Annotated in this window: 96 protein-coding genes and 3 pseudogenes (2 of these 99 cut by a window edge); 49 read left to right on the plus strand and 50 right to left on the minus strand. The window is 67.5% G+C overall.

All coding sequences use genetic code 11. The features are described from left to right. From DM992_RS23095 to DM992_RS23135, 9 genes are all read right to left on the minus strand, one after another. Positions 1–502: the 5' portion of a hybrid-cluster NAD(P)-dependent oxidoreductase gene (locus DM992_RS23095; RefSeq protein WP_111018796.1), read on the minus strand. It extends 647 nt beyond the left edge of the window; the window shows 502 of its 1149 coding nt (coding positions 1–502); it begins with the start codon at positions 500–502; its stop codon lies off the left edge, out of view. Positions 503–531: 29 nt separating this feature from the next. Beyond that, positions 532–1773, minus strand: a complete 1242-nt coding sequence (locus DM992_RS23100) for an aromatic ring-hydroxylating dioxygenase subunit alpha (protein ID WP_111018797.1) — start codon at positions 1771–1773, stop codon at positions 532–534. 52 nt (positions 1774–1825) lie between these two features. Continuing rightward, positions 1826–2611, minus strand: a complete 786-nt coding sequence (locus DM992_RS23105; protein WP_111018798.1) for an electron transfer flavoprotein subunit beta/FixA family protein — start codon at positions 2609–2611, stop codon at positions 1826–1828. Further along, on the minus strand, positions 2608–3774 hold the full coding sequence (locus DM992_RS23110; RefSeq protein ID WP_111018799.1) for an electron transfer flavoprotein subunit alpha/FixB family protein: 1167 nt from the start codon (positions 3772–3774) through the stop codon (positions 2608–2610). The genes DM992_RS23105 and DM992_RS23110 overlap by 4 nt, the downstream gene beginning before the upstream one ends. Positions 3775–3778: 4 nt before the next feature. Continuing rightward, complete coding sequence (locus tag DM992_RS23115) at positions 3779–5704, minus strand: (Fe-S)-binding protein (RefSeq protein ID WP_111018800.1); 1926 nt, start codon at positions 5702–5704, stop codon at positions 3779–3781. Between the two features lie 2 nt (positions 5705–5706). Next, positions 5707–7770: an NADH:flavin oxidoreductase gene (locus DM992_RS23120; RefSeq protein ID WP_111018801.1), complete on the minus strand. Its 2064-nt coding sequence runs from the start codon at positions 7768–7770 to the stop codon at positions 5707–5709. A 68-nt stretch (positions 7771–7838) separates the two neighbouring features. Further along, on the minus strand, positions 7839–8372 hold the full coding sequence (locus DM992_RS23125) for a DUF5943 domain-containing protein (RefSeq protein ID WP_060086153.1): 534 nt from the start codon (positions 8370–8372) through the stop codon (positions 7839–7841). A 139-nt stretch (positions 8373–8511) separates the two neighbouring features. After that, the gene (locus DM992_RS23130; RefSeq protein WP_111018802.1) at positions 8512–9483 is read right to left on the minus strand and encodes a dipeptidase; all 972 of its coding nucleotides are present in this window, start codon (positions 9481–9483) and stop codon (positions 8512–8514) included. Between the two features lie 40 nt (positions 9484–9523). Next, a complete protein-coding gene (locus tag DM992_RS23135) occupies positions 9524–10798 on the minus strand; it encodes a serine hydroxymethyltransferase (RefSeq protein WP_072441970.1) in 1275 nt (424 codons plus the stop codon). Between the two features lie 448 nt (positions 10799–11246). On the opposite strand from DM992_RS23135, the gene DM992_RS23140 reads away from it, so the two are divergent. Beyond that, a complete protein-coding gene (locus DM992_RS23140; protein WP_111018803.1) occupies positions 11247–12272 on the plus strand; it encodes a GlxA family transcriptional regulator in 1026 nt (341 codons plus the stop codon). 56 nt (positions 12273–12328) lie between these two features. On the opposite strand, the gene DM992_RS23145 is transcribed toward DM992_RS23140, so the two are convergent. Continuing rightward, a complete protein-coding gene (locus DM992_RS23145; RefSeq protein WP_111018804.1) occupies positions 12329–13741 on the minus strand; it encodes a discoidin domain-containing protein in 1413 nt (470 codons plus the stop codon). A gap of 267 nt (positions 13742–14008) precedes the next feature. Between DM992_RS23145 and DM992_RS23150 the strand changes: the two genes are divergently transcribed. Continuing rightward, complete coding sequence (locus tag DM992_RS23150) at positions 14009–15430, plus strand: PLP-dependent aminotransferase family protein (RefSeq protein ID WP_111018805.1); 1422 nt, start codon at positions 14009–14011, stop codon at positions 15428–15430. 262 nt (positions 15431–15692) lie between these two features. Beyond that, positions 15693–16463, plus strand: coding sequence for a hypothetical protein (locus DM992_RS23155; RefSeq protein ID WP_111018806.1), 771 nt, complete (start codon positions 15693–15695; stop codon positions 16461–16463). A gap of 101 nt (positions 16464–16564) precedes the next feature. Here DM992_RS23155 and fdhA read toward each other — a convergent pair whose 3' ends face one another. The 8 genes from fdhA to DM992_RS23195 all read right to left on the minus strand — a co-directional run bounded on the left by fdhA (position 16565) and on the right by DM992_RS23195 (position 26428). After that, positions 16565–17761 carry a formaldehyde dehydrogenase, glutathione-independent gene (gene fdhA, locus DM992_RS23160; RefSeq protein ID WP_027781331.1) on the minus strand — a complete coding sequence of 399 codons (1197 nt, stop codon included), beginning with the start codon at positions 17759–17761 and terminating at the stop codon, positions 16565–16567. Between the two features lie 243 nt (positions 17762–18004). Further along, entirely contained in the window at positions 18005–19195 is a 1191-nt protein-coding gene (locus DM992_RS23165; protein WP_111018807.1) for an HlyD family efflux transporter periplasmic adaptor subunit, read from the minus strand. Beyond that, entirely contained in the window at positions 19195–21039 is a 1845-nt protein-coding gene (locus tag DM992_RS23170) for an efflux transporter outer membrane subunit (protein WP_111018808.1), read from the minus strand. Before DM992_RS23170 ends, DM992_RS23165 begins: the two co-directional genes overlap by 1 nt. 8 nt (positions 21040–21047) lie before the next feature. Beyond that, positions 21048–21986 carry a glycosyltransferase family 2 protein gene (locus tag DM992_RS23175; protein ID WP_111018809.1) on the minus strand — a complete coding sequence of 313 codons (939 nt, stop codon included), beginning with the start codon at positions 21984–21986 and terminating at the stop codon, positions 21048–21050. A 10-nt stretch (positions 21987–21996) separates the two neighbouring features. Then, positions 21997–23592, minus strand: coding sequence for a DHA2 family efflux MFS transporter permease subunit (locus DM992_RS23180; protein ID WP_162631720.1), 1596 nt, complete (start codon positions 23590–23592; stop codon positions 21997–21999). Further along, positions 23589–24872, minus strand: a complete 1284-nt coding sequence (locus DM992_RS23185; protein ID WP_111018810.1) for a nucleotide disphospho-sugar-binding domain-containing protein — start codon at positions 24870–24872, stop codon at positions 23589–23591. The genes DM992_RS23180 and DM992_RS23185 overlap by 4 nt, the downstream gene beginning before the upstream one ends. 16 nt (positions 24873–24888) lie before the next feature. Beyond that, on the minus strand, positions 24889–25458 hold the full coding sequence (locus DM992_RS23190) for an isoprenylcysteine carboxylmethyltransferase family protein (protein ID WP_111018811.1): 570 nt from the start codon (positions 25456–25458) through the stop codon (positions 24889–24891). A gap of 67 nt (positions 25459–25525) precedes the next feature. Continuing rightward, entirely contained in the window at positions 25526–26428 is a 903-nt protein-coding gene (locus tag DM992_RS23195; RefSeq protein ID WP_111018812.1) for an alpha/beta hydrolase, read from the minus strand. Positions 26429–27150: 722 nt separating this feature from the next. Between DM992_RS23195 and betI the strand changes: the two genes are divergently transcribed. From betI to betA, 3 genes are read left to right on the plus strand one after another with little or no spacing between them, the layout of a single operon-like run. Continuing rightward, positions 27151–27735 carry a transcriptional regulator BetI gene (gene betI / locus DM992_RS23200; protein WP_111018813.1) on the plus strand — a complete coding sequence of 195 codons (585 nt, stop codon included), beginning with the start codon at positions 27151–27153 and terminating at the stop codon, positions 27733–27735. Positions 27736–27766: 31 nt separating this feature from the next. Beyond that, positions 27767–29236 carry a betaine-aldehyde dehydrogenase gene (gene betB / locus DM992_RS23205; RefSeq protein ID WP_111018814.1) on the plus strand — a complete coding sequence of 490 codons (1470 nt, stop codon included), beginning with the start codon at positions 27767–27769 and terminating at the stop codon, positions 29234–29236. 14 nt (positions 29237–29250) lie between these two features. Further along, entirely contained in the window at positions 29251–30951 is a 1701-nt protein-coding gene (gene betA, locus DM992_RS23210) for a choline dehydrogenase (protein ID WP_111018815.1), read from the plus strand. Positions 30952–31177: 226 nt separating this feature from the next. Here the strand turns inward: betA and DM992_RS23220 are convergent, their stop codons facing one another. The 6 genes from DM992_RS23220 to DM992_RS23245 form a co-directional block, all read right to left on the minus strand. After that, on the minus strand, positions 31178–32269 hold the full coding sequence (locus DM992_RS23220) for a hypothetical protein (protein ID WP_111018816.1): 1092 nt from the start codon (positions 32267–32269) through the stop codon (positions 31178–31180). Positions 32270–32495: 226 nt separating this feature from the next. Beyond that, positions 32496–32999, minus strand: coding sequence for an activator protein (locus tag DM992_RS23225; protein WP_111018817.1), 504 nt, complete (start codon positions 32997–32999; stop codon positions 32496–32498). Positions 33000–33120: 121 nt separating this feature from the next. Continuing rightward, the gene (locus tag DM992_RS23230) at positions 33121–33945 is read right to left on the minus strand and encodes an OmpW family outer membrane protein (protein WP_072442016.1); all 825 of its coding nucleotides are present in this window, start codon (positions 33943–33945) and stop codon (positions 33121–33123) included. A 73-nt stretch (positions 33946–34018) separates the two neighbouring features. Next, positions 34019–35272 (minus strand): DUF2957 domain-containing protein, encoded by a 1254-nt coding sequence (locus tag DM992_RS23235; protein ID WP_111018818.1) that lies wholly within the window; start codon positions 35270–35272, stop codon positions 34019–34021. Between the two features lie 71 nt (positions 35273–35343). After that, entirely contained in the window at positions 35344–36957 is a 1614-nt protein-coding gene (locus DM992_RS23240; protein ID WP_111020357.1) for a DUF2957 domain-containing protein, read from the minus strand. Between the two features lie 612 nt (positions 36958–37569). Beyond that, entirely contained in the window at positions 37570–37866 is a 297-nt protein-coding gene (locus DM992_RS23245; RefSeq protein ID WP_111018819.1) for a cupin domain-containing protein, read from the minus strand. 434 nt (positions 37867–38300) lie between these two features. Here DM992_RS23245 and DM992_RS23255 point away from each other — a divergent pair, with 434 nt between their 5' ends. The 4 genes from DM992_RS23255 to DM992_RS23270 all read left to right on the plus strand — a co-directional run bounded on the left by DM992_RS23255 (position 38301) and on the right by DM992_RS23270 (position 42150). Then, entirely contained in the window at positions 38301–39245 is a 945-nt protein-coding gene (locus tag DM992_RS23255; protein ID WP_111018820.1) for an ABC transporter ATP-binding protein, read from the plus strand. Between the two features lie 5 nt (positions 39246–39250). Then, positions 39251–40012 (plus strand): ABC transporter permease, encoded by a 762-nt coding sequence (locus DM992_RS23260; RefSeq protein ID WP_021160316.1) that lies wholly within the window; start codon positions 39251–39253, stop codon positions 40010–40012. Between the two features lie 152 nt (positions 40013–40164). After that, complete coding sequence (locus DM992_RS23265) at positions 40165–41589, plus strand: MFS transporter (RefSeq protein WP_111018821.1); 1425 nt, start codon at positions 40165–40167, stop codon at positions 41587–41589. Between the two features lie 15 nt (positions 41590–41604). Next, positions 41605–42150 carry an MBL fold metallo-hydrolase gene (locus DM992_RS23270; RefSeq protein WP_239511430.1) on the plus strand — a complete coding sequence of 182 codons (546 nt, stop codon included), beginning with the start codon at positions 41605–41607 and terminating at the stop codon, positions 42148–42150. Between the two features lie 43 nt (positions 42151–42193). On the opposite strand, the gene DM992_RS23275 is transcribed toward DM992_RS23270, so the two are convergent. Beyond that, positions 42194–42424, minus strand: a complete 231-nt coding sequence (locus DM992_RS23275) for a hypothetical protein (RefSeq protein ID WP_072442027.1) — start codon at positions 42422–42424, stop codon at positions 42194–42196. Between the two features lie 209 nt (positions 42425–42633). Between DM992_RS23275 and DM992_RS23280 the strand changes: the two genes are divergently transcribed. From DM992_RS23280 to DM992_RS23310, 7 genes are all read left to right on the plus strand, one after another. Beyond that, entirely contained in the window at positions 42634–43065 is a 432-nt protein-coding gene (locus tag DM992_RS23280; RefSeq protein ID WP_111018822.1) for a YciI family protein, read from the plus strand. A gap of 270 nt (positions 43066–43335) precedes the next feature. Then, positions 43336–44142, plus strand: a complete 807-nt coding sequence (locus tag DM992_RS23285; protein WP_111018823.1) for a DinB family protein — start codon at positions 43336–43338, stop codon at positions 44140–44142. Beyond that, positions 44139–44879: an alpha/beta hydrolase gene (locus DM992_RS23290; RefSeq protein ID WP_111018824.1), complete on the plus strand. Its 741-nt coding sequence runs from the start codon at positions 44139–44141 to the stop codon at positions 44877–44879. Before DM992_RS23285 ends, DM992_RS23290 begins: the two co-directional genes overlap by 4 nt. Positions 44880–44991: 112 nt before the next feature. After that, a complete protein-coding gene (locus DM992_RS23295) occupies positions 44992–45870 on the plus strand; it encodes an alpha/beta hydrolase family protein (protein WP_204356179.1) in 879 nt (292 codons plus the stop codon). Between the two features lie 75 nt (positions 45871–45945). Further along, positions 45946–46839, plus strand: a complete 894-nt coding sequence (locus DM992_RS23300) for a LysR family transcriptional regulator (protein WP_111018826.1) — start codon at positions 45946–45948, stop codon at positions 46837–46839. A 132-nt stretch (positions 46840–46971) separates the two neighbouring features. Beyond that, complete coding sequence (locus DM992_RS23305; protein WP_111018827.1) at positions 46972–47298, plus strand: carboxymuconolactone decarboxylase family protein; 327 nt, start codon at positions 46972–46974, stop codon at positions 47296–47298. 52 nt (positions 47299–47350) lie between these two features. Next, positions 47351–48358: an aldo/keto reductase gene (locus tag DM992_RS23310; protein WP_111018828.1), complete on the plus strand. Its 1008-nt coding sequence runs from the start codon at positions 47351–47353 to the stop codon at positions 48356–48358. Positions 48359–48455: 97 nt separating this feature from the next. On the opposite strand, the gene DM992_RS23315 is transcribed toward DM992_RS23310, so the two are convergent. Together DM992_RS23315 and DM992_RS23320 are read right to left on the minus strand one after the other, a co-directional pair. Next, on the minus strand, positions 48456–48686 hold the full coding sequence (locus tag DM992_RS23315; protein WP_111018829.1) for a hypothetical protein: 231 nt from the start codon (positions 48684–48686) through the stop codon (positions 48456–48458). 207 nt (positions 48687–48893) lie between these two features. Then, positions 48894–49793: a hypothetical protein gene (locus tag DM992_RS23320; protein WP_111018830.1), complete on the minus strand. Its 900-nt coding sequence runs from the start codon at positions 49791–49793 to the stop codon at positions 48894–48896. Between the two features lie 78 nt (positions 49794–49871). Here DM992_RS23320 and DM992_RS23325 point away from each other — a divergent pair, with 78 nt between their 5' ends. After that, positions 49872–50210: a helix-turn-helix transcriptional regulator gene (locus tag DM992_RS23325; RefSeq protein ID WP_034180783.1), complete on the plus strand. Its 339-nt coding sequence runs from the start codon at positions 49872–49874 to the stop codon at positions 50208–50210. A 291-nt stretch (positions 50211–50501) separates the two neighbouring features. Here the strand turns inward: DM992_RS23325 and pqqE are convergent, their stop codons facing one another. From pqqE to DM992_RS23360, 6 genes are all read right to left on the minus strand, one after another. Next, positions 50502–51641, minus strand: coding sequence for a pyrroloquinoline quinone biosynthesis protein PqqE (pqqE, locus tag DM992_RS23330; RefSeq protein WP_111018831.1), 1140 nt, complete (start codon positions 51639–51641; stop codon positions 50502–50504). 1 nt (position 51642) lies between these two features. Further along, on the minus strand, positions 51643–51924 hold the full coding sequence (gene pqqD / locus DM992_RS23335) for a pyrroloquinoline quinone biosynthesis peptide chaperone PqqD (RefSeq protein WP_034180785.1): 282 nt from the start codon (positions 51922–51924) through the stop codon (positions 51643–51645). Continuing rightward, positions 51921–52640 carry a pyrroloquinoline-quinone synthase PqqC gene (gene pqqC, locus DM992_RS23340; RefSeq protein ID WP_034180786.1) on the minus strand — a complete coding sequence of 240 codons (720 nt, stop codon included), beginning with the start codon at positions 52638–52640 and terminating at the stop codon, positions 51921–51923. The genes pqqD and pqqC overlap by 4 nt, the downstream gene beginning before the upstream one ends. Before the next feature lie 2 nt (positions 52641–52642). Next, entirely contained in the window at positions 52643–53566 is a 924-nt protein-coding gene (pqqB, locus tag DM992_RS23345) for a pyrroloquinoline quinone biosynthesis protein PqqB (RefSeq protein ID WP_111018832.1), read from the minus strand. Positions 53567–53628: 62 nt separating this feature from the next. Beyond that, positions 53629–53703, minus strand: a complete 75-nt coding sequence (gene pqqA, locus DM992_RS23350) for a pyrroloquinoline quinone precursor peptide PqqA (RefSeq protein WP_006485436.1) — start codon at positions 53701–53703, stop codon at positions 53629–53631. A 344-nt stretch (positions 53704–54047) separates the two neighbouring features. Further along, positions 54048–56063, minus strand: a complete 2016-nt coding sequence (locus DM992_RS23360; protein ID WP_111018834.1) for a sigma-54-dependent Fis family transcriptional regulator — start codon at positions 56061–56063, stop codon at positions 54048–54050. A gap of 430 nt (positions 56064–56493) precedes the next feature. Between DM992_RS23360 and DM992_RS23365 the strand changes: the two genes are divergently transcribed. Next, positions 56494–57444 (plus strand): alpha/beta fold hydrolase, encoded by a 951-nt coding sequence (locus DM992_RS23365; protein ID WP_239511432.1) that lies wholly within the window; start codon positions 56494–56496, stop codon positions 57442–57444. A gap of 74 nt (positions 57445–57518) precedes the next feature. On the opposite strand, the gene DM992_RS23370 is transcribed toward DM992_RS23365, so the two are convergent. Beyond that, positions 57519–59918: a TonB-dependent receptor gene (locus tag DM992_RS23370; protein WP_111020358.1), complete on the minus strand. Its 2400-nt coding sequence runs from the start codon at positions 59916–59918 to the stop codon at positions 57519–57521. A 440-nt stretch (positions 59919–60358) separates the two neighbouring features. Between DM992_RS23370 and DM992_RS23375 the strand changes: the two genes are divergently transcribed. The 8 genes from DM992_RS23375 (at position 60359) to DM992_RS41790 (ending at position 71025) form a co-directional block, all read left to right on the plus strand. Then, positions 60359–62080 carry a methanol/ethanol family PQQ-dependent dehydrogenase gene (locus tag DM992_RS23375; protein WP_111018836.1) on the plus strand — a complete coding sequence of 574 codons (1722 nt, stop codon included), beginning with the start codon at positions 60359–60361 and terminating at the stop codon, positions 62078–62080. A gap of 79 nt (positions 62081–62159) precedes the next feature. Further along, positions 62160–63362, plus strand: a complete 1203-nt coding sequence (locus DM992_RS23380; RefSeq protein ID WP_111018837.1) for a transporter substrate-binding domain-containing protein — start codon at positions 62160–62162, stop codon at positions 63360–63362. 99 nt (positions 63363–63461) lie between these two features. Beyond that, positions 63462–63776, plus strand: a complete 315-nt coding sequence (locus DM992_RS23385) for a high-potential iron-sulfur protein (RefSeq protein WP_111018838.1) — start codon at positions 63462–63464, stop codon at positions 63774–63776. Further along, on the plus strand, positions 63760–65643 hold the full coding sequence (locus tag DM992_RS23390) for a sigma-70 family RNA polymerase sigma factor (protein ID WP_111018839.1): 1884 nt from the start codon (positions 63760–63762) through the stop codon (positions 65641–65643). The genes DM992_RS23385 and DM992_RS23390 overlap by 17 nt, the downstream gene beginning before the upstream one ends. Positions 65644–65913: 270 nt before the next feature. Continuing rightward, the gene (gene acs, locus DM992_RS23395) at positions 65914–67896 is read left to right on the plus strand and encodes an acetate--CoA ligase (RefSeq protein WP_111020359.1); all 1983 of its coding nucleotides are present in this window, start codon (positions 65914–65916) and stop codon (positions 67894–67896) included. A gap of 209 nt (positions 67897–68105) precedes the next feature. Further along, positions 68106–69176: a porin gene (locus tag DM992_RS23400; protein WP_111018840.1), complete on the plus strand. Its 1071-nt coding sequence runs from the start codon at positions 68106–68108 to the stop codon at positions 69174–69176. Positions 69177–69408: 232 nt separating this feature from the next. After that, positions 69409–70815, plus strand: a complete 1407-nt coding sequence (locus DM992_RS23405; RefSeq protein WP_111018841.1) for a methyl-accepting chemotaxis protein — start codon at positions 69409–69411, stop codon at positions 70813–70815. Positions 70816–70887: 72 nt separating this feature from the next. Then, positions 70888–71025 (plus strand): hypothetical protein, encoded by a 138-nt coding sequence (locus DM992_RS41790; RefSeq protein WP_162631721.1) that lies wholly within the window; start codon positions 70888–70890, stop codon positions 71023–71025. On the opposite strand, the gene pbpC is transcribed toward DM992_RS41790, so the two are convergent. Together pbpC and DM992_RS23415 are read right to left on the minus strand one after the other, a co-directional pair. Continuing rightward, positions 70977–73388: a penicillin-binding protein 1C gene (pbpC, locus tag DM992_RS23410; protein WP_111018842.1), complete on the minus strand. Its 2412-nt coding sequence runs from the start codon at positions 73386–73388 to the stop codon at positions 70977–70979. The two genes, DM992_RS41790 and pbpC, sit on opposite strands and share 49 nt — an antisense overlap. A 54-nt stretch (positions 73389–73442) precedes the next feature. After that, positions 73443–79445 carry an alpha-2-macroglobulin gene (locus DM992_RS23415; RefSeq protein WP_111018843.1) on the minus strand — a complete coding sequence of 2001 codons (6003 nt, stop codon included), beginning with the start codon at positions 79443–79445 and terminating at the stop codon, positions 73443–73445. Positions 79446–79751: 306 nt separating this feature from the next. Between DM992_RS23415 and DM992_RS23420 the strand changes: the two genes are divergently transcribed. Then, complete coding sequence (locus DM992_RS23420) at positions 79752–80417, plus strand: ABC transporter permease (RefSeq protein ID WP_162631722.1); 666 nt, start codon at positions 79752–79754, stop codon at positions 80415–80417. A 687-nt stretch (positions 80418–81104) separates the two neighbouring features. Further along, positions 81105–83057, plus strand: coding sequence for a Xaa-Pro dipeptidyl-peptidase (locus DM992_RS23425; protein ID WP_111018845.1), 1953 nt, complete (start codon positions 81105–81107; stop codon positions 83055–83057). 89 nt (positions 83058–83146) lie between these two features. Here the strand turns inward: DM992_RS23425 and DM992_RS23430 are convergent, their stop codons facing one another. Beyond that, entirely contained in the window at positions 83147–84076 is a 930-nt protein-coding gene (locus tag DM992_RS23430; RefSeq protein WP_111018846.1) for a 2-hydroxyacid dehydrogenase, read from the minus strand. A gap of 166 nt (positions 84077–84242) precedes the next feature. Between DM992_RS23430 and DM992_RS23435 the strand changes: the two genes are divergently transcribed. The 5 genes from DM992_RS23435 (at position 84243) to DM992_RS23455 (ending at position 88935) form a co-directional block, all read left to right on the plus strand. Then, complete coding sequence (locus tag DM992_RS23435) at positions 84243–85166, plus strand: ABC transporter substrate-binding protein (RefSeq protein ID WP_111018847.1); 924 nt, start codon at positions 84243–84245, stop codon at positions 85164–85166. After that, a complete protein-coding gene (locus DM992_RS23440; protein WP_111018848.1) occupies positions 85163–86341 on the plus strand; it encodes an ABC transporter permease in 1179 nt (392 codons plus the stop codon). Before DM992_RS23435 ends, DM992_RS23440 begins: the two co-directional genes overlap by 4 nt. Next, complete coding sequence (locus DM992_RS23445; protein WP_111018849.1) at positions 86338–87276, plus strand: ABC transporter ATP-binding protein; 939 nt, start codon at positions 86338–86340, stop codon at positions 87274–87276. Before DM992_RS23440 ends, DM992_RS23445 begins: the two co-directional genes overlap by 4 nt. Next, a complete protein-coding gene (locus DM992_RS23450; RefSeq protein ID WP_111018850.1) occupies positions 87273–88049 on the plus strand; it encodes an ABC transporter permease in 777 nt (258 codons plus the stop codon). Before DM992_RS23445 ends, DM992_RS23450 begins: the two co-directional genes overlap by 4 nt. 220 nt (positions 88050–88269) lie before the next feature. After that, positions 88270–88935: a lytic transglycosylase domain-containing protein gene (locus DM992_RS23455; protein ID WP_111018851.1), complete on the plus strand. Its 666-nt coding sequence runs from the start codon at positions 88270–88272 to the stop codon at positions 88933–88935. A gap of 24 nt (positions 88936–88959) precedes the next feature. On the opposite strand, the pseudogene DM992_RS23460 reads toward DM992_RS23455, so the two are convergent. After that, positions 88960–89385 (minus strand): annotated as a pseudogene (locus tag DM992_RS23460) (substrate binding domain-containing protein); the annotation flags it as partial. A gap of 2 nt (positions 89386–89387) precedes the next feature. Between DM992_RS23460 and DM992_RS23465 the strand changes: the two are divergent. Further along, a pseudogene (locus DM992_RS23465) lies at positions 89388–89782 on the plus strand (alkene reductase); the annotation flags it as partial. A gap of 89 nt (positions 89783–89871) precedes the next feature. Here DM992_RS23465 and DM992_RS23470 read toward each other — a convergent pair. The 6 genes from DM992_RS23470 to DM992_RS23495 are packed head-to-tail and all read right to left on the minus strand — an operon-like array spanning position 89872 to position 96922. After that, a complete protein-coding gene (locus DM992_RS23470) occupies positions 89872–90312 on the minus strand; it encodes a dihydroneopterin aldolase (protein ID WP_047902481.1) in 441 nt (146 codons plus the stop codon). Continuing rightward, complete coding sequence (locus DM992_RS23475) at positions 90309–90941, minus strand: sarcosine oxidase subunit gamma (protein WP_111018852.1); 633 nt, start codon at positions 90939–90941, stop codon at positions 90309–90311. The genes DM992_RS23470 and DM992_RS23475 overlap by 4 nt, the downstream gene beginning before the upstream one ends. Next, on the minus strand, positions 90931–93942 hold the full coding sequence (locus DM992_RS23480; RefSeq protein ID WP_111018853.1) for a sarcosine oxidase subunit alpha family protein: 3012 nt from the start codon (positions 93940–93942) through the stop codon (positions 90931–90933). Before DM992_RS23480 ends, DM992_RS23475 begins: the two co-directional genes overlap by 11 nt. Then, the gene (locus tag DM992_RS23485) at positions 93939–94253 is read right to left on the minus strand and encodes a sarcosine oxidase subunit delta (protein ID WP_034180812.1); all 315 of its coding nucleotides are present in this window, start codon (positions 94251–94253) and stop codon (positions 93939–93941) included. Before DM992_RS23485 ends, DM992_RS23480 begins: the two co-directional genes overlap by 4 nt. Before the next feature lie 22 nt (positions 94254–94275). Next, complete coding sequence (locus DM992_RS23490) at positions 94276–95520, minus strand: sarcosine oxidase subunit beta family protein (RefSeq protein WP_010089369.1); 1245 nt, start codon at positions 95518–95520, stop codon at positions 94276–94278. A gap of 16 nt (positions 95521–95536) precedes the next feature. Then, the gene (locus tag DM992_RS23495; protein WP_111018854.1) at positions 95537–96922 is read right to left on the minus strand and encodes an L-serine ammonia-lyase; all 1386 of its coding nucleotides are present in this window, start codon (positions 96920–96922) and stop codon (positions 95537–95539) included. A gap of 275 nt (positions 96923–97197) precedes the next feature. Between DM992_RS23495 and DM992_RS23500 the strand changes: the two are divergent. The 8 genes and pseudogenes from DM992_RS23500 to denD all read left to right on the plus strand — a co-directional run bounded on the left by DM992_RS23500 (position 97198) and on the right by denD (position 105355). After that, a pseudogene (locus DM992_RS23500) lies at positions 97198–98264 on the plus strand (GlxA family transcriptional regulator). 188 nt (positions 98265–98452) lie between these two features. Continuing rightward, positions 98453–99157 carry an FCD domain-containing protein gene (locus tag DM992_RS23505; protein WP_111018855.1) on the plus strand — a complete coding sequence of 235 codons (705 nt, stop codon included), beginning with the start codon at positions 98453–98455 and terminating at the stop codon, positions 99155–99157. A gap of 70 nt (positions 99158–99227) precedes the next feature. Beyond that, entirely contained in the window at positions 99228–100118 is an 891-nt protein-coding gene (gene ltnD / locus DM992_RS23510) for an L-threonate dehydrogenase (protein WP_111018856.1), read from the plus strand. A 19-nt stretch (positions 100119–100137) separates the two neighbouring features. Further along, on the plus strand, positions 100138–101424 hold the full coding sequence (otnK, locus tag DM992_RS23515; RefSeq protein ID WP_111018857.1) for a 3-oxo-tetronate kinase: 1287 nt from the start codon (positions 100138–100140) through the stop codon (positions 101422–101424). Then, entirely contained in the window at positions 101424–102062 is a 639-nt protein-coding gene (locus tag DM992_RS23520) for an aldolase (protein WP_111020360.1), read from the plus strand. Before otnK ends, DM992_RS23520 begins: the two co-directional genes overlap by 1 nt. Positions 102063–102183: 121 nt before the next feature. Continuing rightward, on the plus strand, positions 102184–103509 hold the full coding sequence (locus DM992_RS23525; protein WP_111018858.1) for an MFS transporter: 1326 nt from the start codon (positions 102184–102186) through the stop codon (positions 103507–103509). A gap of 68 nt (positions 103510–103577) precedes the next feature. Further along, a complete protein-coding gene (gene otnI, locus DM992_RS23530) occupies positions 103578–104354 on the plus strand; it encodes a 2-oxo-tetronate isomerase (protein WP_111018859.1) in 777 nt (258 codons plus the stop codon). Between the two features lie 29 nt (positions 104355–104383). After that, a complete protein-coding gene (gene denD, locus DM992_RS23535; protein ID WP_111018860.1) occupies positions 104384–105355 on the plus strand; it encodes a D-erythronate dehydrogenase in 972 nt (323 codons plus the stop codon). Between the two features lie 68 nt (positions 105356–105423). Here the strand turns inward: denD and DM992_RS23540 are convergent, their stop codons facing one another. From DM992_RS23540 to DM992_RS23550, 3 genes are read right to left on the minus strand one after another with little or no spacing between them, the layout of a single operon-like run. Next, positions 105424–106512 (minus strand): lysylphosphatidylglycerol synthase domain-containing protein, encoded by a 1089-nt coding sequence (locus DM992_RS23540; RefSeq protein WP_111018861.1) that lies wholly within the window; start codon positions 106510–106512, stop codon positions 105424–105426. Continuing rightward, complete coding sequence (hpnI, locus tag DM992_RS23545; protein ID WP_111018862.1) at positions 106509–107678, minus strand: bacteriohopanetetrol glucosamine biosynthesis glycosyltransferase HpnI; 1170 nt, start codon at positions 107676–107678, stop codon at positions 106509–106511. Before hpnI ends, DM992_RS23540 begins: the two co-directional genes overlap by 4 nt. 51 nt (positions 107679–107729) lie before the next feature. Then, a complete protein-coding gene (locus DM992_RS23550) occupies positions 107730–108080 on the minus strand; it encodes a hypothetical protein (protein WP_111018863.1) in 351 nt (116 codons plus the stop codon). A gap of 278 nt (positions 108081–108358) precedes the next feature. On the opposite strand from DM992_RS23550, the gene DM992_RS23555 reads away from it, so the two are divergent. The 3 genes from DM992_RS23555 to DM992_RS23565 all read left to right on the plus strand — a co-directional run bounded on the left by DM992_RS23555 (position 108359) and on the right by DM992_RS23565 (position 111075). Further along, entirely contained in the window at positions 108359–109018 is a 660-nt protein-coding gene (locus DM992_RS23555) for a response regulator (RefSeq protein WP_111018864.1), read from the plus strand. Beyond that, positions 109015–110478, plus strand: coding sequence for an ATP-binding protein (locus DM992_RS23560; RefSeq protein ID WP_111018865.1), 1464 nt, complete (start codon positions 109015–109017; stop codon positions 110476–110478). The genes DM992_RS23555 and DM992_RS23560 overlap by 4 nt, the downstream gene beginning before the upstream one ends. A 69-nt stretch (positions 110479–110547) precedes the next feature. Then, positions 110548–111075: a cytochrome b gene (locus DM992_RS23565; protein WP_111018866.1), complete on the plus strand. Its 528-nt coding sequence runs from the start codon at positions 110548–110550 to the stop codon at positions 111073–111075. A gap of 266 nt (positions 111076–111341) precedes the next feature. On the opposite strand, the gene DM992_RS23570 is transcribed toward DM992_RS23565, so the two are convergent. Both DM992_RS23570 and DM992_RS23575 read right to left on the minus strand, forming a co-directional pair. Continuing rightward, on the minus strand, positions 111342–111617 hold the full coding sequence (locus DM992_RS23570; protein ID WP_111020361.1) for a DUF4148 domain-containing protein: 276 nt from the start codon (positions 111615–111617) through the stop codon (positions 111342–111344). Positions 111618–111688: 71 nt separating this feature from the next. Further along, a complete protein-coding gene (locus tag DM992_RS23575) occupies positions 111689–112033 on the minus strand; it encodes a DUF4148 domain-containing protein (protein ID WP_111018867.1) in 345 nt (114 codons plus the stop codon). A gap of 216 nt (positions 112034–112249) precedes the next feature. On the opposite strand from DM992_RS23575, the gene DM992_RS23580 reads away from it, so the two are divergent. The 3 genes from DM992_RS23580 (at position 112250) to DM992_RS23590 (ending at position 114520) form a co-directional block, all read left to right on the plus strand. After that, positions 112250–112939, plus strand: coding sequence for an aspartyl/asparaginyl beta-hydroxylase domain-containing protein (locus DM992_RS23580; protein WP_111018868.1), 690 nt, complete (start codon positions 112250–112252; stop codon positions 112937–112939). A 123-nt stretch (positions 112940–113062) separates the two neighbouring features. Beyond that, positions 113063–113332 carry a MoaD/ThiS family protein gene (locus DM992_RS23585; RefSeq protein ID WP_111018869.1) on the plus strand — a complete coding sequence of 90 codons (270 nt, stop codon included), beginning with the start codon at positions 113063–113065 and terminating at the stop codon, positions 113330–113332. A 39-nt stretch (positions 113333–113371) separates the two neighbouring features. Beyond that, positions 113372–114520 carry an exo-alpha-sialidase gene (locus tag DM992_RS23590; RefSeq protein ID WP_111018870.1) on the plus strand — a complete coding sequence of 383 codons (1149 nt, stop codon included), beginning with the start codon at positions 113372–113374 and terminating at the stop codon, positions 114518–114520. Between the two features lie 44 nt (positions 114521–114564). Here the strand turns inward: DM992_RS23590 and DM992_RS23595 are convergent, their stop codons facing one another. Further along, positions 114565–115343, minus strand: the 3' portion of a protein-coding gene (locus DM992_RS23595; protein WP_111018871.1) for a LysR substrate-binding domain-containing protein. 184 nt of this gene lie beyond the right edge of the window; 779 of the gene's 963 nt are visible here — the last part of the coding sequence; its start codon lies beyond the right edge, outside the window — the gene reads right to left on this strand; it ends in the stop codon at positions 114565–114567.

Consider the following 115343-nt stretch of genomic DNA (forward strand, 5'->3'; position numbering starts at 1 on the left):
CGCGGTCTTCCGCGAGATCATGGTGCGCACGGCTCATCGACATCAGCGGCGTGACGCCCGAGCCGGCCGACAGGAACAGGTACTTGCGCGCCGGATGCCGCGCGCACGTGAATTCGCCGGCCGGGCCGAGCACGCGCACCGATGCGCCCGGCCGCAGGTTGTCGTGCAGCCAGTTCGACACCTTGCCGCCCGGCACCCGCTTGACCGTGATCGACACCGTGTGCGGCCGCGCGGGCGACGACGAGATCGTGTAGCAGCGGTTGATCGTTTCGCCGTCGATGTCGAGCTCGAGGGTGAGGAACTGCCCGGGCTCGAACGAGAACGCGCGGCCCTGCGGCGAACGGAAGAAGAAACTCTTCACGTCGTGCGTTTCCTGCCGTACCTGGCAGCACACCAGCGTTTCCTCGACGTCGCTCGTCCAGCGCTCGGGAAGAGCGTTCCAGAACGCCGGACGTGTCACCCGGCTGTCCGTCGGCTCGAAATTGGCCGCATCTCGCATCATGTCTTGCTCCGCAAATTCGCTGCTGGATACTATTCGCCGGTCTTTTCGGCGAGCCGGCCGATATACCAGGCCGAGAATTTTTCGACGAGACCTTCCGTGTACGGCGAATACGGGCCCGGCTCGTATGCGCTGCTGTTCGCGCCGCGCTGCGAGAATTCGACGAGCGCGCGATCCTGGTCGTTGGTCGCGTTCCACACGGCCGTGAGGTTCTTCACGTCGTAGTCGATGCCTTCCTTCGCGTCCTTGTGCACGAGCCACTTCGTGCGCACGAGCGTCTTGCCGGCCGACAGCGGGATCACCGAGAACGTCACGATGTGATCGCTCATGAAGTGGTGCCACGAGTTCGGCTGCGTCCAGAACGACAGCCCGCCGAGGTCGGCCTGGCTGAAATTGCCGAGCAGCTTCTTCGACGCGATCTTCGCATCGAGCGTCTGCGATTCGCCGCTGCGGTCGAGCGGCAGGCGCTGCGTGCGGAAGCCCGTCACGTCGAGCAGCTTCTCGATCTCGGCGGACGGCAGGCCCATCTCGGCCCACTCCTTCCCGCGCCGGGCGCACGTCTCCGCGAACGCGTCCATGCCCTCGGCGTTGGCGTCGGAACGCTGGTAGCCGAAGCCGTATTCGTACAGCGAGATCGTCAGCTCCGGATGGTTCGCGACGCAGTGATAGCACTCGCGGTTGTTCTCCATCGTGAGCTTCCAGTTGCCTTCCTCGATGATGTCGATCTGCGCGGCGATCTTCGTGCTCGGCAGGTCGTGCGGCAGCAGGTACGGCTCCATCTCGGCTCGCATCTTCGCGAAATCGACCGGCGGCTCTTCGGCGAGGCAGATGAAGATCAGGCCCGCGAGGTTCTCGACGTGCACCGACTTCAGGCTGTGCTTGCAGCGGTCGAACTGCTCGCCCATGTGCTCGGCGAACATCAGCTGGCCCGTCAGGTTGTAGGTCCAGCTGTGGTACGGGCACACGATGTTGCCGACCGAGCCCTTGTCCTCGTTGCACAGGCGTGCGCCGCGGTGACGGCACACGTTGTGGAACGCGCGGATCGCCATGTCGTCGTCGCGCACGATCAGGATCGAATCGCTCCCCAGCTCCACGGTCAGGTAGTCGCCCGGCTCGGGAATGTCCGGCTCGACCGCCACCTGGATCCAGTGCTGGCGGAAAATCGCCTCCATGTCGAGCGCGAAAATTTCCTCGCTCGTGTAAAACGGTGCGTCGAGGCTGTGCCCTACCTTGCGCCGCTCGATCAGTGCACGAATGTCTGCCGATACTTTCATCGTTTGCTCCGGATTCCTTGCATCCCTGGGTTCTTGCCGACAGGCATCAAAATCAGTAGTCGATGAGCTGATGCTCGCGCAAATACGCGAGGATCACTTGTGCTTTTTCGACCGAACTCCCTTCATTTACGACGTTGCCGCCACGGCTTTCGGTCGTCGTCGCGGACAGCATCCGGGCATGCCCGGAGCGCTTTTCGGCAGCGACCAGTTTTACGGGTTTACGCTCGACCGGACCGACCGTCCACGCGGCCGCGTCGGCGTCCGCGCCGGGTGCCGCGAGCGCCGGCCGGATCGCGCCGGCACGCAGCCGCGCATACGCGTAGCGCGGCTCGGCATTGGCGAGCGGATGGACGGCGACGACGGCCGGCAGCGCCGCGTCGACGCGGCGCCGCAGCCCTTTCGGCAAAAATTGCCGCACGGCCGCGCGACCGCCTTCGACCGACACGTCGACGGCCGAGCCGACCAGCGGATAACCGAGCGCTGCGGCGACGCGATACGGCAGCATCCCGGTGTCGTACGCGCCCTCGGCGCGCGTGCCGGTCAGCACGAGGTCGTAGCCTTCGACGCGCGCGGCGAGCGCATGCACGGCATCGTCGCCGTCGCGGCAGGCCAGCACTTCGACCTCCCGCGCGCCGAGCGCGAGATATTCGGCAAGCGCCGCATTCGCTGGGTCGCCTGCATGGATCACGTCGAGCTGCGCGCGATGCCGTTCCGCGAGCTGGCGGCCGGTTTCGAGCGCAGCCGCGTCGTTGCGGCTGTAGCGCGCGACGCCGCTGACCGGGTGCCGGCCCACGGACACGAGCACCGCGATGCGTTGTAACTGGCGGGGGGCGTTCATGCGGCGACTCCTTCCGGTTCACGGTTGCCGACCGCGGCCGGCGATTGTCCGCGCGCGACCCGCGCGGCCTGCACCTGTTCGATCAGCGCGGCGATCGTCGCCTGCGCATCGCCGACCACCGTCAGGTTCGCGCGCTTCGCGATCGGCGCGCTGCCGTCGAGGTTCACCGCGATCACGTGGCGGCAGTCCTTGATCCCCTGCAGATGCTGCACCGCGCCCGAGATGCCGAACGCGATATACACGCTCGCCTCGACCGTCTTGCCGGTCGCGCCGACCTGCTTGTCGCGCGTGAAGTGGCCGTTGTCGACCGCGACGCGGCTCGCGCCAATCGCCGCGCCGAACGCGCCGGCCAGCCGCTCGAACGCGCCGATGTCGGACACGCCGTTGCCGGCCGACACGATGAAATCGGCTTCCTCGAGCGCGACCCGCGCCGCATCGATTTCCTCGAGGCCGAGATCGCGATACGGCTGCGATGCGTCATGGGCCGGGCGGATGAAATCGGCGGCCAGGCGTTCGCCCGCGCCGACGAACGGCAGCTTCGCGTCGACCGCGTTCTGCGCGAGCAGGATCACGTCGGGCAGCCCGCGCGTCGCGAACGCGCGGCCGGCCTGCGCATACGCGCCGACATGCTTCGCGTCGATCTCGACCACGTGGGTCGCGACGCTCGCGCCGGCGGCCGCCGCGTAACGCCGGCCGAGATCGCCGTCGCCCGTTGCGTTGTCGGGCACGAACACGTGTTTGGGCGCGAGTGCCGCGACGCACGCCTGCAACACTTGCAATTCACTTTCAGGGTCGAAGGCACGACGATCGAAGCCGGCGAGTTCAACCAGCTTGTCGACGCCGAGTTCGGCCACGTCGTCCTTCAGTTCGCCGAATGCGAGCAGCGCGACTTCGGTCTGGGCATCGGCGAGCAATGCTGCGGCGGCAATCGTCTGCCGCGCATGATCGTCGAGCGCGCCGCGTTCGCCGTGCGCGACCACCAGCATCGTGTGTTTCGGCTCCTGCACCGCGCGGCGCGGCTTCGCGGCAGCCGCGTGGCCGTGCGCGAACCAGTTCGCGGCGCTCGCGTCGGCGCTGCCTTCCTCGCCGAGCGTGATGCGCTTCAGGCCCGCGGCCGTGATGATGAACGGCCGGCGCGGATCGATTCGTTTGATCGTATTCATCGATTCACTCCAGCGAGGCGGCAACGAGTTCGGCCACGTCGAGCACGTCGGGGCGCGGGCCCACGACGCCTTCGAGCATCGCCGTGCAGTTCGGGCACGCAACCGCGACCACGTCCGCGCCGATCATGCGTGCGTCGGCGACGCGGATGTCCGGAATGCGCTGCTTGCCGGGGATGTCGGTCAGCGGCGCACCGCCGCCACCGCCGCAGCAGCGGCCGCGCATGCCGTTGCGCTCCATCTCGACGACCTGGATGCCGATCGTCTTCAGCAGCTTGCGCGGCGCCTCCGTCTCGCCGTTGTAGCGGCCGAGATAACACGGGTCGTGATATGTGGTGCGCTTCTCGCGCAACGCTTCGACGGCCTTCGGCGCGATCTTGCCGCTGTCGGCCAGTTCGGCGAGATAGGTCGTGTGATGCTTGACCGTCACGCGCAGCCCGAGCGCACGATATTCGTTGCGCAGGCTGTGCATCACGTGCGGGTCGGCCGTCACGATCTGCTTGTACGACAGCGTGCCGAGCGTGCCGATCAGGCGCTTCGCCATCTGCTGGAACGTCGCCTCGTCGCCGAGCCGGCGCGCGACGTCGCCCGTGTCGGTCTCGGTCGAGCCGAGCACCGCGTAGTCGACGCCCGCCTTGTTCAGCACCTTGACGAACGCGCGCAGCGTGCGCTGGTAGCGCATGTCGAACGCGCCTTCGCCCGCGACGAACAGCACGTCGACCGGCTTGCCCGGCTGCGCGACGGGCGCGCTCAGGTCGACCGACCAGTCGTAGCGCGCGGCCGTGTCGTAGCCGCCCATCGTGCCGGTCTCGCGCAGGTTCGCCAGTACTTCCTGGCCCTTGCCCGGCACCGAGCCGTGCACGAGCGTGCGGTTGCGGCGCATGTCGACGATCGCGTCGACGTGCTCGATCAGCATCGGGCATTCCTGCACGCACGCGCGGCAGGTCGTGCACGACCACAGCGTCTGTTCTTCGATCAGGCCCGACACGATCGGGCCGTTCGGCTCGCCGCGATGCTGGCCGACCGCGAGGCCCGGAGCCGGACTGCCCGCGTACGCCGCATCGGTGCCGCCGGCCATGCCGACCACCAGATCCTGGATCAGCTTCTTCGGGTTCAGCGGCTGGCCCGACGCGAACGCGGGGCACGCGGCTTCGCACTTGCCGCACTGCACGCACGCGTCGAAGCTCAGCAACTGGTTCCAGCGGAATTCGACCGGCTTCGCGACGCCGTACTCCTGATGCTCGATGTCCGGCAGCTTCAGTGCAGTCGGCGGCGTGGCCGTGCCGTTGCCCGTGAACGACTCACGCGTGGCCGCGAAGCGCTCCTGGCGCGGGTGGAATGCGAGGTGCAGCAGGCCGGCGATCGCGTGCTTCATCGGGCCGCCCTTCGCGGCGCCGACCGTCATCGTGAAGGCACCAATGCCGATCAGCAGCGCGCAGAGCACCGCGAACGCGCCCGACATCGCACCGGTCGGCACCAGCACGAACAGCACGAGGCCGAGCGCGAACGAACCGAGCAGCCAGGGCAGCGTATTCCACGGACCGCGCGACAGGCGGGCGGGCACGTCCTTCGCCGCGCGCCGGCGCCACACGAATACCGCGCCGACCAGCATCGCGAGCGCCGCGAGGAAGATCAGCTTGTCGAGCCACGGCGAATAGATCGCGAGGCCGTAGTTGACGAACACCAGCGCGAGCGCGCCGATCGCGCCACCGGCGGTCGCGACGTGGGTCTTCGCGATGTACGGATCGCGGGCGACCACATGGTGCAGGTCGACGAAATAGCGCTTCGGGATCGCGAACAGGTTCGCGACGCCGAACGAGCCGGGCGCCGTGGCCCGGCCGAGACGCCAGTAGGACGAACGCTTCGCGACCGCGAACGCGAGCCCCGCCACCGACAGCCACAACAGTGCGGTAATGAGGAGGGACGGATTCATCTTCAGAAATCCTTCACGAGACGCAGCGAGTCGTAGATCGCGCCGTGGACGTTGTGCATCGAGATGCAGTCGCCGACACGGAACAGCAGGAAACGGCCGTTGCCGAGTTCCTCCGACAGGCACGGCTGCGGCTCGGCCGCAAACAGCGTGTGCGGATCGATCTGGCCGCGGTTCAGCGATTCCGGCTTGAGCTTCCAGTACAGTTCGTCGTTCGGCGCCGAACCGTTCTCGATCACCACCTGGTCGACCGCACGCTCTTCCAGTTCTTCCGTGTACTCGTTGCGCAGCACGGCGATCTTCTTGCCGTCTTCTTCATAGACGCGGTCGAGCATCGTGTTCGGCGTCGGGATCACGCCGAGCGCGTACAGGCGGCGATAGAAGATCGGGAACGTCGTGCCGCCGCAATCGTCGGCCACCTTCACGTCCGGCGTGACGACTTCGACCTTCGAGCCGCGGCTCGCCATGAAGTCGGCCACGCCCGCACCCGCATGAGTGCTCACGCCGTCGAACAGCAGCACGTTCTGCTTCGGCTCGACCTTGCCGGTCAGGATGTCCCACGAGCTGACGGCCAGGCCTTCGGCCACGCCCCAGCCCGGCACCTGCCACGTGAAGCTCGAGCCGCCCGTCGCGAGCACGACGATGTCCGGCTTTTCGGCCATGATCATCTTCTCGTCGGCGGCGACGCCCAAGCGGCGGTCGACGCCCAGGCGCTTGGTTTCCATGTCGAACCAGCGGATGATCCCCGACATCTGTTCGCGCTGCGGCGCCTTCGCGGCGATCATCACCTGGCCGCCCACTTCCGCGTTCTTCTCGAACAGCACGACGTCGTGGCCGCGCAGCTTCGCGACGCGCGCCGCCTCGAGGCCCGCCGGGCCGGCGCCCACCACCACCACCTTGCGCTTCGGGCCGCGCGACTTCTCGATGATGTGCGGCATCGTCGCTTCGCGCGACGTCGCGGCGTTTTGAATGCAGAGCACGTCGAGGCCGTTGTACTGGCGGTCGATGCAGTAGTTCGCGCCGACGCACTGCTTGATTTCGTCCTCGCGGCCGTCGCGGATCTTGATCACCATGTGCGGATCGGCGATCTGCGCACGCGTCATGCCGACCAGGTCGATCATGCCGTTCGCGAGCAGGCGCTCGGCCTGGCCCGCATCGCGGATGCTCTGCGCGTGCATCACCGGAATCTTCACGACCGACTTGATGCCGGCCGCGAGGTGCACGAACGGCTCCGGCGGCAATGCCATCGGCGGCATGCAGTTGGCGATCGTGTTGTGCGTGTCGCCGCCCGAACCGACCACGCTCAGGTAGTCGATCAGGCCCGTCTCCGACATCGCCTGCGCGATTTCCTTCAGCGCCTCGTGATCGAGGCCGTCCTCGTGGAATTCGTCGCCGCACATGCGCAGGCCGACGCAGAAATCCTTGCCGACCGCCTCGCGCACCGCCGTCAGCACCTCGATGCCGAAGCGCAGGCGGTTCTCCAGGCTGCCGCCCCATTCGTCGGTGCGGTGGTTCGAGCGCTTGCTCCAGAACTGGTCGATCAGGTGCTGGTGAGCGGCCGAGATTTCGATGCCGTCCATGCCGGCGGCCTTCACGCGCTTCGCGGCCGCCGCGAAATCGCCGATGATGCGGCGGATTTCCTCGATCTCGATGATCTTCGCGTTGCCGCGGTGCACCGGTTCGCGCACGCCCGACGGCGACATCAGGTGCGGCCAGTGCTCGCCGTGAAACGACGAGCGGCGGCCCATGTGCGTCGCCTGGATCATGATCTTCGCGCCGTGCTTGTGCATCGTATCGGCGAGACGCGTGAGCGGATCGATGATCTTGTCGGTCGACAGGTTCACCGATTTCCACCAGCCCTGCGGGCTGTCGATCGACACCGGGCTCGACCCGCCGCAGATCGCGAGGCCGACGCCACCCTTCGCCTTTTCTTCGTAGTAGCGGATATAGCGGTCGCCCGGCAGGCCGCCCGGCTCGGCATACACCTCCGCGTGCGCGGTGCTGACGATCCGGTTGCGCAGCGTCAGCTGATTCAGCTGCATGGGTTTGAACAGGTGGGGATAACGCATCGCTGGCGACCTCTGGCGTTCGAATGTCTCGTGTTGCGGGTGTTGTTCGGTGTCGGTGAATCAGGGCATCAATGCGCGATCGGCGACACTTCGAAGACGCAGTGGTCGTGATGCTCGGCCGCGCACTGCACTTCCTTCGATTGCGCGCGCGGCGCGCCCTTGCCTTCCGGCGTCGTGTCGTTGACCCAGTCCATCGCACCGGCGAACCAGCCGGCGAACATGTAGCAGAGCTTGCCTTCCTTGCCCGGCTGCTGGAGCACGAACGACGAGTGGCGCAGCTCGATCTTTGCGCGCGCGCCGGCCGGATCGGCCTCGATGATCGAGAACAGGCCCCAGCCGCGCTGCGAAAGGCGCTTCAGGTAGTGCTCGAACACGGCCATGCCGGTCAGGCCGTGCAGCTTCGCTTCCTTGTCGCACCAGTGGTATGCGGACTTGTAGCCGGCCTTGTAGAGGATTTCGGCATACGCTTCGACGCCGAGCGCTTCCTCGACGGCGACATGGTTGTTCGTGAAGAAGTGGCGCGGCACGTACAGCATCGGCAGCGCGTCGGTGGTCCAGACGCCGGTATCGGGATCGACGTTGATCGGCAGTTGCGGTTGCATCGTGGTGACTCCGTGAGGAAAATGGCCGCGCGTCTCGGCGCGCAGGCATGACATCGTCCGCGTGCCCGCGCGGCTTGCGCGGGCACGTCCCGATTTTTTAGTTGTTGAATCGCTGGAGGCTGTCCGGCCGGCGCGGCGCTTACGCGCCCCACACGTCCTTGAACACGCGCACCCAGTTCTCGCCCATGATCTTGCGGATGCGCGACTCCTTCCATCCGGCGCGTTCCATCGCCGCGGTCAGGTTCGGGAATTCGCCGATCGTGCGGATGCCGTCCGGGTTGATCACCTTGCCGAAGTTCGTCAGCTGGCGATAACGCCCCTTGTCATGCGTCAGCATGTCGAAGAATTCCTTCGCGAAATCCTGCGTGAAATCCGTGCCGATGCCGACCGCGTCTTCGCCGATCAGGTTCACGACGTAATCGATCGCCTCGATGTAGTCGTCGATCGTCGCCTCGATCCCGCGCTTCAGGAACGGCGCGAACATCGTCACGCCGACGAAGCCGCCCGCATCGGCGATCTCCTTCAACTGCTCGTCGCTCTTGTTGCGCGGATGCTCCTTCAGGCCCGACGGCAGGCAGTGCGAATAGCACACCGGCTTCTTCGAGAACGCGATTGCTTCCGACGACGTGTTGCCGCCCACGTGCGACAGGTCGACCATGATGCCGACGCGGTTCATCTCGGTGATCACTTCGCGGCCGAAGTCCGACAGCCCGCCGTCGCGCTCGTAGCAGCCCGTGCCGACCAGGTTCTGCGTGTTGTAGCAAAGCTGCACGACGCGCACACCCATGTCGTGGAACGCCTCGATGTAGCCGAGGTTGTCCTCGAACGCGTGCGCGTTCTGGAAGCCCAGGACGATCCCGGTCTTGCCCTCCTTCTTCGCGCGGAAGATGTCGTCCGTCGTGCGCACCAGCGTCAGCAGCTCGCCGTTGTCGCGGATTTTCTTCTTCATCACGCCGATGTTGTCGACGGTCTTGGTGAAGTTCTCCCACACCGACACCGTGCAGTTCGCGGCGGTGATGCCACCCTTTCGCATGTCTTCGAACACCGGCTTCTCGAACTTCGAGATGTTCAGCCCGTCGATGATGATGCTGTCCTGATGCAGCGTGCTCATATCTGCCTCTCGCTTGAGTCTCTGGTCTTGTCGGTGTCTATCAGTAAATCGGGAAGCGCTCGCAAAGCGCGAAGATTTCGCGGCGCACGCGCTGTTCGGTCGCGTGGTCGCCTTCCGGGTTCGCGCGCAGCGCGTCGAACACTTCGAGGATCAGGCGGCCCACTTCGCGGAACTCCGCGACGCCGAAGCCGCGCGTCGTGCCGGCCGGCGTACCGAGGCGGATGCCCGACGTGACGGTCGGCTTCTCGGTGTCGAACGGAATGCCGTTCTTGTTGCAGGTGATGCCCGCGCGCTCCAGTGCCTGTTCGACCGGCGCGCCCTTCAGGCCCTTCGGGCGCAGGTCGACCAGCAGCAGGTGGTTGTCGGTGCCGCCCGTGACGAGATCGACGCCGCCGGCCTTCAGCACTTCGCCGAGCGCCTGCGCGTTCGCGAGGACGTTGTCGATGTAGGTCTTGAAGTCCGCATGCAGCACTTCGCCGAACGCGACGGCCTTGCCGGCGATCACGTGCATCAGCGGGCCGCCCTGCAGACCGGGGAACACGGCCGAGTTGATCTTCTTCGCAATGTCCTCGTCGTTGGTCAGCACGAAGCCGCCGCGCGGGCCGCGCAGCGTCTTGTGCGTGGTCGACGTGACGACGTGCGCGTGCTCGACCGGGTTCGCGTGGCGGCCCGCGGCGATCACGCCCGCGATGTGCGCCATGTCGACCATCAGCTTCGCGCCGACGCTGTCGGCGATCGCACGAAAGCGTGCGAAGTCGAGCGCGCGCGGATACGCCGAGAAGCCGGCGATGATCAGGTTCGGCTTGTGCTCGTGCGCGAGCGCCTCGACCTGGTCGTAATCGATCAGCATCGTGTCGCGGTTCACGCCGTACTGAACGGCGTTGAACCACTTGCCCGACAGCGCCGGCTTCGCGCCGTGCGTCAGGTGGCCGCCCGCGTCGAGCGACATGCCGAGCACCGTGTCGCCCGGCTTGGCCAGCGCGAGCATCACCGAGCCGTTCGCCTGCGCGCCGGAGTGCGGCTGCACGTTCGCATAACCGGCGTTGAAGATCTGCTTCACGCGTTCGATCGCGAGCGCCTCGACTTCGTCCGCGAATTCGCAGCCGCCGTAGTAGCGCTTGCCGGGATAGCCTTCCGCGTACTTGTTGGTCAACACCGAGCCTTGCGCTTCGAGCACGGCGCGCGACACGATGTTTTCCGACGCAATCAGCTCGACCTGCGACTGCTGACGCTCGAGTTCCTTCAGGATGGCGCTGCGTACCGGCGCGTCGCGCTCGGCAAGGGGCTGCGAGAAGAAAGACTGGGTGTTCGACATAGTGCGTCCGTGACGAAGAATAAAGGGCTGAAACCGAAGCTCGAGGCCCGCTCTGCCTGGGTTTCCTGCTTGTCCAGTGCGAGGCTGCCGACGGCTCTATTCTTGTCGTTCGGATTTTCGGCGGATTGATGAATTTAGACGCGTTCTTTGCCTTTTCCGCCATGCGCGTCCGTTTTATACAAGTGATCGGTCGTGCTTTTTCGGAGGATCGATAAAAACGGCGTCGGCCATTCACCTATGGACACGCACTCCGGCAGTGCCTGTGCCGCCCGGCGGGAGTGCGGCGCGTCCCGCATACGGTGCAGTGCAGCATCGGCGTTATGCCCAGGCAACGTATGGAGCTAGGGTTTAGCCGTATGGCACGCTTGTTGCACTCGCTCACACAATACCGCAGCCCGATCCGTGCTCTCCGGGCATAAAGCTATTAGAGATTCAAGGAACGCTCCCCATGTCGCCCGACCGCACAGCGTCGCTGTCTCACTTCGCGTTCATGCCTTTACCGAACTTCACGATGATCGCGTTCACCAATGCGATCGAGGTGCTTCGGATGGCGAACTATCTGAGCGGCCAGCCGCTCTATCGCTGGTCGGTGATCAGCCCGGAAGGCGGCCCGGTCACGGCGAGCAACGGCCTCACGGTCGACACGGGCCCGGCCGAATGCGTCGGGCAGCCCGACATCGTGTTCGTATGCGGCGGCGTCGACGTGCAGCGCGCGACCACGCCCGCCCATCTGTCGGCGCTCCGTCGCTTCGCGCGCATGGGCCTGCCGCTCGGCAGCCTGTGCACGGGCACCTATGCGCTCGCGAAGTCGGGGCTGCTCGCGGGCTACGCTTGCGCGATCCACTGGGAGAACATGTCGGCGCTGAAGGAAGAGTTTCCGGATACGCGCTTCCTGAAGGAACTGTTCGTGATCGACCGTGACCGCATCACGTGCACGGGCGGCGTCGCGCCGCTCGACATGATGCTGAACCTGATCGCCGCGCGCGTGGGCACCGCGCGCGTCACGCAGATCGCCGAGCAGTTCATCGTCGAACACGTGCGCGACACCAGCGCGCAGCAACGCATGCCGCTCGTCGCGCGCCTCGGCTCGGCGAACAAGTCGCTGTTCGAAGTGATCTCGCTGATGGAAAACAACATCGAGGAGCCGCTGTCGCGCGAAGAGCTCGCGCGGCTCGCGAACATGTCGCAGCGGCAATTGCAGCGCCTGTTCCGCGAGCATCTCGGGATGACTCCGACGCACTACTACCTGACGCTGCGGCTGCGCCGCGCGCGCGAGCTGCTGCTGCAGACCGACATGTCGATCATGCACATCACGATGGCATGCGGCTTCCAGTCGGCGTGCCACTTCAGCAAGAGTTATCGCGACGCGTTCGGCGTCGCGCCGACAAGGGAGCGCCGCAAGCAGGTCGCGCCGCTCGCGCAGGGTGCGGCGAGCGCCGGCCCGGCGTTTCCGGCGCATGTGCTGCATGCGTGAAGCGCACAGCGCATGACGAAAAAAAAACGGCCTTGAAGGCCGTTTTTTCTTTGCGCTTACGATCCCCACACCTGCATTTCGTCGAGCGAATAACCCCACTGCGTCGCGCGCTTCGTGCCGAGCATCCGCACGTAGCGGCCGCTCGCCTTCAGGTTCGGCAGCGTCACATGGCCGTACGACACGCCGTTGCTCGTCGAGTAGATCGTCGTCCAGTTCGCGTTGTCGTTCGAGGTCTGGATCTGGTAGACGAGCGCACCCGCATCCCAATAGAGATCGATGCTGCTGATGGTCTTCGTCACGCCGAGATCCACGGAGATCCATTGCGGATCGACGCCCGCGCCCTCCGGTGAATCCCAGCGCGTGCTCGTGGTGTTGCCGTCGAACGCCTTGTCGGGCGTGAGCGACGCGTTGTAGCTCGCCGATGCGGCAGCCGGACGCCCTTGCGACAGCAGCGTCGGCTGCGCGGCGGCCGGGCCGCCGTAGTAGCTCGAGCCGAGCTTGGCCTTCGTCGTATCGGCATTCACGCCGAACTGCGACAGGCTCCAGCGCTGGCCGGTCGTCACGTCGCCGACGTAGAGCTGGTAGCCGCCCGCCGTCGTCGACGAGAAGAACAGGTAGTTCGTGCCGCTCACCGGCGCCGGATCCGAGTTGTTACTCACGCAGTCGTTGAGCGACAACGCGTTCGGCGTCGACGCCGGGTCCGCGGTCTTCGCATAGATCTGGTCGGCCCCGCCGCTGTCTTTCCAGCGCGCGTAGAACACCATGCCGTCCGCGCGCACGATCGGGTAGTACGTCTGCAGCCCGGCCGGACGATCGAACACGGCGGTCGCGCCGGTCGCGATTGTGCGCTTCATCAACCCCATGCTCGAGCCGGTGCCGGTCGCGTAGTAGACGGCGCTCGCGTCCGGCGCGAGAAACGGCATCGAGTATTCGGCGCCGGCCGGTGCGTTCGTCAGGCTCACGACCGACGTGAACGCAGGGCCCGCGCTCGTGTACGACAGCGTCGCCTGCTTGACGTCGCCGTTCTGCTTGAACACGAGCGTCTTGCCGTCCGCGCTGAATTTCGGGTCCTCGTTGCGCGTGGCGCCCGTGCTGTTCGTCATGTTGACGGGCGGCGTGCCGGCGCCGAGCTGCAGCATGAACACGTTCCATGCGCCGTTGCTGATGCCCATGAATGCGAGCCACTTGCCGTCGGGGCTGAACACGCCGTTCATCGGATCGGTGATGCCCCACGTGCTCTTGCTCAGTTGCGTCAGCGTACGGGCCGAGAAGTCGTAGAGGAACAGCTGGCTCGTGCCGTCGCCGTACTTCACGTAGCTGTGATAGACGAGCTTGCCGGTCAGCGCGGCGGGAAACGTCGCGTTCGGCTGGGCTGCGGGATTGCTGATGCAGGCCGCCGTGGCGGCGCCGCTGAACAGGTTGAGGGCGAGGCCGGCCACCAGGCCCGCGATGAGGGTCTTCGATTTCACGCTGAATGCTTCCGGGTAAGGTAAGGACGTCGCAGACAAGGTCGCGCGCAGGACGCGCAAGGGTCACGGATCAGCCGCCGGGCAGCGTGGACTCCTTCATAGTCGGACATCGGGAACAAAACTTGCGAAAGCATGCCCGCTTGTCAGACGAAAGAAAAGGATCAAAGTCCATCAAAAACTTGCGGATCAGCGATTGGGGCGCAATTGCGCGCGACGAGTGCCGTGCTACTCTTTTTTCAGCAAGGCCCGAGCGGCCGGAGGGCTGGCATGAAGCGATATGCGGCGCTGGCGCAGACGATAGCCGACGCAATCCGGCGCGGCGACCTGGCGGCCGGTGCGCGCATCCCCACCGTGCGTGCCGCGTGCCGCGCGTATCGCGTGAGCCCGTCCACCGTGTTTCGCGCGTACTACGCGCTCGAAAGCGAGGGTCTGATCGTTGCGCGTGCGCGGTCCGGTTATTTCGTTGCGAACCTCGAAGACAAACACGTACGGTTCGGTCACGATCCGCCGCACAAGCCGGCTGCCGCACAAACCAGCGACGACGATCCGCTGTTCCGCCTGCTCGACTCCCTGAAGCACGAGGACATCGTCCCGCTCGGCTCGGCGTTCGCCAGCTATTCGCTGTTCCCGATGAGCAGCCTGTGGCGCTACGTGGCGTCGGCGGCCCGCAGCATGGATCGCACGAATCTGCTGTCCGGCCTGCCGCCCGGCAACGACGCGCTGCGCCGCCAGATCGCATTGCGCTACCTGAACGCGGGGGCGGCCTTGCCGATGGACGAGATCATCATCACGACCGGCGCGCTCGAAGCGCTGACGCTCAGCCTGCAGGCGCTGACGCGCCCCGGCGACATCGTCGCGATCGAGCGGCCGGCATTCCACGCGGTGCTGCAAGCCGTGCGGCGCCTGCACCTGAAAGCCGTCGAGATCCCGGTCGACCCGCGTACCGGCCTCGATCTCGACGCGCTCGCCGAGGCGCTCGATACGCATCCGGTGCGCGCCTGCTGGTTCATGACGTCGTTCCACAACCCGACCGGCGCGACGTTGACCGACGAGCGCAAGCACGCGCTGATCGACCTGCTCGCGTCGCGCGGTGTGCCGCTGATCGAGGACGACGTATACGGCGAGCTGCATTTCGGCGCGACGCCCACGCGCCCCGCGAAACTGTATGACAACAGCGGGCTCGTCCTGCATTGCGGTTCGTTCTCGAAATGTCTCGCGCCCGGCTTCCGGATCGGCTGGGTCGCGGCCGGCCGCTACGTACGGCAGATCCGGCAGGCGAAAGGCGCGAGCGCACCGGCGGCCGACGTGCCCGCGCAGATGGCGATTTCGAGCTACCTGCGCGACGGCGCATACGACCGCTTCCTGCGGAAGCTGCGGCGCAATCTCGCCGCGCACCAGGCGCAGATGCTCGCCGCCGTTCGCGCGTATTTTCCGGACGGCACCGAAGTGTTCGCGCCGCACGGCGGATACTTCCTGTGGATCGAACTGCCGCCGCGCATGGATGCGATGCACCTGTTCGGCAATGCGATGGAAAGCGGCGTCAGCATCGCGCCGGGGCCGATCTTCTCCGCGACCGGCGGATTCCGCCGTTATCTGCGGCTCAACTACGGCCGGCCGTGGACGCCGGCCGTCGAGCGCGCGATGGAAACCATCGGGACGCTCGCGGCCCGGCAGCGGCACGACGGTTAGCGCGGAACGTGCGGATCGCGACGACCGACATGCTCCTTGCGTTTCGTGCGCGAGCGACAAAGAATGAAGCGGAAGGTAGCCGCGGACGAACGTGTTCAACGCGTCCGATGTTATGGAGAATCACATGAGCATCGCATGCGAACGACAGTCGACGACGCGCGCTCCGCTGGCTGATGGCACGCGTGGATCGATTGCCGCGTACGAAAAAATCACGATCGTCGGCGACCGTTCGTCTCGTTAACGACACCTGTCGCTTCGAACCATGCGAGTCCTGCCCAACCGGAACGTCCGCGCGCACGATGCCTGGCGCGCGGTGCTGAACACGCGCGCCGAATCGCGGCCCATCGCTTGCTGCCGCTGCAGGGCATGCGGCTTCGTGGCGTTTCGCGCACTCGAGCACTGCCCCGTCTGCGGCCGGTGGAACTGGCCGTTCGAGCCGATTCGCCACGCATCGGACGACGCGCACGCCACACTTGCGCCACGGCCCTTCCATACGTGGTCGTCGCGCGTCGCGCGTACGCTGCGCAACGCGGCCTTCCGGCGGCCTCGCGCATCGAGCGCACCGATCCTGAGCATCCTGACGCTCATGCTGCTGGTCGGTGGCTACGTGACGGCCGACCGGACGTGCAAGGCCGATCCCGTTTGTCGCGGCTCCGACACGCCAGCCGCGACGGCGGCCGAGTCCGGCCTGCTTGCATCGACCGATCCCGTGTTGCCGGTGTTGCCGGTGCCCGTCTATCCGTTTCATTCGACTGACGGAACGCAACTGGCGGCCAATCCACGACATGGCGGCCCGAGCGCCGGCGAACCCGCAAACCGGATGCCGGTTGCGCAGGCCGCACCGTCGATTCGCGAGCCCGGCCGGCCCCACACCAGGGCTGTTCGCGTGAAAGACTGGCGACGCAATCGCGATCCCGCGCATCGCACGCATGTGCTCCGCCGCGTGAGCCTGCACACCGGTCACGGCCACAGCCACGCGCGGCGCAACGCATCCGACAAAGCCGATATCGCGAAGCTCTATGCGGGCCACTGAGGGTGCGCTCCGGCCGTTCGCGCCCACAGCGAAAAACGGGCGGCCCGTTTCCGGAGCCGCCCGTTTCGCGTTTCACGTTGCGCGTGTCGAACGCTAGCGCATCATGCCGCCAGCAACCCGTGCGGGTCGATGACGAATTTGCGCGGCGCACCGCCATCGAACTTCTTGTAGCCTTCCGGCGCCTGGTCGAGCGAGATCACTTCGACGTTGACGATCTTCGCGATCGGCAGCCGATCGAACAGGATCGCTTGCATCAGGTTGCGGTTGTACTTCAGCACCGGCGTCTGGCCCGTGAAGAACGAATGCGACTTCGCCCAGCCGAGGCCGAAGCGGATGCTCAGGCTGCCGTGCTGCGCGGCCTTGTCCTTCGCGCCCGGATCGTCGGTCACGTACAGGCCCGGGATGCCGATCGCGCCGGCCGGCCGCGTGATTTCCATCAGCGAGTTCAGCACCGTCGCGGGCGCTTCCTCCGAGTGGCCCGACGAACCGTGGCCGTGCGCCTCGAAGCCGACGCAGTCGACCGCGCAGTCGATCTCGGGCACACCGAGAATCTGCTCGATCTGTTCGCCGAGCGATGCATCCTTCGACAGGTCGACCGTCTCGAAACCCATCGCCCTCGCATGCGCGAGGCGCTCCGCGTTCATGTCGCCGACGATCGTCACGGCCGCGCCGAGCAGGCGCGCCGATGCGGCCGCCGCCATCCCGACCGGGCCCGCGCCCGCGATATAGACCGTCGAGCCCGGCTTCACGCCCGCGCTCACCGCGCCGTGATAGCCGGTCGGCAAAATGTCGGACAGGCAGGTCAGATCGCGGATCTTCGCCATCGCCTGGTCGCGGTCGGGGAATTTCAGCAGGTTGAAATCCGCGTACGGCACGAGCACGTACTCAGCCTGGCCGCCGATCCAGCCGCCCATGTCGACGTAGCCGTATGCACCACCGGCACGCGACGGGTTCACGTTCAGGCATACGCCCGTATGCGTGTCCTTGCACATCGCACAGCGGCCGCATGCGACGTTGAACGGCACCGACACGAGATCGCCGATCTTCAGCGTCTCGACGTCGCGGCCGACTTCGACCACTTCACCCGTGATCTCGTGACCGAGCACGAGGCCGACCGGCGCGGTCGTTCGGCCGCGCACCATGTGCTGGTCGGAACCGCAGATGTTCGTGCTGACCACCTTCAGAATCACGCCGTGGCCGATCGCGCGGCCGCTCGGATCGACCATCTTCGGATAATCGATTTTCTGGACTTCGACCTGGCCCGGTCCAAGATAGACGACACCTCGATTGCTGCTCATCGTATTGTCTCCATGTCTCGTTGGATGGCGCGGCGGCGCGCCGGCGAATGCGGCGCACACGCAACGTGCTGTTCGAGAGTAGTCCCGGAGGCAGGGGCGCCGATGTCTCAAACGCGACATGCGTTTGAACGGCACCGACATCGATGACGGAAATACGAAAGTCGGGCGGGAAACGACAGGAAGGCAGGGGTGCGGCCGGACATGGCGGAGGCCGGACCGCCCCTGCCCTCTTTTCGGCACGCGTTACCCGCCCTGATTCTCGCGGATGATCGCCGCGGCGGCCGCATCGGCGTCGCTCGCGACGCCGTCGTGCACGCGTGTGCTGACGGCTGGCGTCGGCGGCTCGCTGTCGAGCGCGTGGCCATTGCGGTCGTGCGTGTCGACCGTCACGCGCATCGACAGCCCGACGCGCAGCGGATGCGCGGCGAGATCGCGCGGATCGATCGCGATCACCACCGGCACGCGCTGCACGACCTTGATCCAGTTGCCGGCCGCGTTCTGCGACGGCAGCATCGAGAACGCGCTGCCCGTGCCCGCCGAGAAACCCTGCACGCGGCCGCGATAGGCAACACGCGTGCCGTACAGGTCCGACACGACCTCTACCGGCTGCCCGACGCGCATGTGGCGGATCTGCCCTTCCTTGAAATTCGCGTCGATCCACAGCCGGTTCAACTGCACGACCGACATCAGCGGCACGCCGGGCCCGACCTGCTGGCCGACCTGCACCGAGCGCTGCCCGATCGTGCCGTCGACGGGCGCGACGATCGTCGTGCGCTTCAGGTTCCGGTACGCGAGCTTGAACTGCGCGGCCGCCTGCACGACGGCCGGGCTTTCCTCGACGGGCAGCTTGCTGCCGAGCGCGCGTGCGGCATCGAGCTGCGCCTGCGCGGCCGCGAGATTCGCCTGCGCGCCGGCCACCGCCGCGCGCGCACGCGCCAGCTCCTCGGGCGCGACGATCTCGACCGACGCGCCCGAGCGCGCCGCGAACGCGCGCTGCGCGAGCGACAGGTCGGCGCGCCGCGCGTTCACGGCCTCGACGTACATCGTGTTCGAGATCTTCGCGTTCGCGACCTGCCGCACGGCCTGCGCGAGCTGCGCCTTCGCCTGCGCGAACGCGACGGACGCCTCGGTGTCGTCGAGCCGCACGAGTGTCTGCCCGGCGCGCACGGCCTGCGTATCGGCAACCAGCACGTCGGTCACGGCACCCGGAATCTGCGCGGCGACCTGAACGATGCTGCCGGCGACATACGCGTCGTCGGTGTCTTCGTAGTAGCGGTCGCTCAACAGCCAGAACGCGATCCACGCGAGCGCGGCCAGCAGCACGACCGCGAACAACACTGTGAAGCGCTTGTGGCGTGTCGCGCGGCGCGCATCGAGTGCCGGATCGTTCAGCGCGGCCGGCTGCGCGGCGGTATGAAGGTTGTCGTGGTGCATCAGTCGCTTTGCGTAACGATCAGACGATCGTGCTGGAAGACGGGTATCGCCCGCATGACCGACGCGCCCGGCGCCGGGCTCGCCGATGCCGGGCGCGCGAGAACGGGCGTACCGCGAGGCGTCGCGCCGGGGTTGGTCGCGCCGACCGTCGACGGACGCGCCGCGTCGTTGCGCGGCGCGGATGCGGGTGCGGCACTCGCCGTGCCGCCAGCCGGCGGCACGACGCTGCTACCCTGACGCGCATCGGCGGAAGCACCTGCGGCCGGCCGGCTCGCGGCCGCAGCGGCACCGGCGGCCACCGCACCGCGCCTCGCCGCGCCGCTGCGCGCCTGATGCACGGCCGGCGCCTGCGCAACCGTTGCACCCGCATCGAATCCGCCTCCGAGCGCGCCGATCAGCCCGACGCGCAGCGTCCGCTGCCGGCCGAGCAGCGCGATCATCTGCGTGCGCTCGTCGATCAGCGTGAGATCCGCGACATCGACATCCTTCTGCATCAGCACGCCGCGCCGGTGGCGGTCGGCCGCGATCTGCACGATCTTCTGCGCAGCCGCCACCGCGTCCTGCTGCTGCGCGACGAGCGTCTGCGACGTTTGCAGCGACGTGACGATCTGCGCGACCTGCCCGAGCGCATCGTCGACGGTCTTGTTGTACAGCCCGATCGCGACGTCGGCCTGCGCGACATCCGCACCGAGCTTCGCTTTGAGCCGGTCGCGGTCGAAGATCGGCAGCGAGATCGCGGGGCCGACCGAGCCTGCGAGCGAGTCGCGCGAAAACAGCGACGCGGGCGTGAGCGCGAACACGCCGCCGAGCGCGACGAGGTTTACGTCCGGATAAAACTGCGCGCGCGTCGAATCGGTATTCGCGAACGCGGCTTCGACGCGCAGCCGCGCGGCGACGATGTCGGGCCGGCGGCCGAGCAGGTCGGCCGGCAGCCGCGCCGGCACGGCGCTGCCTGCGAACGCGCCGACGCGCGGCCGCTGCAGCGCGAGCCCGCGCTCGGGGCCGCGGCCCGACAGCACACCGAGCTGCAGTTGCGCGAGCTTGATCTGCTCGTCGTTCAGCGCGATCTGTTCGAGCAGGCGGCTGCGCTTGATCGATGCATCGCTCGCGTCATACGCGTTGTCGAGGCCGCGCGCGGTGCGCTCGCGCAACACGGCCGTCACGCGCTGGCTGATCTTCACCTTCTGCTGAAGCAGGTCGCGCACCGCGTACGCCTGATCGAGCTGGCAGTACACGGTGACGATCGCGACGGCGAGCGTGAGCCGCACCTGTTCGGCCTCGACGCCGGCCGCGTCGCGCAGCGACATCAGGCTCTTCGTCGCCGCGCGGTTCTTCCCCCACAGGTCGAGCTGGTAGTTCAGCCCGACGAACACCGACGACGGCGATACGTTCGGATCGCCGAATATCTCGACCGGCACGCGATAGCCGGCGGCCGTCACGTCGGCGATGTCGCCGGGCTTCGGCATCCGCGCGCGGCTGACCGTAGCACCGGCCGTGCCCGTCAGCCCGGTCAGCGAATCGAACTGCTGAAGCTGTGCCTGCGCGATCCGCAGCCGCGCCTGCGCGACCTGCAGATCCGGGTTGTTCCGCGATGCCTCCGCTACCAGTTCGTCGAGCTGCGGATCCTGCAACTGCTTCACCCAGTCGGGCGCGGGCCACGCGCCGTTCGCGCCGGGGCCGGCCGTGTGCGCGAGCGCATCGCCGGCCGGTGCGTGCAGCGACAGCGACGGCAGGAAGCCTGACGGCACGCATCCGCCCAATGCCAGCAGCACGGCAGTCGCCGCGATCATCGAGCCGCCCTTCACGCCATGCGCCGATCCCGCCGCTTTGTTCACATGCCGCATCGCGCCCCTCATCCCTGCTGAATGCGCTGCGCGCGCGCAGCCAGCCGCGGCCGCGTGCGTTCGAGCGGGCCGAGCCGGCCGAACAGGCCATCGGCGACACCGAGCAGGATGCCGGCGAGCTTCGCGCGCTTGTCGCGCTCGACGAGCGCGATCTGCACGACCTGCCACACCGTCAGCAGGTTCGGCACGATCGCCACCGGAAAGCGCAGCCCGTACTGCATCCCGAGCTGCACCGCATTGCGCGCGCTGTAGTAGCGCCGTTGCCACGAGTGATTCATCGACGTCATTTCAAAAGGGCCGATCGCATGACGCTGCTTCGCGCCGATCCGGTGCGGCAGCACCAGCGACGGCACGACATAGAGCGGCACGTTGCGCGCGAGCGCGCGGAAGCTGTATTCGGTGTCGACGTGGTCGATGAACAGCGTCTCGTCGAACCGGCCGAGCACGTCGAACGCGTCGCGCGATACGACGCAGCCCGACGAGATCAGGAACGCGCAGCGCTGCATCGGTGCACCCGGCTCGATGCGCAGGCGGCGCAGCCCGATCCCGTTGGTCGAGAGTTCGGGCAGGAAGCTGCGCGCGTTCTCGTCGAAGATGCGCGGGCCGGCCAGGAACGCGCGCCCCGCGAGCCCCGCGCAAACATCGCGCATCGTCGGGAAATACGCGGCCGGCACCGACGAATCCTGGTCGAACAGCGCGACCGCATCGATGCGGTCGCGAAACAGCGCCGCGAGCCCCGCGTTGTATGCGCCCGCGATCCCGCCGCGATTGCCGTGATGCAGCAGCGCGATACCTTCGCGCGCACACAGGTCGCGCGCCCGCGCATCGGGCTGCGGCGTGTTGTCGACGACGAGCAACGCGTCGCACGCGTGCCGCCACGCGCCAAGCGCTTCGAGCTGCGCATCGCTCGGGTGATACAGGATCACGAGTGCGCCGAGTGTCGTCATGTTCGTCTCCTCAATGCCCGAAGGACGCCGCCGCGCCACGCTTCGGCCGCGTCAGCCACATCATCGCCGCGAGCACGAGGCAGGTCATGCTCGCCATCCAGAACATGTCGTTCGTCGCCATCATGTAAGCCTGCTGCATCACGACCTGGTGCAGCGTCGTCAGCTCGCGCACGCCGTCCACGCCCATCGCGTTCAGCGTGTGCACGAAGCGCTGCGTGTTCGCCGACGCATGCGTGACGGATTGCGACACGACGTCGTAGTGATAGGTCGCGCGGTTGTCCCACAGCGTCACGCTCATCGCGGTGCCGAACGCGGCCGACAGCGTGCGCAGGAAGTTCGACAGGCTCGACGCGGCGGCGAGCCGGTCGTCCGGAATCCGCGACAGCGTCGCGGCGGTCAGCGGAATGAAGAAGCACGGCAGCCCGATCCCCTGGATCAGGCCGGGCGCGGCGATCTGCATGAACGTCATCTTCAGCGTGAAATGCGCGTCCCACGCGAGCACGCCCGCGAACACGAGGAAGCCGAACGTCGCGAGCACACGCGCGTCGAAGCGGTGCGCATGCAGCCCGACGAGGATCGAGAACACGAGCGCGAGCACGCCGAGCGATGCGGTCGCGAGCCCCGCGTGAAACGCGTTGTAGCCCATCACGGCCTGCATCCACAGCGGGAACACGACGCCGACCACCGAGAAGCTCATCATCCCGAGCGAGATGATCAGCACGCAGAACGAGAACGTGCGGTCGCGAAACAGGCCGAGATCGACGACGGGGTGCGCTTCGCCCGCCTCCCAGATCAGCAGCGACACGATCGCGAGCGCAGCGACCACCGCGAGCGTGACGATCAGCGGCGAATCGAACCAGCCGCGGTCGTGGCCGAGATCGAGCATCGCCTGCAGCGAGCCGACGCCGATCACGAGCAGCACGATGCCCGGCACGTCGATCGGGCCGGCCGCGCCGCGCTGCCCGTCGGGGCGACGCATCGCGGTGCACACCGCGAACGAGAACAGCCCGATCGGCAAATTGATCAGGAAGATCCACGGCCACGAGAAGTTGTCGACGATCCAGCCGCCGACCACCGGCCCGAAGATCGGCGCGAGCAGCACCGTCATCGCCCACAGCGCGAGCGCGATCGTGCGCTTGTCCGGCGGGAACGTGCGCAGCAGGATCGTCTGCGACAGCGGCACCATCGGCCCCGAGCACAGCCCTTGCAGCGCGCGGCAGATCACCAGCACATGCAGGTCGCGCGCGAGTCCGCACAGCAGCGACGTCAGCGTGAACAGCAGCACCGCGCCGACGAACAGCCGCAATTCGCCGACGCGGCGCGCGAGCCAGCCGGTCAGCGGCACCGCGATCGCGGCTGCGACCGAATACGAACTGATCACCCACGTGCCCTGGCTGTTCGATACGCCGAGACTGCCGGAGATCGCCGGCACCGCGACGTTCGTCACGGTCGAATCGAGCACCTCGATGAAGGTCGCGAGCGACAGCGCGAACGTCAGCAGCGCGAGCCGGATGCCGCGCACCGGCTGCGCGGCCGGCGCGGGGGCCGGCACGTCGAACGCGGACGGCGCGCCGGGCGCATCGCGAAGCGGCGACGCGGTGCTCATGCGCCGGCCGCCGCGACATCGGCCCGCGCGGGCGCCCGCCTGCGCTTCGGCGCGAACCGTTCGATGAAATCGGCGGCCGCATGACAGCCGTCCGGCGCGGCGGCGAGCAATGCACGCGCGCGCTCCGCATGCACCGCGAATGCGGGTTCGTCCAGCACGTGCGCCAGCGTCGCACCGAGACGCGCGCCGTCGACGGGACCGTCGACGCGCACGCCGCAGCCGCTCGCCGCGACGCGTTGCGCGTTGTCGAACTGGTCGTGCGCGAACGGCGTCACGACCTGCACGATCCCGGCCTCGTACGCGAGCGCCGCGGTGCCGATCCCGCCGTGATGCACGAGCGCGCGGCAACGCGGCAGCAGCGTGCGCATCGGCACGAAGCGGCGCACGAGCAACCGGTTGCCGTCCGGCGCGGCATCGTGCGGCGTCAACAGGATTCCGCGCGCGCCCGTCGCGCGCAGCGCGTCCGCCACCGCGCGCGCATACGCCGCGTGATCGACGAGCGTCGAGCCGGCCGTGAACACGACCGGCGGCTCGCCGGCCGCGAGAAACGCATCGAGTTCCGCATCTTCGTCAGGCGTCGCGATATCGTTGAACAGCGGAAAACCGCTTTGCAGATGATTCGACGGCCAGTCGGGCTGCGGCGGCGCGAACCAGCCGGGAAACAGGCACAGCACGCCGTCGGTCGAATGCAGCCAGCGGCCGAGCACGCGCCGCGCAGGCGCGAGCCCGAGTTCGCGGCGCACCGCGTCGAGCGCGGGGCCGCATACGCGGTCGAGCACCTGTCGCTCGATCAGCGTCATCAGCGCCGCCTTCACCGGCAGCGGCCAGCGCGCGGGAATCGTCAGGCGCGGGTGCGTCGGCGGCGCATGCGCGGACAGCAGCGTCGACGGCGACACCTGAACCGACACGTACGGCGTGCCGTGCAGCTCCTGCATGAAGCGCGCGGAGAACGCCCACAGCGTACCGACGAGCACCGTATCGTCGTCGGCCAGCGCATGCAGCGCGTCGTAATGCGGGCGCAACATCGGCGCGATCACCTGCCACAGCGTGCGGAACGAGGTGCGCGGATCCCACAGCGCGGGGTTCGCCATCGCAGCCTCGTATTCGGCCGCGGTGCCGACCGGCACGAATGCGAAACCGCAACGGCGCACGGCCGCCTCGAACGGCGCGTGCGTGCAGAACACGACGGCGTGACCGCGCGCCGCGAGCGTGCGCGCGACGCCGAGCAACGGATGCACGTCGCCCGCCGAGCCGATCGCGGTCACGATCATCTTTGCCATCGCGCGCCTCGCGGTATCAGTAGAAGCCGGGAATCAACGCGGCGACCTCGCGGCGGTACTGCGTGTACGCCGGCCCGAAATACCCGGTCAGCCAGCTCTCCTCGACGCGCACCTTGTACGCGAGCGACGCGAACACGAGCAGCACGCCGATCGCGCCGCGCCATTCGCCGCCGATCAGCGCGGCGCCTACGAGCGCGAGCAGGCAGCCCGTGTAGATCGGATGACGCACGAGCGCGTACGGCCCCGTGCGGACGAGTTCGTGGTCTTCCTTCAGTGTGACCGACACGCTCCAGTTCGTGCCGAGATGCAGCCGCGCCCACACCGAGAACAGCAGGCCAGCGACCAGTACCGCGAGCCCGCACTGCGCCTGCAGGCCGAAGCGCTGCCAGTCCGGCGCGAGCGCCTGCCAGGACGGATCGGGCAGGATGATCAGCGCGCCGCCGACGATCAGCGGAATCGACTGCAGCGTGCGCGAGCGCGACGCCTCCTTGCGCACGGTCGTCTTCACGCCCTGCGACGTGGCGATCCAGTACGCGAGCCATGCGGCCCAGGGAACGACGATGGCGATGGTCTGAACGATATTCACGGCTGGCCTGCCTCGTTGGGATGGGAATTCGGGTGCGCGGGCCGGGCCCGTGGCACGACGTGCGGCGTCACGACGACAGCGCGTGCATCGGCCCGGGCACGCACGCATGCGCGGCGGCGCGCGCCATGCCGGCCGCGACCGGCGCCCCGTCGCAGAAGAAGTCGAGCAGCGCAGCGCGCGTGTATTCGCGCTGCGCGCGGCCTTCGATGTCCAGGAAATGGCCGGCGTCCGGCACCGTCGCGAACCGTGCGCGCGGCACGTGCGCGCCGAGCTGGCGAACGTCGGCCGGCGTCGTGTATTCGTCGCGCTCGCCGTTCAGGAACAGCAGCTCGCAGCCGATGTTCGAGAACTCGCTGAAGTAGCGCTCGGGCTGCAGCGACAGGATCTGGTCGACGTGGAACGCGACCTGGTCCTGCTCGTCGCGCGGCAGGCGCGTGAGATACCGGTAGTTGTACAGCTTCATGATGCGCGGCAGGTAGCGGCCGACGGTGTCGTTCAGCAGCTGCGCGGCCTTCAGGTTCTCGCCGGCCGTGATGTGGTCGCGTGCGCGCGTCACGTAGTCGACCATCGCGTCGTTCAGGAACGGCGAGAACGAGCAGATCGCCGCGCGCCGCACGCTCGGGCAGCCGCGCGCGAGCGCGAACAGCGACGCGACGCCGCCCCACGACACCGACACGAGGAACGCCGGCGCGAAACGTTCGACCAGATGCTGGAGGATCGCGGTTTCGTCGTCCTTGGTCAGGATGAAGCAGCCCGGATTGTGCTGGCGCGACTGCCCCGCGTACGGCAGGTCGAAGCAGATCGTGTTCATCCGCTCGCCGAGATACTGGACGGTCTGCCCGAACGACGCGGTCGTCGCGAGCGCGCCGTTGACGAGCATCGCCGTGTCGAACGCCGGGTCGAACACGTTCCGTTCGACGTAGACCTTCAGACCATTCGGCAGCGGGACCACGTGTTTTTCGGTCGGCATCGTCGTTCTCCGGTGGATGCGGCGTCTCGACGTCGCGGCATGCTGCAGGTGCGCAATGGCGGGTGCCGGCCCCGTGCGCGACCTGTCGCCGCGCCCATTGCCGACGCACCGCGGCAAATACCGGCGGCGCCCATTCATTCCTCGTAGTGCGGCGCCATACTAATACGGACAATATTACTGACTCAAGTCACTCCAACGATTCCCTCTACTCGACCCTGAAATACCCAGGATTCAAATTTTTTTATCAATTTATATGGTATGAGAGATCGCCGCGAAGGTGCTGGCAATCGTTTGCCAGCAATCTGCCCTGGCGAAAACAAACCAAATATTTCCCTTTAAATTCAATGCTCAATGTCATTTAAATCGACTGATTTAAACGGATTTTCCGCATTTGTCGATCTTCACCATTTGCACTCGCCATTCCACATCGTGAAGAATATTACAAGCATCCACACTCTTTCGCTTTGTAATAGAAACACGGCCGGAAATTTTCCGATGCATTGCACCATCTTTTCACAAACCGTTTTAAACAAACTCCAGCTTAATTAACCTTCTTTCAATTCGTTTTTCCGCATATGCACATCGGGGCAAGCGGTCGCTCCGCCACCCTACCGAACATCCTGTCATCGTCGGACCCCGATTTTTTGTTGATTGATCGTTCAATAAAAAACCGCTAAGCTCTCGACTTCCATGGATGGCCCGTCCGGGCGAAGGGAGTCGCGATGCCGAAAGTCGGAATGCGGGAGATACGCCGCGCACAGTTGATCGACGCCACGCTGCGTTCGATCGACGAAGCGGGCCTGCCCGGGACGACGCTCGCATCGGTCGCGCAACGCGCGAAGATCTCGACGGGCATCGTCAGCCACTACTTCGGCGACAAGGACGGCCTGCTCGAAGCGACCATGCGGCACGTTCTGCGCGACCTGTGGTCGGCCACCACGCGCCGCCGTGTGACGGCACGCAAGGATCCGCGTTCGCGGCTGCGTGCCGTCGTCGCGGCGAACTTCGACGACACGCAGGTCAGCGCGCCCGTGATGAAGACCTGGCTCGCGTTCTGGTCGCAGAGCATGCACGACCCGATGCTCAAGCGCCTGCAGCACGTCAACACGCGGCGCCTTCATTCGAACCTGTGCGCGGAATTCGCGAAGGCGTTGCCGCGCGCGAAGGCGCGCGAAGCCGCCAGCGGCCTCGCCGCGCTGATCGACGGCCTGTGGCTGCGCGGCGCGCTCGCCGGCGGCCCCATCGACACCCGGGCGGCGCTGAAGCTCGCCCACGATTACATCGACCTGCTGCTCGCGTCCGACTGACGCGCACACAGTCGCCCTCAAGGAGATCCTCATGTCCGTATTCGGTTTGCAGCGCCTCTACATCGGCGGCGGTTACGTCGACGCCACGAGCGGCAAGACTTTCGACACCTTCGATCCCGCCACCGGCGAGCTGCTCGCGCAGGTGCAGCAGGCGAGCGCGGCCGACATCGACCGCGCGGTTGCGTCCGCGCAGGAAGGCCAGCGCGAATGGGCCGCGATGAGCGCGATGCAGCGCTCGCGCATCCTGCGCCGCGCGGTCGACCTGCTGCGCGAGCGCAACGACGAACTTGCCGCGCTCGAAACACGCGACACCGGCAAGCCGATCGGCGAGACGCTCGCGGTCGACATCGTCACCGGCGCGGACGTGATCGAGTACTACGCGGGTCTCGCGACCGCGATCGAAGGGCTGCAGGTGCCGCTGCGCGCCGATTCGTTCGTCTACACGCGCCGCGAACCGCTCGGCGTGTGCGCGGGCATCGGCGCATGGAACTACCCGATCCAGATCGCGTGCTGGAAGACGGCGCCCGCGCTCGCGGCCGGCAACGCGATGGTGTTCAAGCCGAGCGAAGTCACGCCGCTGACCGCGCTTAAGCTCGCGGAAATCTATACGGAAGCCGGCGTGCCGGCCGGCGTGTTCAACGTCGTGCAGGGCGACGGCTCGGTCGGCGCGCTGCTCACGGGCCATCCGGACATCGCGAAGGTGTCGTTCACGGGCGGCGTCGAGACGGGCAAGAAGGTGATGTCGCTGGCCGGCGCATCGTCGCTGAAGGAAGTGACGATGGAGCTCGGCGGCAAGTCGCCGCTGATCGTGTTCGACGACGCGGACCTCGACCGCGCGGCCGACATCGCGGTGACCGCCAACTTCTTCAGCTCGGGCCAGGTCTGCACGAACGGCACGCGCGTGTTCGTGCACCGCTCGATCAAGGACGCGTTCACGCAGCGCGTGCTCGAACGCGTGAAGCGCATCCGCGTCGGCAAGCCGACCGATGCCGATACCAACTTCGGCCCGCTCGTGTCGGCCGCGCAGCTCGACAAGGTGCTCGGCTTCATCGAAAGCGGCAAGGCCGAAGGCGCGAAGCTGCTGGCCGGCGGCACGCGCCTGACCGACGGCCACTTCGGCAGCGGCCAGTACGTCGCGCCGACCGTGTTCGGCGATTGCCGCGACGACATGAAGATCGTCCGCGAGGAAATCTTCGGGCCGGTAATGAGCATCCTCGATTTCGAATCGGAGGACGATGTAATCGCCCGCGCGAACGACACGCACTACGGCCTCGCGGCCGGCGTCGTGACCGAGAACCTGTCGCGCGCGCACCGCACGATCCATCGCCTCGAAGCCGGCATCTGCTGGATCAATACATGGGGCGAATCGCCGGCCGAAATGCCGGTTGGCGGATACAAGCAATCCGGTGTCGGACGCGAGAACGGCATCACGACGCTCGAGCACTACACTCGGATCAAGTCGGTGCAGGTCGAGCTCGGCCGCTACAACCCGGTGTTTTAAGGAGATTGACCGTCATGACGACACGCGAATACGACTACATCATCTGCGGTGCGGGTTCCGCGGGCAACGTGCTCGCAACTCGCCTGACGGAAGATCCGGACGTCACGGTGCTGCTGCTCGAAGCGGGCGGCCCCGACTACCGCTTCGACTTCCGCACGCAGATGCCGGCCGCCCTCGCCTATCCGCTGCAGGGCCGCCGCTACAACTGGGCGTACGAGACCGATCCCGAGCCGCACATGGATAACCGCCGGATGGAATGCGGCCGCGGCAAGGGGCTCGGCGGCTCGTCGCTGATCAACGGCATGTGCTACATCCGCGGCAATGCGCTCGACTACGACAACTGGTCGACGCACAAGGGCCTCGAGAACTGGACGTATCTCGACTGCCTGCCGTACTTCAAGAAAGCCGAGACGCGCGACGTCGGCCCGAACGACTATCACGGCGGCAGCGGCCCCGTGTCGGTCACGACCAGCAAGCCGGGCGTGAACCCGCTGTTCGAGGCGATGGTCGACGCTGGCGTGCAGGCCGGTTATCCGCGCACCGCCGACCTGAACGGCTATCAGCAGGAAGGCTTTGGCCCGATGGACCGCACCGTCACGCCGCGCGGCCGCCGTGCGAGCACCGCGCGCGGCTATCTCGACCAGGCGCGTGCGCGGCCGAACCTCGAGATCGTCACGCACGCGCTCGCCGACCGCGTCCTGTTCGACGGCAAGCGCGCATCGGGCGTCACGTACCTGCGCGGCAGCGAGCGCGCGACCGCACATGCGCGCCGCGAAGTGCTCGTGTGCAGCGGCGCGATCGCGTCGCCGCAACTGCTGCAGCGCTCGGGCGTCGGCCCCGGCGCGTGGCTGAAGGAACTCGACATCCCCGTCGTGCTTGACCTGCCCGGTGTCGGCCAGAACCTGCAGGACCACCTGGAGATGTACATCCAGTACGAGTGCAAGGAGCCCGTGTCGCTGTATCCGGCGCTCAAGTGGTGGAACCAGCCGAAGATCGGCCTCGAATGGATGCTGAACGGCACCGGCCTCGGCGCGAGCAACCACTTCGAGGCGGGCGGGTTCATCCGCACGCGCGACGACGATCCCTGGCCGAACATCCAGTATCACTTCCTGCCGGTGGCGATCAACTACAACGGCTCGAACGCGATCGAGATGCATGGCTTCCAGGCGCACGTCGGCTCGATGCGCTCGCCGAGCCGCGGCCGCGTGAAACTGCGCTCGCGCGATCCGAACCAGCATCCGAGCATCCTGTTCAACTACATGGCCGAAGCGCTCGACTGGCGCGAGTTCCGCGATGCGATCCGCGCGACGCGCGAGATCATGCGGCAGCCCGCGCTCGACCGCTATCGCGGCCGTGAGCTGAACCCGGGCGCCGACTGCAAGAGCGACAAGGAGCTCGACGCATTCGTGCGCGCCCGCGCGGAGACCGCGTTCCATCCGTCGTGCTCGTGCAAGATGGGTTACGACGACATGGCGGTGGTCGACGAAGAAGGGCGCGTGCACGGGCTGGAAGGCCTGCGCGTCGTCGATGCATCGATCATGCCGATCATCACGACCGGCAACCTGAACGCGCCGACGATCATGATCGCGGAGAAGATCGCCGACAAGATTCGCGGGAAGCAGCCGCTCGCGCGCGTCGATGTGCCGTACTTCGTCGCGAACGGCGCACTCGCGCGCGATGTCGCGAAGGCCGTGCGGCAGCCGGAGACGGTTTGACGACGGCGGGTGCACCGCCCGTCTTCGACTGATGACTGATGTACGAAACGCCGCTGACGATTGCCGTCAGCGGCGTTTTTCATTTCCGGCTCAGCCGTTGCCGAGCTTCTGCAAATCCGGCGCGTGCTGCCGCGAGAGCTGCGCGCTGCGGTACAACGTCGGCGTTATGCGATGCACGGATGCTCGCGCGCGGGGCATGTCGTTTCATGTCGGCAAAAGCCGAGTGTCAGCGGGCCTTCTCCGCGTCTTCGCCGAACCTGGCAGTCGCCACGGCCCGCGTGCGCATCCGCTTTGCGCGGACGATCGGGTTCCATCGCGACGTCAGGCTCATCGCGTCGCGCAGGCGTTCGAACGCGACATCCTCCTTCGGTCCGAAGCGGCTGACCGCCGGCCACGCGAGCACGTCGTCGAGCCACGTCTGCCATGTGTCGCCATGAAAACGACCGCCGATTTCCCGCACCGCGTCCGGCGCGGCGATCACGATGCCCGCCAGCAGGTAGTACGCCCAGAAGCTGCCCGCGCCGACGAGTCGGTCGAGCCGGCACACGGACAGCGCGGCAAGCAACCCGTCCACCGACGCGAGATCGGCGCGATGCGTGCGGATCGCCCGCGCGACGAGGTTGTGCTGACCGCCATACGCGGCAGCGGAAATCCCGTTGCCGGCAGCGAGCGCGGCCGAGAACATTACAAGCGCGGCCATCTCGTCGATGCGCGATGCGTCGTCGCGCGGGCCGCACACGCACAGCACGATCGCATCGATGATGGCGCCGGGACGGGCCGACGTTTCCGCAGTCGTCGCCGCAGCGACGGCCAGCCTTTCTCTCAGGTTCTTCGCAGGCGGCGCCTCGCACTGCTCTTCTCTTTCATGTGCGGTACGTTCGCCAGCGTCTTCGCCGTTGCATTCGACACCGCCAGCAATCCGCTCGAGCGCCGCCCAGCCGACATCGGGATCGTCGAATGCGCACGCATCGATCACGCCGTGCGCCGCGTCGAACACGGCGCGCGAGCCGGGGCAACAGCGTTCGGCTTCGGCAAGCTGCTGCGGAGAAGGCACATGCGAGCACGCGCCGGACGCGTCGGTCGGGTCGCATGCGCAGCCGCCGCCATCCGTTGCGATCCACGGCGCAAGCCGGTGAAGAACGGCCGCTGCGTCACGAGACAGGCTCGCCCCTGCCCGCATGCGTATCGCGTATGTCGCGACGACTGTCGTGTCGCCGGCGTCGAAATGCTCGATCAGGTACTGCAGCCACGCGGCCGTGCGCAGCCGGTCAGGCGTCGCGCCGCGGGCATCACCATACTTCGCTGGGTCGGTGAGCATGGGTCGTCCGGGAGTGTTCTGGCCAATTGGAACAATGTTGTTTTCGGTCAGCGCGGTACACCGTGCCGACCTTGTAGGTCCGCCCGCGTCGGATCGCGACACGAGCGGCCAGTCGGCCGTCGCGCCGATACGCGCGACGGCACGAATGCATCGAAGCCGCGGAAACCCGCCGCGCATGCCGCATGACCCTCACGCGCGGCGGGTGCCCTACTGCGATCCGCGACGCTTACTGCACGTGGAACTTCGGCGACGTCGTGACCGTGCCGGACACCGTGCAATTCGGCGTCAATGCAGCGTTATTGAACGTCAGCGACGAGTTCGGATCGTTCCATGCCGTTACCACCTTGCTCGGGCCGCACGCGCCGAGCAGCGCGACGTTCACCTGCACGTTGTTGATCGACAGCTGCGTCGTGCTGTCGGCCTGGCCCGTCCACGGCGACGTGCTGCTCGCGCTGCCGCTGATCAGTCCGCACGTGGAGCCTCCGGCGAACTGCGTCGACGTGATGTGGACGATGCCCGTCGACGTGATCGTCCCGTTGAACGTCGCGGTACAGTTTGCGCTGATCGATCCCTTGCTGAGCGTCGTGAGCCCCGATACGGAGAACGGCTCGCCGTTCGGGTTCATCGGCTGCCCGTCAGCGCGCGAAACGGTGACTGCGAAAGCAGGCGCGGCCGAAACCGCGGTGAATGCCACTGCAGCAACAAGCGATACGATTTTGCGAATGCTCATTTGAACTGCCCCCTCTCTTCACAAATGGCGGCACGCCGCCAGGAACGCAACCGTCCGGCCGAAAGAGCCCGGCCAGCCGGTCGCAGGAAGCCGCCGGCACGCGTCATGCGCGCCGGTCGGCTCAGAACTTGTAGGAAATCCCGACGAACGTGATCAGCGGATCAGCCTTCAGCCGCGTGCGCGTGGTTGCGAGCGTCGAACCGTCGGCCGCCTTGATCACGAGCGACGAGTACGTCTTCAGCGGCATGTACGTCAGCGTCGCGGTGAGCCCCCAGTGCTTGTCGATCGCATAGCTCGCGCCGATGTTGTAGACCGGCGTGAACGACGACGACGCCTTGCCCTCCACCGACGTCGGCCCCGGCTTGCCGGCGCCGGCCGCGAGCACGCTGCCGAGGTTCTCGTTGATGTCCTTCGCGAAGTTGCCGTTCAGCTCGATGTTGCTGAACCAGCTATAGGCCACGCCGATCCCGACGAACGGGCGGAATTTCGCCGTCGGCGCATTGAAGTAGTACTGCAGAATGATCGTGGGGCTCCACTGCCGCGCGTTCTTCACGGCCGGCTGGTTCGACGTCTTGTCCATGTCGACCGAACCGAGCGAGCCGGCCGGACCCGGCGGCCGGATCACGCCGTGCCCGGTCAGCGTGAACTCGGGCGGCACGCCGAGCACCGACGTCACCGCGATGTGATCGGTAAAGAAGTGCGTGAGCGTGAGGCCGACCGTATCGGCGTTGTTGACCGTCAGGCTCGTGCCCGGCGACGTGAACGACCCGGGCAGGCGCAGCGGCCCGTTGATCGGCATGTTCGCGAGATTCGTCGTCAGCCCGTTGGTCGAATCCTGCGGCATGATGTGCAGCCAGCCCAGCGTCGCGACGTTGTCGCCCGCCTGCTGGGCCGATGCGAGTGTCGACACGCCTGCGACGACACCCGCGACAATCAGCTTCTTCATGAAGTCTCCCTCTCATTCTGTCCGGGCGCCGCGCATCCGCGCGCGACGCCGCCGTGTCTCCGTCCGGGTGCGGTCACTGCACGAACGCGCCGACCGTGAAATACGGATTGCTCGAATCGACCATGTCGAGGAACCCGAATACGCCACCCGTGAACACAAACTTGCCGGTCGCCGGGCCCGACGCCGCATCCGCATGCACGGTCGTCACGACGCCCGGCACCTTCTGCGTGAAGTCGAGGTTCAGTGCGCGCGTGAGCGCGGCCTGCGACGCGTTGAACGGATCGAGCAGCGTCGCCTGCGCGCCGACGAGCGCGGTCGCGCGGTAGTTGAACGCGCTGTCGACGCCCGTGTACTCGCCGTTCTGCGAGCCGAGCGCGATCGCCGTCTGAGGGCTCAGGAACGAGATGCCCGATTCGTCGTCCGCGCTCGGCGGGCCCTGCGTGAGGTCCGCGTTCGCGGCGCCGGTGCGGATGAAGATCGGCACGAGCTGGTTGCGCAGCTTGCCGACGATCAGGATTCCCTTGCCGGCCTTCGCCGGATCGAGCGCGGCGAGCGTCGCCGGAATCTGCGGCTGGTAGTTGAGCGACTGGAACGCCGGCGCATCCGGACGCAGCGTGAACGACTGGTTCACCGTCGTGCTCGACGCAAGCGGCTGCCCGCCGTTCTTCTTGCCGAAGTTGTCGGTCTCGACGTAGCTGCCGTCCGCGTTGATCGTCACCTTCTGATCGAGCGCCACCGGCTGGAAGTTTTGCGACGGCACCTGGTGATAACCGAGCTGGTTGTAGGTGCCGGCGATCTTCGTCAGGTCCGTTTCCAGCGACGAGAAGCTGATGAACGGGTAGTACGGGAACGTCGTCTTCGGAATCCTGCCGACGCCGATCACGCCATCGAACTGGATCGTCGCACCAGGAATCGCGCCGCCCAGCACGCCTTCGCCGAGGAACAGCCGCGCGGGCCGGCTCGGATCGAGGCTCGCGTTCTGCATCCGGAACGTGCACTGGTTCAGCTTCACGGTCGGCAGGCCCGTTTCGTCGGCCAGCGTGCCGTCGACGACGTTGGCCGGTGCCGTGTCGCGCGTCGGCTGCACGGTGCCCGCGGTAGTCGGCACCGGCGATGCGAGGTAGGTCATCCGGAACGTCATCTTCGTGGTGTCCAGCTGCACTTTCACGAGCTCGCCCGACCCGGAGCCGCCGATGAACACCGTGTTGTAGTCGATCGTCTGCGGGCACAGCCGGACCACCGGCGCGGGCGGCGGGTCGCCGTCTCCGCCGCACGCAGCCAGCACGGGTGCGAGCGACGCCGCAACCATCCATTGCTTCACATTCATAGGAATCCTCTCGAAATTCGATTCGCCGGCGGCAACGCACGTTCCGCCGGTGTGACTTGTTCGGTACGCGGCTACTGGACGAACGCGCCGACCGTGAAGAACGGGTTGACCTGGCTGTTGTTGACGACCATTGCGTAGACGTTGCCGGCCGTCACGATCCAGCCCGTGTCGCCCTTCTTGAAGATCGCGACATTGCCGCTTGCGCCCTTCGCATTGAAGTCCTGCGTGGCCGTGACCTTGACCTTGCCGGGCGTTGCCTGCGTGTAGTCGAGGGCAAACTGCGAGGTCACCGAAGACGTCTGCGGATCGATGAATGCCGCGGTGCCGCCCTGGAACAACGTCGACGTGTAGTTCGCGGAGATCGTCGACACGGCAGTGCCGTCGTTGCAGCTACCCGCTTCCGCCATGAAGAAGCCGTTGGCAAAGGTGCCCGGCAGATCCGGGTGCGGCACCTGGTTATCGAAGCTAGGGCCGGACTGCGCGATGGTGTTCCCCACACCGGTAGATGTCACGACACCGCATGCGGATGCGCTCGTCGCGCCGATGTAGCCGCCCTTCAGCGAGTTCGCGGCAATCGCCGTGGACGACGAGAGCATCGAGATCCCGACTTCGGCATCGGCGACCGAGGCGAGCGGATTGCTCGCATCCACATGGGTATAGCCGACGCGAATCACAATCGGCACCCGTACGCCGTTCAGCTTGCCGACGATCATGATGCCCTTCGCCTGACTCGGCGTCACGATCACGAGGCCCGGCGCCTGCCCGGCGACCGGATACGAAACCGTACCGAACGGGTTCGCCACCGCATTGCTCACGAACACGTTGTCCGCCGACCCGTCCGCGTTCTTGCGCAGCGTCCACGGCGACCCGGTCGTCTGGCACGAGTAGTCGCTGCCCTGCGTGATCGTGCACGAACCGTCCGCATTGAACGTCTGGTTCCAGTTGACGACGTCCGGCTCCCAGCCGACAGCCCCGTTCGCATTCTGGGCGATACCGCCGACCGGCGACAAATGGATACCGACTTCGTTGTAGTTGCCCGCGACCTTCGTGAAGTCGGTTTCCGTTTCGACAAAGCCGATGAACGGATAGAAATCGAATGTGCGCGACGGCACCACACCCAGGACAAAACCCGGAATCGGCTCGATGCCCTGGAACGCGATCGTCGCCCCTGGAATCCCGCCGCCAACCACGCCATCGCCGACGAACAGCATCGGCGGATCGGTACGCTTGATCGTCACCGAATACGCGCCGTCGCTGGTCGCGCCGCTGTCGAGCACGAACGCGCAGCGGTTCTGCTCGGCCGTCGGAAGGTTGGTCGGATGATGGAATGCACCGCTGATCGTCAGGCCCGCGCGCGTGTTGTTGACCTGCCCCGCCGACGTCGGCACCGACGATTCGATGAACTGCATCTGATACGTGAGCTTCGTCGTGTCGAACTTCACCTTCACGTATTCGCCGCTGCCGGCGCCACCCGTGTAGGTGGTCGTGTAATCGAGCGAATCGGGACACAGCTTCGTCACGACGGGCGGTTGCGTGATCGCGCCGCTCGGCCCGCATGCGCTGCCCGAGCACTGCGGCACGTTAATCGGCCCCGGATCGTCGCCGCCGCCGCAACCGGCGACGAACGGCAGCGCCAGCACCGCACACGACAGGATTACCCTTCGCAATTCAGGAATGCAAATCATCAACCCCTCCTTTACAGGTACGACAAGTCTCGTCCGCACGGGCTGCATGGCCCGCCGGTTGGTATCGCGCCGCCGCACGAGCGCGCGGCGCATGACGGTGTTCGCAATGCAACCGCCCGGCAGCTCGCGCAAATGCGACGAAAGCCGCGGCGGTAGACAAGCACGCTCCCGCGGCGCCGTCATGCGGCACGGCGCCGTCGGAACGATCGAAACGGAAAGTGGTGCGCCGCTACACGGCGATGCGGCAACGCAGGCTGACGACGTATGTCGCGCCTGCATTCAGCGAAAAACTGGGAAACGGCAGTCGGGTTGGCCCCGCGGATACGCGTCGCATGAATTGGTCTCCGTACGTACGCTTGATTCGTTATCGTGATGCGTCGTTTGACGAGACTATGATCGGACGATACACACAAGTAAATGGATGCAGAGTTCCAAACGGCCGGAACCGCGCGATCCTAGTGTTTTCACGGTGTTTGACAGTTTTTCAAACGGCCTTCATTTTATTTGCTCAGATAAATAGATGGCCCGCGCAACGGGCTTGCGCAGGCCGCTTTCCGCGCCGGGCGGGCGACGCGGCCCGCAGGCGGCCTCACGAACGCGGCGCGCAGCCTTTTATACGTCGATGATCGCGAGCGTACCGTGGCTGCCGGGCAGCACCGCGTGGCGCGTGCCGGCGAGCGCGAGATACATCTGCCCGGCCTCGACCACGACCGTTTCCGCGCCGACTTCGAGCATCAGCTGGCCGTCGAGCACCAGTAGCCCTTCGTTGTAGTCGTGCACTTCCGCTTGGTACGGCTGCGCATCCATGCGCAGCACCTTGATCCTGGCCTGCCCGACCTCGCCGACGATCGTGGATTTCCACGCGGCGGCCTGCGCGGCCGCAACGGATTTGAAATCGATCAAAGACATTCGCCCCGCTCCGTGAACCGTGAAAGGAACGCATTATCGCGAGCGCCATGCATGCCGTCCCGGTACGGCGCTACGGCGTTCGGGCAGCACAGTCGGCGGGCCGGTCGCCGCGCGGCCGCGAGAAAACGCGATCGCTGTCCGGTTCGCCGGAAATAGCCTAAATTGTTCGATCAGATCAAACAAAGCACCGCCTTATTGAGCAACGTTCGGCCATTTCACGCAAATCCGGCACCAACAACGCATGGCCTTTCCACCGAAATGCATTTCCATCTACCGGTTGCTAATATGGCGGTCCCGCGATCCCGCACCACAACGCCGTTCGACATGACGCCCGTTCGCCATGCCGTCCCCGATCCCGGCCGCTTCGCAGCGGCGGCGACTCCGGGCACGCGCGGCACACACCGTCGCGCCGGCCGGCCGTGCCATCCGTGAGCATGCAACCGATCCTTTCCGTCTCCGACCTCTCCAAGACTTACGCGTCCGGCTTCCAGGCGCTGAAGCACGTGACCCTCGACATCCGCCCCGGCGAGATCTTCGCGCTGCTCGGGCCGAACGGCGCCGGCAAGACGACGCTGATCGGCTCGATCTGCGGCATCGTCACGCCGACCGAAGGCCGCGTGACGGTCGGCGGCCACGACATCCGCGATCAATACCGCGCGGCCCGCGAAATGATCGGCCTCGTGCCGCAGGAGCTGACCACCGACGCGTTCGAAACCGTGTGGGCGACCGTGTCGTTCAGCCGCGGCCTGTTCGGCAAGGCGCCCGATCCCGCGCATATCGAGAAGACGCTGAAGGCGCTGTCGCTGTGGGACAAGCGCGACAACAAGCTGATGACGCTGTCGGGCGGGATGAAGCGCCGCGTGATGATCGCGAAGGCGCTGTCGCACGAGCCGCGCATCCTGTTCCTCGACGAGCCGACGGCCGGCGTCGACGTCGAGCTGCGCCGCGACATGTGGAAGCTCGTCGATTCGCTGCGCGAAAGCGGCGTGACGATCCTGCTGACGACGCACTACATCGAGGAAGCCGAGGAAATGGCCGACCGGATCGGCATCATCCTCGGCGGCGAACTCGTGCTCGTCGAGGAAAAGCGCGAGCTGATGCGCAAGCTCGGCAAGAAGCAGCTGACCGTGCAGCTCGAGCAGCCGCTCGCGGACGTGCCGCCCGCGCTCGCACCGTTCGGGCTCGAGCGCGCGGACGACGGCGCCGCGCTCGTCTACACGTACGACTCGCAGCGCGACGACGCGAGCATCGCGACGCTGATCAACGCGCTCGGCTCGGCCGGCATCGGCTTTCGCGACCTGCATACGACGCAAAGTTCGCTCGAGGATATTTTCGTCAGCCTGATCGACAACCGCCGCAACGGCGCACAAGGAGCCTGACGCGCATGAACCTTCATGGAATCCGCGCGATCTACCGCGCAGAAATGGCCCGCACGCGCCGCACGCTGATGCAGAGCATCATCGCGCCGGTAATCTCGACGTCGCTGTATTTCGTCGTGTTCGGCTCCGCGATCGGCTCGCGCATCAGCGACGTGAACGGCATCGGCTACGGGTCGTTCATCGTGCCGGGCCTCGTGATGCTGTCGCTGCTGTCGCAGAGCATCTCGAACGCGTCGTTCGGCATCTACTTCCCGCGCTTCACGGGCACGATCTACGAGATCCTGTCCGCGCCCGTGTCGTACTGGGAGATCGTGATCGCCTACGTGGGCGCGGCCGCGTCGAAGTCGATACTGCTCGGCGTCATCATCCTCGCGACGGCCGGCCTGTTCGTGCCGCTGCACATCCTGCATCCGTTCTGGATGGTGCTGTTCCTCGTGCTGACGGCGGTCACGTTCAGCCTGTTCGGCTTCGTGATCGGCATCTGGGCCGACAGCTTCGAGAAGCTGCAGCTCGTGCCGCTCCTGATCATCACGCCGCTCACGTTCCTCGGCGGCAGCTTCTATTCGGTCGACATGCTGCCGCCCGCATGGCGCGTCATCACGCTGTTCAACCCGATCGTCTACCTGGTCAGCGGCTTCCGCTGGTCGTTCTACGGGCTCGCGGACGTGCATGTGTGGATCAGCCTCGCCGCAACCGGGCTGTTCCTCGTGATCCTGCTCGCGATCGTCGCGTGGATGTTCCGCACCGGATACAAGCTGAAGAACTGACGCATCGCGCGCCGCCCGCCGATGACGCATTTGGGCAAGCAGGCGGCGCTTTTCCTCTGATGCGGCACTTTGTGGTCGCGTCTACTGAATACCGAAGCATCGGGGCCTTGGAGCATGCGCTGCGAGGCCCTTTTTCATTTCAGAGGACGCCAATGCCCGCCGCCACCGCTCCCGCCTCCGCCGCCGCCCGGCTCGAACGCCTGCCGTTCTCCGGCTATCACAAGCGGATCTTCTTCATCATCGCGATCGCGTTCTTCTTCGACTCGGTCGACCTCGGCACGATGACGTTCGTGCTCGGCTCGATCCGCAAGGAGTTCGGGCTGTCGACCGCGGCCGCCGGCCTCGTTGCGAGCGCAAGCTTCTTCGGGATGGTGCTCGGCGCGGCCGTCGCCGGCCTGCTCGCCGACCGCTTCGGCCGCCGGCCGGTGTTCCAGTGGAGCATGGTGCTGTGGGGCGCCGCGTCGTACCTGTGCTCGACCGCGCAGAGCGTCGACGCGCTGATCGTCTACCGCGTGCTGCTCGGGATCGGGATGGGGATGGAATTCCCGGTCGCGCAGACGCTGCTGTCCGAATTCGTGCCGACCGAGAAACGCGGCCGCCTGATCGCGCTGATGGACGGCTTCTGGCCGCTCGGCTTCATCACGGCCGGCGTCGTCGCATACTTTGTGCTGCCGCAGTTCGGCTGGCGCACGGTGTTCGCGCTGCTCGCGATTCCCGCCGTGTTCGTGCTCGTCGTGCGCCGCATCGTGCCCGAATCGCCGCGCTGGCTCGAGCATGCGGGCCGGCACGCGGAAGCCGACACGGTAATGCACGCGATCGAGGCGAAGGTGATGCGCTCGGCCGGCGTCAAGACGCTGCCGCCGCCGTCGCGGCTCGCCGAACCGGTGGCCGCGCGCGGCCGCGGCGCGCTGCGCGAGATCTGGAGCGGCGTGTACCGCCGCCGCACGGTGATGGTGTGGCTGCTGTGGTTCTTCGCGCTGCTCGGCTTCTACGGCCTCACGTCGTGGCTCGGCGCGCTGCTGCAGCAGGCCGGCTTCGAAGTCACGAAATCGGTGTTCTATACGGTGCTGATCTCGCTCGGCGGCGTGCCGGGCTTCCTGTGCGCCGCGTGGCTCGTCGAACGCTGGGGGCGCAAGCCGACCTGCATCGCGTCGCTGATCGGCGGCGGCGCGATGGCGTACGCATACGGCCAAAGCGCGCTGTACGGCGGCAGCATGGCGCTGCTGATCGGCACCGGCCTCGCGATGCAGTTCTTCCTGTTCGGGATGTGGGCCGCGCTATACACGTACACGCCCGAGCTGTACGGCACCGGCGCGCGCGCGACGGGCTCGGGCTTCGCGTCGGCGATCGGGCGCGTCGGCTCGCTGATCGGGCCTTACGTGGTGGGTGTCGTGCTGCCTGTGTTCGGCCAGGGCGGCGTGTTCACGCTCGGCGCGCTGTCGTTCGTCGCGGCCGCGGTCGCGGTGTGGACGCTCGGGATCGAGACGAAGGGGCTCGCGCTGGAGCAGTTGGCAGCCGGCGACGAAGCCGGCGGCAGCGGCCGGTATCCGGCGGCGGCCGCGGACGAAGTGTCCTGATCCGCGAATCGGTTGGTGGTTTTCCTTCAGGCCGGGAAGGCGTTCAGCGCCGTTTCCGGCCGCTGCGTGATCGTCCCGCATTTCGAGGCCGATGGAATGGGCGCGCTGCCCGACTTCCTGGCGGCCAATCCGGCGCTCGTCGCGTATGGCCATCCGATGTGCACATGGGGATTGGCGGACGTGTTCGGCGTGCGTGCGACACCGCTGAAGGACGACACGCCGACGACGATCTCGGGCGTCGATGTCGTGCCGATCTTCACGAAGCACGTACATCAATGGGATGCGCTGGTCGTGTACCTGCCGGCCTGCAAGGCGCTGCTGTCGTCCGACATCCTGATGCGCTTCGGCGACGACGCAACGAACGACCCGCTGCCGGCGATCATCGATTCGATCGAGCGCTCGGACTACCTGCCGTCGCTCGCGCGCATGGCGAGCGCGCTGCGCCGCATCCAGACGCTCGATCTCGACATCATCCTGCCGATGCACGGGCCCGCCATCACGCACGACATCCCGCGCGTGCTGGCCGGTGCGATTGCGTATTGCGAGGCGGCCAGCGCGTAACGCACGCAGGCGGCGACGCAAGCGGAGGTATGACGGATGCCGGTCAGGCGCCGGTGACGACGAACTCTTCGGCCGCCTTGCGCTGGACCGCCGCCATCACCGCCAGCTCGCGCTTGCTGCGCGCGTCGGAGGATACGACGCCCGTCGCGTGCTTCGCCTTCGCGCCCAGCGGGAAAAACACGAACGATGCGCCGTCCGGGGCGGACGGCTCGGCGCGCAAGCGTTTGTTCAGAATCTTCAGGTATTTCTTCTTCGAGACTTCTTTAGCAGCCATGGCACCCTCCGCGTAAACGTGGTGAGGATCAGCATACCAGTTTTGGCGGGGCGCTCCGCGGCAGTGCCCGCCGGTTCGCCCGTCATCGAAAATTCTTCGTGCACGATGTCGATTCGCGCCATTCTCGCGCGTCGTATTGTCGTAACCGATCGTTTTGCCGCCGGCACGACCAGCGGCAACCCCCGATTCCCGTTCAAGGAGATACGACAATGCGCGTCATGGTAATCGTCAAGGCGACCGCCGATTCCGAAGCCGGCAAGATGCCCGACACCGAACTGCTGGCCGCGATGGGCCAGTACAACGAGGAACTCGTGAAGGCCGGCGTGATGCTCGCCGGCGAAGGGCTGCACCCGAGCTCGCGCGGCAAACGCGTGCACTTCGCCGGCAAGGACCGGACGGTGATCGACGGCCCGTTCGCCGAAACCAAGGAACTCATCGCCGGGTTCTGGCTGTGGCAGGTGAACTCGATGGACGAAGCCGTCGAATGGGTCAAGCGCTGCCCGAACCCGATGCCGGGCGAATCGGATATCGAGATCCGCCAGGTGTTTTCGCCTGAGGATTTCGGCGCGGAATTCACGCCCGAGCTGCAGGAGCAGGAAGCGCGCATGCGCGCGGAAATCGACGCCCGGCAGAAATCCTGAGCGGCAGGCGGGAGCGGAGCCAGCGCGCCGCCCGGGCATGGAGCGACGATCCGCTGCTGTTCGTGAAGCCGATTCCCGGCGCGACGCGGCGGCGCTACATCGGGCGGCATGAATTCGACCATCGGCCGCCGGCGGCCGCAATCATGCGAAACCCGTTGCTCACGACGCTTGCCGGCTAGCGCCGCGCCGGGCGAATCGCACCGTCCGGTTGACGTGGCCCTGCCTGGTAACGTATCGTTTTGACACGTTACCAGGCAGGGCCCGTTCGTCATGCATTCCCGTTTCGACCGTTTCCGTACGACCGCGCTCGGCGCGCAACTCGAAGCACTGATCGCACAGCCCGAGCGCTATCCGGAGTTCGCGGCGCTGTCGCGCGTCGGCGTCGCCGCGATCGGCGCGATCCAGCACGAGATCGCGCGCAACTTCCCCGAAATCGAAGCCGATACGACGGCCCGCCAGTTCTGCGGCGCGATGGTCGCGGAAGTCATGCGCCGCCACGGCCACGACGTCGTGCAGGCGCGCGGGCGGCTCGGCGGCTCGCTGTTCAGCTATGGCGCGGTGTTCAGCGCGTATCCGCAAACGCTGCCGTTCGCCGACGTCGTCGCCGAGTTGGCCCGCATGCCCGACCGGCTCGCCGCGTATGCCGCGCACGTGCCGGCCGCGCTGTGGACGCGCCGCCCGGCCGGCACCGGCTTCTCGCTGGTCGAACACGCCTGCCACCTGCGCGACCTCGATGCGGTGTTCGCGGAACGCATCGACGCGGTGCGCACGGTCGAACTGCCGGTGATCGCGTCGGTCGACGGCACCGCACTCGCCGCGCAGCGCGACTATCTCGCGCAGCCGCTCGACCGCGCCGTCGCGGCATTCCGCACCGGCCGCGCCGCGCTGTGCGCAACGGCCGCCGCGCTGGAACCCGCTCAGCTCGCGCGCTGCGGGCTGCGCGACGGCATCCGCCGCATGTCGCTCGACGAGCTCGTGCGAGAACTGCTCGACCACGACCGCACGCACGTGCTCGAACTCGACGAACTGCTCGCCGAACTCGAGTTGCCGCCCCTTCCGTCCGCGCCCGCACAATGACCCTGCCCGCCCCCGTCGTCTTCATTCACGGTTTCATCGGCACGTTCGACGTGCACGGATGGAGCGGCCCGCACCTGGCTCCTGATCTGCTCGGCTACGGCGCGCATCGCGCGGCGCCGTTCGACGCGATCACGCTCGCCGCGCAGGTCGAACATGTCCGGCAAACCATCGACGCGCATTTCGGCCCGCAGCCCGTCGATATCGTGGGCCACTCGGTCGGCGGCGCGATCGCGATGCTGTTCGCGCACGCGCACCCCGAGCGTGTGCGGCGCATCGTCAACGTCGAAGGCAATTTCACGCTCGACGATGCGTTCTGGTCGGCGTCGGTCGGCCGCATGACGCCCGGCGAAGCCGACGCGATGCTCGACCGCCTGCGCGCCGATCCGCTCGACTGGCTGCGTGGCGCGATCGACGATCCGTCGCCGCGCATGCTCGACGACGCACGCCGCTGGCTCGCGCATCAGCCGGCGTCGACGCTGCGCGCGATGGGCCGCTCGGTGGTCGCGACGACAGGCGTTCCGGGCTACCTGCAAGCGCTCGCGCAGGTGTTCGAGCGTCATCCGGTCTGGCTCGTCGCGGGCGAACGTTCGCGCGCGGGCTGGCATGTGCCGGACTGGGCGCTCGCGCGCTGCACCGGCTTCGACACGATCGAACGCTGCGGGCACCTGTTGCCGGCCGAGCGGCCCGACGCGTTTCGCGACGCAGTCGCGCGCATCACGGACGCGCCGCCCGCCTGACAAACCCGTAGGATTGGCCGAAATATGGTTGAAAGGTGCGGTTGCTAGAGTCGTCCGAACAGGGTTTTCCCGGTGCTCCGGCGCCGGACAGGGTCGACACATGCAAGGATCGATGCACCTGGCACGCACCTTCTGGCTGCTTCTGCTGCTCGCCGTCACGAGCCCTGCCTTCGCGTTTCATGCGCGGGTCGTCGCGATCCCGAGCGCAGCGATGAGCGAGACGCTCAGGGCGACCGTCGTGCTGCCCGACGACTACGCACGCGCCAACCGCAACGGCGAACGCTATCCGGTCGTCTATCTGCTGCACGGCTCGGGCGGCGACCATACCGACTGGACGTCGAACACGCATATCGCCGCACTGGCCGACCGTTACCGCGTGATCCTCGTGATGCCCGACGGCGGACACGAAAGCTGGTACATCGACAGCCCGTTCGATTCGGGCAGCCGCTACGAAACCTTCGTCGGCGACGAAGTCGTGTCCTATGTCGACTCGCACTTCCGCACGATCGCAACGCAGCGCGCCCGCGCGATCACCGGGCTCAGCATGGGCGGCTTCGGCGCGCTGCGCATCGCGCTCGACCGGCCCGACACGTTCGGCGCGGTCGGCAGCATCAGCGGCGCGGTCGATCCGCGCTGCTGCGAGGACGAGCCGGGCATCGACCACGTGTTCGGCGATCCCGGACGCCATCCGTCGTTCTGGAACCGCAATGCGATCGTCGAAAGCGCACGCGCGTTCGTGCGCGCGCATCTCGACGTGACGATCGATTGCGGCCGCGACGACGCGTTCGTCGGCTCGAACCGCACGCTGCACGAACGGCTCGTCGCGCTCGGCGTGCCGCACGACTACGCGGAACGGCCCGGCGGCCATACGTGGGATTACTGGGCGAATGCGATCCGCTACCAGATGCAGTTCTTCGCGGCGTCGTTCCAGCATCGCGGCTACGCGTTCCATCCCGCGAACCCTGCGCCGGGCATGACGCGCGCGGGCTGACGCGCGCGCCGCGTCGCCGCGCGGCCCGGTGAACCGGTGGTACGATGCGCCGGCACCGACTACCCGACGCCTTCCATGCCGCGCGACAACTTTGCGGACCTGCTCGCCTTCATCGCCGTCGCGCGCGAGCGCAACTTCACGCGTGCGGCCGCCCAGCTCGGCGTGTCGCAATCCGCGCTCAGCCATACGATCCGCTCGCTCGAAACGCGCCTCGGCGTGCGGCTGCTCACGCGCACGACGCGCAGCGTCGCACCGACCGAAGCCGGCGAGCGGCTGCTGCGCAACCTCGCCCCGCGCTTCGACGAAATCGAGGCCGAGCTGTCGGCGCTCGCGGAACTGCGCGACAAGCCGGCCGGCACCGTGCGCATCAACGCGACCGACTACATGATCCGCACGCTGCTGTGGCCGAAGCTCGCGCCGGTGCTGCGCGACTACCGCGACCTGAAGGTCGAGTTCGTGACCGACTACGGGCTGTCCGACATCGTCGCAGAGCGCTTCGACATCGGCGTCCGGCTTGGCGACCAGGTCGCGAAGGACATGATCGCCGTGCGCATCTCGCCCGACCTGAAAATGGCGATCGTCGGCGCGCCCGCGTATTTCGCGGAACGCGAACGCCCTGCGTCGCCGCAGGATCTCGTCGCGCACGACCGCATCAACCTGCGCCTGCCGACACATGGCGCGCTGTACGCGTGGGAGCTTGCGCGCGGCGATGACACGCTGCAGGTGCGCGTCGACGGGCAGGTCACGTTCAACGGTACATACGAAATGCTTGACGCGGCGCTCTCCGGCTACGGGCTCGCATATCTGCCCGCCGAACTCGCGGCGCCGCATGTCGCCGCCGGCCGCCTCGACAGCGTGCTCGACGACTGGTGCCCGACGTTCCCCGGCCATCATCTGTATTACGCGAGCCGGCGGCAATCGTCGCGCGCGCTCGCGGTGATCGTCGATGCGCTGCGCTACCGTGCATGAGCTGCGCAGGCGTCGGCCACGAGCCGCGATTCATGAATCAGCTCGATAAGTGCATGCGAATTATCGGGGATTATCGATAGGCGCATCCGTCGCTACCATCGTCGGTGTCCCCAACGTCTCCCGGAGCCCTCGATGTCCGAACCGACTTCCGCCGCGCACAAAGCGTTCGGCGCCATCGCGCCCGCCCTCGCCGACTACACCGACAACGTGCTGTTCGGCGACGTCTGGCAGCGCGCCGGCCTGTCGCCGCGCGATCGCAGCCTCGTGACGGTCGCAAGCCTCGTGTCGCTGTATCGCGTAAACGAGCTGCCGTTCCATCTGAAGAAGGCGCTCGACAACGGCCTCACGCGCGACGAGCTGATCGAAGCGATCACGCACCTCGCGTTCTACTCGGGCTGGCCGACCGCGAGCTCGGCGCTGCCGATCGCGCAGCGCGTGTTCGACCAAGCCGGCGCATAGGCACGACGCCCCTTCCTTCAACCGGCGGGCCCGCGCCCGCATGGAGCCCCCCATGGATTACCGCTATCTCGGACGCAGCGCGCTCAAGGTGTCGCCGCTGTGTCTCGGCGCAATGATGTTCGGCGGCGAGACCGACGAAGCGACGTCGGCACGCATCATCGACAAGGCGTTCGACCAGGGCGTCAATTTCATCGATACGGCCGACGTCTATCACGCCGGCCGTTCGGAAGAAATCGTCGGCCGAGCAATCGCGCCGCGTCGCGACAGCTGGGTCGTCGCGACGAAGTTCGGCTATCCGGCCGGACCGGACGCGGGGCCGAACCGGCAGGGCCAGTCGCGCAAATGGATCTTCGAATCGGTCGACGCGAGCCTGAAGCGGCTCGGCACCGATTACATCGATATCCTCTATTTCCATCGTGCGCTGACCGACGCGCCGCTCGACGAAGGCATGCGCGCGCTGGCCGACCTGATCCGGCAAGGCAAGGTGCGCTACTTCGGGCTGTCGAACTTCAAGGGCTGGCGCATCGCCGAGATCGTGCGCCTCGCGGATCAGCTAGGCATCGATCGTCCGGTCGCGAGCGAACCGCTGTACAACCTCGTCGATCGCACGGCCGAAGTCGAACAGCTTCCGGCCGCCGCGCATTACGGGATCGGCGTCGTGCCGTATAGCCCGCTCGCGCGCGGCGTGCTGACCGGCAAATACGCGGTCGATGCGCAGCCGCCCGCCGATTCGCGTGCAGGCCGCGGCGACCGGCGTATCCAGCAGACGGAATGGCGGCCCGAATCGTTGCGCATCGCGCAGCAGGTGGCCGCGCATGCGGCCGCGCGCGGCACGACGTCGGTCGCGTTCGCGCTCGCGTGGGTCATGAAGAACCGCATCGTCAGCTCGACGATCGCGGGGCCGCGCACCGAAGCGCACTGGGACAGCTACATCGATGCACTGACGCTCGAGCTCGGCCCCGACGACGAACGGTTCGTCGATTCGCTCGTGCCGCCCGGCCACGCGTCGACGCACGGCTACACCGATCCCGGTTATCCGGTCGAAGGCCGCAAGGTCTGAAGTCGGGAAGGAATGAACGGCTGACATGCCGGGCGGCACGCCCGGCAAGATGACGAAAGCGCGTCGCTCGACGCGCAGAAAAATGGCAGCGGCGGAATCAGTTGCCGCGCGCCGCGTCGGCACTCACCACGCGATCGAAGACTTCCTGCGCACGCGCCAACTCGTCGAGCGCGCGATCGAGGCGCGACATCGCGCGTGCGTATTCGGCCGACGAGACGTCATCGTCGCTTTCGCCGCGCACGGCGCGAAAGGCCTGATCGACGTTGCGCGTCGCTTCGACGAAGCGTTGCGCGGCCCGGGCTTCCCGCGAACAGATATGGGTCGACATCGACACCTCTCCCTCAGGATTGCAGTGTGAAGCAAGCCGACGCTCAGTGTGCGTGGTACGCATGTCGGCGGCGTGAACCACGACCCATCGATCGTCGACGCATCGGCCGCCGCGCAGCGCGCTTCGTGCCGATTGTCCCCCTGCGCTCGCCGATCCGCTACGGCGAGATTGCAACAAATTCTTGCGCAATCTTCTCCGCGCTTGTCGTCACGCGCGCCCGATACGCGGATGCGCGAGGCCACCGAACGCAGCAGCCTCGCCCGGCGACAGGTCGAACAGATCGCCGGTGAGATCGCGCGGATGCTCGACCGCCGGCCGGCTGCGCAATCGCGCCGCATGCGCGGGTGCGACGTAAGCGGCCGCGGTTTCGATCGGCGGTACGTCGAACAGGTCGCGCGTGACGCCGCGCACGGCATCCGTCGGCGAACGGCCGCGCAAGCGCGCAACCAGCTCGACGAAGCGATCGAAATCACCTGCGCGCGTCGCCTTGTTCACTTCCGCGAGATCGCGCGCCTTCAGCACGCACGGCTGCGCGAGCCGCACGAAATACGGCGCTTCGAGCTCGACCGACAGCGCGAGCGGATAGCTCTTGCCCGTCTGCTCCTTCGCACGCCCGACGCAATCGACCACGGCCGCGCCCTGTGCGGCGCCGAGCGGCTTGCCGGTGCTCACGCTGCGCAAGTGATCGGGAAACACGCGCAACTGCGTGCCGACCGTCAGCGCGGTGGACGACGCGCACACGAGCGCGTAGTGCTGTTCGCGGCGACGGCCCGACGGCAGCGTCGAGCGGCTCGCGATGAACGTGTGCGGCGGAAGCGGCCGCACCTGACCGCTCGCATCGATCCATGCATTCCACAGCAGCGCATCCTTGCGCTCGCCCGCACGCGGGCGCGACGCGACCGGCGAAAACAGCGCGAGCAGCGAGCCGGTGCGATGCGCGGCGACTTGCGCGCTGCTGCCGAGCGGCTGGTTGATGCCCCACAGAAAACGCCCGCCCCCGAGCCGGCGCTCCCATTCCTTGCGGAGCACGACGGTCGGCAGTTCCTCACCGGACTCGGTACCGATCTTGGTCCAGCAGAACGTGGGTGGGAGGTGTTTCAGCGTCATCAACTTTCTCGGGATACAGCCTCGCTGGTGACAGGAAGCCCATTCAACAGCCGTAACTGTATAGGTATAATGCATCGCATGGAAGCCCCGGACCAAGATTTTCCCGTTCAAGACCTGTTGCGCCGCCTGATGGCAGATACTCGCTCGTCCAGCGAAATTGCGCGACTTTCCGGGGTCAGCCAGCCAACCGTGTCGCGCCTGAGGCTGTCGAACGGGCATCGACTGCGCCGCAGCGCGCCATTCAATAAACTATGCAGTTTCTATGGCGTCGATACCGGGCCGTCGCGCCGCCGCTATAACGACCTGCTGCGCGACGCGATCGTCGACGCATGGGACGGCTCCGACGAGCACGGGCGCGCACTGCTGGTCGTGATTCAGGGGTTGAAGGATCTGCAGGCGAAGGCCGACGATGGGTGATGTCGCAGTTCGATTTCGTTCGCTTTGCCAGGTGGCTTGAAGTCGGCCGGGAGCGACGCCCGCGCGGCGCGACAGCACGTGGGCGGTGACGATCGATCTCGTCGCCGCTCGTGTCGTATCTGGAAGGGGAACACCCGTTCGTTGCCGGCGAGCGCGCGATAGCATGCGTCAGCGCCCGTTCACTTCGGTGCCGGATTTCGCTGGCTGCGGGAAGGCGTTTCTTGCGCTACTGGCGCGACGGTTGCCGCGCGGACGCGGGATCGGTGACGAAGCCGTCGTCGCCGTATCCCGTCAGCAGTCGCACGCCGCCCCGCATTGCGCGAGCGAATTCTCCTTGCTGCGAAACACCAGCGGCTGCTCGTCGCGCGGCGCCGGTCGTCGCGCGAATTGCACCGCCTGCTCGATCTGGCCGTGATGCGCGGACTTCGCGCACACCGGATCGGCCTCCTTCGGATCGCCGGCCAGCAGGTACGCCTGACACCGGCAGCCGCCGTGATCCGTATGCCGCTCGTCACACGTGCGGCACGGCTCGCGCATCCAGTCATCGCCGCGAAACGCGTTGAACGCGTCGCTGTCGTACCAGATTTCCTTCAGCGACCGGTCGCGCACGTTCGGCAGCGCAAGCCCCGGCAGCGAGCGCGCGGCGTGGCACGGCAGCGCGGTACCGTCAGGCGCGACACCGAGGAACACCGAGCCCCAACCGTTCATGCACGCCTTCGGGCGCTCCTCGAAATAGTCGGGCACGACGAACAGGATCCGGCAGCGCTCGCCGACCAGCTTGCGATAGCGGTTCACCGTGTCCTCGGCTTCGCGCACCTGCTCGACGGTCGGCATGAGCTGGTCGCGGTTCAACATCGCCCAGCCGTAGTACTGCGTGTTCGCGAGCTCCAGGTAATCGGCGCCGAGATCGAGCGCCATCTCGATGATCTGCCCCACGTGCGGCAGGTTGTAGCGGTGCAGCACGCAGTTGAGCACCATCGGGTAGCCGTGCGCCTTGATCAGCCGCGCGACGTCGCGCTTCAGCTCGAACGTGCGCGTGCTGGTCAGAAAATCGTTCAGCTCGCGCTTCGAATCCTGCAGGGACAACTGGATGTGGTCGAGCCCGGCCGCCTTGAGCCGCTCGATACGCGCGACGTTCAGCCCGATGCCCGACGTGATCAGGTTCGTGTAGAAGCCGAGCCCGCGCGCATGCGCGACGAGCGTCTCGAGGTCGCCGCGCTGCAGCGGCTCGCCGCCCGAGAAGCCGATCTGCGCGGCGCCGAGCGCGCGCGCGTCGCTTATCACCGCGCGCCACGCATCGGTGTCGAGCTCGGCGCCGTGCGTCGCGAAGTCGACGGGGTTGTAGCAGAACGCGCAATGCAGCGGGCAGCGGTACGTGAGTTCCGCGAGCAGCCACAACGGTGCGGACGGACGGGAAGTGTCGGGCGCCATGTCAGTCGAGCCAGCCGCGCAGCCGCGCGTGATCGAGGAAGCGGTATACGTCGGAAGCAAGGTCCGACGTGCTGAACAGGCACTCGAGTTCGCCGATGATGTCGTCGAGCTCGCGCGTGCCGTCGCAGCGCACGAGAATCTCGGCCGCGCTCGGGTTGAGCTTGACCATTCCTTCCGGATAGAGGAGCACGTAGGCATCCTGGGCCACCTCCCACTGCAGGCGGTACATGCCCCTCAGGCAGGGGCGCAGCGGCACGCCGCTGGCGGCATCGATCGCGTTCATACGGGGTAGGCCTTTTCGACGGCGTCGAGCATCGACCACAGAATGTCGAGCTTGAATTGCAGAATGCCGAGCGCGCGCTGCTGCGCATCCGGCGTCGTGAAATGCTGCAGCGTGACCGCAAGCCCGTGCTCGACGTCGCGCTGCGCGAGCGGCACGCGGCTGCGGAAGTAATGCAGCCCGTCCGGCTCGATCCACGGGTAGTGCGACGGCCAGCCCGCGAGCCGGTCGAGATGGATCTGCGGCGCGAACATCTCCGTCAGCGACGAGCACACGGCTTCCTGCCATGGCGCGCGCCGCGCGAAATTCACATACGCGTCGACCGCGAAACGCACGCCGGGCAGCACGTGTTCGAGCGACCACAGCTCGGCACGATCGAGACCGCACGCCTCGCCGAGCCGCACCCACGCCTCGATCCCGCCTTCGTTGTCGCCCTGCCCGTCGTGATCGATCAGCCGCTGGATCCACCGGCGCCGCGTATCGCGATCGGGGCAGTTCGACAGGATCGCCGCATCCTTGAGCGGGATGTTGATCTGGTAGTAGAAGCGATTCGCAACCCAGCCGCGGATCTGCGCGGGCGAACACGCGCCGCTGTTGAGCCGCCGGTTGAACGGGTGATGGATGTGATAGCGCGATTCGAGCGCGCGCAGGCGCGCCTCGAATTCGGTCGCGGTCCAGGGCGTTGCGTGCAACGCCGTAGCGGGGATCGGTGCGTTCATGGTCAGACCTGGAATTGCATGCCGTCGTGCGCGACGTCGATGCCATGCGCGCGCAGGTGCGCGTGCTCGACGGAATGCGGGTCGAGAATCGGGTTCGTGTTGTTGATGTGCGTGAGCACCTTGCGCGTGCGCGCGGGCAGCATGTCGAGCCAGTCGATCATGCCGGGCTGCCCGTGTTCCGCGCACTGCGCGAGATGCCCCATGTCGGCCGCGTGCTTGCTCGACAGGCCGAGGTCGATCATCTCGGTGCCGGTCCAGAACGTGCCGTCCACCAGCACGAGGTCGGCGCCGTGCATCGCCGCGCGCACGTCGTCGGAAACGGCCGCGAGCCCCGGTGCATAGAACGCGCGCCGGCCGCTCGCGACATCTTCGATCGACAGTGCGATGTTGTCACCGGGTACGGCAGATGCACGTCGCGGCGAATAAGGGGGCGCCTTGCTGTCGACGGGAATCGCGGTGAAGCGAATCCCGCGCGCCGCCGGCACCGTGAACGGCTCGCCGAGCGCGATCGTGTGCGCATCGACGCCGCAGTAGTGGCCGAGCAGCGGCACGAGCGGCAGCCCGGTCGACAGGTCGTCGAGCACCGGCGCGCTCGCGTAGAGCGGCAGCGGCGTCGAACGCTCGCGCAGCATCAGCAGGCCGGTCACGTGATCGATCTGCGCGTCGCACAGCACGACGGCGGCAATGCCGCTGTCGCGGATCGCGCGCGCCGGCTGCAGATCCGGATTCGCGCGCAACTGGGAAAGAATGTCGGGCGACGCGTTGACGAGGATCCAGTCGATGCCGTCCGCGCTGACCGCGAGCGACGACTGCGTGCGCGGCAGCACATGGCCGCTTCCGCTGCGCGCGCGGCGACAGTTCGCGCAATTGCAGTTCCACTGCGGCAGGCCGCCGCCGGCTCCCGAGCCGAGTATCTTGATCTTCATGGGCGTCAGCTCCCGAGGCCGTCCGCGCCGCGCATCGCGGCACGGACGGCGCATCGCGACGATCAGCGGTTGGCGATGTACATCGTGATTTCGAAGCCGAAGCGCAGGTCGGTGTAAGACGGGGTCGTCCACTGCATGATGTGTCTCCTGGTTGAGTTGGTGAGTCGCGTCGGTGAGTCCGACAACCGCGGCAATCTGGCGGTCGGTTCCTCTTCAGCAAGGAGCGTGCCGAAGCCGCACTTTGCCTGCGCGACGGCGGCGCATGGCCGTCGCGCAGGCATCGGGACGAAATCCTTACGATTAGCCGACACGATTCGCGCGGACGCGATTCACCGCCCCGGCGGCACGATGCGCGGGGGCGGTGACAGGTGTTGAATCGTTGAACACCGGTGTTGCAACGGGTGTTGCAACTTGACACACCGGCAGTGACGGATCGCGCGCAGTGCGTCGGCCGCGCGATCGCGATCGCGCGGCCGGCGCGTCAGCTTTCGTCGGACGGTTGGCGCTCCGCGTCGGCCGCAGGCATCTTCCGGTAGATCGTGTTGCGCGACACGCCGAGCGCGCGCGCCGCGGCCGACACGTTGCCGCCGTGACGGGCCAGCGCGGCGGCGATCGCGGACGCGGCGACGTCCTGCAAACGCGCGTCTGCGGGCGGGAATGCCTCCGCGGCGAGCGCGGCGGCCGGCTCGGGCGCGCCCTGCTCGGCCGGCGCATCGCCGCGGCGCAGGTCGTCGAAGAAATCGTCCGGCAGGTGCTCGCGCCGGATTTCGCCATCGTCGTCGACCATCGCCGCCGCCGTGCGCAGCAGGTTGCCGAGCTGGCGGAAGTTGCCGGGCCACGTGCAGCGCACGAACAGCGCCATCACTTCCGGCGCGACGGAGAGCGGCGGCCGGTCGGTGCCCGCGAATGCTTCCCGTTGCAGCATCTTCTGCACGACGACCGCGAGATCGGTGCGGTCGCGCAGCGGCGGCAGGCGCACCACGAGGCCGTTCAGCCGGTAGTAGAGATCCTCGCGGAAGCGGTTCTGCGCAATCATGTCGCGCAGGTCGCGGTGCGTCGCGCAGATGATCGAGATGTCCACGGCGATCGTCTTCGTCGACCCGAGCGGGTTGACGAGGCGCTCCTGCAGCACGCGCAGCAGCCGCACCTGCAGCGGATACGGCATGTCGCCGATTTCGTCGAGGAACAGTGTGCCGCCGTTCGCCTGCAGCAGCTTGCCGATCGCCCCCTTGCGGCGCGCGCCGGTGAATGCGCCCTCCTCATAGCCGAACAGCTCGGATTCGATCAGCGTCTCCGGAATCGACGCGCAGTTGACCGCGACGAACGGCCCGTCGCGACGCGGCGAGTCGTTGTGGATCGCCTGCGCGAGCAGTTCCTTGCCGGTGCCGGTCTCTCCGGTGATCAGGATCGGAATGTCCTTGCCGATCACCTTGCGCACCTTCGCGATCACGCACGCGACCTGCGGATCGCCGGTGTCGAGATAGTTGAGCCGCGACAGGCCCGCCGACGTGCCCGCCGCCGGCGCCGGTACCGCGTTCGCACGCGCGGCCGGCGCGCCCGCGCCGTGGACGTCCGTCGGCCGGCTGCCTTCCGCGAGCGTCGCACGCCGGAAGTGCACGCGCGCGCAGACCACCGCGCCGGTGCCGAGGTTCAGCATCAGGTGCCGGTCGGTACTCGCGCGCATGCGGTCGATCAGCTGCGCGCTCGTGATGTCGAACAGCGACGACAGCGTGTGCGCGCGCAGCACCGCGAGCGGCATGCCGAGCTGGAACTGCGCGCTGCGATTGGCCGACAGGAAGCGGCCGTCGGCGGTGAACGCGACGATCCCCTCCATCAGCGTGCCGAGGAACTCGGGACGGCCATGGAACGACACCTGCAGCGTTTCCTGAAAGGTCGTCGTAAACAGGTGATTCTCGATCATCTGCACCGACATCTTCGCGAGCGCCATCGTGTGCTGGTGATAGCTGCGGTGGTCGCCCGTCACGTCGAGCACGCCGATCGCGTCGCCGTACGGGTCGAGGATCGGCACGCTCGAACAGGTCAGGAAGCGGTTCGCGGCCAGGAAGTGCTGGTCGCCGTGGACGACCATCGGGCACAGCTCGGCGAGCGCCGTGCCGATCGCGTTGGTGCCCTGCCGGCTCTCCGCCCAGTTCGCGCCCGGGCGCAGCGCGACCTTCTCCGCGCGGCGCAGGAAATCGTCGTCGCCGATCGAATGCAGGATCAGGCCTTCCGCGTCGGTCAGCACGATCATGCTCTGCGTGTTGACGATCTGCTCGTGCAGCGTCTCCATCACCGGCATCGCGTGCACGCACAGCACGCGGCTCTGCTCGCGCTTCAGCACCAGCGCCGCGCTCGACAGCACGTCGTAGTCGGGGCGTGCCGATACCTGCAGGCCGAACGTCTCGGACCGCTCATGGGCTTTCTGGATCGACGGCGCGGGCCAGCCGGCGGGATGCGCGGCCCGAGTCCCGGCCGCCTGATCTACGTCATCGCGCATTGTCTCCTCCGGGGATCCTTCCGGTCATCTGCCGGACTCTTTGCCGTCATAACAAGCAAGCATCGGGCCACGCGAGTGGCGCGGCGCGGACGGGCCGTCCGATGCCGGTCATGCGTCGCAAATCGAAAGCAAGATGCAAGGAAACGATCGGTCGAGATCGTGCCGCCGGACAGTTCGGCCTTCGTCTTCGTAATATCGCGATTGCCCGGCTCGCGGCTACCCGTGCGAACCCAGGTCTTCGCGCCTGGCGCGGTTCTGGCTTTGCCTCAGGTCAAGCACAGCGGTTGCCCGGACGCACACGCGACCGAGTGACAGTTGTCCCCAATTCCGCCCGAGCCACGTCGACATGACGCCTACCCCGATTCGACTCACGCCGTCGCCCGCTATGCCGGTCTTGCCTGCCGGGCCTCGCGCACCTGTATCACCCGCCATGCCCACCGCCCCCGTTCACCGGCGCCTGCACCGCGACGCACAGTCGATCGCGTTCACGGTGGCCGGCGCCGCGCACGGCCACCCGGTCGTCGTGCTGCACGGCGGGCCCGGCAGCGGCAGTCAGGCCGGCATCCTGCGCCTGTTCGACCTGGCGCGCACACGCGTCGTGCTCGTCGACCAGCGCGGCGCGGGCGCGTCGTCGCCGCGCGGCGGCACGCGTCACAACAGCACCGCGCGGCTGATCGACGATTTGGAGGCCGTACGCGAGCAGCTCGGCATCGCGCGCTGGGGCGTCGTCGGCGGATCGTGGGGCGCCGCGCTTGCGCTCGCATATGCGGGCACGCATCCCGCGCGGGTGACCGGCGTCGTGCTGCGCGGCCTGTTCCTGACGTCGCCCCGCGAAGTCCGCCGCCTGTTCACGACGTCCCGCACGCGTGCCCCCCGCGAATGGCAGCGCCTGTGTGCGACGGCCGGCTGCGCCCAACCGGATCGTCTGCTGTCATGCTGCGCGCGGCGGCTGCACCCCGGCGCGGGCCCGGCCCGGCAGCGCGCGGTGGCGCTCGCGTGGCGCGCATACGAAAACGCCGTCCTCGCGTCGTCGCAGACACGCCGCTCGCCCGCGCATGCGATCCGCTCGCACAAGACTGTCAGCCGGCTGATCGACAAGTACCGGATCCAGGCGCATTACCTGCAACGCGATTGCTGGCTCGGCGAACGCCGCGTGCTCGCACTCGCGCGGCGGGCGGCTGGCGAAGGCGTGCCGCTGTTCGCCGCGCACGGGATGCACGATCCCGTTTGCCCGGTCGACAACGCCGCCCGTCTCGCTCGTGCCGCGCCCGGAGCCAAAATCGAACGCGTGCCTGCCGGACATCTGGCGAGCGACCCGGCATTGGCGCGCAGCGTCGCCCGCGCGGTGCATGCGATGTTCGCGGCGGCGCCGTTCACGTGACGGCGCATGTCGGGCACGGCCCGGCGCCGGCTCACGTCGTCAGGCAACGGCAAGCGCAGCCAGCCGCTCGGCACTCAATCCCACGCATAGCGCACGCCGCCCCACGCGCCACGCGGCGCGCCCGGCCCGACGAACGGTTCGTTGACAGGATTCGCGCCGTCGAACGTGTGATTCGGCCCGTTGAAGAAATTCCGGCCGAGCGCGCCGAAGCTTGCGTAGCGCTTGTCGAACAGGTTCGTCACGCTCGCGAAGACCTCGAAGCGCTTCGTGATCTGATACCGCATGTCGAGATCGACGAGCACGTAGCCCGCGATCCTGCCGTTCGCGTCCTGGTTGTTCTCGTCGCCGCGCGCATACACGCTGCTGCGCCACGTGACGTTCGCGCCGATGTTCCATGCGTGCGTCGCCGCGTAATCGAGCCGCAGCTTCACCGTGTGCGCGGGAATGCCGGGGATGCGGTCGCCCGCCTTGACCGCTACGTTGCCGTTCGCGTCGGCGGCAGAGTTCGCGGGGCTGTGTTCGGTCCACGACGAGCGATAGGTCGCGTCGACATGGCTGTACGACAGCCCGACGCCGACCGGGCCGAGCTGCGTGCGGCCCGCGAGCTCGATGCCCTGGCGCCGCGTGTCGCCGACGTTGCGGAAATAGCCCTGCGCGCTCGCGGGACTGCTGATGAACTGGATGTCGTCCGTCAGCGTCGTGCGGTAGGCGGCGGCGCTCCAGGTCGTCGCGGCGCCGATGCGGCCGCGCGCGCCGACTTCGAACGTCTTCGAGATCACCGGCTTGAGCACCGGGTCGGCGATGAAGTCGTTCGGCAGCGAGCACGGTGCGGCCGGGTCCGCGCACGCGAGTTCGATCGCGGTCGGCGAGCGCATCCCTTCGTTGTAGGTCGCGTACGCGGTGAAGCCCGCGACCGGGTTCCAGTTGAGCCCCACCGCCGGGTTGAAGCGCGAGAACGTATGGTTGCCGTCGAGCAGCGGCTGCGAACCGCTCTCGTCGCCGATCTGCGACTTCGACCAGTCGTAGCGGCCCGACAGCGTCAGCGTCCAGTGCGGCGTCAGCGACAGCGCGTCGCTCAGGTACACACCGAGGTTCGCATTGCGAGTCTTCGCGTTCGTCTGCAGGACGAAATCGCCGATACCGATCGCCGCGCGCGTGTCGGTGAAATACGCGTCCTGCGACGACGCGACGTAGCTCGAGTTCGCGACATCCGCCGCGACGCCCGCGACCAGCTGGTTCGACATCCCGCCGAGCTTGCCGAGCAGCGTGAGCTGCAGGCTGCCGCCGTAGCTGTCGGTGACGATCGTCGATTGCGCGTTGGTGCCCTGCACCGTGTCGGCCGTGCCGTCCGCGCCGATCGATCCGTAGTCGGTATTGTTGTTGCTGCTGAGGTTGGAATTGCGCAGGTGCCGGTAGTACGCGTTGCCGCTCAGTTCGACGTGCTCGCCGAAGAAGCGATCGCCCGACAGCGTCAGGTACCCGGCGCTGTTGCGGTTCAGGTCCGGATACGTGTATGCCTGCTTCCGGTTGTCGACGAACGAACGCGGGATCGTCTGGGTGCCGTACAGCGCGTTGTCCGCGCCGCCCGCGGCGATCGACAGCGTCGTGTCCGCATCGGTGTAGCGCAGCTTGCCGAACGCCTGCCGCACGCGGCTCGCGTTGTGGTCGGCCCAGCCGCCGTCGTTCGCGACGTTCGCGGTCGCGTAGTAGTCGAGGTTCGAGCCGAGCGTGCCCCCCTGCTCGATGTCGGCGGTCTTGCGGCCCCACGAACCGCCCGACACTTCCGCTTCGCCGCCCGGATTCGACTTGCCGTTCTTCGTCGTGATCGCGAGCGCGCCGCCGAGCGTATTGCGTCCGTACACCGGGTTGGAGCCCGGAATCAACTGCATCCGGTCGATCGCCTGCGTCGGCAGGATGTCCCAGTTCACGACGTCGCCGAACGGCTCGTTCACGCGCACGCCGTCGACGAACACCGACAAGCCCTGCGGCGTGCCGAGCAGCGGCGACGCGGTGAAGCCGCGATAGTTGACGTCCGTCTGGTACGGGTTGCCCTGCGCGTCCGAGATCGTCACGCTCTGCAGGTTCGCGGCGAGGAAGTCGGTCAGCGTCGCGCGGTGCTGTGCGTCGAGGTCCGCCGCTCGCACCGTCTGCACGTTCGCCGGCACCTCCGACAGCGGCGTGCCGATTCCGAGCAGCGGCGTCGTGCCGACGACCACTATAGCGGACAACATGTCGGCCGACGCTTGCGGTGCGGCGGCAGCGGCAGGCGGTGCGGCGGCACCCGCCGCTGCCCTGGCGTCCGTCGTGCCGTCCGCATTCGCCTGCGCATGCACGCCCGCCGTCGACAGGCCGAACAGCGCGATCGCGCCGAGAGTCGGGCCAAAAATCCGGCCGAAAATCGCGCCGGCGTACCACGCACGCCAGCCGCGTCGCATCGCATTGCCTCGCCCGACTGCCTTTGGCCTCCTGATCATTTCCGTTGTCTCCGTCCTTGTGTTCCGCCGTGGCGTGCGCTGCACCGAGCGGCGATAGGTTGTCGCGGAGCGAGCTTGCGATAACCGTGCCAGCACCGCGGTGCGGTATATGCCGACGTCGCAGCCCGTGCCGCGCATCGTCTCCGTGCTGCATGCGCGCATACGGCGGCCGCACTGTCACGGATGTCACGCCACCTGTCATGTTTGGCAACACTTCGCGCGCGGCGGTGTACCTGAATGCAACACCTTCGTTGACACCGCCGCGTGACACGTCCGACACCGCACAGCACGCGATACGCCGGTGTGCCGCGCCGCGCAGGCTTCTCGCCGCGATGGCATGCGACTTGCGTGAACGGCATCGCACTCGGCCCGGAACCCCACCCGTGCCGGCGCGACGAATTGTTCGCGACGGTGCGACCACAATGACTCAGGAGACAACCATGAAGAAACTCTCGGCTTCAGCGAGCCGGCTGGCGACGATCGGCATCGCGGCGGCAGCGGCCGTCGCGCTGAACCCCGGCCTCGTCGAAGCGGCCGCGGACTACCCGGCCGTGACCTACCAGCGGCTGACCGATGCGCAGCGCGATCCGGGCTGGCTGACCTACTACCGCACCTACAACGGCCGCTCGCATTCTCCGCTCAAGCAGATCGACACGTCGAATGCGAAGGCGCTCAAGCAGGTGTGGGCCTACAAGTTCCCCGCCGACCTGAAGCAGGGTTTCGAGGCAACGCCGATCGTCAACGGCAATTACCTGTTCGTGACGACGCCGAAGGACAACGTCTACGCATTCGATGCGAAGACGGGCAAGCAACTGTGGAAATACGAGCCGAAGCTCGGTGCGGCATCGTTCAAGACGGCGTGCTGCGACGTGGTCAACCGCGGCGTCGCGCTGTACGGCAAGAACGTCTATATCGCGATGCTGAACGGTGAAGTCGCGGCGCTCGACGCACAGACCGGCAATCTCGTCTGGAAGAAGCAGATGTTCGAGCCGGGCCTCGGCTACGCGTTCTCGCTCGCGCCGCTCGCACTCGACGGCGCGATCGTCGTCGGCACGTCCGGCGGCGAATACGGCATTCGCGGCTACATCGCCGCGCTGAATCCGGACGACGGCTCGGAGGTCTGGAAACGCTACACGATCCCCGGTTCCGGCGAGAAAGGCTCGGAGACCTGGCCCGACGGCATGCAGAGCCATGGCGGCGGCGCCGCATGGCTGACCGGCACCTACGACGCCGCATCCCGCACGCTGTACTGGGGCGTCGGCAATCCCGGCCCGTGGCTCGCGGCGCTGCGCCCCGGCGACAACCTGTATTCCGACTCGCTGCTCGCGCTCGACGCGAAGAACGGCAACCTCAAGTGGCACTACCAGTACACGAGCAACGACACGTGGGACTATGACGGCGTGAATGCGGCCGTCCTCGCTGACATCCGGTACAAAGGCAAGGACTACGACGCGATCATCCACGCGGACCGCAACGGCTTCTTCCACGCGATCGACCGTACGACCGGCAAGCTGATCTATGCGACGCCGTTCGTGAAGGCGACGTCGGTCACCGGCTACACGGCCGACGGCAAGCCGATCCAGGACGAATCGAAGTTCCCGAAGGCCGGCACGACGATCGAAACGTGCCCGAGCTTCCTCGGCGGCAAGAACTGGTGGTCGATCTCGTACGACCAGGATCGCAACATCGCGGTCGTGCCCGCGCTGCACGCGTGCATGAACCTGACCGGCAAGTCGGTCAGCTACCAGGAAGGCCTGCCGTATCTCGGCGAAGGTTTCGAGATCAAGCCCGAACCGGGCAGCGAGGGCTACGGCGAACTGACGGCTATCGACGTGAACACCGGCAAGAAGCTGTGGAGCCACTGGTCGAAGAAGCCGTGGAACGGCGGCGTCGCGACCACCGCGAGCGGCCTCGCGTTCAGCGGCTCGCTCGACGGCCACCTGTATGCGTTCGACACGGCGACCGGCAAGGTGCTGTGGGAAAGCCCGCAACTTGCGAGCGGCATCATTTCGCAGCCTTCGGTGTATGAGGTCGACGGCAAGGAGTACGTAGCCGTGCTCGCCGGCTACGGCGGCGCGAACCCGATCTGGGGCGGGCCGATGGCCGACATCGCGAAGGACGTTCCGCGCGGCGGCACGCTCTACGTGTTCGCGCTCGACTGATCAGGAGCAAGCCCCGGTCGCGCCCGCATGCGCCCGATGCGGGCGCGACGCCCCAACCGCTTCAACCGGAAACACGATCATGAATACTCGCCTCACTCCCGTTACCGTCGCCAGTCTGCTCGCCGTGGGCGTGGCGCTGACACCGGCAGCCGCGTCGGCCGGCGTGCGCATCTGCACGCTGCCCGGCAGCCCGACCACGGCGCTCGACCAATCCGTTGCGCGCGAAGTGTTCCGCACCGCAGGCATCGCCGCATCGTTCAACAAGCGCGGCGTCGACGACGACGGCGGCGACGACGGCATCTCCGCCAGCGAGCTGAAAAAATCGCTCGAACGCGACTGCGACGTGATCGCCGGCTTCCCGCGCTCGGAGATCGCCGATGGGTCGGGATCCAGAATGACGTTCTCGCAGGGCTATCTGCGCTCCGGCTACGTCAGCGTGTCGCTGCGCGACGCGCGAGCATCGTCCGGCGCCAAGGAAACGATCGCGGCCACGTATGGCAGCCCTTCGCAGTTGATCGCCGCGCAACAGGCCAACGCCCGCTTCGATCTGGAAAACACCAGCGAGCAGACGATCGGCGCGCTCGCCGCCGGCCGCGCGCAGCGCGCCATCGTCTGGTATCCGAGCGTCGTCGCGTACAAGCGCGCGCACCCGCAACAGCAGTTCCGGGTCGCGGCCACGTCGTCGCCGTACTCGGAGTGGCAACTGTCTTTCGCATTCGGGCCGGGCAAGGAAGACCTCCGGAAGCGCATCGACGCGGCCTTGTCGCGAATGAGCGGCAACGGCCGTCTCGCGGCGCTCACGCGCAGCTGGGCACTTCCGGAAACGGTCGCGCAAGCGACGGGTACGCATGCACCCGGCCGATTTCTCGACGGGTCGGTCGCATCCTTGCAGCCGGTAAAAAGCGGTTTCATCAAGGTTTCGGCCAACGAAGGCAGCGACGTACCGCCGTTCGAGCAGGCGCAGGTGCAGCACGGCAAGAAGATCTATGCCGATGCCTGTGCGAAATGCCACGGCGACCAGCTCGAAGGCAATACCGCCCCCGCGCTGAGCGGGGAGTCCTTCGCCCCCGAAGGCAAGTCGCACATCACGATCGGCGGCATCTACCAGTACATGTCGAGCAACATGCCGGCCGATCGCCCCGGCAAGATGACCGAACAGGAATACTCGGACCTGATGGCGTTCCTGCTCTACTCGAACGGCTACGACGCGGCGAAGACCAAACTGACCGCCGATGCCGCCAACGCGTCGAAGGCGCCGCTCATCGCCGGGCCGCGCAAGTAACGCTCCCGCCCCCTTTCGTTTCGGTCCACCCGCCGCGCCGGGAAGCATTCCCGTCGCGCGGGGCAGATTTTATCTTTTCATTTCATTCAGGAAAACGACATGATCTCCCGCAATCGCAGAACCTTCATGATTCAGACGGCCGGCCTGTGTGCCGCGCTCGCGGCCGGAACCCGCGCATTCGCGGCCGCGCCGCCCGTCGACGAAAACGACGCGACCGCGAAGACGCTCGGCTACCGCGCGAAGGCGACGACCGTCGACGCGGGCAAGTTCCCGAAGTATCAGGCAGGCCAGACGTGCGCGAACTGCCGCTTCTACAAGGGCGCCGAAGGCGAATCCTTCGGCACGTGCCCGATGTTCGCAGGCAAGACGGTGGCCGCCGAAGGCTGGTGCAACGTCTATGCGAAACGTGCCTGATCTCGCTGGCGACGCCGCGCCGCATCGCGGCGCGGATGCCGAACGCGCAGCGCATCTGCATGCGCTGATCGCACTCGGCATCGAGCGCGGCTACGTGACGCGCGGCGAAATCGTCGATGCGCTGCCCGACGAAGCGGCTGAAGACGCGGATTTCGACGCGACCGCGTCGATGCTCGGCGAGCTGGGCATCGAGATGCGCGAGCATGTCGACTCGCGAAGCGTGTGGACGTTCGATCGTCATTTCGCGCGAGCGACGGACGCGTCAGCGCCGCTCGCCGATGCATCGCCGTCGCTCGCGACCGCCGATCTGCTCGCGGGCCGCACGAACGATCCCGTGCGGATCTATCTGCGCGAAATGGGCGCGACACCGCTGCTCGAACGCGAAGAAGAGATCGCGCTCGCGCTTCAACTGGAAAGCGGTCGCGCGGCATGCATCGCCGCGCTGAGTCGCGATCCGGCTGCGCTGTGCGCCATCGCGTCGATTGCCGCCGACATCCGTGCGGGCAAGGTAGCCGCTTCCGTCTATATGACAGGGTTCGTCCGCGATTCCGACACGCACGCGGAAATGTCCGCGGACTCGCCCGCGAGCGACGCGGCGCCCGATCCGGATTTCGATTCGTCGCCGCTGGACGACGAATCCGACCAGTTTCCGGACGACACCGCATCGCGCGATGCCATCGCCGAATCGCTCGACCGCGCCGCCGCGCTGGCATCGCGGATGAGCGAAACGCTGCGCACCGCAGGCTTCTCATCCGCCGGCTATCGGTCGCTGATGCGCGAGGCCGCCGTGCTGACCGGCGGGATCCGCTTTACCGCACGGGCGATCGAGCGCATCGGCAGCGCAATTCGCGAACGCGCGACGCAGGCTCGCCAGCTCGAGAAACGCATCACGGCAACGTTGGCCGAAGCCGGCATCCTCACCGATGCGCCGCACCACGGCCTGTTCGCGCCGTGCGACGACGTCCGCTCATGGCTCGACGCATGCACGACCGGGCATCCCGGCTGCGCCGCCGCGCTCGCGCGGCGCGCACCGGTGCTGATCGAAGCGCGAACCGCGCTTGCGCAGCTTGCCGGCCAGCCGGGCCTGCCGCTCGACATCGCGATCGCAATCGACGCGCGACTGTCGCGCATCGATCGCGCGATACAGCCCGCGAGGAAGAAGCTGTTCCAGAGCAACCTGCGGCTCGTCGTGTCGATCGCCAAACGGTATCCCGATCGCGGCCTGCAGTTCCTCGATCTGATCCAGGAAGGCAATATCGGGCTGATGAAGGCGGTCGAGCGCTACGACCACCGGCGCGGCTTCAAGTTCGGGACGTACGCAACCTGGTGGGTCCGACAGGCCATCACGCATGCGATCGCCGATCAGGGCCGCACGATACGGGTGCCCGCGCATACGGTCGACGCGATCAACAAGCTGTCGCGTCTTGCGCGAACGCATGCGCAACAGACCGGCCATGCGGCCGATGCGCCGTCGCTCTCCACGCAGATGCAGCTGCCCGTCGGCAAGGTCCGCGACCTGATGAGCATCGTGCGCGAGCCGGTCTCCGCGGACACGCCCGTTTCGCCCGATCACGACCTCACGTTGTGCGACGTCGTGATCGACCACGACGCGCCGACCCCGGAAGAATCCGCGAGCGCCGGCCAGCTTCGCGCCGCGGTTGCTACGCTGATCGACAACCTGCCGGCGCGCGAAGCATGGATTCTTCGCTTGCGGTATGGCATCGACGTCGAAAGCGAGTATTCGTTGCGCGAAATCGGCCGACAACTGAACCTGTCAGCCGAACGCGTTCGCCAGATCGAGGCGTCGGCGCTCGAACGAATCAGACAATTCAGGCACGCGCCGACACTTCGATCGCTGATCGCCTGACGCGGCCGTGCTGCCCTGCCGCGATCCGGATTTGGCGGTCGCTTCGCCGTCGTAAACCGGCTGTTTAGGACTGCAACACAACGTGCTGCAAATCTGAACGACCAGCCGCATCGCGCCGCTGTCCGCGACGCCGTCCTTTCGATCGGATCGACCGAAACGCGTACGGCCGCCGCGGCTTTCGCAGAATGCATGCATCGATCACCGCTGCTGGCACGCATGTTGCGTTTTCTCGAACGCCCCCCGGAATCACAAGAACGCATGGAGACACTCTTGTCCACGATTGAATCGGTTCTTCACGAAACCCGCCAGTTTGCGCCGCCCGCGGCGCTCGAGCAGGCGGCGGCCATTTCCGGCATGCCGGCCTATCGCGCGCTCGTCGCCGAGGCCGAGCGCGATTACGAAGGCTTCTGGGCGCGTCTCGCGCGCGAGGGCCTCGCGTGGCACAAGCCGTTCACCAAGGTGCTCGACGAGAGCAACGCGCCGTTCTACAAATGGTTCGACGACGGCGAGCTGAACGCGTCGTACAACTGCCTCGACCGTCACGTCGAAGCCGGCAACGGCGAGCGCGTCGCGGTAATCTTCGAAGCCGACGACGGCACCGTCACGCGCGTCACCTATGCCGATCTGCTCGCGCGCGTGTCGCGCTTCGCGAATGCGCTGAAGCAACGCGGCATCGGCAAGGGCGATCGCGTCGTCATCTATATCCCGATGTCGATCGAAGGCATCGTCGCGATGCAGGCCTGCGCGCGCATCGGCGCGACGCACTCGGTCGTGTTCGGCGGCTTCTCCGCGAAATCGCTGAACGAGCGGCTCGTCGACGTCGGCGCGGTCGCGCTCGTCACCGCCGACGAGCAGGCGCGCGGCGGCAAGACGCTGCCGCTCAAGAGCATCGCCGATGAAGCGATCGCAATGGGCGGCTGCGAAGCCGTGAAGAGCGTGATCGTCTATCGCCGCACCGGCGGCAAGATCGACTGGCATGCGGGCCGCGACCTGTGGATGCACGAGATCGTGGACGGCGAGTCCGACCGCTGCGAGCCGGAATGGGTCGGCGCCGAGCATCCGCTGTTCATCCTGTATACGTCGGGCTCGACCGGCAAGCCGAAGGGCGTGCAGCACAGCACCGGCGGCTACCTGCTGTGGGCCGCGCAGACGATGAAATGGACCTTCGACTGGAAACCGACCGACGTGTTCTGGTGCACGGCCGACATCGGCTGGGTCACCGGCCATACGTACATCACGTACGGCCCGCTCGCGTGCGGCGGCACGCAGGTCGTGTTCGAAGGCGTGCCGACCTATCCGGACGCGGGCCGTTTCTGGAAGATGATCGGCGACCACAAGGTCAGCGTGTTCTACACCGCGCCGACCGCGATCCGTTCGCTGATCAAGGCGGCCGACGCCGACGACAAGGTGCATCCGAAGAGCCATGACCTGTCGAGCCTGCGCATCATCGGCACGGTCGGCGAGCCGATCAACCCGGAAGCGTGGATGTGGTATCACAAGCACGTCGGCCAGGAGCGCTGCCCGATCGTCGATACGTGGTGGCAGACCGAGACGGGCGGCCACATGATCACGCCGCTGCCGGGCGCGACGCCGACCGTGCCCGGTTCGTGCACGCTGCCGCTGCCGGGCATCATGGCGGCGGTGGTCGACGAGACGGGCCAGGACGTGCCGAACGGGCAAGGCGGCATCCTCGTCGTCAAGCGCCCGTGGCCCGCGATGATCCGCACGATCTGGGGCGATCCGGAGCGTTTCAAGAAGAGTTACTACCCGGAAGAGCTCGGCGGCACGCTCTATCTGGCCGGCGACGGCACCGTGCGCGACAAGGACACCGGCTACTTCACGATCATGGGCCGGATCGACGACGTGCTGAACGTGTCGGGCCACCGGCTCGGCACGATGGAGATCGAGTCGGCGCTGGTGTCGCACGAGCTCGTTGCGGAGGCGGCCGTGGTCGGCCGGCCGGACGACACGACGGGCGAGGCGGTGGTCGCGTTCGTGGTTCTGAAGCGTTCGCGCCCGGAGGGCGAGGAAGCGGCGGCGCTCGCGAAGACGCTGCGCGACTGGGTCGGCAAGCAGATCGGGCCGATCGCGAAGCCGAAGGACATCCGTTTCGGCGACAACCTGCCGAAGACGCGCTCGGGCAAGATCATGCGGCGCCTGCTGCGCTCGCTCGCGAAGGGCGAGGCGATCACGCAGGACACGTCCACGCTCGAGAATCCGGCCATTCTCGATCAGTTGAACCGCTCGATGTAACACCGCCCACTTGCGCGGGCGCATCGCTGCGCCGGAGCGCGGTCGCGCGCCCGCGCTCCACGCCGGGCACGCGGCCGCATTCCGGCCCGCACGAGGCACCGCCGTGCGTTCCCCGACAGCACGGCATGCAGACGGCATGCATCGCATCCGTCATCGCAGTGTTGATTAGTCGTACGTATTACAAAACTTGACAAAAACGGAGACAGACGATGAAGAGCAGGACATGGACGATTTGCGCGGCGCTGCTCGGCGCGGCGGCGAGCACGAACGGCTTCGCGCAGAGCAGCATCACGCTGTACGGCGACCTCGACGCGGCGTTGCTTTACACGAGCCGGTCGCTCAACTCGACGACCGGCGCCAACGCCGGCCGCCAGTTCGCGCTGACCGATACGGGCATGACGCCGACCAACTTCGGCATGACGGGAACCGAGGATCTCGGCGGCGGACTGCACGCGAAGTTCAAGCTGGAGAGCGGATTCAACATCACGGACGGCGCGTTCGGCCATTCGAACGGCAACTTCTTCGGCCGTCAGGCGTGGGTCGGGCTCGACGGCGGCTTCGGCGAGACGAAGGTCGGCCTGCAGTTCTCGCCGTTCGTGCTTGCGGTGCTCGGCTCGGACCCTCGCAATATCTCGCACTTCGGCGCCGCGCTGGTCCCGTACGTCGACAACGTGCTCGTCACGGGCCTGTTCAACCCGAACGCAATTTCGTACACGAGCCCGACGATCGGCGGGCTGACGGGCAGCGCGATGTTCGGGTTCGGCGGCAAAGCCGGGGACTTCCAGGCGGGACGCCAGTATTCCGGCAGCCTCACCTATACGAACGGCGGCTTCATGCTCAACGCGGCACTCTACGACGGCAACGGCGGCACGTCGCCGACGCCGGTATCGAGCACGGTCGCGTTCGTCGGCCGCACGATCGGCACCGCGTATACGTTCGGGCCCGTGACCGGCAAGGCGTCGTTCACGAGCTACAAGGTCGCCGGCTCGTTCAGCAACAACGTGTATAGCGCCGGCCTCGACTATCGCGTCACGCCGGCCCTCGACCTGAATACCGGCGCGTGGTACACGACCGATCGCAACGATTCGCACAATCATTCGCTGCTCGCCGCGGTCGGCGCCGATTACAGCCTGTCGAAGCGAACGGGCCTTTACGCGCAAGTCGGCGTCGTCAACAACCACGGCGCGATGAATACAGGCCTCGGCATCACGGGCGGCGCATTGTTCGGATTGCCCGGCACGACGGTCGGCGCCAACGTCGGCATCCACCACGTATTCTGACGCGGCGCATCCGGACGGGCGATCGGCGATCGGCACTCGCTCGTCCGGCCCCCGCGTCGGAACACGGCCGCCGCAAAAACGGGGAACGCGCGGCGCCGGCCCGACATTCCGGATTGCCGATCCTGACGTTTACCCGACCTCAAGTCGGCGGCCGTGCTGCCGTCAAGTCAGGAGCGCACATCCAAAATCCGTCAATGGCCGGGAATGCGTGCCCTCAAGGAGACCCAGCAACGTGAACCTCTTCGGAATCGGCCGCGGCCGCCGTTCATCGCGCGCGCTCGTCGGCGACATCGCCGAGCAGGCCGGCAAGCTCGGCATCGAGATCTGCGACGTCTCGGGTCATGTCGAGGAAGTCGCCGCCCGTGTCGCCCGGCAGGCGGAGGTCTGCCACACGCTGCGTGAATCGGCCGCCGTCACGCTGCGCGGCAACCACCGGATCGCCGAGGCCGCGCAGCAGGTGCGCGCCGTCAGCGCCAATGCGTCGAGCGCGGTCCAGAAGTCGCAACAGACGATCGAGGCATCGCTCGCCGACATCCACGGCCTCGTCGAGGGCGTCACCTCGATCGGCAGCCAGATGGGTGCGCTGCGCGACGCGCTCGATCACGTGCGGGCCGTGTCCGAGGAGATCTCCGTCATCGCCCGCCAGACCCACCTGCTCGCGCTGAACGCCGCGATCGAGGCCGCGCGCGCCGGCGAGTCGGGCCGCAGCTTCGCCGTCGTCGCGGCCGAGGTCAAGAACCTGTCCGCGAAGACCGGGCAGGCGACGGCCCAGATCGAGACGACCCTCGCGCGCCTTGCCGAGCAGACCGAACACCTGATCGCGGAGGGAACCGACAACGCCGCGCGCGCCCATCGCGTCCGCGAAGGCACGCGCACGATCGGCGAGGTCGTGCACACGACAGGGCACGCGATCACCGAACTCGCGGGCGAAGCCGAACAGATCGCATCGCTGACGGACGAGATCGAGACGCAGTGTCACCGCCTCGAGGAACAGGTTGGCGAAATGGCGACCGGCGTCGAGGATTCGAGCGACAACTTCTCGCAGGCCAAGGACCGGCTCGGCAACCTGCTCTCCGTCTCCGAGACGCTCATCGAACTCACGGCCGCGACCGGCATCGAATCGCCCGACACGCGTTTCATCGAAACCGCGCGGAACACGGCCGCGGCGATCAGCAGGCTCTTCGACGATGCGGTCGCGCGCGGCGATATCGCGCTCGACGCGCTGTTCGATGCGAACTACGTACCGATTCCAGGCACCGATCCGCAGCAGTTCATGACGCGCTTCACGGCCTTCACCGATCGCGTGCTGCCGGCCGTCCAGGAGCCGGTGCTCGAGATCGACGAACGCATCGTCTATTGCGCCAGCTTCGACCGGCAGTGCTACCTGCCGACCCACAACCGGAAGTTCTCGCTGCCCCAGCGCGCAGACGCCGCTTGGAATGCGGCGAACTGCCGGAACCGCCGGATCTACACGGACCGGACGGCGCGCACCTCCGTATCGCATACCAAGCCGTTCCTGCTGCAGACCTATCGACGCGACATGGGCAACGGCAACTTCGCGCTGATGAAGGACGTTTCGGCACCCATCGTCGTCGGCGGACGGCAATGGGGTGTCCTGAGGATCGGCTACAGCGCGTGAAGCGGTGCCAGCGGGCAGCCCGCGCGGTGCCTGCTTCGGCGCACGGAGCGGCGGCCCGGACGGATCGCATAAGTGACCGCCCGCTCCAGCGACCTGGCCCGCTGCGCCGCGTTCGTCTACCGCATGGGCGAGATCGCCGCGATCGATTTCGTCGCGCGCGCCTACTGCTCGAGCCCGACCGCCAGCGGCCGCTGGTCGCTGCGCCCGTGATCGTCGACCACGCGCACCGCGTAGCTGCCGGCCGTGCGCGGCTGCCAGAACAGCGCGTCGCCCGGCGCGCTGCGGCCGACATACGCATCGTTGACGAACCAGTACAGCGCATGCGCGCTCGCGTCGGCTGTCGCGTTGAACGCGATGCGCGTATCGTCCGCGCTCTTCACGCGCATCGCATAGGTACTGCCGCGCAGCGGCGACGTGATGCGCGGCGGGTCGCCGTCGACCTGCCCCGCATCGCGGCAGTCCGCGTTCTGCGGCGGCCGCCGGCGCGGAATGCCGGCCTGCGCGAACACCTGCTGCAGGTCCGACGGCCAGAACTCGAGGATCTCCGTATGCGTGCGCCTGCCGTCGTACGGCGGGCATGCGGCCTTCCCCGTCGCATCGTCGATCACGACGGGCCGGTGCACGGCGCTCACGCGGATCGGCGACGTGCCCGGAATGAACCACGTCCAGCCCTGCTGCGGGCACCATTCGTTCGGCAAATCGCCGCTTGCAAGGCAGATCCGCACGCGCTTCAGGTGCGGCGGCACCGCACGCGGCGGCTCGACGAGCGTGCGCTCGGCGTTCAGCGCATCGACGACCTGGAAGAACAGCGGCGCCGCCGCATCGACGCCGACGAACGCCGTGTTGGTCGAATTGTCGAAGTTGCCGACCCATACAACCAGCACATACGGGCCGAACACACCGGCCGTCCACGCATCGCGGAACGACCATGACGTGCCGGTCTTCCAATAGACCGGCCCGCTCGACGGCTGCGCACCGCTCGTCTCGTCGGGGCGCAGGTGCTGGCGCAGCATGTCCATCGTCATGTAGCTCGCCTCCGCGCTCAGCAGGCGCCGGCCGGGTGCGGCCGGTTCGTCCGCGCGCAGCCGCAGCGGCCTGAACTCGCCGCGATTCGCGAGCATCGCGTAAAGCGCCGCGAGATCCTGCGCCGTCACTTCGCCGCCGCCGAGCACCAGCGCGAGCCCGTAGTGCTGCGCGCTCGCGAGCCGGCGCACGCCGGCTTCCTGCAGGAAACCATACAAATCGGGCGACTTGAGCTGCGACGCGACCCACACGGCCGGCACGTTGCGGCTGCGGTTCAGCGCATCGGTCGCGGTGATCGGCCCGAGGAAATGGCCGTCGAAATTCTCAGGCGCATACGGGCCGAACGCGGTCGGCACGTCGCGCAGCACGGTCTGCGGATGCAGCACTCCCTGGTCGAAGCCGAGCGCATAGATGAACGGCTTGAGCGTCGAGCCCGGCGAGCGCCGCGCGAGCGTGCCGTTCACCTGCCCGTCGATCGTGCGATCGAAGAAGTTCGCGGAGCCGACCAGCGCCTTCACGCCCATGTCGCGCGTATCGACGAGCAGCGCGGCCGCGTTGCGCACGCCGCGTGTGTCGTTGCGCGCGACGTAGCGCGCGATCTGCCGTTCGAGCGTGCGCTGCAGATCGAGATCGAGCGTCGTCACCAGCCGCGCGCCGGCATCGCTCGTATCATCGGCGTTGCCAGATGTCGTGCGCCATGCGCTGCGCGCGGCAAGCGCCTGATCAACCGCGTGCGGTGCGTCGAACGGCAGCGCCGACAGCGGCCGCATCGCCAGCGGCAACGCGAACAGCGGCTTGAGCGACGCATCGCGCGGGTGCTTCGTCAGCCAGCGCGCGTACAGCCGGTTGCGCGACGCGGCCAGCGCGCGGTTGATCTCGTCCTGTCCGCCGCGCACGCGCCGGGCCGGGTCCTGCGGAATCACCGCGAGCGCGAGCGCCTCGGGCAGCGTCAGCGCGTCGGGCATCCGGTCGAAATAGACGACGCTCGCGGTGCCCGCGCCTTCGACGTTGCGGCCGTACGGCGCGTCGTTCAGATAGGCTTCGAGGATCTGCCGCTTCGAGTAGAAGAGTTCGAGCTGCACCGCGCGCGCGACCTGCTCGAGCTTGCCGGCCGGCGTGCGCGTGTTCAGACGCCACAGCGAGCGCGCGAGCTGCATCGTCAGCGTCGAGCCGCCCTGCGGATTGCCGCCGCGCACGTACGTGATCCATGCGCCGCGCGCAAGCCCGTAAGGGTTGAAGCCCGGATGCCACCGGAACCAGCGGTCCTCATGCAGCATCACGGCTTCGACGAGCTGCGGCGACATCCGGTCGAGCGGCACCCACAGCCGGTAGCGGTCGTCCTTCGCGAGCGTCAGCCGCAGCAGCCGGCCGTGCGCGTCGACCACCGCGACCGACGACGGCTTCCAGTCGCGCAGCGGCGGATGCGGCCACAGCCGGCACGCGGCCAGCGCGCCGAACACGAGCAGCGCGCCGGCGATCCAGTTCTGCCAGCGATGCAGCCAGCGGCCGGCGCCATGCAACGCGCGCCGAAGCACGGATGCGTCAGCCACGCGCGGGCGCTCCTCGCATCCGGCGCGGCTTGCAAGGCCGGTGCAGCCGTACCGTCATCGCACGCGCTCCACCGTCAGCGTCGTGCCGCCCGGCGCCTGCGCCTGCACGCGGCGGTCGTACATCGACTCGCCATACGCAGGCGGCGCGACGAAGCGGCCCGCGTTGCTCGCCTTGATCCGGTAGACGAACTCGCGTACGTCGGTCGTCGCGGTGCCGTAGATCACCACGCGATCCTCGCGCACATCCGCGAACTGCGGCTGCCACGTCGAACCCGTCACGCCGATCGGCGAGCGCCACGGCGCATCGGCCGCCGGCGCCGACGCGCCGCCGTCGCCATTGCCGTCGCCGTCCTGCGCGTCGGTCGCCGGCGGCGGCGCGATCACCGGGTCGAAGCCGCCGGGCAGCAAATCGACGATCGCGATGTTGCCGACGTTCGCCGAGCCCGTCGCGCGGATCTTCAGGTGTACGTCGATCTCCTGGCCGAGCGTGATCCTGTCGAGCGGCTTGCCGTTCGTGTCGGTGTAGTCGCGCACGATCTCGAGCCCGTTCTTGATCGCCTTCGTCGACGTGCCGCGGTCGTAGCCCGACTGGCTCGCGACCCACCACGCGGGCAGCGCGCTGCCGTTCACGAAATCGACACGCGACGCGCCGGCCGCCCACGTGCCCGAGCGCACGAGGTTCGCCTGGATCGACGACACGTCCTTCGGCGCGGCGCCCGCGCGCACCTCGTCGATCGCGAGTTGATCGAGCTGGCCCGCGTTCGACGCCGCATACGCATCGAGCGCGAGGATCGTCATCGCCGACGACAGCGTGTTGTAGCGGTTGTCGACCAGCGGCGCGGCGATGTTGTCCATCGCACGCGGCGACAGCTTGCGCACGCGCTCTGGGAAGTGCTTCGCGAGCAGGTACAGCACGCTCGCGTCGCGCGTCAGCGGATCGATGTAGTAGCCGGTCACGTAACCGCCGTCGGACGCACGCTTGCGTTCGAGCAGCGCCTGCGGGACCGCGATCAGCGCGGCGGCCTCCTTGTCCTGCTTCAGCAGTTGATACGACGCGGCGAGCCACGCAGCCGCAAGATCGTTCTTCCAGTCGCTCGGATACGCATCCTGCAGGCGCTTCTGCACGGCCGCGAGGCTGTTGGTCGTCACGTTGCCCTGGCGCGTCAGCAGATACACCGCGTATGCACGCTGCCGCAGCAGGTCGAGCGAACCGAGCGAATCGTTCGCCGCGAGCTTCTGCAGATACTGGTTGCCCGCGTCGAGCATGTCCTTCGGCACGGCCGTGCCGCGCTCGCGCGCGTCGAGCAGCACGTGCATCGCGTAAGCGGACACGAACGGATCGGCATCCGGCGTCGCGCTCCACAGGCCGAAACCACCCTGCGCGTTCTGCCGGCTGCGCAGCACGCCGACGAACTGCGCGATCGCACTCGCGTTCGCCGCATCGGCGCCGGCTTCGGTCGCATGCATCGCGCTCGTCAGCGCACGCACCGACAGCCACTTCGACGCGAACACGCGCGGTACGGCCGCACTCACCATCTGCTCGCTGCAGTAATGGTCGAAGTTGACGAGATACGACGACAACCCTTCGGACAGCACGAGCGGCGCGGTCGAGATGCTCGCGTCGCGCGATGCATACGCGTCGTACATAGGCCGCAGGTTCGGCACGCTCGCCTTCTTGCCCGGATCGAGCCGCGCGATGTCGAGCTGCGTGCGGAACGCAGCCGCCGGCCGCACCGACACGTCGACGCGCTGCTGCGCGCCCTTCGCGCCGTAGCGCGCGCCGAACGACAGCATGCCCGAGCCGAGCGTGTCGGTCGCCTTCACGCGGAACAGCGCGACGCCCTCGTGCTGCGGCGCAAGCGCGACGTTCTGCGTCACCGGCCCGATCACCTGCATCTGCGGGCCCGTCTTCAGCGTGACCGCGACCGGCACCGGCTGGCTGCCGACGCCCGTCAGGTTGTTCGCGACGCCGACGCTCACGTCGGCCTCGTCGCCCGGTGCGAGCGTCGTCGGCACGTTCGGCGACAGCACGAAATCGCCGCGCACCGTCGTCGCGCCTTCGAACGTGCCGACCAGGTCCGGCGACACCGACACGGCCATCACGCGCAGCTTGCCGTTGAAGTAGTCGGGCACCGTGTAGCTCAGGCGTGTGTCGCCGCTCACGTCGACGATCCCCGACCAGTAGACGACCGGCTTGTCACGCTTGCGCTTGAACGGGTTCAACTGGCGGCCGATCGCGTCGTCGGCGTCGCCGCCGGGTGCTGCCATCGCCATCAGCTTCTCGAAGTCCGGCAGGATCAGGTCGAGGATCTGCGACGTGCCGACTTCGAGCATCCGCTTGCGGAAGAAGAACTTCAGCGGATCGCCGAGCTTGTAGCGCGCGACCTGCAGGATGCCTTCGTCGACCGCGAACACGACGACCTTCGCGGGCTTCGCCGAATGCACGGTGAAGGTGGCGGTTTCGCCAGGCTTCACGAGCGCCGGCGCATCGACGGTGAGCGCATTTCGGCGCGCGTCGAGGTTCACCGAGAACGGCACGACGCCGTAGCTCAGCGGGCTCATGAAGATCTCGTCCGACGACGGATCGCGGATGTACTGCACGTTGATGTAGCCGTTGCCTTCGAAGCCGGCCGGCACCGTGATGTGCTGGATCGAGCTCGTCGTGTCCGCATGGAACCATGCGTGCGCATACACCTTGTCGCGCTCGATCGTGATCAGGCCGCTGCCCGCGTAAGGTGCGCGGATCGCGATCTCCACCTGCTCGCCCGGCTTGTAGTCGTGCTTCGCGAGGCTCACCTGCAGCTCGGCGTTGCGGTCGAGCGAACGCGTGACGTTCGCGTCGCCCGCCACCGAATACTCGATACGGTTCACCGCGGTGCCGTCCGCGCGGCGGATCACGAGCGCATAGCTGCCCGGCTTGTCGGTGCGCAGCGCGAAGTCGAGCCCGGCTGCCGGAATCGTCAGCGGCTTCTCGTCGACCGGCACTTCCTTCAGCCGCGAATCGTATTTGTACGCGCCGGAATCCTGTTTGGTCAGCACCGACACGTAGCGTTCCTCGACGAGCTGCGCGCGCAGGTCCTTCACGTCGAGCGCCTTCGCGCCCGGGTCGATCGCGACGAGCCGCACCGTGCGCGGACTGCCGCGCTTCACGTAGCCGAGATCATCGACCGACTTGTAGCCGACGAGCCAGTCGTTGTTCGACACGAGCGTCTGCGCGTTCGCGGCGACGTTGCGCCCGCCTTCCGCTTCATACGCCTTCGCCTGGAAGTAGAGCTGGTAGGTCGCGTCCGCGTACTTGTCGAGGTCGAGATCGAATTCGGCATGCCCCTTGTCGTCGGTCGTGCCGTCCTGCAGCGTCGTCGTATAGCCTTCCTTCGCGCGGCGTGCATCGAAGAAGCGATAACCCTGCCAGCTGCGGAACGACGGCCACGCCGGGCGCAGCGTCAGCGTCGCCGCGACGCGGCGCTTCTCGGCCGGCGTGCCGAACAGGTTCTGCGCATCGACGATGCCCTTCAGCCCCTTCGGCTTCACCCACCCTTCGACGACCTGCTGCGACAGCTTCGCGTCGACCTTCATCCGGTCGGGCAGGAACTCCTTCACCTGCACCGTCGTGCTGCCGATCGGCTCGGCACCCGGCTGGCCGTCCTTGACGATGTACAGGTTGACCGTCCACGTGCCGGTCGGCGACGTTTCGGCCGTCGTATAGCCGAGCTCCGTGAAACCCGTCGCGTCGACGGTCACCGGCTTGCGTTCGACGGTGATCCCTCGCGGATCGACGATCTCCGCCTGCAGCGGCACGCCGGCCGGGCTGCGCGCCCAGCTTGCCGCGCGCACGATCAGACCGATGTGGAACGGATCGCCGGGCCGGTACAGGCCGCGATCCGAGAACAGGTACGCGGACAGCTGCCCCTGGCCCGTCGCGTTGCGTTCGCCGTCGACGTCGAAGCGCGAGAAATCGAGCTGGCGGTCGCGGCCGGCCACCGGCAGGAACGACAGGTCGCCGTCTTTCTTCACGACGTACAGTTGCGGACGCTTCTCGCGGTCGAGCCCCTTGAATGCGGGGAAATGCACGACGCCGTCGGCGCTGGTGGTCTGCGAGAACAGCGTCTGGCCGTTCACCGCGAGCACCGACACGGTTGCGCCCGCAACCGGGCGGCCGTTGCGGATCGACTGGACGAACACGTCCTGGCTGCCGTCCAGCCCGCGCTTGACCAGCATCCCGAGATCGGTCACGACGATCAGGCGCGTGTCGCCGAGCGCGTTGTCGCTGTCGTCGCCGTTGCCGCTGCTGTCGCCCGAATCGGCGTTGTCGGACTGATCCTGGCTGCCGTCGCCCGACGAAGCATCGCCCTCCTTCGCATCGTCGGCCTGCTTCTTTTCGGCCGCCGGATCGTACTTCGACAGGTGCAGCAGGAACACGCCGCGCTTGCCGCCCTTCAGGTACTGGCCGAGATCGATGCCTTCGTAATGCGCCTTGCCGGGGTCGCCCGCCGGGAACGCGCGCTTCTGCACGAAGCGCTCGACGATGTGATCCTCGCTGAACGAATACGACAGTTCGGGCCGCGCATACGTGCCGTTGTTGAAGCTCACGAGATGCTGGAGCTGGTCGGGCACCACGCGGCCGATCTCGACCTTCATCCCCGGCAGGTTGCGCGATACGACCGACAGCCGCTTGCTGCCGCTCATCGACAGCAGCGAGCCGTCGGCCATGAAGCGCAGCAGCTTCGGGTAGTCGGGCACCGTGAACGCGGTCGTCACCGGCGCGCCGAGCAGGTAGCCGCCGGCCGATTTCAGGTCGCCTTCGAAACGCACGACGATACGGTCTCCCGGCGTCGCGTGATACTTGAAGCTTTGCAGCGTCGCGAAGTCGTTCTCGGTCGGCACCGCTGCAAGCGGCAGCGGCTTCGACTGCTTCAGCACCGCGTCGCTGATGTCGGCCACGGTCCATTCGTACGGCGGATCGTCGTCGGACTGATCGACGCCCGGCTTGCGCTTCGGCAGCACCCACGCCTTCGCGCGCGCGGCGAGATCGGCGCTGCGCACGCCGTCGGACGTTTCCGCTACGAGCACCTGCTCGGGCTCGTAGCGCTCGTTGTCGACGAGCGTCGGCGCGACGTTGCCGATCGACAGGCTGTAGAGCCCCGGCACGCCGACCGACGCGTGCAGCACCGCCGGCGTGCCGTCGCCGCCGCGCGCGCTCTTCACGCCCTTGTCGACGTCGAGCCGCACCGACAGCGGATCGCGCGGAATCTCGAGCGGCTGCGAATGGACCCACGCGCTCGTCTTCATCTTGTCGTAGTTGACCGTATAGCGCAGCGGCGACACGGTCTTGCCGTCGCGGCCGACCAGCACGAGGCCGATGCGCTTCTCGAACTCGGCCGGATCGACCGGATAGTTGAAGCGCAACTGCAGCAGCGCCTGCTTCTCCGCCGGATTGTCGGGGTTCTGGTAGAACTGGTTGTCGCCCGACGTCGCGGTGAAGGCCGGCAGGTCGAACGCGAAATGGTCGTCGTGCATCGTCACCTGCGGCGCGAACACCTGGTGCACCGCGAAACGCACCTCGACGTGCGCACCGACCGGCCAGTCTGCCGCCGGCGTGAAGCGCAGCGTCTTGTCGTCGGCCCACTCCCACGCGCCTTTCAGCGCGGGCGTCATCTCGATGCCCTGCCCGGCCGGCTTGCCGACCCGTTCGATCGGCGCAGCCGATCGGGAGAACGCCACTTCGAGCGGATGCAGGGTGATCTTCGGCTTGTCGCTGTCGTCGACCTCGTAGGCCGTGACCGCGGGCGCCTTTACGGTAAAGCCGACGGTCTCGGGCTCGGGCGGCTTCGGGCGATGCTTGAACCAGTATCCGCCGTAGCCGAGCGCGGCCGCGAGCAGCACGATGCCGCCGGCATGCCACGGGCGGCGGCGCACGGCCGCGGCGGTGATGCCCGCCCACGCGGGCGCCGTCCACGACACGTCGCCGACCAGCGGCCGCAGCACGCGGCCGAGCAGGCGCCAGACGAAGCCCGCCGCGCGAATCGGCAGGAGCAGCAGGAAACGCAGCAAATCCATTTTGTTATTTCCTTGTCAAGGACGTGCTGCCGGCTGCGGCGACGTACCCCGAGATTTATTGGTCTGTGACGGCGCGGCCCTGGTTGCGCCGTAAATGCTTGGAATGTTTTGTTCGACCGGATGCTGGCCGACATTATGGGTCAGAGCCGAAACGATGGAAATATCGGTGTGCCGGCGTGCGACGCAGGCCGACGACCGGCCGGTCGGGCGGTACTGCGCCTGCGCCGCAACCTCTGAACGCACTCGCGCCGCGTTCGCTAGAATGCGCGGCTCGACGTGGTTCGTATCGAATTGAAAGAAAATTGCTTGAAACTCCCGTTCGAATGGCAGATCGGGCTGCGCTATGCGCGCGGCGGCCGGCGCTCGGCCGGCGACGGCTTCGTGTCGTTCATTGCCGGCGCCGCGATGGCCGGCATCGCGCTCGGCGTCGCCGCGCTGATCGTCGTGCTGTCGGTGATGAACGGTTTTCGCACCGAGGTGCGCGACCGGATGCTGTCGGTGCTCGCGCATGTGGAAATCTTCTCGCCGTCCGGCGCGCTGCCCGACTGGCGGCTCACCGCGCACGAATCGCTGCAGAACCCGGCCGTGCGCGCCGTCGCGCCCTATGTCGACGCGCAGGCGCTGCTGACGAACGCGGGCAGCGTGACGGGTGTCGCGCTGCGCGGGTCGATCACGAAGATCTTCGCGATCCAGGGGATGACGATCGGCCTCGCCGGCACGCTGGCGGGCGTCGCGCTCGGCTGCGCGATAGCGGTCAGCATCCCGTGGGTGCTGCCGGCGATCGAGCAGCTGCTCGGCATCCGCTTCCTGACCCCGTCCGTCTATTTCCTCAGTTCGCTGCCGTCGAAGCTAGCGGCGATCGACGTGATCGAGATCGCCGCGGCCGCGTTCCTGATGTCGTGCGTCGCGACGCTGTACCCGAGCTGGCGTGCCGCGCGAGTGCGGCCGGCCGAAGCACTGCGCGACGAATAGGCGCGGCGTCCGGCGCGGGCGTTACGCGATGTCGTGGAAACCGACGCTGTTGCCGTTGTCCGGCGTGACCGAAATCGTCCGGACCTCTCTCTCCTTTCGGACTGTTTTTGATTGTTACGGATGGATGCCGGCGAAGTCGCGACCGATGCCGCGCGGATCGGCGGCCGCATGGCGTGCACGCACCGAAACTTTGTTTGACACAAACTAAAAAAGTTTGACACCGAGATTTCACTGAGATAAGTTTGCGCAAGCTTCCGGAAAGAAATCCGGCCAGCCACGCCGACACGCGTCGCGCTTTCCTGCCGTTGCAGCACCGTCGTTCGCAACACCCCCGCCTCATCGCATCGTGCCGTTCCGTTTCATCTGAAACCTGAAGGAAGGTCGGGCATGTCCGCATTTGATTCGCACTCCTGCATTGACATCGCGCTGCCGGCATCACTTCGGCCGTGCGGCCAGAACCGGCCGCCGCGCTGACGCTTTCCGGTCGAAACGATGCAGTCGTCCCGACGCTCGCCGGGTGGCGCGCCGCATCACGTGCGCCGACACCGGCCGTGGCATCCGGGCGTCTCGCCCGGCGCTTTCGAAGGTGCAGTTCCGCTTCATCCGATGCAGCACCCGGCCAGGCCGCAGGGGGCATATCGCGGACCGGCCGGTTCAGGACAATCACAAACAAGAACGAGGTCGACAATGAACATTCATCGAACCGGATTGCGGCGCGCATGGCTTCCCGCGCTCGTTGCGGCCGCGACGCTCGCCGCGTGCGGCGGCGACGACGGCGGCAGCGCGGTGGGTGCATCTGCGCTCGCGCAAGGCCAACAGGAGGGGGCCGCCGCATCGGCGGCCGATACGCAGTCGCTAACGTCGCGCATTTCGCCGTCCGGCGTCCCGTACGCCAACCCGGCCAGCGGCGGGCGCTACCGGCCCGTGATCGCGAACGGCCAGGTGCAGCCGTCGCTGTCGGGCGGCACGATCGAGGAGAACGCGTGGATCGACACGCCGGTCGATTCCGACGGCGACGGCACGCGCGACCGCATCCACGTGCGCATCGTGCGCCCGGCCGAAACCGCGGACGGCGCGCGCACGCCCGTCATCGTGCTCGCGAGCCCGTACTACGCGGGGCTCGCCGACAGCCCGAACCACGACGTCGACGTCGAACTCGACGGCACGCCGCATCCGGCCGCGAGCGCATCCGCGTCCGCATCGACGTCCGCGCGCATCATGGCCGCCGCGCCGCAGACGCGGATGCTGCAGCAGCTCGAAGCGGCCGCCGCCGGGCGCTCGTGGATCGAAGGCTACTTCGTGCCGCGCGGCTTCACGATCGTCTATGCGGATTCGCTCGGCACCGCCGGCTCGGACGGTTGCCCGACGATCCTGACGCGCGACGAATCGGTCGCGATGGCGTCGGTGATCCGCTGGCTCGGCCGCGATGCCACCGCGAAGGACGCGAGCGGCAAGACGGTCGTCGCGAACTGGTCGACGGGCCACGTCGGCATGTACGGCGTGTCGTACGACGGCACGCTGCCGAAGATGGTGGCGAGCCTGCGCACGCGCGGGCTCGATGCGATCGTGCCGGTCGCCGGGTTGTCGAACATGTACGGCTATTACCGCTCGGGCGGGCTCGTGCGCGCGCCGGAAGGCTATCAGGGCGAGGACGTCGACGTGTATATCAAGGCGCTGCTGACGAACGCGCATCCGGAACGCTGCACGCACCTGATCGACGAAGCGTTGCAGAAGGAAAACCGCACGACCGGCGACTATTCGCCGTTCTGGGCCGCGCGCGACATCCCGACCGCGTTCGCGGCCGCGCCGGCGCTGGTCGCGCAGGGGCTGACCGACGACAACGTGCGCGTCGACCAGTCGACGTCGTGGTATCTCGCGATGCGGCGCCAGGGCGTGCCGACGCAACTGTGGCTGCATCGCCTGAAGCATACCGATCCGACGCGCGTGCCGGCGATGGCCGAGGCGTGGACCGCGGAGGTGAACCGGTGGTTCACGCGCTACCTGATCGGCTATGACAACGACGTCGAACGCGATCCGCGCGCGGTGATCGAGCAGGCGGACGGCAAGCTGCTGAGGGAAGCCGACTGGGCCGCGCGCCACGCGACGCCGGTTTCGTATTTCGCGGGCGGCGACGGCGCGAGTATCGGCACGCTGCTGCGGATGCCGACCGGCGGCCCGCTCGCACGCTTCACCGACGATGCGCGCATTACCGCGCTTACGCTCGCGAATGCGCCGACCGGCGAAAACCGCAGCCGCTTCGAGACCGCGCCGTTCACGGCCGCCACGCGCTTGTCAGGCACCGCAACGGCCCGTGTCAGGCTGACCTTCACGGGGGTGGCCAACGTGACGGCGCTGCTGGTCGACCGCGCACCGGATGGCACGGCGACGATCGTCACGCGCGCATGGACCGACCCGCGCAACCGGCTGTCCGACTGGCTGTCGGAACCCGTGCTGCCCGGGATGCCGTACGACCTGAAGCTGACGTTCATGCCGCGCGACTACAAGCTCGAAGCCGGCCACCGGCTGGGCCTTGTCGTCCTGTCCAGCGACAACGAGGCGACGCTGCGGCCGACGCCGGGCACCGGTCTGACGCTCGATCCGGCCGGCACGTCGGTGACGGTGCCGCTGGTTTCGTCCTGAGCGTGCGCGTGTAACGCAAAGCGGACGGCGACCGGTGTCTTTTCGACGTCGGTCGCCGTCCGCACTGTCTTATCTGCGAAAAACCCGACTCAAACGGGCGTCAGCACCGGCTGCCCCGCGAAATGCCGCGCGGCGTTGTCGAGAAACTGCTGCACCGAACGATCGAGCGCCTCTGGCGACCAGCCGCCCATGTGCGGCGTCAGCACGACATTGTCGAGATCCGTCAGCGCGCGCGGCGGCTCCGGTTCCCCTTCATACACGTCGAGCCCCGCGCCCGCGATGCGCCCTTCGCGCAGCGCATCCGCCAAAGCAGCGGTATCGACAACGCTGCCGCGCGACACGTTGACGAGAAAGCCGCCGGGGCCGAGCGCATCGAGCACCGCGCGGTCGATCATGTGCCGCGTGCCCGCGCCGCCCGGCGTCGCGACGATCAGGAAATCGGCCCACTGCGCGAGCGCGTCGAGCCGGTCGAAATAGCGGTACGGAACGTCCTTCGCCGACCGGTTGTGATAACCGATCTCGATGTCGAAGCCGGCCGCGCGGCGCGCGCACTTCTCGCCGATCTTGCCGAGTCCGACGATGCCGAGCCTCTTGCCCGACACGTTCGGCGGCATCGGCAGCCCTTCGCGCCACACGCCCGCGCGGGTTTTCGCGTCGAGCCGCACGACGCCGCGCACCGCCGCGAGCAGCAGCGCGAACGCGTGATCGGCGACGCAATCGTCGTTGGTGCCGGCGCCCGTCACGACCGTGATGCCGCGCGCCTTCGCATGCGCGACGTCGATATGCTCGTAGCCGGCGCCGAGCGCGCTGACGAACGTGAGCCGCGGGAGCCGGTCGATGTCGGCAGCGGCAAGGCCCGTGCTGCCGTTGGTCAGCACCGCGCGGATCGTGCCGCCGTATTCGGCGATCGCACGTTCGCGTTCTTCGGCGGTCGGGGCGTAGCGCACGTCGAACGACGCGGCGATCTCGCGATGCGCGTCGCCGCGCAATGCGATGAGGACCAGCAGCTCGGGCTTCATGTCAGCAAGTGTCCGCAGGCGGGAACGGATTCCAGTGTAACAAGCCCGCATGACGAATGCGGGTTATCCCCACACGGGCTGTGGGCACGCAGCCGCACGCGGTTTGCCAAAGCCGGCTCAGTCAAGTAACTTTCGGCGTACGCCCCCGTCCTGGAGATTGGCCTCGATGAAACTCGCCCTGCCCGCCCGGATCCTGGGCCTCGCGTTCGCCGCCGCCCTCGTCGCGCCCGGCGCGCACGCCGACACGCCCGTCGTGGTGTCGTCGAAGATCGACACCGAAGGCAACCTGCTCGGCAACCTGATCGCGCAGGTGCTCAAGGCCCACGGCATTCCGGTCACCGAAAAGATCGCGCTCGGCACGACGCCGATCGTGCGCAAGGCACTCACGAGCGGCGAGATCGACATCTACCCCGAATACACCGGCAATGCCGCGTTCTTCTTCAACAAAGCCGACGATCCGGTGTGGAAGAACGCAAGTCAAGGCTACGACACCGCGAAGAAGCTCGACTACGCGGCGAACCATCTCGTGTGGCTCGCACCGGCGCCCGCGAACAACACGTGGGGCGTCGCCGTGCTCGCGCCCGTCGCGCAATCGCAGCACCTGAAGACCTTCTCCGATTTCGGCAAGTGGATCGCGGGCGGCGGCAAGCTGAAGCTCGCGGCGTCGGCCGAATTCGTGAACAGCGCGTCCGCGCTGCCGTCGTTCGAGAAGGCGTACGGCTTCAAGCTGAAGCCCGAGCAGCTCGTCGTGCTGTCCGGTGGCGATACGGCCGCGACGATCAAGGCCGCCGCGAACCAGACCGACGGCGTGAACGCCGCGATGGTCTACGGCACCGATGGCGGCATCGCGTCGAGCGGCCTCGCGGTGCTCGACGACGACAAGCACGTGCAGCCCGTCTACGCGCCGACGCCCGTGATCCGCGAAGCCGTGCTGAAAGCACATCCGCAGATCGCCGATTACCTGAAGCCCGTGTTCGCGAGCCTCGACCTGAAGACGCTGCAGACGCTGAACGCGCGCATCCAGATCAACGGCGAGCCGGCGGCAGGTGTCGCGAAAAGCTACCTGAAATCGAAGGGCTTCGTTAAATGACGGGTCGCGCGGCGACGTCCGCGCGGCGCGTGATACCCGACAAGGTCGGCATCCTGATCGGTGTCCTGACGATCGTCGCGGTGCTCGGCATGCCGTTCGCGGTGCTGCGGCCGAACCGGATCGCGGCCGGCACGGGGCTGTCGGTGTTTGCCGCGCTGCCCGCCTTACAGGGCGCTGCGCTCACCGCGCTGTGGATCGTCGGCGCGCTGTGGGCGATGACGGCGAGCCGCCCCGCGTGGCGGCTCGCGGCAGGCTGCACGTGGCTCGCGACGCTCGCGTATGCGGTCGGCGCGGCCGCGACGCATACCGTCGCGCCCGACGACATGCTCGCGCGCGTGTCGCCCGCCGCCGGTGTCTGGCTGCTGCTGTTCGCGTGGGCCGTGCTCGTCGCCGACGCGCTCGCGCGGCTCGCGTTCGGCCCGTGGCGGCGCCTCGTCGCGCTCGTCGTCGCGATTGCGGCGATCTCGGTGCCGCTCGCGAGCGGCTGGTGGGACGGCCTCTCCGTGATGCGCGAATACGCGGTGCGCAGCGACGATTTCTGGCGCGAAGCGACCCGGCACGTGTCGCTCGCGGGCGGCTCGGTCGCGGCCGCGCTCGTCGCCGGTGTACCGCTCGGCATCGCGTGCGCGCGCATCGTGGCGGTGCGCACCGTCGCGATGCCCGTGCTCAATGTCGTGCAGACGATCCCGAGCATCGCGATGTACGGGCTGATGATGGCGCCGCTCGGCCTGCTCGCCGCGCACGTGCCGCTCGCGGCCGCGCTCGGCATTCGCGGGATCGGCGTCGCGCCCGCGGTGCTCGCGCTGTTCCTGTATTCGCTGCTGCCGATCGCATCGAGCGTCGTGGTCGGGCTCGAGCAAGTGCCGCCGCACGTGACCGAAGCGGCGCGCGCGATGGGCATGACGCGCGCGCAGCGGCTGCTGCGCGTCGATCTCGTGCTCGCGCTGCCGGTGATCCTGAGCGGCGTGCGCATCGTGCTCGTGCAGAACATCGGCCTGACGGCGGTCGCCGCGCTGATCGGCGGCGGCGGGTTCGGCACTTTCATCTTCCAGGGGATCGGGCAATCGGCCGCCGATCTCGTGCTGCTCGGCGCGATCCCGACGATCGCGCTCGCACTGGCGGCCGCCGTCGTGTTCGAAGCCGCGACGTCGCTCGCGAAGGGGCGTGCGGGATGATCGAGATCGAACGTGTCGGCAAACGCTTCGGCGACGTCGTCGCCGTCGACGATGTATCGCTGACGATGAAACGCGGCACGATCACCGCGCTCGTCGGCGCATCGGGCAGCGGCAAGTCGACGCTGCTGCGCATGATCAACCGGCTGATCGCGCCCACCAGCGGCACGATCCGCATCGACGGCGTCGATACGGCGACCATCGCGCCCGAGCAGCTTCGGCGCGGCATCGGTTATGTGATCCAGGGGCATGGACTGTTTCCGCACTGGAGCGTCGCGCGCAATATCGCGACCGTGCCGCGCCTGCTCGGCTGGCCGCCGGCGCGCATCGAAGCGCGCGTGAACGAACTGCTCGACCTGTTCCATCTCGCGCCGGCCGAATACGCCGACAAGCTGCCGCACGAGTTGTCGGGCGGCCAGCAGCAGCGCGTCGGCGTCGCGCGCGCGCTCGCGGCCGAGCCCGCGATGCTGCTGATGGACGAACCGTTCGGCGCGCTCGATCCGATCATTCGCGGCAAGGCGCAGGACGACCTGTTCGCGCTGCAGCGCCGCCTCGGCGTCACGGTCGTGATCGTCACGCACGATATCGAGGAAGCGCTGAAGCTCGGCGACACGATCGCGGTGATGGACGGCGGACGGCTGCTGCAGGTCGCGCCGCCCGCCGAGATTCTCGGCAAGCCGGCGCCCGGCGTCGTCGAGCAGCTCGTCGCGGGGGTCGACCGGCCGCTGCGCCTGCTCGCGCTGACCCCGATCGATGCGGTGGCCGAACCCGGTCATGCCGACGGCGAACCGATCGCCGCGACGCGCACGCTGCGCGATGCGGTGTCCGAACTGCTGTGGCGCGGCGCGGACGCGCTGCCGGTGGACGACGGCAACGGCCGCGACACGCGCCGCATCACGCTCGACGCGATCCGCGCACACGCGAGGAAGCCCGCATGACCACGCACGTCGTGCGACCAACGCGTTCGGCGCTGCGCCGGCGGTTGCCAGCCTATGCGGCCCGTGCGGCCGCACTCGCGCTGCTGCTCGTGCTGTTGTTGCGCCCTGCATCGCTGCAAGGTCTGTTCGCGCCGTTCGCGGACAACGGCGCGCCGGCCATCTACGATCGCGCGAGCCTGCTCGATCTCACGCTCGCGCATCTCGGCACGGTCGCGCTGTCGAGCCTGATCGGCACGATTGTCGCGGTCGCGGCCGGCATCGCGGTCACGCGGCCGGCCGGCGCGGATTTCTTGCCGGTCGCGCGCAGCGTCGTCGACATCGGCCAGACCTTCCCGCCCGTCGCGGTGCTCGCGCTCGCGGTGCCGGCCGTCGGTTTCGGATTGAAACCCGTGCTGATCGCGCTCGTGCTGTATGGGCTCCTGCCGATTTTCGAAAGCACGATCGCGGGGCTCGAAGACGTGCCGCGCGACGTCGTCGACGCCGCGCGCGGGATGGGGATGAGCGGCTGGCAGCAACTGGTGTCGGTCGAGCTGCCGCTCGCGTTTCCGGTGATCGTCAACGGCATCCGGCTCGCGGTCGTGATCAATCTCGGCACCGCGACGATCGGCTCGACGGTCGCCGCGCGCGGACTCGGCGACGTGATCATCGCGGGCCTGCAGACTTCGAATACCGCGTTCGTGCTGCAGGGCGGCGTGATCGTCGGGCTGCTCGCGGTGCTCGTCAGCGATGCGATCGGCGCAGTCGCGCGGATGGCGGCCGCGCGGCGCGCGTAGGCGGTTCGCGACGCTTCCCCGTGCACGGTGAAATGAGGATACGATCCCGGAACCGGCGGCGACGTTCATCCGGACTCCGATGCGTGTCCGTGCAACGATCGGCCCATCGATCGTCGCGAACCGATACAAGCCTACACGGCGCTTTCATTCGAGCCGGCGCTCGACCACCGGCGGCGATTGGTCGATATACTATGCGCCTCCCAATTCCCGGCACTCCACCATGCGACGGTTTTTCTGTCTGATCGTGCTTTCGCTCGGCATCGCGCAACAGGCATCGGCGCAGCAAGCGCCCGCGCTGCCTGCATCCGCGCCCGAAGCGGCCGCATCGGCATCGTCCGTCGCATCCGCGCCGCTCGCCAACGATCAGCCAAACGAAGCAAACCGCCGCATCACGTCCTACCTGACGAAGAAATTCGGCGTCGCGAAGGAACGGGCCGCGAAGCTCGCCGATATCGTGAGCGTTACTGCGACGAAATATTCGCTGCCGCCGGCACTCGTTTACGCCATTATTTCGATCGAATCGCGCTTCCAGGAAAAGGCGCGCGGCCAGCACGGCGCGACGGGGCTGATGCAGGTCGTGCCGACCGCGCACCGCGGCCTGCTGCGCAACGTGAAGGATCTGACCGAGCCGAACGCGAACGTCGAGGTCGGGTCCGCGATCCTGTCGGGCTATGTGAGAGCGGCCGGCGGCAACGTGCAGGCCGGGCTGAAGAACTACGGCGGTTCGAACGCGTATGCGGCGAAGGTGATGCAGCGGGTCGATTCGTTCCGCTTCGTGCTCGAACCCGACGACGATGCGAAAGCTGCGAACGATACGAAGGCGCGGATGGTGCCGGTCAGCGAATCGTCGATGTCGCCCGCGGCCGCGAACCGCAACGCCAAATAAGCGTAATCTGCGCGGCACAACCCATCACGCCCGCGCGAAATGCTCGCGCAGAAACTCGATGAAAATCTGCGTCTTCGCGGGCAGCAAACGCGTTTCCGTCATCGCATAGACCGGCACCGGCGTGCCCTCCCATCCGGTCAGCACGCGACGCAACCTTCCGGCGGCCACGTCGTCGGCCACCACCTCCTCCGGCATCTGGATGATCCTCGTGTCGTGCACGGCCAGCTGCCGGTTCATGCCGACGCTGTTCACGACGAACCGCCCGCCCACCGGCACCTCGACTTCCCGCGCGCCGTCACGCAGCGTCCACGCATCGACGCGCTGCACACTCAGGCACTGATGGCGCGTCAGGTCGTCCGGCTCGCCCGAGCGCTCCAGATAGCGCGGCGACGCATACAGGTGATTGCGGAACGTGGCGAGCCGCCGCGCGACGAGCTGCGAATCCGCCGATTCGCACGGCGATGCGCCTGTCGCCCGGCACCACGTTGTGGGGGATCGACGAAGGCGCGCAAGGGCCGGACCTGTATCGCCATCTGGCGACGCAGCTCGGCCTCGTCTACCTGCATGTGATGCACCAGGGCGACGAGCCGCTGCTCGCGGACCTGCGCGAGCGCTGGAGCGGCACGCTGATCGTGAACCGGCCGGGACGCACGCGCGACGCGATCGGTACGGATGTCGCAGCGGGCCTCGCCGATCTCGAAGCGTACGGCCAGATGGTGCTCGCGAATCCGGATTTCGTGACGCGGCTGAAGACAGGTGCGCCGATGAACGACGCGCAGCGCGACACGTTCTTCGGCGGAGTGCGCGTGGGTATGTGGATTATCCGGCGCTGAGCGGCGCGGCGTAAGTGCTGCGACAGCCTCTGCAAAGAGAAACGGCGCGCCATGACTTCGTCATGACGCGCCGCCATCGGAGCGACACGGGCCGGCCTGCAAATCAAATCTGCCCCGCCGCCCCCGTCCACCGCAAATAATCCCCGCGCGTCCAGTCGAGCGACACGCCGACGCGCTTCGTGCCGGGCCGGATCTTCGGCTTGTACACCGACAGCGTCAGCGACTCCAGCGCCGGCCATTCGCGGAACGACAGCACCGCGATATCGGCGACCAGCGTCTCGAGCAGCCGCGTATGCGGCTTGTGCGACAGAAACGCCGCGACGCGCGCGCAATAGCCGTCGTAATCGATCCACTCGCCCTGCTCGCTCGGCTCGCAGCGATACCCGAGCCGCGCATCGATCACGATCGGCTGCGGCGCTTCATGCTCATGAGCATGAATGCCGATCCGCGCGGGCACCTTCAGTTCGTCGACGAACACGCTCCAGCCGCGCCCGCGCAGGCGCGGCGCGTCGATCGCCACGAACGGTTCGTCGAACGGCTTCATGACGCGAGCGGCTCGGCCGCGTCGAGCATGATGCGCACGAAGTAGTCGGCGAAGCTGCGACGCAGCACGATCTCGAACGTATCGTCGCCGGTCGGGATCAGCACGATCGACGCCTTGAAGTAATGCGACTGCGCGCACTGGCCAGGCTTGAACGCACGCGGATGGAGATCGAGCGGGCAGCCGCGCGCGAGCACGTCGCGCACGCGTTCGCCGCTGATCTCGACCACCGTGTAGCCGCTGCCGACATCGACAGCCGCCGAATACGTGCCCTGCACGGCCTCCGCGAGCTTCGCCTCGAGCACGCCGGCCTGCACCGGCCCGTTCGAGCGCACCAGCCACTCGTCCGGCCCGAGCCACAGCACGTCGTACTCGGCACCGCGCACGATCGTGTTCGGCTGCGCGGGCGGCCGGCAGCCGACCACGCGCTCGAACGCGCTCACGAACGCCGGATCGCTCAACTCGCCGCGCACGTTGACGAGGTCGAGGAAGGGCCGCTCGCGCAGTGTGAACTTCTTCGATGCGCGCGCCTGGTGCGTCTTCAGCACGTCGGCCGCGCCGACGAACGGCGATTCAAGCGTCACGCCGCCCGCGCCCGCCACCTGCGTCTGGTTTCTCGTTTCATTCCACATGCTGGCGCACCCCTTCGGTATCGTAGAAAACCGGGCTCGAGATCTTCGCGGTGATGCGCTTGCCGTTGGCCAGCGGAATCACGACGCTCTCGCCCATCTTGTTCAGGCCGCCCTTCACCACCGCAAGCGCGATCGAGCGCTTCAGGATCGGGCTGTAGTAGCTCGACGTCACGTGTCCGATCATCGGCGTCGGATCGACCGCCGACACCTGCGTGTCCTTCTCGATGATCTGCGCGCCTTCCGGCAGCACGAACTGCTCGTCCTCGGTCAGCAGGCCGACGAACTGCTTGCGGCCTTCCTTCTTGGTATCCGAGCGCGCGAGCGAACGCTTCCCGAGGAAGTCCTTCGACTTCGCGACGACCCCGCCCATCCCGAGGTCGTACGGCGTGACCGAGCCGTCGGTATCCTGGCCGACGATGATGTAGCCCTTCTCGGCGCGCAGCACGTGCATCGTCTCGGTGCCGTACGGCGTGATGTCGAACTCGGCACCGGCCGCCATCAGCGCTTCCCATACCGCACGGCCCGCGTTCGCCGGCACGTTCACTTCATAGGCCAGTTCGCCCGAGAAGCTGATCCGCATCACGCGCGCCTTCGCGCCCGCGACGGTGCCGTTGCGGTAGCTCATGAACGGGAACGCCTCGTTGCCGAAGTCGATGTCCTGGCACACCTTCTGCACGACCTTGCGGCTCTTCGGGCCGACCACCGCGAACGTCGCCCAGTGATCGGTGACGGACGAGAGCCGAACCTTCATGTCGGGCCATTCGGTCTGCAGCCAGCGTTCGAGCCACGTGAGCACGCGCGCCGCGCCGCCCGTCGTGGTCGTCATCATGAAATGCTGGTCGGCGAGGCGCACCGTCACGCCGTCGTCGAACACCATCCCGTTCTCGTCGAGCATCAGCCCGTAGCGGCACTTGCCGACTTCGAGCTTGTTCCACGGGTTCGTGTACATCCAGTTCAGCAGCTTCACCGCATCGGGGCCCTGGATGTCGATCTTGCCGAGCGTCGACGCGTCGAGGATGCCGACGCTGTTGCGCACCGCGAGGCATTCGCGCTTCACGGCCGCATGCAGGTCCTCGCCGTTCTTCGGGAAATACCACGGCCGCTTCCAGTTGCCGACGTCCTCGAACAGCGCGCCGTGCTCGACGTGCCACTCATGTACACAGGTCTTGCGGATCGGATCGAGGAAATCGCCGGTCTCGCGGCCCGCGAACGTGCCGAACGACACGGGCGTGTAGTTCGGGCGGAACGTCGTCGTGCCCGTTTCCGGAATCGACTTGCCGAGCGCCTGCGCGAGGATCGCCATCCCGTTGATGTTGCCGAGCTTGCCCTGGTCGGTGCCGAAGCCCATCGCCGTATAGCGCTTCACGTGCTCGACCGATTCGAAGCCTTCGCGCGCGGCGAGCAGGATGTCGGCGGCCGACACGTCGTTCTGGAAGTCGACGAACTGCTTCGGTCCGCGCGCCGCGGCCTCGCGGCTGCCGACGAGCCACAGCGGCTGCAGTGCGCCTTCGACGGTTTCGGCAACCTGCGGTGCGGCAGGACGCTGCGCGGCCGTGAAGCCCGCTGCCTTCGCCGCTTCCGCGCCCACGTCGACCGCGAGCCGCAGCGCGCGCGCCAGGCCGAATTCGCCCGCCGCAGCCCCGATGCTCGCCTCCGCCTGCACCGGCTTGCCCGGCAGGAAGCAGGCCTTCTCGTCGCTCCAGCAGGCCTTGCCGCCCGACTGCGCGAACAGGTGCAGCACGGGGCTGAAGCCGCCCGACATCGCGACGAGATCGCACGGCAGCGTCTGCAGTTTGCCGCCCACCTGGCCGTTCGTGCTGGACGCGACGTCGACCGACGATACGCGCCACTTGCCCGATGCGGCCGCCACGACCGCGCCGCTCATCACCGTCACGCCCTGCCGCTTCGCAGCGGCCGGCAGCGCGCCGTTCGACGACGCACGCGAATCGACGACCGTCACCTTCGCGCCACACGCCTTCAGATCGAGCGCGGTCTGGTACGCGCGGTCGTTGTTCGTGAACACGACCACGTTGCGGCCCGGCAGCACGCCGAAGCGATGCACATAAGTGGACACGGCCGACGCGAGCATCACGCCCGGCAGGTCGTTGTTGCCGAACACGATCGGACGTTCGTGCGCGCCGGTCGCGAGGATCACGCGCTTCGCGCGGACCTTCCACAGCAGCTCGCGCGTGCCCTTGCGCATCGACACCGGCAGGTGATCGGTCAGGCGCTGCGTGATCGTCACGAGATTGTGGTCCTGGTAGCCGAACGCGGTGCTGCGCGACAGGATCATCACGTCGGGCAGCTTGCGCAGCTCGGCCTCGATCTTCTCGACCCACTGCAGCGCGGGCTTCGCGTCGATCTCGGCGCGGCACGACAGCAGGCTGCCGCCGAGCTCGCGCTGGTCGTCGACGAGGATCACGCGCGCGCCGGCCACGGCCGCCGCATGCGCGGCCGCGAGGCCCGACGGGCCGCCGCCGACGACGAGCACGTCGCAGTGCGCGTAGCATTTGTCGTAGCGATCGGCGTCGAGCACCTCGGGCGCCTTGCCGAGGCCGGCCGCCTCGCGAATCTTCTCTTCGTACTTCGGCCACATCTTGCGCGGCCACATGAAGGTCTTGTAGTAGAAGCCGGCCGGCAGGAAGCGCGAAAACTTCTGGTTGATCGCGTACTTGTCGTTCTCGAGCGTCGGCTCGGCGTTCACGCTCGTCGCGACGAGCCCCTGGTACAACTCGATTTCGGTCGCGCGCGCGTTCGGCACCGTGTACGGGCCCGATTCGAGCTGCACGACGGCATTCGGTTCCGCGACGTCCGCGGTCACGATCCCGCGCGGACGGTGGTACTTGAAGCTGCGCGCGACGAAATGCACGCCGTTCGCGAGCAGCGCGGACGCGAGCGTGTCGCCCTGGAAGCCCTGGTACGTGCGGCCGTTGAACGTGAACGTCAACGGAATCGCGCGATTGATGCGGCCACCGGTGCCGAGACGGTCTTTCTGGCTCATTTGCTCGTGCCCTCTTCGTGTGCGTTGCCGGCGGCTGCGCCGCTGATGGCAGCCCCGCCGAACGTTTCGTATCCCTTGATATCGTAGGTCACCGTGTCGCGCGTGGCCTTGAACCAGCGACGGCAGCCCTGCGTGTGCAGCCATTGCTCCTTGTGCAGCCCGCGCTTGTTCTCGCGCATGAACACGTACTCGCCCCATTCGCGGTCGGTCATGTTCTCGTTGTTGACGGGGCGCACGATGTCGGCTTCGCCGCCGCACGAGAATTCGGATTCGGCGCGCGGCCCGCACCACGGACATTCGATCAGCAACATGTTTCTTTCTCCAATGGTGGGTTCAGTGCGCAACGGCGGCAGCGCCGTGCTCGTCGATCAGGTGGCCCGTGTAGAAGCGGTCGAGCGCGAACGGCGCGTTCAGCGGATGCGGTTCGTCGCGCGCGATCGTGTGCGCGAACACCCAGCCCGAGCCGGGCGTCGCCTTGAAGCCGCCGGTACCCCAGCCGCAGTTGAAATAAAGGCCCTTCACGTCGGTCTTGCTGATGATCGGGCACGCGTCCGGCGACACGTCGACGATGCCGCCCCACTGGCGGTTCATCCGCACCCGCGAGAACACCGGGAACATCTCGACGATCGCCTGCAGCGTGCCTTCGATGATGTGGAAGCTGCCGCGCTGGCCGAAGCCCGTGTACTGGTCGATGCCCGCGCCGATCACGAGGTCGCCCTTGTCGGACTGGCTGATATACGCGTGCACCGCGTTCGACATGATCACCGAGTTGACGACCGGCTTGATCGGCTCCGACACCAGCGCCTGCAGCGGGTGGCTTTCGATCGGCAGACGCACGCCGGCCATGTCGGCGAGCGTCGTCGTGTTGCCGGCCGCGACCACCGCAACCTTCTTCGCCTTGATGAAGCCCTTCACCGTATCGACGCCGACCACTGCGCCGCCTTCGCGGCGAATGCCCGTCACCTGGCAGTTCTGGATGATGTCGACGCCGGCGCGGTCCGCGCCGCGCGCGAAGCCCCAGGCCACCGCGTCGTGACGCGCGACGCCCGCACGGCGCTGGATCGATGCGCCGAGCACCGGGTAGCGGCTGTTCAGGTTGATCGTCGGCTCGATTTCCTTGATCTGCGCGGGCGTCAGGAATTCGGCATCGACGCCGTTCAGCCGGTTCGCGTTCACGCGGCGCTCGGTGTCGCGCACGTCCTGCAGCGTGTGCGCGAGGTTCATCACGCCGCGCTGGCTGAACATCACGTTGTAGTTCAGGTCCTGCGACAACCCTTCCCACAGCTTCATCGCCTTCTCGTACAGCGCGGCCGATTCGTCCCACAAATAGTTCGAGCGCACGATCGTCGTGTTGCGCGCGGTGTTGCCGCCGCCGATCCAGCCCTTCTCGAGAATCGCGACGTTCGTGATCCCGTGTTCCTTCGCGAGGTAGTACGCGGTCGCGAGGCCGTGGCCGCCGCCGCCGACGATCACGACGTCGTATTCCTTCTTCGGTTCCGGGCTCTTCCACTGCTTTTCCCAGTTCTCGTGATACGAGAGGCCGTTGCGGAACAGGCTGAATATCGAGTAGCGGCTCATGATGATTGACCCTTCGTTAGCATTCGATGACGTTCACGGCGAGACCGCCGCGCGACGTTTCCTTGTATTTCGTCTTCATGTCGGCACCCGTCTCGCGCATCGTCTTGATCACGGAATCGAGCGACACGTAGTGCTGGCCGTTGCCCTTGAGCGCCATGCGCGACGCATTCAGCGCCTTGATCGCGCCCATCGCGTTGCGCTCGATGCACGGGATCTGCACGAGCCCGCCGACCGGATCGCAGGTCATGCCCAGGTTGTGCTCCATGCCGATCTCGGCGGCGTTCTCGACCTGGTCGGGCGTACCGCCCATCACGGCGGCAAGCGCGGCCGCAGCCATCGAGCACGCGACGCCCACTTCGCCCTGGCAACCGACTTCCGCGCCGGAGATCGACGCGGTTTCCTTGTAGATGATCCCGATCGCCGCGGCCGTCAGCAGGAATTCGACGATGCCGGCTTCGTTCGAACCCGGCACGAACTTCACGTAGTAGTGCAGCACCGCGGGAATCACGCCGGCCGCGCCATTGGTCGGCGCGGTGACGACGCGCCCGCCCGCCGCGTTTTCCTCGTTGACGGCCATCGCGTACAGGTTGACCCAGTCGAGCATCGACAGCGGATCGCGCAGCGACTCTTCCGAGCGCGCGCGCAGGTTGCCGTTCAGCTCTGCCGCGCGGCGCTTCACGCGCATCGGGCCCGGCAGGTCGCCCTCGACCTTGCAGCCGCGCTCGACGCATGCGGCCATCGTGCGCCAGATCGCGAGCAGCCCGGCGCGCACTTCGTCGGCTGGGCGCAGCGCGCATTCGTTGCGCAGCATCAGTTCGGCGATCGACAGCCCGTGTTCGCGGCACTGGCGCATCAGGTCGTCGCCGGTGCGGAACGGATAGGGCACCTCAACCGCCGCGCGCACGCCGTTCACGCGATCGCCGTCGCGATTCACGACGAAGCCGCCGCCAATCGAGTAATACTCTTTCTCGACCAGCAACTGGCCATGCTCGTCGAATGCCTGGAAGCGCATCCCGTTCGGGTGCACGATGCTCGTGCCGCTCATCAGCTTGCGAAAGAAACCGATGTGCTCCTTTTCCTCGAAGCGGACCGTCTGCTTGCCGAGCAGCGACAGCGACTTCTCCGCGCGGATCGCGGCGAGCCGCGGCTCGATCAGGTCGGGATCGATCGTGTCGGGCAGGTGGCCCTCGAGGCCGAGCAGCACGGCCTTGTCGGTGCCGTGGCCCTTGCCGGTCGCGCCGAGCGAGCCGTACAGCTCGACCCGCACGCGGCGCACGAAGCCGAGCAGGTTCGCGTCCTCGACGTGCGACGCGAAGCGGCACGCGGCGATCATCGGGCCGACCGTATGCGAGCTGGACGGGCCGATGCCGATCTTGAACAGGTCGAACGCGCTGACGTTCATCTGGCTTCCTCTGGATTGGCGTACGTGAAATGTCGTTGGGCATCAGTACATCAAAGCGTAAAATCGGCTGATAGAACAAAAACGGCATCGGCGTGGGATACCGCCGCCAAGCGCCGCGCCAGCCGCCCCGAAAGTGCGTTTTGGCGATGGTTCTCGACGAAAAAACACAAGTCCGGCCGGAGCCGATCGGCGACGCCGGCCCGATCCGCGCCGCCCCGCAGCCGTAGCTGCAAACAGAGTGAAACCGCCCGCCCGGCGTGACGAGATTTGCCGCGATGACACCCGACGTACCTGCTTCCCCCTCGCCGAGCCCGCGCCGCAGCGCATCCGCTTCGGCATCGTGCTGCTGCCGAACTTCACGCTGACGGCCTTCTCGGGCTTCGTCGACATGCTGCGGCTGTCGGCCGACGACGGCGACTACAGCAAGCCCGTGCGCTGCGCGTGGAGCGTGATCGGCGAGACCCTCGCGCCGGTGCGCGCGAGTTGCGGGATCCAGATCACGCCGTGGGAAACCTTCGACGCAGCCGAGCCGTTCGACTACGTGGTGGTGGTCGGCGGGCTGCTGCATTCGGGGCCGCAGGCCGGCCGCGAAACGCTCGACTTCGTCCACCGCGCGGCGGTCGGCGGCGCGACGGTCGTCGGAATCTGCACGGGCGTGTTTACGCTGATGCGCGCGGGCGTGCTCGACGGCTACCGCACCTGCGTGAGCTGGTTCCACTACTGGGATTTCATCGAACGCTTCCCGGCCGCCGATCCCGACCTGCTGATCGCGGACCGGCTGTTCGTGATCGACCGGCGCCGGATCACGTGTTCGGGCGGCCGCGCGTCGATCGACGTCGCCGCCGCGATCCTGCTGCGCCATTTCGACCACGCGACCGTGCAGAAGGCGCTGCGCATCCTGCTCGTCGGCGAGATGCAGAAAGGCAATGCGCCGCAGCCGCATCCGCCGGGGCTCGAACCGGCGACGCATCCGAAGGTCAAGCGCGCGATTCTCCTGATGGAACAGCATGTCGGGCGCGCGCTGCCGCTCGAGGAACTCGCGTGCAAGCTCGACCTGTCGACGCGGCAGCTCGAACGGCTGTTCAAGGCCGAGACGGGCAAGAGCCCGCAGGCGTTCGCGAAGCAGGTGCGGCTGCGCACGGCCGCTTGGCTGCTGACGAGTTCGGACCGGACGGTCGCCGATATCGCGTCGAGCTGCGGGTTCGCCGATGCGTCGCACCTCGGGCGCGAATTCCGCAAGCAGTTCGGCGTGCCGCCGGCGGCGTATCGCGAGCGCGGCGGCGAAGCGGCGGAAGCCGGCGCAGCGATGGCGGCCGACCCCGTCGAGGACATCGCCGACTGACGGCCACGGGCACCCGCCCCTTCCTGACCGACCGTAGAACATCACGCAATCGCACCGGTTTCGACTCTTTTGGAACCGGTTTCAGTCGATTTGGCCGATGTTGCATGTCGTAGATCGAGGGTTATTCCGGATGCTTCGCTTCGCTCAAATTTGTATGATGACCACATCACCTTACAAACCTGAGCACCATGTTCGAGAAAATTCCCGCCCGCGCGATGAGCGATCACGTCGCGCAGCAACTGCTCAAGCAGATCGAAGTCGGCAGTTTCTCGGCCACCGGCAAGCTGCCGACCGAAGCCGTGCTCGCGCAGGAATTCGGCGTGAGCCGCACCGTGATCCGCGAGGCGATCTCGCGGCTGAAGAACGAAGGCGTGGTCGAGCCGCGCCAGGGCAGCGGCGTGTACGTGAACCAGCACGGCGCGATCCGGCCGCTGCGGATCGACTATGCGGAAGCCGTCGAGGCGAGCTCGCTGCCGCACCTGCTCGCGGTGCGCCGCGCGATCGAGGCTGAAGTCGCGGCCGAAGCCGCGCTGCACCACTCCGACGACGACATGGCCGACATCGACGACGCGCTGCGCAAGATCGACGATGCAGTCGCAGAAGGGCGCGACGGCGTCGCGGAAGACGTCGCATTCCACCGCACGATCGCGTCCGTCACCGGCAACCCGTATTTCCTGAAGACGCTGCAGTTCCTGAACCAGTACCTCGAAGCCGGCGTGAAAGTCACGCGCAGCAACGAAGCAACGCGCGAGGATTTCTCGCGCCAGGTGCGCGAGGAACACGCGGCGATCGCCGACGCGATCCGCGCGCGCGACCCGATGGCGGCGCGCAACGCGGCGCGCACGCACATGTACAACGCCGCCCGCCGTCTCGCGGAAGCCGGCATCTGCTGAAGCCGGCGGCGCCTGCCGAGCCAGGCGCCGCCGTTGTCCCGAACCTCTTCCGAATCGATCAAGGTTGACCATGTCACGAAATGTTGGAGTCATCGGCCTCGGCGCGATGGGCCTCGGCGTCGCCCGCTCGCTGCTGCGCGCGGGCTTGCGCGTGCACGCGTGCGACGTGCGCGACGCCGTGCTGCAGGCGTTCGCTGCCGAAGGCGGCATTGCCTGCGCGACGCCGGCCGAACTCGGCGCGCAGTGCGACGTCGTCGTCACGCTCGTCGTCAATGCCGCGCAGACGGAAACGGTGCTGTTCGGCGAGCACGGAGCGGTTGCGGGGATGAAGCCGGGCGGCGTCGTGATCGCGAGCGCGACCGTCGCGCCCGAATTCGCGGTCGCGCTCGGCGCACGCATCGAGGCCGCCGGCCTGCAGATGCTCGATGCGCCCGTGTCGGGCGGCGCCGCGCGCGCGGCATCGGGCGAGATGACGATGATGACGTCCGGCCCGGCCGCCGCGTACGCGGGCTGCGAGGACGTGCTCGCGGCGATCGCCGGCAAGGTCTATCGCCTCGGCGACGCGCACGGCATCGGCTCGAAGGTGAAGATCATCAACCAGTTGCTGGCCGGCGTGCACATCGCGGCGGCCGCGGAGGCAATGGCGCTGGGCCTGCGCGAAGGCGTCGATGCCGACGCGCTGTACGACGTGATCACGCACAGCGCCGGCAATTCGTGGATGTTCGAGAACCGCGTGCCGCACATCCTGAACGGCGACTACACGCCGCTGTCGGCCGTCGACATCTTCGTGAAGGATCTCGGCCTCGTGCTCGATACCGCGCGCCGCAGCAAGTTCCCGCTGCCGCTGTCGGCCACCGCGCACCAGATGTTCATGAGCGCGTCGAGCGCCGGCCACGGCGGCGAGGACGATTCCGCCGTGATCAAGACTTTCCCCGGCATCACGCTGCCGCCGGCCCGCTGATTCGAACGACGTTCCCGCCATGACCGCTTCCGCTTCCCGTCCCCTGCTCGGCTGCATCGCCGACGATTTCACCGGCGCGACCGATCTCGCGAACATGCTCGTCAAGAGCGGCATGCGCACCGTGCAGACGATCGGCGTGCCCGCCGGCGGCGCCGCAGTCGACGCCGACGCGATCGTCGTCGCGCTGAAGTCGCGCACGATCCCGGCGGCCGATGCCGTCGCTCAATCGCTCGCCGCATACGAGTGGCTGCGCGCGCAAGGCTGCCGGCAATTTTTCTTCAAGTACTGCTCGACCTTCGATTCGACCGACGCGGGCAACATCGGGCCCGTCGCCGACGCGCTGCTCGATGCGGCCGGCGGCGGCTTCACGATCGCGTGCCCGGCATTCCCGGAGAACGGCCGCACGATCTATCGCGGCCACCTGTTCGTCGGCGACGTGCTGCTGAACGAATCGGGCATGGAAAACCATCCGCTCACGCCGATGAAGGACGCGAACCTGGTGCGCGTGCTGCAGCGGCAGACGAAGTCGCCGGTCGGCCTGATCCGCTACGACACGATCGCGCTGGGCGCGGCCGCGGTGCGTGCGCGGATCGACCAGCTGCGCGCGGAAGGCGCACGCTTCGCGATCGCCGACGCGCTGTCCGACCGCGATCTCTTCGTGCTCGGCGAAGCCTGCGCGGGCCTGCCGCTCGTCACCGGCGGCTCTGGCATCGCACTCGGCCTGCCCGCGAATTTCCGCCGCGCGGAGCAACTGCCCGAACGCGACAACGCGGCGTCGCTGCCGCGCATCGACGGGCTGTCGGCCGTGCTCGCCGGCAGCGCGTCGAAAGCAACCAACGCGCAGGTCGCCGCATGGCGCGCCACGCGGCCGAGCTTCCGCATCGATCCCCTCGCGGCGTCGCGCGGCGAGCCCGTCGTCGCTGAAGCGCTCGCCTTCGCGCGCTCGCACCTGCCGCAGCCGGTGCTGATCTACGCGACTGCGACGCCCGACGAAGTGAAGGCCGTTCAGCAAGCACTCGGCGTCGAGGCAGCGGGCCATCTCGTCGAAAGCACGCTCGCGGCGATCGCGAAGGGTCTGCGCGAACTCGGCGTGCGCAAGTTCGTCGTCGCCGGCGGCGAGACGTCCGGCGCGGTCGTGCAGGCGCTCGACGTGAAGTCGCTGCAGATCGGCGCGCAGATCGATCCGGGCGTGCCCGCCACGGCCACCATCGACGCGCAACCGCTCGGCCTCGCGCTGAAATCCGGCAACTTCGGCGCGACGGACTTTTTCGACAAGGCGCTGCGCGCGCTGGACGGAGCCGCATGATGAGCGACGAAGCGAAACTGCGCGAAGAGATCTGCATCGTCGGCGCGAGCCTGTACGCACGCGGCCACGCTGTCGGCAGCGCCGGCAACATCAGCGCGCGCCTGCCCGACGGCTGGCTGATCACGCCGACCGACGCGTGCCTCGGCCGGCTCGACCCGAACGACATCGCGAAAGTCGGCCTCGACGGCCAGCCCGTATCGGGCGGCAAGCCGTCGAAAACGCTCGCGCTGCATCGCGGCATCTACGCGCGCAACGCCGAAGCGAACGGCGTCGTCCATACGCATTCGACGCACCTCGTCGCGTTGACGCTCGCGGGCGTGTGGTGCGACACCGACGTGCTGCCGCCGATCACGCCGTACTACGTGATGAAGGTCGGCCATATTCCGCTGATCCGTTACCGCCGCCCCGGCGACCCGGCCGTCGCGGCCGAAGTCGCGGCGCTCGCCGACCGGGTGCGCGGCGTGCTGCTCGACCGCCTCGGCCCCGTGATGTGGGGGCCATCGGTGTCGCACGCATCGTATGCGCTCGAGGAGCTCGAGGAGACCGCACGGCTGTGGCTGATGACGAACCCGAAGCCCGAGCCGCTTTCCGACGCGGCGCTCGACGAACTGCGCCAGACCTTCGGCGCGCGCTGGTAACGCGGCGCGCACCCCGTACCGATTCCCATGCCCGCCGTGTGCGCGGGCCCTTCCGTCAGCACACACATACGATCCGGCAGCCTACGCGCCGCCGGCACACGACATCCTTGGAGACACGACGATGACTGCTCTCGACGCGGCCGCAGGCCGCTCGCCCGCCGCGCCCGCCCATTCGGCCGAACTCGACCGCACCTACAAGAAAGTGTTCTGGCGCATCGTGCCGTTCCTGATGCTCTGCTACGTGGTCGCGTATCTCGACCGCGTGAACGTCGGCTTCGCGAAGCTGCAGATGTCGCAGGATCTTGCGTTCAGCGAAACCGTGTTCGGCCTCGGCGCGGGCATCTTCTTCCTCGGCTACTTTCTGTTCGAACTGCCAAGCAACCTGCTGATGCACCGTCTCGGCGCGCGCATCTGGATTGCGCGGATCATGATCACGTGGGGCCTGCTGTCCGCGTTGTTCGCGTTCGTGAAGACGCCGACGCAGTTCTACGTGCTGCGCTTCCTGCTCGGCCTCGCGGAAGCCGGCTTCTATCCCGGCGTGATCCTGTACCTCACGTACTGGTTCCCGTCGCACCGCCGCGCGAAGATCATCGCGGTGTTCATGTCCGCGATCCCCGTGTCGGGCATCTTCGGCAATCCGCTGTCGGGCTGGATCATGGAGCGCTTCCACGGCGGCTCGGGCTTCCACGGCTGGCAGTGGATGTTCATGATCGAAGCCGTGCCGGCCGTGCTCGTCGGCATCGCGACGATCCTGTATCTCGACAACAGCATCCGCGGCGCGAAGTGGCTCGACGAGCGCGAGAAGCAGCTCCTCGAAGACGAAATCGCCGCGCAGCCGCAGGAACAGCAGAAGCACGGCCATTCGCTGAAGGCCGTGTTCTCGGACCCGCGCATGTGGTGGATGTCGCTGATCTACTTCGCGTTCGTCACGGGCCAGTACGGCCTCACGTTCTGGATGCCGACGCTCGTGAAATCAACCGGCATCACCGATACGCTCCAGATCGGCCTGCTGTCCGCGATCCCGTTCGTCGTCGCGATCGTCGTGATGAACCTGTTCGGCCACAGCGCGGACAAGCGCCGCGAACGCCGCTGGCACCTGATCGTGCCGGCGCTGATGGGCGCGGCCGGGTTTGCGGTCGCCGCGTCGTACTCGCACAATACGGTGGTGTCGATCGTGTTCCTGTCGCTCGCGGCAGGCGGCGTGCTGACCTGCGCACCGTTGTTCTGGTCGCTGCCGACCGCGTTCCTCGCGGGCTCCGCGGCCGCTGCCGGGATCGCGATCATCAACTCGGTCGGCAACCTCGCCGGGTTTGCGAGCCCTTACGTGATCGGCTACCTGAAGGACGTCACGCACAGCACGTCGTCCGGCATGTATGTGCTGGCTGCCATGCTCGTGATCGGCGCGATCGCCGTGTGGCTCACGCCCGCGAAACTCGTGAACCGCTGATCCGCTGAATTGCCATTCGACGCGGGGCGACGTATGCCCCGCCCCATTCGTTCACAGGACCCGCTGCCATGCCACGCTTCGCCGCCAACCTCTCGATGATGTACAACGAGCACGCGTTTCTCGAACGCTTCGCCGCTGCCGCCTACGACGGCTTCAAGGCCGTCGAGTACCTGTTCCCGTACGACTTCGCCGCCGAGGACATCCGTGCTCGCCTCGACTCGCACAACCTCGAACAGGCGCTGTTCAACGCGCCGCCGGGCGACTGGGCCGCGGGCGAACGCGGCATCGCGTCGCTGCCGGGCCGCGAGGACGAGTTCCGGCGCGGCATCGACCAGGCGCTCGACTATGCGCGCGTGCTCGGCAACAAGAAGCTGCACGTGATGGCCGGCATGGTCGCGCCGGGCGCCGACCGCACGCGCCATCGCGACACCTACCTGTCGAACCTGCGGCATGCGGCGCAGGCCGCCGCCGCGCGCGGCGTCACGATCCTGATCGAGCCGATCAACCAGCGCGACATGCCCGGCTATTTCCTGAGCCGCCAGGACGACGCGCAGGCGATCTGCGCGGAAGTCGGCGCGCCGAACCTGAAGGTGCAGTTCGACTGCTACCACTGCCAGATCGTCGAAGGCGATCTCGCGATGAAGCTCAAGCGCGACTTCGCGGGCATCGGCCACATCCAGATCGCGGGCGTGCCCGAGCGCCACGAGCCGGATCTCGGCGAACTCAACTACCCGTATCTGTTCGAGTTGATCGACGCGCTCGGCTACGACGGCTGGATCGGCTGCGAATACCGCCCGAAGGCCGGCACATCGGCCGGCCTCGGCTGGCTCAAGCCTTACCTGTAATTCAAGCGTTCCCAAGAGGGCAAACGAACATGAAAGTACTGATCACCGGCGGCGCCGGCTTTCTCGGCCAGCGCCTCGCGCGCAAGCTGCTCGAACGCGGCGAACTGACCGGCCCCGACGGCCGGATCGGGAAGATCGACGAGCTGGTGCTGCTCGACGTCGTCAAGGGCAGCGATTTCGGCGATGCGCGCGTGACGTCGATCGTCGGCGACATCGCGGACCGCGCGGTGCTCGAAAGCGCGATCGACACGCAGACGGGTGCGATCTTCCACCTTGCGGCGATCGTCAGCGGGCAGGCCGAAGCCGATTTCGATCTCGGCATGCGGATCAACCTCGACGCATCGCGCACGCTGCTCGAAGTGTGCCGCGCGCGCGGCCACCAGCCGCGCGTCGTGTTCACGAGCTCCGTCGCGGTCTACGGCGGCGCGCTGCCCGACATCGTGCAGGACGACACCGCGCTGAACCCGCAATCGTCGTACGGCGCCGAGAAGGCGATCGCCGAACTGCTGCTGTGCGACTACGCGCGCCGCGGCTTCGTCGACGGCCGCGTGCTGCGGCTGCCGACGATCAGCGTGCGGCCCGGCCGCCCGAACGCGGCTGCGTCGTCGTTCGCGAGCGGCATCATCCGCGAGCCGCTGAACGGCGAGGAAAGCGTGTGCCCGGTGCCGGGTTCGACGCGGCTGTGGCTGCTGTCGCCGCGCGGCGCGATCGAGGCGCTCGTCGCGGGCTGCGAGATCGACAGCGCGAAGCTCGGCAACAAGCGCGTGATCAACCTGCCCGGCCTGTCGGTGTCGGTCGACGAGATGATCGAAGCGCTGCGCGAAGTCGCGGGCGACGACGTCGTGAAGCTGATCCGCCATGCGCCCGACGAGCGGGTCGAGAAGATCGTCGGCAGCTGGCCGGGCCGCTGGGACACGGCGCGCGCGGAAGCACTCGGGCTGAAGGGCGACACGTCGTTCGCGGACGTGATCCGCAGCCATATCGCCGACGAACGGCGCTGATTCACGCACCGCGTCGCGTCGTCCGATACGTGCTCGCCCGGGCACGCACACATCGTCGTCGGGCCGCGTCAGCGCGGCCTGGCGGATTCCCCGATGCTCGGCGACGCGCGCTTCGTGCCGCCCTGCCGGTTCGCCGAACCGGCCGTCCACTGCCATGCCAGCAAGCCCGGCAGATAGAACAGCAGATCGCGCACGCGGCGGGCGCCGGCCAGCGCGAGACAGGTCGGCGCGTCGAACCCGAGCAGCCCGCCGATCAGCACGAACCCGCCCTCCTGCACGCCCAAACCACCCGGCATCACGAACGCGATGCTGCTCACGAGCTGGATCAATGCCTCGATCGCGAGCGCCTGCGCAAAGGTCGGATCGGCGCCGAGGAAGTAAAGCGCGAGCCAGATTTCCAGCGCATAGCCCGCAAACTGCAGCGTCTGCCATATCCCCAGATAGCGCACGACGATGCCGGTCTTTCTCCAGATCATCCGGATCGACTGATCGGTGCGTGCCGATTCGCCGACCAGCGCAACCACCTTGCCGCTCGTGATCCGGTCGACCGCGCGCATCGCGCGCTCGAACGGCCGCGCATGCTGCACCAGCGCGAACAGCAGCAGCACCGGCACCAGCGCGGCCATGCCGATGGCGAGGTGCGCGGCCACCTGCGCAGCGTCGGACGATACGTGTTCGAGCACGTAGCCGATCGCGATCAGCGCGAACACCAGCTGGCTGATCAGCGTGAGCTGCATGTCGGCGACGAGGCTGGCCACGATGGTCGCCGGCCGCACGCCCGCCTGCCGCAGCAGCCCGAACGACACGATCTCGCCGCCGATCCGCGCGACCGGCAACAGGCCGTTGATCGATTCGCGGATCCACACGAGCTTCAGCATCGTCGCGAACGACGGGCGGCGCGGGCCGCGGATCAGCATCCGCCAGTCCCACGCATTCGCGAGCATCGGCAGGACGTGGGCCAGCGCGGCGACGAGCAGCCCGGCGCCGGCGATCCGCAACCGGTGCAGGATCTCCAGCGGATGCTCGCGCCAGATCAGCCACACGGCGAGCGCCAGCCCGGCCAGCGCCGCCGCGCGTCCTGCATGTCGCAGCCGTGCGTCGTGACGCGCGGACACGCGTTCCGCGTCGGCGTTGGCGGTGTTCGTCTCCGTCGTCATGATTCACCCGCCGGCGACAGCAAGCCTTCCCGGTCGACGCGAAAGCGCGTGCCGCGCCAGACGACGTGCGACGAGAAGAAGCTCGCCACGAAGACCATGAACTGCAGCAGATCGACGAACGGCAGCCAGAGGGCGCCGCGCAGGCCGGCGCCGGTCGCACGGCTCGTTTTCAGCATCAGCAGCGCCCGCGCGGCGAGCGCCGCGACCGTCAGCCAGCAGGCGGCCGGCGTACCGCCGGAAAACAGCACGGCCAGCAGCGCGAGCGGCACCGGGTGCATCAGCACCGACCCGGCATGACCGAACCGGTCCGCCGCGCGAATCGTGCAACTCCAGCGCAATTCGTGCGCATACAGCTTGGCGAACGTCTCTTCCACACAGGCATGCCCGACGACGAACGGCGGGATGACGACCTGTGCACCCGCCTGCCGCACCGCTTCGCCGAGCGCGTGATCCTCGGCCAGGTGATGCGCGAAACGCGCAAGCCCGCCGATGCGTTCGAGCGTCGCGCGCGTGATCGCAATCGTCTGTCCAAAGCATGGCCGTGCACGCCCGATGAAAAGCCCGGTAATCACGCCGGGCAGGAAATGGTAATTCGTCATCGCGACGGCGACGCCAGGCCAGAAGCCCGGCGACGCGACACCGCGATACACGCTCGTCACGATACCGACTTCCGGCTGCTGTAGCGCGCCGACGACCGCACGCAGATAATCGCGCTCGACCAGCACGTCGCTGTCGGCAAGACAAAGCACCGAATGCTCCGCATGTTCGAGCATGTTGACGAGATTCGCGACCTTGCGGTTCGGCCCGTACAGCCGCGCATCGGCGACGACCTTGATGTTCGCGTCCGGATAGCGCTCCCGCAGCGTCTCGACGGCCGCGAGCGCCGCGTCGCCCGCATCGTGCACGCCGAACAGATGCTGAACCGGCCCCGGATAATCCTGCACGAAGTAGCTTTCGAGATGCTGTACGAGATGCCATTCGTCGCCGTGCAGCGGCTTCGCGACGGTAACGCCCGGATAATCGCGCGGCACCGCCGCCGCCCGGGAAAAGAACCTGCCGACCAGCACGCTGGCCGTGACCGTGTAGCCAATGCCCAGCAACGCGCCCAGCCCGCAGACGATCGACAGTGCCCCGGCCAGCGCGTGCAGCACATGCAGCAAAACCATGCTTCTCCCCAGTGGTGACCCGTACGACCGCAACCGGCCGCGCACGCGGGATCACCCGAGCGCGCTGCCGTATCGATTCCCGTTTAGCCGGACATGAAGGACGACCAACCGACGGTACGCGCAATCAGATGACACAACTACCGTGCGGCGATCGATTCCGGTCACGCGCACGTATCCGCACGCGACTGCGGCCCTGAACGCCGCATCGGCAAGCTTGCGGGCCGTAAGGATCGCGGTCGCGACCGCGACGACGGTCCACACGCGAAATGTCATCGTCGTGAAAAACGCCTCGGGTACGCGCAATGCAAGCAGCGAAACCAGCACGAAACACTGAACGAACATGCCGGCGAGCGCGGCGATCAGCAGGTGGGCGCGCCATCGCTCGATCGTCGAGGGTGCCATGAAGAATGAACCTCCCGTGCGGGCGACCCCGATCGATCTGAAATCAAACTGAAGGGTCGCGGATTCGTGGGTCGCTGCGTTCGGTCCGTGCCGGACGCCGCAAACCCGGGGTCGGGGTCAGGGGGAGAAATGTCGAGGCCGATAGTAGCGGGAATGCCGGCCGCAAACCTTAAGCGTTCTTCAGAATCGGGCGATGTTTGAGATCGCTCAATTACAATCGGTTGCCTGGCACGCACAGTCGGGCTCGTACAATCGCAACACCTGCACGCGAATCGACCATGCGACTCCTCCTTGTTGAAGACGACGACCTGATCGGCAGCGGCCTCGAAATCAGCCTGAGCCAGGCCGGCTATCACGTCGACTGGCTGCGCGACGGCCACGCAGCCGCCGCGGCGCTCGCGACGACGCGCTTCGCGCTCGTCGTGCTCGATCTCGGCCTGCCCGGCAAATCGGGAACGGAACTGCTGCGTGCGTTGCGCGATGCGGGCGATACGGTGCCGGTACTGGTGCTGACCGCGCGCGGCACCGTGGCCGACCGCGTGCGCGGCCTCGACGACGGCGCCGACGACTATCTCGCGAAGCCGTTCGAGCTGTCCGAGGTGCTCGCCCGCTGTCGCGCGCTCGTACGACGCTCGCAGGGCCGCGCCGGCGACGAGATCGTATGGCGCGACATCACGATCGACCTGACCACTCACACGGTGACACGCGATGCATCGCGCATCGCGCTCACCGCACGCGAATGGGCGATCCTGGTTCAGCTCGTCAGCCACCCGGGCAGCCCCCAGTCGCGAGCGCGTCTCGAGGACGGCCTGTACGGCTGGCAGGAAGGCATCGAAAGCAATGCGATCGAGGTCCATATCTCGAACCTGCGCAAGAAGCTCGGCGCGGAATTGATCCGCACCGTCCGGGGCATCGGCTACGTCGTCGACGCGCCATGATCTCGCGGTCGATACGACGCCGCGTGTCGGCGATGGCGTTCGGCTGCGTGACCGTCGTCTGGATCGTCGCCGTGTTCGGCAGCTTCCGGCACGCCACACGCGAGATCGGCGAATGGGAAGACGCGCGCCTCGTCGAATATGCGTCGCTGCTCGTCGGTCTGTCGCCGGCCGACCTCGCCCGCCTCGCCCGCTTTCCGCCCGACGCGCGCGTCGAACTGGCGCACGGCGATTCGGGACCGGGCCCCGACAACGACGGCGATCGCCTGCCGCGCGACATGCTGTTCGAGGTGCGCGACGCGCAGGGCAGCGTCGTCGCATCGAACCTGCCGGCCGACGCCGCCGGCCTGCCCGATGCACGCGAACCGCGCGGTGCCCCTCGGACGATCGTCATCGGCGACACGCAATGGCGCACGCACACGCTGCGCGACAACGCGTCGGGGCGATGGATACGCGTGATGGAAACGCTCAACACGCGCAGCGACCTGGCGACTGGCATCGCACGCGGCATCGTCCTGCCGCTTATCGTCGCGCTCCCGGTGCTGGCGCTCCTCCTCTGGTATCTGATCGGACGCAGTCTCGCGCCGTTGAAGACGCTGTCGACGCTGATCGGCGCGCGCGATGCGCGATCGCTCGAACCGCTCGGCATCGCCACCGTGCCGGAGGAAGTGCGCACGCTGGTCGACGCGATCGACCGCCTGCTGGCGAGGCTGCGGCAATCGATCGTGCGCGAGCGCGCGTTCACGTCCGACGCGGCGCACGAGCTCAAGACGCCGCTGGCCGCGATCAAGGTTCAGGCCCAGGTCGCGATCGCGACCGACGATCCTGCGCGCAAGCAGCTGGCGATGCAGCGCGTCGTGCAAGGCGTCGACCGCAGCGCGCGTCTCGCCGAACAGTTGCTGCTGCTCGCGCGGCTCGACGAATACGAACGCATTCCGACGCGCGCCGTCGTCGTCCGCGAACTCGTCGACGCCGCCGTCGATCGCCATCTCGCGAAGGCGTCGGACAAGGCCATCGACATCGTGACCGGCGACGTGTCAGGACGCGCGATCGAGGCAGATCCGATCCTGATCGGCATCCTGCTCGACAATCTCGTCGACAACGCGATCAAGTACGGCCGCCGCGGTGGCCGCGTCGAGCTCGGCGTGCACGACGACGGCGCCATGCAACGCATCGTCGTGCGCGACGACGGGCCAGGCGTCGCTCCCGGCGAGCACGAACGGCTCGGCGATCGCTTCTATCGCGGCAGCGGCACGCAATCGCCCGGCAGCGGGCTCGGGCTGTCGATCGTCACGCGCATCGCGCAATACTTCGGCGGCACCGTGCAGTTCGAGCCTGGCATCGGCAACCAAGGCCTCGGCGTCGTGGTCGCGCTGCCGTCGGCGAACGCGGCCGGATCGATGCCGCACAGTGCGCCGGCCGACGAACACGACGAGCGGTCGCGTGCGATGCCGGGTGCTTAACGTTTCGTTAAGGATTCGCCCGTAGAATTCGCCGATATACACGATTCCCGCCATTCGTCAGGAGTTTTCATGCCCATGCCCGCCCGATATGACTCAGTTGCCCGCTTTCTTCACTGGCTGATCGTGACGCTGGTCGTCGCGCAATATGCGATCGGCTGGACGATGCCCGACGTGCATCGCGATACGCAACCGATCGGCCTGATCGCCGCGCACCTGATCGTGGGTACCGCGTTGCTCGCGGCAATGGCTTGCCGCGTGCTGTGGCGCGCGACGCATCGCCCGCCCGCGAGCGACCTGTCGCCCGCGATGCGCGCGATGTCCGGCGTGACGCATTTCGCGCTATACGCACTGCTGATCGCGGTGCCGCTGCTCGGCTGGATCAACGCGTCTTCGCGCGCCTGGGCCGTGACGCTGGTCGGTGTCGTCCCGCTGCCGGCGCTGTCGGCAGTCGGCTCCGGATTCGGTCACGCGATGGGCGACGTGCACGGCATCCTCGCATGGGTACTGTTTGCCGGCATTTGCCTGCACGTGGCAGCCGCGCTGGCGCACCGCTTCGTGCTGCGCGATCAGGTCGTGCAGCGCATGATGCCGTGGTGATAGCCTCCCCCTGTTTCAGCGCGCCATCGCCGGCATGAACCGGATTGTTCCGGTTCTCGATATCGTCTGCATTCCTGCTCATCGTCCGATAAACCTGCCCGCCCACCGGGATCGGTTGGCGAGATGATCGCGACGCCGCGCGAAGCGGCGTGCGATGAGCGGCATGGCAGCCGGCGCCCTTCGGCCACGTCGAGCGGCGCGACGGGCACGCGGATTGCCGTACCGCGAACACGACGGCCAGAAGCCACACGCGTACATATCGACACCTAGTTGCTGGTTTGAGCCGGCATACCGGGGGCCGGCGCATGCATGGCGGCAGCCGCCTGCCGGGCCCGATCCTGCTCGGCGAGCTTCGCTTCCGCGGCCTGGATATCCGCCGGATACTCGCCGTCGTCGCCCTTCGCCGGGTCGTACCCGGCCGCTTCCAGGCGCATCAGCTCGTCGCGCACCTGTGCGCGCGTCAGCGGCGCCGCCGATTGCGCGAATGCCGACTGACCGACGATCATTCCGATCATCGTCAGCACTGCGATATATGTTTTCATCATCAACTCCTTCAATGTTCCGTATCGATCAACCGTTGTGAATGCCGAACCTGAGGATGCAGGCCGGTTTGTCAGCTTCCGAAATAGATCGTGCAGAAGCTCGCGGGGCCGACGCATGCGGCCGGACGTTGGCGCGGCGACATCGCCGCCGGCTTGCCGGCTTCCGATGAAACGGCCGGATCGCTGCCGACCGCCGTGCTGGCCTGATGCTGCGGCATCTGTTCGACCTGCCGCTGGTAGATCGGGCTCACGTCCGGATACGACGTATCGGTCACGAAGCGCAGCCCGTTGTTTTCGGCGTCGATCAGTTGCTGCCTGACCTGCGCGCGCGTGAGCTCCTGTGCCGACGCTTGCGTCGCGACACCCGCGACAGACATCGCCACCACCGTGGCGGCCACCAGCCAATGCGTGTTCATGTTTCACTCCTTCAGAAGTCAACGAGACGATGTGCTACACCCGTATGACGACGGAGGAGGTTCGTTTATTCCCGCGCGTTGCGGCTCGGGCGGCTTGCGTCGGCCGGACATCGAACTGTCATTCTTTCGTCAGCCGGCGTAACCTGACGTAACGCAGCGCTCGTCGCGCTTCGGGCAGACTGACGCCACCTCATACGGATCGCCCATCGATCGACCATGTCCGTCGCTTACGACTATGCAGCCGGCTTGCTCCGCACGCTGTACGACCGCCATATCGACGGCGGCGCGGTGCTCGATACGGCCGCGTTCCCGGACGCCGAGCGTTTCACGCATGCGTGGCCGGCCATCCGCGCGGAAGCGCTCGCGGTAGCCTGCGACATGCCGCGTATCCCGCGCTTCCACGAAATCATGCGCGAGCAGTACGACATCTCGGCCAACGATGCGCGCGACTGGCGGATGTTCATCATGCAGGCGTATGGCCAACCGTTCCCGCGCAACCTGTCGCGCTGCCCGACCGTCGCGTCGATCGTCGCGACGTCGCCGGACGTGCTGTCCGCATCGTTGTCGTTCCTCGCGCCCGGCAAGCACATTCCGCCGCATCGCGGGCCGTTTCGCGGCATCCTGCGCGGCTATCTCGTGCTGTCGATGCCGAAGCGCGCGGACGGCACACCGGCCGCCGTTCTGAAAGTGGATGGCCGCGAATACCGGCTCGACGAAGGCCGCTTCCTGCTGTGGGACGACACGTTCATGCACGAGGCGTGGAACGACAGCGATGAAGTGCGGATCGTGCTGCTGCTCGATATCCGCCGGCGCGGGATGCCGCGTTTGCTCACGTGGCTGTCGAATGCGGTGATCGGCGTCGTGCGGCTCGGGATTCGGGTGCGGGGGCGGTCGATTCCGGTTTAGCGGCACACGGCCCGCGCACGCCGGACCAGCCGCATCCGTGCGACGCCATCCTGACTTTCAGCTTCCATCGGATCGCCTAAACTACAAACCGTCCCTTTCGCGCGGCTCCTGCCAGCCACTGCCATGGCGCATATCTTCTTCGCCGCTTCGATCCAGCGGCACGTCGAAACTCCGGAGCGCGAAATCGATGCACACACGCTCGGCGAAGCATTCGACACCGTTTTCAGCGAGCAGCCGCGACTGCGCGGCTACATCGTCGACGACCAGGGTGCACTGCGCAAGCATCTGTCGGTATTCATCGACGGCCAGCCGGTGCGCGACCGGCAACGCCTGTCCGATGCGCTCGGCGGCTCCAGTCGGGTTTATGTCGTGCAGGCGCTGACGGGCGGATAAAGGGACAGCCCCCAGTCAGGCCACCAGGAGACATCCAACATGAACGATCGCTTGCTCGTCGCCACCCGCAAGGGCCTGTTCGTTCTGCAGCCCGACGGCAACGGGGGCTGGACGCTCGGCGAACCGCATTTCGTCGGCGAACCGGTCAGCATGGCACTCGCCGACCCGCGCGACGGCACGCTGTACGCCGCGCTCAACCTCGGCCATTTCGGCGTGAAGCTGCATCGCAGGCGAGCGGGCGCCACCGACTGGGAAGAATGCGCAGTCCCCGTTTATCCGCCGCAGCCTGCCGACGAACCGCCCGCCAGTTCCAGCGCACCGGCAAGCACGGGCGACACGGACGACGAGCCCCCCGGCCCGCCCCAGCCGCCCTGGACGCTTCAGCAGATCTGGTCGCTCGAAGCCGGCGGCGCCGACGAGCCGGGCGTACTGTGGGCCGGCACGATACCCGGCGGGCTGTTCCGCTCCGACGATCACGGCGACTCGTGGGTGCTCAACCGCCCGCTGTGGGATCGCCCTGAACGCGCCGAGTGGGGCGGCGGCGGATACGACGCGCCGGGCATCCATTCGGTGATGGTCGATCCGCGCGACAGCCGGCACGTGACGGTCGGCATCTCGTGCGGCGGCGTCTGGCAGACCGTCGACGGCGGCGCGACCTGGCGCGTGACCGCCGACGGCATGGAAGCCGACTACATGCCGCCCGAGCGGCGCGGCGAGCCCAACATGCAGGATCCGCACCGCGTCGTGCAGTGCGCGGCCAACCCGGACGTGCTGTGGACGCAGCATCACTGCGCGATCTTCCGCTCGACCGACGGCGCCGAGCACTGGCGGCGGATCGAGGCGCAGCCTTCGAGCTTCGGCTTCGCGGTCGCCGTGCATCCGGACGAACCGGACACGGCGTGGTTCGTGCCGGCCGTGAAGGATGCCTGCCGGATTCCGGTGAACGGCCGGTTCGTCGTCACACGCACGCGCGACGGCGGCCGCAGTTTCGAGAGTCTGTCGAACGGGTTGCCGGCCGCGCCCGCGTACGACCTCGTGTACCGGCACGGGCTCGCGGTGGACGATTCCGGCACGCGCCTCGCGATGGCGTCGACGACCGGCGGGTTATGGACGTCCGGCGACGGCGGTGACAACTGGCAGATGGTGTCGGCGCATTTGCCGCCGGTGTATTGCGTCAGGTTCCGGTGACGGCGTAAGGAGGCAACCGGAGCCCGACACGTCCAGGTTCCCGGTCACTCGCCGGATCGCGCGTCGATATGCTCGTCGGCACGGCGGTCGCCCGGCGCGATCCGCGCAACCGCCGCGCGCGTGTGCGCGATTTCCGCTTCGAGCCAGTCGAGAAACCGCCTGACCTGCGGCTCGCGTTCCCGCCCGGGGCGGCACAGCGCGACGAAGCGTGCGCCGTCGAGCCGCACCGACGGCTCGATCGGCATCAGCGCGCCGCGCTCGACGTGCTCGGCGACCAGCACCGAGCTCAACAACGCGACGCCCTGCCCGAGCAATACGGCCTGCAACGCGTACTGCTCGTCGTCGTAATGACGGAACACCGCGCGTTCGAGCCACGCGTCGCGATCGGCCGCGCGACACCACGACGCCCAGTCGATCGACACCGGCAGCGGCGTATCCCACACGGTCTCGATCAAATCGAGACGCTCGTCCGAACGATGCGCATCGAACCCGGCAGCCGCGTACGCGCCGAAATACTCGTCGATCAGCGCAATCTCGTGCAGCGCCGGGAACGTGCGCGACGTCGCGCGAATCGCGAGATCGATCCGCGCGTCGCGTTCGAGATCGGCGAGCGCGTTGCCGGTTTCAACCTTGATGTTCAATTGCGGATCGACGCGGCGGAACCGGCCGAGGCGCGGAATCAGCCACATCGCGGCAAATGCGGGCGTGGTGGTCAGCACGAGCGTGCGCTCGTCGGCCGCTTCGGGCTGTACCGCGTCGAGCCCGCGGCTCAGCGCAAGCAATGCATCGTGACTCGCGCGAAACAGCCGCTCGCCCTCCGCCG

The sequence above is a fragment of the Burkholderia sp. JP2-270 genome, assembly GCF_003233675.1.
Classification (GTDB): Bacteria; Pseudomonadota; Gammaproteobacteria; order Burkholderiales; family Burkholderiaceae; genus Burkholderia; species Burkholderia pyrrocinia_C.

Coding starts and splice junctions, on each gene's coding strand:
- DM992_RS23180 (WP_162631720.1), bottom strand. CDS start 23,592: ATGAGCACCGCGTCGCCGCTTCGCGATGCGCCCGGCGCGCCGTCCGCG.
- DM992_RS23135 (WP_072441970.1), bottom strand. CDS start 10,798: ATGTCGAACACCCAGTCTTTCTTCTCGCAGCCCCTTGCCGAGCGCGAC.
- DM992_RS23375 (WP_111018836.1), top strand. CDS start 60,359: ATGAAGAAACTCTCGGCTTCAGCGAGCCGGCTGGCGACGATCGGCATC.
- DM992_RS23245 (WP_111018819.1), bottom strand. CDS start 37,866: ATGTCTTTGATCGATTTCAAATCCGTTGCGGCCGCGCAGGCCGCCGCG.
- DM992_RS23425 (WP_111018845.1), top strand. CDS start 81,105: ATGAACATTCATCGAACCGGATTGCGGCGCGCATGGCTTCCCGCGCTC.
- DM992_RS23520 (WP_111020360.1), top strand. CDS start 101,424: ATGAGCGACGAAGCGAAACTGCGCGAAGAGATCTGCATCGTCGGCGCG.
- DM992_RS23105 (WP_111018798.1), bottom strand. CDS start 2,611: ATGAACGCCCCCCGCCAGTTACAACGCATCGCGGTGCTCGTGTCCGTG.
- DM992_RS23360 (WP_111018834.1), bottom strand. CDS start 56,063: ATGCGCGATGACGTAGATCAGGCGGCCGGGACTCGGGCCGCGCATCCC.
- DM992_RS23150 (WP_111018805.1), top strand. CDS start 14,009: ATGAAGCGATATGCGGCGCTGGCGCAGACGATAGCCGACGCAATCCGG.
- DM992_RS23115 (WP_111018800.1), bottom strand. CDS start 5,704: ATGAATCCGTCCCTCCTCATTACCGCACTGTTGTGGCTGTCGGTGGCG.
- DM992_RS23575 (WP_111018867.1), bottom strand. CDS start 112,033: ATGAACACGCATTGGCTGGTGGCCGCCACGGTGGTGGCGATGTCTGTC.
- DM992_RS23435 (WP_111018847.1), top strand. CDS start 84,243: ATGAAACTCGCCCTGCCCGCCCGGATCCTGGGCCTCGCGTTCGCCGCC.
- DM992_RS23415 (WP_111018843.1), bottom strand. CDS start 79,445: ATGGATTTGCTGCGTTTCCTGCTGCTCCTGCCGATTCGCGCGGCGGGC.
- DM992_RS23230 (WP_072442016.1), bottom strand. CDS start 33,945: ATGAAGAAGCTGATTGTCGCGGGTGTCGTCGCAGGCGTGTCGACACTC.
- betB (WP_111018814.1), top strand. CDS start 27,767: ATGTCCGTATTCGGTTTGCAGCGCCTCTACATCGGCGGCGGTTACGTC.
- DM992_RS23265 (WP_111018821.1), top strand. CDS start 40,165: ATGCCCGCCGCCACCGCTCCCGCCTCCGCCGCCGCCCGGCTCGAACGC.
- DM992_RS23225 (WP_111018817.1), bottom strand. CDS start 32,999: ATGAGCATTCGCAAAATCGTATCGCTTGTTGCTGCAGTGGCATTCACC.
- denD (WP_111018860.1), top strand. CDS start 104,384: ATGAAAGTACTGATCACCGGCGGCGCCGGCTTTCTCGGCCAGCGCCTC.
- DM992_RS23255 (WP_111018820.1), top strand. CDS start 38,301: ATGCAACCGATCCTTTCCGTCTCCGACCTCTCCAAGACTTACGCGTCC.
- DM992_RS23185 (WP_111018810.1), bottom strand. CDS start 24,872: ATGGCAAAGATGATCGTGACCGCGATCGGCTCGGCGGGCGACGTGCAT.
- DM992_RS23450 (WP_111018850.1), top strand. CDS start 87,273: ATGACCACGCACGTCGTGCGACCAACGCGTTCGGCGCTGCGCCGGCGG.
- DM992_RS23485 (WP_034180812.1), bottom strand. CDS start 94,253: ATGTTGCTGATCGAATGTCCGTGGTGCGGGCCGCGCGCCGAATCCGAA.
- DM992_RS23490 (WP_010089369.1), bottom strand. CDS start 95,520: ATGAGCCGCTACTCGATATTCAGCCTGTTCCGCAACGGCCTCTCGTAT.
- DM992_RS23240 (WP_111020357.1), bottom strand. CDS start 36,957: ATGATTTGCATTCCTGAATTGCGAAGGGTAATCCTGTCGTGTGCGGTG.
- DM992_RS23445 (WP_111018849.1), top strand. CDS start 86,338: ATGATCGAGATCGAACGTGTCGGCAAACGCTTCGGCGACGTCGTCGCC.
- DM992_RS23385 (WP_111018838.1), top strand. CDS start 63,462: ATGATCTCCCGCAATCGCAGAACCTTCATGATTCAGACGGCCGGCCTG.
- pqqE (WP_111018831.1), bottom strand. CDS start 51,641: ATGGCGCCCGACACTTCCCGTCCGTCCGCACCGTTGTGGCTGCTCGCG.
- betA (WP_111018815.1), top strand. CDS start 29,251: ATGACGACACGCGAATACGACTACATCATCTGCGGTGCGGGTTCCGCG.
- DM992_RS23365 (WP_239511432.1), top strand. CDS start 56,494: ATGCCCACCGCCCCCGTTCACCGGCGCCTGCACCGCGACGCACAGTCG.
- DM992_RS23495 (WP_111018854.1), bottom strand. CDS start 96,922: ATGAACGTCAGCGCGTTCGACCTGTTCAAGATCGGCATCGGCCCGTCC.
- pqqC (WP_034180786.1), bottom strand. CDS start 52,640: ATGAACGCACCGATCCCCGCTACGGCGTTGCACGCAACGCCCTGGACC.
- DM992_RS23235 (WP_111018818.1), bottom strand. CDS start 35,272: ATGAATGTGAAGCAATGGATGGTTGCGGCGTCGCTCGCACCCGTGCTG.
- DM992_RS23480 (WP_111018853.1), bottom strand. CDS start 93,942: ATGAGCCAGAAAGACCGTCTCGGCACCGGTGGCCGCATCAATCGCGCG.
- DM992_RS23380 (WP_111018837.1), top strand. CDS start 62,160: ATGAATACTCGCCTCACTCCCGTTACCGTCGCCAGTCTGCTCGCCGTG.
- DM992_RS23470 (WP_047902481.1), bottom strand. CDS start 90,312: ATGAAGCCGTTCGACGAACCGTTCGTGGCGATCGACGCGCCGCGCCTG.
- DM992_RS23170 (WP_111018808.1), bottom strand. CDS start 21,039: ATGCGGCATGTGAACAAAGCGGCGGGATCGGCGCATGGCGTGAAGGGC.
- DM992_RS23290 (WP_111018824.1), top strand. CDS start 44,139: ATGACCCTGCCCGCCCCCGTCGTCTTCATTCACGGTTTCATCGGCACG.
- DM992_RS23140 (WP_111018803.1), top strand. CDS start 11,247: ATGTCGCCCGACCGCACAGCGTCGCTGTCTCACTTCGCGTTCATGCCT.
- DM992_RS23430 (WP_111018846.1), bottom strand. CDS start 84,076: ATGAAGCCCGAGCTGCTGGTCCTCATCGCATTGCGCGGCGACGCGCAT.
- DM992_RS23275 (WP_072442027.1), bottom strand. CDS start 42,424: ATGGCTGCTAAAGAAGTCTCGAAGAAGAAATACCTGAAGATTCTGAAC.
- DM992_RS23195 (WP_111018812.1), bottom strand. CDS start 26,428: ATGCCGACCGAAAAACACGTGGTCCCGCTGCCGAATGGTCTGAAGGTC.
- DM992_RS23315 (WP_111018829.1), bottom strand. CDS start 48,686: ATGTCGACCCATATCTGTTCGCGGGAAGCCCGGGCCGCGCAACGCTTC.
- otnK (WP_111018857.1), top strand. CDS start 100,138: ATGACCGCTTCCGCTTCCCGTCCCCTGCTCGGCTGCATCGCCGACGAT.
- DM992_RS23120 (WP_111018801.1), bottom strand. CDS start 7,770: ATGCGTTATCCCCACCTGTTCAAACCCATGCAGCTGAATCAGCTGACG.
- DM992_RS23565 (WP_111018866.1), top strand. CDS start 110,548: ATGCCCATGCCCGCCCGATATGACTCAGTTGCCCGCTTTCTTCACTGG.
- DM992_RS23110 (WP_111018799.1), bottom strand. CDS start 3,774: ATGAATACGATCAAACGAATCGATCCGCGCCGGCCGTTCATCATCACG.
- DM992_RS23505 (WP_111018855.1), top strand. CDS start 98,453: ATGTTCGAGAAAATTCCCGCCCGCGCGATGAGCGATCACGTCGCGCAG.
- DM992_RS23220 (WP_111018816.1), bottom strand. CDS start 32,269: ATGCTCACCGACCCAGCGAAGTATGGTGATGCCCGCGGCGCGACGCCT.
- ltnD (WP_111018856.1), top strand. CDS start 99,228: ATGTCACGAAATGTTGGAGTCATCGGCCTCGGCGCGATGGGCCTCGGC.
- pqqB (WP_111018832.1), bottom strand. CDS start 53,566: ATGAAGATCAAGATACTCGGCTCGGGAGCCGGCGGCGGCCTGCCGCAG.
- DM992_RS23570 (WP_111020361.1), bottom strand. CDS start 111,617: ATGAAAACATATATCGCAGTGCTGACGATGATCGGAATGATCGTCGGT.
- DM992_RS23155 (WP_111018806.1), top strand. CDS start 15,693: ATGCGAGTCCTGCCCAACCGGAACGTCCGCGCGCACGATGCCTGGCGC.
- fdhA (WP_027781331.1), bottom strand. CDS start 17,761: ATGAGCAGCAATCGAGGTGTCGTCTATCTTGGACCGGGCCAGGTCGAA.
- DM992_RS23525 (WP_111018858.1), top strand. CDS start 102,184: ATGACTGCTCTCGACGCGGCCGCAGGCCGCTCGCCCGCCGCGCCCGCC.
- pqqD (WP_034180785.1), bottom strand. CDS start 51,924: ATGAACGCGATCGATGCCGCCAGCGGCGTGCCGCTGCGCCCCTGCCTG.
- DM992_RS23165 (WP_111018807.1), bottom strand. CDS start 19,195: ATGCACCACGACAACCTTCATACCGCCGCGCAGCCGGCCGCGCTGAAC.
- DM992_RS23475 (WP_111018852.1), bottom strand. CDS start 90,941: ATGTGGAATGAAACGAGAAACCAGACGCAGGTGGCGGGCGCGGGCGGC.
- DM992_RS23585 (WP_111018869.1), top strand. CDS start 113,063: ATGGCGCATATCTTCTTCGCCGCTTCGATCCAGCGGCACGTCGAAACT.
- DM992_RS23550 (WP_111018863.1), bottom strand. CDS start 108,080: ATGGCACCCTCGACGATCGAGCGATGGCGCGCCCACCTGCTGATCGCC.
- DM992_RS23560 (WP_111018865.1), top strand. CDS start 109,015: ATGATCTCGCGGTCGATACGACGCCGCGTGTCGGCGATGGCGTTCGGC.
- DM992_RS23130 (WP_111018802.1), bottom strand. CDS start 9,483: ATGAGCACGCTGCATCAGGACAGCATCATCATCGACGGGCTGAACATC.
- DM992_RS23400 (WP_111018840.1), top strand. CDS start 68,106: ATGAAGAGCAGGACATGGACGATTTGCGCGGCGCTGCTCGGCGCGGCG.
- DM992_RS23100 (WP_111018797.1), bottom strand. CDS start 1,773: ATGAAAGTATCGGCAGACATTCGTGCACTGATCGAGCGGCGCAAGGTA.
- DM992_RS23555 (WP_111018864.1), top strand. CDS start 108,359: ATGCGACTCCTCCTTGTTGAAGACGACGACCTGATCGGCAGCGGCCTC.
- DM992_RS23320 (WP_111018830.1), bottom strand. CDS start 49,793: ATGACGCTGAAACACCTCCCACCCACGTTCTGCTGGACCAAGATCGGT.
- DM992_RS23370 (WP_111020358.1), bottom strand. CDS start 59,918: ATGATCAGGAGGCCAAAGGCAGTCGGGCGAGGCAATGCGATGCGACGC.
- DM992_RS23125 (WP_060086153.1), bottom strand. CDS start 8,372: ATGCAACCGCAACTGCCGATCAACGTCGATCCCGATACCGGCGTCTGG.
- betI (WP_111018813.1), top strand. CDS start 27,151: ATGCCGAAAGTCGGAATGCGGGAGATACGCCGCGCACAGTTGATCGAC.
- DM992_RS23285 (WP_111018823.1), top strand. CDS start 43,336: ATGCATTCCCGTTTCGACCGTTTCCGTACGACCGCGCTCGGCGCGCAA.
- otnI (WP_111018859.1), top strand. CDS start 103,578: ATGCCACGCTTCGCCGCCAACCTCTCGATGATGTACAACGAGCACGCG.
- DM992_RS23580 (WP_111018868.1), top strand. CDS start 112,250: ATGTCCGTCGCTTACGACTATGCAGCCGGCTTGCTCCGCACGCTGTAC.
- hpnI (WP_111018862.1), bottom strand. CDS start 107,678: ATGGTTTTGCTGCATGTGCTGCACGCGCTGGCCGGGGCACTGTCGATC.
- DM992_RS23325 (WP_034180783.1), top strand. CDS start 49,872: ATGGAAGCCCCGGACCAAGATTTTCCCGTTCAAGACCTGTTGCGCCGC.
- DM992_RS23390 (WP_111018839.1), top strand. CDS start 63,760: ATGCGAAACGTGCCTGATCTCGCTGGCGACGCCGCGCCGCATCGCGGC.
- DM992_RS23310 (WP_111018828.1), top strand. CDS start 47,351: ATGGATTACCGCTATCTCGGACGCAGCGCGCTCAAGGTGTCGCCGCTG.
- DM992_RS23305 (WP_111018827.1), top strand. CDS start 46,972: ATGTCCGAACCGACTTCCGCCGCGCACAAAGCGTTCGGCGCCATCGCG.
- DM992_RS23455 (WP_111018851.1), top strand. CDS start 88,270: ATGCGACGGTTTTTCTGTCTGATCGTGCTTTCGCTCGGCATCGCGCAA.
- DM992_RS23260 (WP_021160316.1), top strand. CDS start 39,251: ATGAACCTTCATGGAATCCGCGCGATCTACCGCGCAGAAATGGCCCGC.
- DM992_RS23295 (WP_204356179.1), top strand. CDS start 44,992: ATGCACCTGGCACGCACCTTCTGGCTGCTTCTGCTGCTCGCCGTCACG.
- DM992_RS23590 (WP_111018870.1), top strand. CDS start 113,372: ATGAACGATCGCTTGCTCGTCGCCACCCGCAAGGGCCTGTTCGTTCTG.
- DM992_RS23280 (WP_111018822.1), top strand. CDS start 42,634: ATGCGCGTCATGGTAATCGTCAAGGCGACCGCCGATTCCGAAGCCGGC.
- DM992_RS23440 (WP_111018848.1), top strand. CDS start 85,163: ATGACGGGTCGCGCGGCGACGTCCGCGCGGCGCGTGATACCCGACAAG.
- DM992_RS23300 (WP_111018826.1), top strand. CDS start 45,946: ATGCCGCGCGACAACTTTGCGGACCTGCTCGCCTTCATCGCCGTCGCG.
- DM992_RS23540 (WP_111018861.1), bottom strand. CDS start 106,512: ATGACGACGGAGACGAACACCGCCAACGCCGACGCGGAACGCGTGTCC.
- DM992_RS23175 (WP_111018809.1), bottom strand. CDS start 21,986: ATGACGACACTCGGCGCACTCGTGATCCTGTATCACCCGAGCGATGCG.